The 107444-nt window shown below is 69.5% G+C and carries 114 protein-coding genes, 7 tRNA genes, 1 other RNA gene and 2 pseudogenes (1 of these 124 running past the window's edge); 52 read left to right on the top strand and 72 right to left on the bottom strand.

Annotated elements, in window-relative coordinates:
* Together panB and rpsU are read right to left on the bottom strand one after the other, a co-directional pair.
* On the bottom strand, window positions 1–158 hold the beginning of the coding sequence (panB, locus tag ACRWK7_RS19865) for a 3-methyl-2-oxobutanoate hydroxymethyltransferase (protein ID WP_431858014.1). The gene continues 667 nt to the left of window position 1, outside the view; only the first 158 of its 825 coding nucleotides appear in the window; the start codon lies at window positions 156–158; its stop codon lies beyond the left edge, outside the window.
* Between the two features lie 121 nt (window positions 159–279).
* Complete coding sequence (gene rpsU / locus ACRWK7_RS19860; RefSeq protein WP_012974546.1) at window positions 280–483, bottom strand: 30S ribosomal protein S21; 204 nt, start codon at window positions 481–483, stop codon at window positions 280–282.
* Window positions 484–678: 195 nt separating this feature from the next.
* Here rpsU and def point away from each other — a divergent pair, with 195 nt between their 5' ends.
* Window positions 679–1218 carry a peptide deformylase gene (gene def, locus ACRWK7_RS19855; protein ID WP_431858013.1) on the top strand — a complete coding sequence of 180 codons (540 nt, stop codon included), beginning with the start codon at window positions 679–681 and terminating at the stop codon, window positions 1216–1218.
* 2 nt (window positions 1219–1220) lie between these two features.
* Window positions 1221–1928: a COQ9 family protein gene (locus tag ACRWK7_RS19850; RefSeq protein ID WP_431858012.1), complete on the top strand. Its 708-nt coding sequence runs from the start codon at window positions 1221–1223 to the stop codon at window positions 1926–1928.
* Window positions 1929–2071: 143 nt separating this feature from the next.
* Here the strand turns inward: ACRWK7_RS19850 and ACRWK7_RS19845 are convergent, their stop codons facing one another.
* The 3 genes from ACRWK7_RS19845 to ssrA form a co-directional block, all read right to left on the bottom strand.
* Entirely contained in the window at window positions 2072–2446 is a 375-nt protein-coding gene (locus ACRWK7_RS19845) for a TfoX/Sxy family protein (protein ID WP_431858011.1), read from the bottom strand.
* A gap of 8 nt (window positions 2447–2454) precedes the next feature.
* On the bottom strand, window positions 2455–2952 hold the full coding sequence (locus ACRWK7_RS19840) for an SspB family protein (protein ID WP_431858010.1): 498 nt from the start codon (window positions 2950–2952) through the stop codon (window positions 2455–2457).
* A gap of 23 nt (window positions 2953–2975) precedes the next feature.
* Window positions 2976–3345: a transfer-messenger RNA gene (gene ssrA / locus ACRWK7_RS19835) on the bottom strand.
* Between the two features lie 101 nt (window positions 3346–3446).
* Between ssrA and thyX the strand changes: the two genes are divergently transcribed.
* Complete coding sequence (gene thyX / locus ACRWK7_RS19830; RefSeq protein ID WP_431858009.1) at window positions 3447–4385, top strand: FAD-dependent thymidylate synthase; 939 nt, start codon at window positions 3447–3449, stop codon at window positions 4383–4385.
* Window positions 4386–4400: 15 nt separating this feature from the next.
* Here the strand turns inward: thyX and ACRWK7_RS19825 are convergent, their stop codons facing one another.
* Together ACRWK7_RS19825 and ACRWK7_RS19820 are read right to left on the bottom strand one after the other, a co-directional pair.
* On the bottom strand, window positions 4401–4781 hold the full coding sequence (locus tag ACRWK7_RS19825; RefSeq protein WP_431858008.1) for a DUF983 domain-containing protein: 381 nt from the start codon (window positions 4779–4781) through the stop codon (window positions 4401–4403).
* Between the two features lie 39 nt (window positions 4782–4820).
* Entirely contained in the window at window positions 4821–5012 is a 192-nt protein-coding gene (locus ACRWK7_RS19820; RefSeq protein WP_431858007.1) for a hypothetical protein, read from the bottom strand.
* Window positions 5013–5131: 119 nt separating this feature from the next.
* Between ACRWK7_RS19820 and ACRWK7_RS19815 the strand changes: the two genes are divergently transcribed.
* The 4 genes from ACRWK7_RS19815 to ACRWK7_RS19800 all read left to right on the top strand — a co-directional run bounded on the left by ACRWK7_RS19815 (window position 5132) and on the right by ACRWK7_RS19800 (window position 8392).
* Complete coding sequence (locus ACRWK7_RS19815; RefSeq protein ID WP_431858006.1) at window positions 5132–6094, top strand: ABC transporter substrate-binding protein; 963 nt, start codon at window positions 5132–5134, stop codon at window positions 6092–6094.
* 117 nt (window positions 6095–6211) lie between these two features.
* Window positions 6212–7108, top strand: a complete 897-nt coding sequence (locus ACRWK7_RS19810; RefSeq protein ID WP_431858005.1) for an ABC transporter permease — start codon at window positions 6212–6214, stop codon at window positions 7106–7108.
* The gene (locus ACRWK7_RS19805; protein WP_431858004.1) at window positions 7105–7902 is read left to right on the top strand and encodes an ABC transporter ATP-binding protein; all 798 of its coding nucleotides are present in this window, start codon (window positions 7105–7107) and stop codon (window positions 7900–7902) included. Before ACRWK7_RS19810 ends, ACRWK7_RS19805 begins: the two co-directional genes overlap by 4 nt.
* An 82-nt stretch (window positions 7903–7984) precedes the next feature.
* Window positions 7985–8392: a hypothetical protein gene (locus tag ACRWK7_RS19800; protein ID WP_431858003.1), complete on the top strand. Its 408-nt coding sequence runs from the start codon at window positions 7985–7987 to the stop codon at window positions 8390–8392.
* A gap of 2 nt (window positions 8393–8394) precedes the next feature.
* On the opposite strand, the gene ACRWK7_RS19795 is transcribed toward ACRWK7_RS19800, so the two are convergent.
* The 3 genes from ACRWK7_RS19795 to apbC are packed head-to-tail and all read right to left on the bottom strand — an operon-like array spanning window position 8395 to window position 10749.
* Window positions 8395–9153 (bottom strand): hypothetical protein, encoded by a 759-nt coding sequence (locus tag ACRWK7_RS19795; RefSeq protein ID WP_431858002.1) that lies wholly within the window; start codon window positions 9151–9153, stop codon window positions 8395–8397.
* On the bottom strand, window positions 9150–9554 hold the full coding sequence (locus tag ACRWK7_RS19790) for an STAS/SEC14 domain-containing protein (protein ID WP_431858001.1): 405 nt from the start codon (window positions 9552–9554) through the stop codon (window positions 9150–9152). Before ACRWK7_RS19790 ends, ACRWK7_RS19795 begins: the two co-directional genes overlap by 4 nt.
* 49 nt (window positions 9555–9603) lie before the next feature.
* The gene (gene apbC, locus ACRWK7_RS19785) at window positions 9604–10749 is read right to left on the bottom strand and encodes an iron-sulfur cluster carrier protein ApbC (protein WP_431858000.1); all 1146 of its coding nucleotides are present in this window, start codon (window positions 10747–10749) and stop codon (window positions 9604–9606) included.
* A gap of 146 nt (window positions 10750–10895) precedes the next feature.
* Here apbC and hflK point away from each other — a divergent pair, with 146 nt between their 5' ends.
* From hflK to ACRWK7_RS19760, 5 genes are all read left to right on the top strand, one after another.
* Window positions 10896–12089 carry an FtsH protease activity modulator HflK gene (hflK, locus tag ACRWK7_RS19780; RefSeq protein WP_431857999.1) on the top strand — a complete coding sequence of 398 codons (1194 nt, stop codon included), beginning with the start codon at window positions 10896–10898 and terminating at the stop codon, window positions 12087–12089.
* A gap of 9 nt (window positions 12090–12098) precedes the next feature.
* Window positions 12099–12992: a protease modulator HflC gene (hflC, locus tag ACRWK7_RS19775; protein ID WP_431857998.1), complete on the top strand. Its 894-nt coding sequence runs from the start codon at window positions 12099–12101 to the stop codon at window positions 12990–12992.
* 110 nt (window positions 12993–13102) lie between these two features.
* Window positions 13103–13291 carry a DUF2065 family protein gene (locus ACRWK7_RS19770; protein ID WP_431857997.1) on the top strand — a complete coding sequence of 63 codons (189 nt, stop codon included), beginning with the start codon at window positions 13103–13105 and terminating at the stop codon, window positions 13289–13291.
* A 254-nt stretch (window positions 13292–13545) separates the two neighbouring features.
* Window positions 13546–15066 carry a DegQ family serine endoprotease gene (locus tag ACRWK7_RS19765; protein ID WP_431858017.1) on the top strand — a complete coding sequence of 507 codons (1521 nt, stop codon included), beginning with the start codon at window positions 13546–13548 and terminating at the stop codon, window positions 15064–15066.
* A gap of 67 nt (window positions 15067–15133) precedes the next feature.
* The gene (locus ACRWK7_RS19760; RefSeq protein WP_431857996.1) at window positions 15134–16408 is read left to right on the top strand and encodes a TylF/MycF/NovP-related O-methyltransferase; all 1275 of its coding nucleotides are present in this window, start codon (window positions 15134–15136) and stop codon (window positions 16406–16408) included.
* On the opposite strand, the gene ACRWK7_RS19755 is transcribed toward ACRWK7_RS19760, so the two are convergent.
* Window positions 16409–16819: a hypothetical protein gene (locus ACRWK7_RS19755; RefSeq protein ID WP_431857995.1), complete on the bottom strand. Its 411-nt coding sequence runs from the start codon at window positions 16817–16819 to the stop codon at window positions 16409–16411.
* Between the two features lie 12 nt (window positions 16820–16831).
* Window positions 16832–17734, bottom strand: a complete 903-nt coding sequence (gene serB / locus ACRWK7_RS19750) for a phosphoserine phosphatase SerB (RefSeq protein ID WP_431857994.1) — start codon at window positions 17732–17734, stop codon at window positions 16832–16834.
* 101 nt (window positions 17735–17835) lie between these two features.
* On the opposite strand from serB, the gene miaA reads away from it, so the two are divergent.
* Both miaA and ACRWK7_RS19740 read left to right on the top strand, forming a co-directional pair.
* A complete protein-coding gene (gene miaA / locus ACRWK7_RS19745) occupies window positions 17836–18786 on the top strand; it encodes a tRNA (adenosine(37)-N6)-dimethylallyltransferase MiaA (RefSeq protein ID WP_431857993.1) in 951 nt (316 codons plus the stop codon).
* A gap of 18 nt (window positions 18787–18804) precedes the next feature.
* Window positions 18805–20013 (top strand): PLP-dependent aminotransferase family protein, encoded by a 1209-nt coding sequence (locus ACRWK7_RS19740; RefSeq protein WP_431857992.1) that lies wholly within the window; start codon window positions 18805–18807, stop codon window positions 20011–20013.
* Between the two features lie 126 nt (window positions 20014–20139).
* Here the strand turns inward: ACRWK7_RS19740 and ACRWK7_RS19735 are convergent, their stop codons facing one another.
* Window positions 20140–20550 (bottom strand): bacteriohemerythrin, encoded by a 411-nt coding sequence (locus tag ACRWK7_RS19735; protein WP_431857991.1) that lies wholly within the window; start codon window positions 20548–20550, stop codon window positions 20140–20142.
* 377 nt (window positions 20551–20927) lie between these two features.
* Here ACRWK7_RS19735 and ACRWK7_RS19730 point away from each other — a divergent pair, with 377 nt between their 5' ends.
* The 4 genes from ACRWK7_RS19730 to ACRWK7_RS19715 all read left to right on the top strand — a co-directional run bounded on the left by ACRWK7_RS19730 (window position 20928) and on the right by ACRWK7_RS19715 (window position 25081).
* A complete protein-coding gene (locus ACRWK7_RS19730) occupies window positions 20928–22691 on the top strand; it encodes an acetolactate synthase 3 large subunit (protein ID WP_431857990.1) in 1764 nt (587 codons plus the stop codon).
* Between the two features lie 34 nt (window positions 22692–22725).
* The gene (gene ilvN, locus ACRWK7_RS19725) at window positions 22726–23232 is read left to right on the top strand and encodes an acetolactate synthase small subunit (protein WP_431857989.1); all 507 of its coding nucleotides are present in this window, start codon (window positions 22726–22728) and stop codon (window positions 23230–23232) included.
* Between the two features lie 118 nt (window positions 23233–23350).
* Window positions 23351–24370 (top strand): ketol-acid reductoisomerase, encoded by a 1020-nt coding sequence (gene ilvC / locus ACRWK7_RS19720; RefSeq protein ID WP_431857988.1) that lies wholly within the window; start codon window positions 23351–23353, stop codon window positions 24368–24370.
* A 210-nt stretch (window positions 24371–24580) separates the two neighbouring features.
* The gene (locus tag ACRWK7_RS19715) at window positions 24581–25081 is read left to right on the top strand and encodes a GNAT family N-acetyltransferase (RefSeq protein WP_431857987.1); all 501 of its coding nucleotides are present in this window, start codon (window positions 24581–24583) and stop codon (window positions 25079–25081) included.
* On the opposite strand, the pseudogene ACRWK7_RS19710 reads toward ACRWK7_RS19715, so the two are convergent.
* The 3 genes and pseudogenes from ACRWK7_RS19710 to phoU form a co-directional block, all read right to left on the bottom strand.
* Window positions 25078–26139, bottom strand: a pseudogene (locus ACRWK7_RS19710) (alpha/beta hydrolase); the annotation flags it as partial. The gene ACRWK7_RS19715 and the pseudogene ACRWK7_RS19710 sit on opposite strands and share 4 nt — an antisense overlap.
* A gap of 34 nt (window positions 26140–26173) precedes the next feature.
* Entirely contained in the window at window positions 26174–26512 is a 339-nt protein-coding gene (gene hisE / locus ACRWK7_RS19705; protein ID WP_431857986.1) for a phosphoribosyl-ATP diphosphatase, read from the bottom strand.
* Window positions 26513–26632: 120 nt separating this feature from the next.
* Window positions 26633–27349, bottom strand: coding sequence for a phosphate signaling complex protein PhoU (gene phoU / locus ACRWK7_RS19700; protein WP_431857985.1), 717 nt, complete (start codon window positions 27347–27349; stop codon window positions 26633–26635).
* Window positions 27350–27685: 336 nt separating this feature from the next.
* Here phoU and ACRWK7_RS19695 point away from each other — a divergent pair, with 336 nt between their 5' ends.
* From ACRWK7_RS19695 to ACRWK7_RS19670, 6 genes are all read left to right on the top strand, one after another.
* Entirely contained in the window at window positions 27686–28726 is a 1041-nt protein-coding gene (locus ACRWK7_RS19695; protein ID WP_014240000.1) for a rod shape-determining protein, read from the top strand.
* Between the two features lie 107 nt (window positions 28727–28833).
* Window positions 28834–29709, top strand: a complete 876-nt coding sequence (gene mreC, locus ACRWK7_RS19690) for a rod shape-determining protein MreC (RefSeq protein WP_431857984.1) — start codon at window positions 28834–28836, stop codon at window positions 29707–29709.
* Window positions 29710–29757: 48 nt separating this feature from the next.
* A complete protein-coding gene (mreD, locus tag ACRWK7_RS19685; RefSeq protein WP_431857983.1) occupies window positions 29758–30270 on the top strand; it encodes a rod shape-determining protein MreD in 513 nt (170 codons plus the stop codon).
* A 4-nt stretch (window positions 30271–30274) separates the two neighbouring features.
* Window positions 30275–32161, top strand: a complete 1887-nt coding sequence (mrdA, locus tag ACRWK7_RS19680) for a penicillin-binding protein 2 (protein ID WP_431857982.1) — start codon at window positions 30275–30277, stop codon at window positions 32159–32161.
* A 139-nt stretch (window positions 32162–32300) separates the two neighbouring features.
* A tRNA-Lys gene (locus ACRWK7_RS19675) sits at window positions 32301–32376 on the top strand.
* A gap of 25 nt (window positions 32377–32401) precedes the next feature.
* Window positions 32402–32477 (top strand) — tRNA-Lys (locus tag ACRWK7_RS19670).
* 193 nt (window positions 32478–32670) lie between these two features.
* Here ACRWK7_RS19670 and ACRWK7_RS19665 read toward each other — a convergent pair.
* From ACRWK7_RS19665 to ACRWK7_RS19640, 6 genes are all read right to left on the bottom strand, one after another.
* The gene (locus ACRWK7_RS19665; protein WP_431857981.1) at window positions 32671–32988 is read right to left on the bottom strand and encodes a DUF1153 domain-containing protein; all 318 of its coding nucleotides are present in this window, start codon (window positions 32986–32988) and stop codon (window positions 32671–32673) included.
* Between the two features lie 199 nt (window positions 32989–33187).
* Window positions 33188–33916 carry a flagellar hook assembly protein FlgD gene (locus ACRWK7_RS19660; protein ID WP_431857980.1) on the bottom strand — a complete coding sequence of 243 codons (729 nt, stop codon included), beginning with the start codon at window positions 33914–33916 and terminating at the stop codon, window positions 33188–33190.
* Between the two features lie 26 nt (window positions 33917–33942).
* Window positions 33943–36267: a flagellar hook-length control protein FliK gene (locus ACRWK7_RS19655; protein WP_431857979.1), complete on the bottom strand. Its 2325-nt coding sequence runs from the start codon at window positions 36265–36267 to the stop codon at window positions 33943–33945.
* A gap of 220 nt (window positions 36268–36487) precedes the next feature.
* Complete coding sequence (locus tag ACRWK7_RS19650) at window positions 36488–37006, bottom strand: flagellar basal-body protein (protein WP_431857978.1); 519 nt, start codon at window positions 37004–37006, stop codon at window positions 36488–36490.
* The gene (locus tag ACRWK7_RS19645; protein ID WP_431857977.1) at window positions 36999–37370 is read right to left on the bottom strand and encodes a rod-binding protein; all 372 of its coding nucleotides are present in this window, start codon (window positions 37368–37370) and stop codon (window positions 36999–37001) included. Before ACRWK7_RS19645 ends, ACRWK7_RS19650 begins: the two co-directional genes overlap by 8 nt.
* Window positions 37370–38509, bottom strand: a complete 1140-nt coding sequence (locus ACRWK7_RS19640) for a flagellar basal body P-ring protein FlgI (RefSeq protein ID WP_431857976.1) — start codon at window positions 38507–38509, stop codon at window positions 37370–37372. Before ACRWK7_RS19640 ends, ACRWK7_RS19645 begins: the two co-directional genes overlap by 1 nt.
* 211 nt (window positions 38510–38720) lie before the next feature.
* Between ACRWK7_RS19640 and ACRWK7_RS19635 the strand changes: the two genes are divergently transcribed.
* A complete protein-coding gene (locus ACRWK7_RS19635) occupies window positions 38721–39140 on the top strand; it encodes a flagellar assembly protein FliX (protein WP_431857975.1) in 420 nt (139 codons plus the stop codon).
* Between the two features lie 155 nt (window positions 39141–39295).
* A complete protein-coding gene (dksA, locus tag ACRWK7_RS19630) occupies window positions 39296–39715 on the top strand; it encodes an RNA polymerase-binding protein DksA (protein ID WP_109121172.1) in 420 nt (139 codons plus the stop codon).
* 59 nt (window positions 39716–39774) lie between these two features.
* Here dksA and ACRWK7_RS19625 read toward each other — a convergent pair whose 3' ends face one another.
* Window positions 39775–40443 (bottom strand): class I SAM-dependent methyltransferase, encoded by a 669-nt coding sequence (locus ACRWK7_RS19625; RefSeq protein ID WP_431857974.1) that lies wholly within the window; start codon window positions 40441–40443, stop codon window positions 39775–39777.
* Between the two features lie 38 nt (window positions 40444–40481).
* The gene (locus ACRWK7_RS19620) at window positions 40482–41045 is read right to left on the bottom strand and encodes a hypothetical protein (RefSeq protein ID WP_431857973.1); all 564 of its coding nucleotides are present in this window, start codon (window positions 41043–41045) and stop codon (window positions 40482–40484) included.
* A 277-nt stretch (window positions 41046–41322) separates the two neighbouring features.
* Between ACRWK7_RS19620 and ACRWK7_RS19615 the strand changes: the two genes are divergently transcribed.
* Entirely contained in the window at window positions 41323–41733 is a 411-nt protein-coding gene (locus tag ACRWK7_RS19615; RefSeq protein ID WP_431857972.1) for a hypothetical protein, read from the top strand.
* A 289-nt stretch (window positions 41734–42022) separates the two neighbouring features.
* On the opposite strand, the gene flgH is transcribed toward ACRWK7_RS19615, so the two are convergent.
* The 4 genes from flgH to flgF are packed head-to-tail and all read right to left on the bottom strand — an operon-like array spanning window position 42023 to window position 45172.
* Window positions 42023–42787 (bottom strand): flagellar basal body L-ring protein FlgH, encoded by a 765-nt coding sequence (gene flgH / locus ACRWK7_RS19610; protein WP_431857971.1) that lies wholly within the window; start codon window positions 42785–42787, stop codon window positions 42023–42025.
* Window positions 42788–42847: 60 nt separating this feature from the next.
* Window positions 42848–43597, bottom strand: coding sequence for a flagellar basal body P-ring formation chaperone FlgA (flgA, locus tag ACRWK7_RS19605; RefSeq protein ID WP_431857970.1), 750 nt, complete (start codon window positions 43595–43597; stop codon window positions 42848–42850).
* Between the two features lie 41 nt (window positions 43598–43638).
* Window positions 43639–44424 carry a flagellar basal-body rod protein FlgG gene (flgG, locus tag ACRWK7_RS19600; RefSeq protein WP_431857969.1) on the bottom strand — a complete coding sequence of 262 codons (786 nt, stop codon included), beginning with the start codon at window positions 44422–44424 and terminating at the stop codon, window positions 43639–43641.
* Between the two features lie 25 nt (window positions 44425–44449).
* The gene (flgF, locus tag ACRWK7_RS19595) at window positions 44450–45172 is read right to left on the bottom strand and encodes a flagellar basal-body rod protein FlgF (RefSeq protein WP_431857968.1); all 723 of its coding nucleotides are present in this window, start codon (window positions 45170–45172) and stop codon (window positions 44450–44452) included.
* 419 nt (window positions 45173–45591) lie between these two features.
* Here flgF and ACRWK7_RS19590 point away from each other — a divergent pair, with 419 nt between their 5' ends.
* The 11 genes from ACRWK7_RS19590 (at window position 45592) to ACRWK7_RS19540 (ending at window position 56782) form a co-directional block, all read left to right on the top strand.
* Entirely contained in the window at window positions 45592–45783 is a 192-nt protein-coding gene (locus tag ACRWK7_RS19590) for a hypothetical protein (RefSeq protein ID WP_431857967.1), read from the top strand.
* A gap of 444 nt (window positions 45784–46227) precedes the next feature.
* Entirely contained in the window at window positions 46228–46743 is a 516-nt protein-coding gene (locus ACRWK7_RS19585; RefSeq protein ID WP_431857966.1) for a flagellar basal body-associated FliL family protein, read from the top strand.
* 37 nt (window positions 46744–46780) lie between these two features.
* Window positions 46781–47854, top strand: a complete 1074-nt coding sequence (gene fliM, locus ACRWK7_RS19580; RefSeq protein ID WP_431857965.1) for a flagellar motor switch protein FliM — start codon at window positions 46781–46783, stop codon at window positions 47852–47854.
* Window positions 47851–48384 (top strand): DUF6468 domain-containing protein, encoded by a 534-nt coding sequence (locus tag ACRWK7_RS19575; RefSeq protein ID WP_431857964.1) that lies wholly within the window; start codon window positions 47851–47853, stop codon window positions 48382–48384. Before fliM ends, ACRWK7_RS19575 begins: the two co-directional genes overlap by 4 nt.
* Before the next feature lie 9 nt (window positions 48385–48393).
* Window positions 48394–49263, top strand: a complete 870-nt coding sequence (locus ACRWK7_RS19570) for a MotE family protein (RefSeq protein WP_431857963.1) — start codon at window positions 48394–48396, stop codon at window positions 49261–49263.
* A 108-nt stretch (window positions 49264–49371) separates the two neighbouring features.
* Window positions 49372–50034, top strand: a complete 663-nt coding sequence (locus tag ACRWK7_RS19565) for a protein phosphatase CheZ (protein ID WP_431857962.1) — start codon at window positions 49372–49374, stop codon at window positions 50032–50034.
* A gap of 2 nt (window positions 50035–50036) precedes the next feature.
* Window positions 50037–50702 (top strand): hypothetical protein, encoded by a 666-nt coding sequence (locus ACRWK7_RS19560; protein WP_431857961.1) that lies wholly within the window; start codon window positions 50037–50039, stop codon window positions 50700–50702.
* On the top strand, window positions 50699–51382 hold the full coding sequence (locus tag ACRWK7_RS19555) for a flagellar motor protein MotB (RefSeq protein ID WP_431857960.1): 684 nt from the start codon (window positions 50699–50701) through the stop codon (window positions 51380–51382). The genes ACRWK7_RS19560 and ACRWK7_RS19555 overlap by 4 nt, the downstream gene beginning before the upstream one ends.
* A gap of 4 nt (window positions 51383–51386) precedes the next feature.
* Window positions 51387–54800: a tetratricopeptide repeat protein gene (locus tag ACRWK7_RS19550; RefSeq protein ID WP_431857959.1), complete on the top strand. Its 3414-nt coding sequence runs from the start codon at window positions 51387–51389 to the stop codon at window positions 54798–54800.
* Between the two features lie 202 nt (window positions 54801–55002).
* Complete coding sequence (locus ACRWK7_RS19545; RefSeq protein ID WP_431857958.1) at window positions 55003–56655, top strand: VTT domain-containing protein; 1653 nt, start codon at window positions 55003–55005, stop codon at window positions 56653–56655.
* A 50-nt stretch (window positions 56656–56705) separates the two neighbouring features.
* Window positions 56706–56782, top strand: a tRNA-Arg gene (locus ACRWK7_RS19540).
* Window positions 56783–57237: 455 nt separating this feature from the next.
* On the opposite strand, the gene ACRWK7_RS19535 is transcribed toward ACRWK7_RS19540, so the two are convergent.
* From ACRWK7_RS19535 to ACRWK7_RS19505, 7 genes and pseudogenes are all read right to left on the bottom strand, one after another.
* Window positions 57238–57570: an NHLP leader peptide family RiPP precursor gene (locus tag ACRWK7_RS19535; RefSeq protein ID WP_431857957.1), complete on the bottom strand. Its 333-nt coding sequence runs from the start codon at window positions 57568–57570 to the stop codon at window positions 57238–57240.
* 467 nt (window positions 57571–58037) lie between these two features.
* A tRNA-Leu gene (locus ACRWK7_RS19530) sits at window positions 58038–58124 on the bottom strand.
* A 14-nt stretch (window positions 58125–58138) separates the two neighbouring features.
* Window positions 58139–58213, bottom strand: a tRNA-Val gene (locus ACRWK7_RS19525).
* A 5-nt stretch (window positions 58214–58218) separates the two neighbouring features.
* A tRNA-Asp gene (locus ACRWK7_RS19520) sits at window positions 58219–58295 on the bottom strand.
* 59 nt (window positions 58296–58354) lie between these two features.
* A tRNA-Leu gene (locus ACRWK7_RS19515) sits at window positions 58355–58439 on the bottom strand.
* Between the two features lie 181 nt (window positions 58440–58620).
* Window positions 58621–58899: pseudogene (locus ACRWK7_RS19510) on the bottom strand (transposase); the annotation flags it as partial.
* Between the two features lie 246 nt (window positions 58900–59145).
* Window positions 59146–59847 carry a CBS domain-containing protein gene (locus ACRWK7_RS19505; protein WP_431857956.1) on the bottom strand — a complete coding sequence of 234 codons (702 nt, stop codon included), beginning with the start codon at window positions 59845–59847 and terminating at the stop codon, window positions 59146–59148.
* A gap of 589 nt (window positions 59848–60436) precedes the next feature.
* Here ACRWK7_RS19505 and ACRWK7_RS19500 point away from each other — a divergent pair.
* Both ACRWK7_RS19500 and ACRWK7_RS19495 read left to right on the top strand, forming a co-directional pair.
* Window positions 60437–60811 carry a hypothetical protein gene (locus ACRWK7_RS19500; protein ID WP_431857955.1) on the top strand — a complete coding sequence of 125 codons (375 nt, stop codon included), beginning with the start codon at window positions 60437–60439 and terminating at the stop codon, window positions 60809–60811.
* A 128-nt stretch (window positions 60812–60939) separates the two neighbouring features.
* The gene (locus tag ACRWK7_RS19495; RefSeq protein WP_431857954.1) at window positions 60940–61299 is read left to right on the top strand and encodes a response regulator; all 360 of its coding nucleotides are present in this window, start codon (window positions 60940–60942) and stop codon (window positions 61297–61299) included.
* Here the strand turns inward: ACRWK7_RS19495 and ACRWK7_RS19490 are convergent.
* On the bottom strand, window positions 61296–61649 hold the full coding sequence (locus ACRWK7_RS19490; RefSeq protein ID WP_431857953.1) for a hypothetical protein: 354 nt from the start codon (window positions 61647–61649) through the stop codon (window positions 61296–61298). The genes ACRWK7_RS19495 and ACRWK7_RS19490 overlap by 4 nt on opposite strands.
* Before the next feature lie 190 nt (window positions 61650–61839).
* Here ACRWK7_RS19490 and ACRWK7_RS19485 point away from each other — a divergent pair, with 190 nt between their 5' ends.
* Together ACRWK7_RS19485 and ACRWK7_RS19480 are read left to right on the top strand one after the other, a co-directional pair.
* Complete coding sequence (locus ACRWK7_RS19485; RefSeq protein WP_431857952.1) at window positions 61840–62205, top strand: hypothetical protein; 366 nt, start codon at window positions 61840–61842, stop codon at window positions 62203–62205.
* A gap of 235 nt (window positions 62206–62440) precedes the next feature.
* A complete protein-coding gene (locus tag ACRWK7_RS19480) occupies window positions 62441–63097 on the top strand; it encodes a DUF47 domain-containing protein (protein ID WP_431857951.1) in 657 nt (218 codons plus the stop codon).
* A 131-nt stretch (window positions 63098–63228) separates the two neighbouring features.
* On the opposite strand, the gene ACRWK7_RS19475 is transcribed toward ACRWK7_RS19480, so the two are convergent.
* Genes ACRWK7_RS19475 through ACRWK7_RS19460 form a run of 4 tightly spaced genes read right to left on the bottom strand, consistent with a single transcriptional unit; the run spans window position 63229 to window position 66469 of the window.
* Window positions 63229–63966, bottom strand: coding sequence for an ABC transporter ATP-binding protein (locus ACRWK7_RS19475; RefSeq protein WP_431857950.1), 738 nt, complete (start codon window positions 63964–63966; stop codon window positions 63229–63231).
* Complete coding sequence (locus ACRWK7_RS19470) at window positions 63954–64706, bottom strand: ABC transporter permease (protein ID WP_431857949.1); 753 nt, start codon at window positions 64704–64706, stop codon at window positions 63954–63956. Before ACRWK7_RS19470 ends, ACRWK7_RS19475 begins: the two co-directional genes overlap by 13 nt.
* Before the next feature lie 3 nt (window positions 64707–64709).
* On the bottom strand, window positions 64710–65726 hold the full coding sequence (locus ACRWK7_RS19465; RefSeq protein WP_431857948.1) for an ABC transporter substrate-binding protein: 1017 nt from the start codon (window positions 65724–65726) through the stop codon (window positions 64710–64712).
* A 5-nt stretch (window positions 65727–65731) separates the two neighbouring features.
* A complete protein-coding gene (locus ACRWK7_RS19460) occupies window positions 65732–66469 on the bottom strand; it encodes a phosphoadenylyl-sulfate reductase (RefSeq protein ID WP_431857947.1) in 738 nt (245 codons plus the stop codon).
* A 235-nt stretch (window positions 66470–66704) separates the two neighbouring features.
* Here ACRWK7_RS19460 and ACRWK7_RS19455 point away from each other — a divergent pair, with 235 nt between their 5' ends.
* From ACRWK7_RS19455 to ACRWK7_RS19445, 3 genes are read left to right on the top strand one after another with little or no spacing between them, the layout of a single operon-like run.
* Window positions 66705–67013: a DUF2849 domain-containing protein gene (locus ACRWK7_RS19455; RefSeq protein WP_431857946.1), complete on the top strand. Its 309-nt coding sequence runs from the start codon at window positions 66705–66707 to the stop codon at window positions 67011–67013.
* Window positions 67014–67024: 11 nt separating this feature from the next.
* On the top strand, window positions 67025–68716 hold the full coding sequence (locus ACRWK7_RS19450) for a nitrite/sulfite reductase (RefSeq protein WP_431857945.1): 1692 nt from the start codon (window positions 67025–67027) through the stop codon (window positions 68714–68716).
* Window positions 68703–69206: a DUF934 domain-containing protein gene (locus ACRWK7_RS19445; protein WP_431857944.1), complete on the top strand. Its 504-nt coding sequence runs from the start codon at window positions 68703–68705 to the stop codon at window positions 69204–69206. The genes ACRWK7_RS19450 and ACRWK7_RS19445 overlap by 14 nt, the downstream gene beginning before the upstream one ends.
* Before the next feature lie 115 nt (window positions 69207–69321).
* Here the strand turns inward: ACRWK7_RS19445 and ACRWK7_RS19440 are convergent, their stop codons facing one another.
* From ACRWK7_RS19440 to ACRWK7_RS19400, 9 genes are all read right to left on the bottom strand, one after another.
* Entirely contained in the window at window positions 69322–69789 is a 468-nt protein-coding gene (locus ACRWK7_RS19440; RefSeq protein WP_431857943.1) for an L-2-amino-thiazoline-4-carboxylic acid hydrolase, read from the bottom strand.
* Between the two features lie 11 nt (window positions 69790–69800).
* On the bottom strand, window positions 69801–70508 hold the full coding sequence (locus ACRWK7_RS19435) for an ABC transporter ATP-binding protein (protein ID WP_431857942.1): 708 nt from the start codon (window positions 70506–70508) through the stop codon (window positions 69801–69803).
* Entirely contained in the window at window positions 70505–71260 is a 756-nt protein-coding gene (locus ACRWK7_RS19430) for an ABC transporter ATP-binding protein (protein ID WP_431857941.1), read from the bottom strand. Before ACRWK7_RS19430 ends, ACRWK7_RS19435 begins: the two co-directional genes overlap by 4 nt.
* On the bottom strand, window positions 71257–72270 hold the full coding sequence (locus tag ACRWK7_RS19425) for a branched-chain amino acid ABC transporter permease (RefSeq protein ID WP_431857940.1): 1014 nt from the start codon (window positions 72268–72270) through the stop codon (window positions 71257–71259). The genes ACRWK7_RS19430 and ACRWK7_RS19425 overlap by 4 nt, the downstream gene beginning before the upstream one ends.
* Window positions 72257–73177, bottom strand: coding sequence for a branched-chain amino acid ABC transporter permease (locus ACRWK7_RS19420; RefSeq protein ID WP_431857939.1), 921 nt, complete (start codon window positions 73175–73177; stop codon window positions 72257–72259). Before ACRWK7_RS19420 ends, ACRWK7_RS19425 begins: the two co-directional genes overlap by 14 nt.
* Window positions 73178–73370: 193 nt before the next feature.
* A complete protein-coding gene (locus ACRWK7_RS19415; protein WP_431857938.1) occupies window positions 73371–74477 on the bottom strand; it encodes an ABC transporter substrate-binding protein in 1107 nt (368 codons plus the stop codon).
* A 39-nt stretch (window positions 74478–74516) separates the two neighbouring features.
* Complete coding sequence (locus ACRWK7_RS19410) at window positions 74517–75014, bottom strand: L-2-amino-thiazoline-4-carboxylic acid hydrolase (protein ID WP_431857937.1); 498 nt, start codon at window positions 75012–75014, stop codon at window positions 74517–74519.
* Window positions 75015–75031: 17 nt separating this feature from the next.
* Window positions 75032–76351 carry an NAD(P)/FAD-dependent oxidoreductase gene (locus ACRWK7_RS19405; RefSeq protein WP_431857936.1) on the bottom strand — a complete coding sequence of 440 codons (1320 nt, stop codon included), beginning with the start codon at window positions 76349–76351 and terminating at the stop codon, window positions 75032–75034.
* 122 nt (window positions 76352–76473) lie between these two features.
* On the bottom strand, window positions 76474–77646 hold the full coding sequence (locus ACRWK7_RS19400; protein WP_431857935.1) for a M20 aminoacylase family protein: 1173 nt from the start codon (window positions 77644–77646) through the stop codon (window positions 76474–76476).
* 154 nt (window positions 77647–77800) lie between these two features.
* On the opposite strand from ACRWK7_RS19400, the gene ACRWK7_RS19395 reads away from it, so the two are divergent.
* Complete coding sequence (locus tag ACRWK7_RS19395; RefSeq protein WP_431857934.1) at window positions 77801–78133, top strand: MoaD/ThiS family protein; 333 nt, start codon at window positions 77801–77803, stop codon at window positions 78131–78133.
* A 66-nt stretch (window positions 78134–78199) separates the two neighbouring features.
* Here ACRWK7_RS19395 and ACRWK7_RS19390 read toward each other — a convergent pair whose 3' ends face one another.
* The 13 genes from ACRWK7_RS19390 to nosZ form a co-directional block, all read right to left on the bottom strand.
* Window positions 78200–78709, bottom strand: a complete 510-nt coding sequence (locus tag ACRWK7_RS19390; RefSeq protein WP_431857933.1) for a TlpA family protein disulfide reductase — start codon at window positions 78707–78709, stop codon at window positions 78200–78202.
* Window positions 78706–79608 (bottom strand): 1,4-dihydroxy-2-naphthoate polyprenyltransferase, encoded by a 903-nt coding sequence (locus tag ACRWK7_RS19385; RefSeq protein WP_431857932.1) that lies wholly within the window; start codon window positions 79606–79608, stop codon window positions 78706–78708. The genes ACRWK7_RS19390 and ACRWK7_RS19385 overlap by 4 nt, the downstream gene beginning before the upstream one ends.
* Complete coding sequence (locus tag ACRWK7_RS19380) at window positions 79605–80084, bottom strand: type II toxin-antitoxin system RatA family toxin (protein ID WP_431857931.1); 480 nt, start codon at window positions 80082–80084, stop codon at window positions 79605–79607. The genes ACRWK7_RS19385 and ACRWK7_RS19380 overlap by 4 nt, the downstream gene beginning before the upstream one ends.
* On the bottom strand, window positions 80081–80908 hold the full coding sequence (locus ACRWK7_RS19375; RefSeq protein WP_431857930.1) for an ABC transporter permease: 828 nt from the start codon (window positions 80906–80908) through the stop codon (window positions 80081–80083). Before ACRWK7_RS19375 ends, ACRWK7_RS19380 begins: the two co-directional genes overlap by 4 nt.
* Window positions 80905–81405, bottom strand: coding sequence for a hypothetical protein (locus ACRWK7_RS19370; protein ID WP_431857929.1), 501 nt, complete (start codon window positions 81403–81405; stop codon window positions 80905–80907). The genes ACRWK7_RS19375 and ACRWK7_RS19370 overlap by 4 nt, the downstream gene beginning before the upstream one ends.
* Complete coding sequence (locus tag ACRWK7_RS19365; protein WP_431857928.1) at window positions 81402–82256, bottom strand: ABC transporter ATP-binding protein; 855 nt, start codon at window positions 82254–82256, stop codon at window positions 81402–81404. The genes ACRWK7_RS19370 and ACRWK7_RS19365 overlap by 4 nt, the downstream gene beginning before the upstream one ends.
* A 203-nt stretch (window positions 82257–82459) precedes the next feature.
* Window positions 82460–83437 carry a NapH/MauN family ferredoxin-type protein gene (locus tag ACRWK7_RS19360; RefSeq protein WP_431857927.1) on the bottom strand — a complete coding sequence of 326 codons (978 nt, stop codon included), beginning with the start codon at window positions 83435–83437 and terminating at the stop codon, window positions 82460–82462.
* On the bottom strand, window positions 83434–84183 hold the full coding sequence (locus ACRWK7_RS19355) for a 4Fe-4S dicluster domain-containing protein (protein WP_431857926.1): 750 nt from the start codon (window positions 84181–84183) through the stop codon (window positions 83434–83436). The genes ACRWK7_RS19360 and ACRWK7_RS19355 overlap by 4 nt, the downstream gene beginning before the upstream one ends.
* Window positions 84184–84193: 10 nt before the next feature.
* Window positions 84194–85450, bottom strand: coding sequence for a nitrous oxide reductase family maturation protein NosD (gene nosD / locus ACRWK7_RS19350; protein ID WP_431857925.1), 1257 nt, complete (start codon window positions 85448–85450; stop codon window positions 84194–84196).
* Window positions 85451–85463: 13 nt separating this feature from the next.
* Entirely contained in the window at window positions 85464–86162 is a 699-nt protein-coding gene (locus ACRWK7_RS19345) for a hypothetical protein (RefSeq protein WP_431857924.1), read from the bottom strand.
* A 132-nt stretch (window positions 86163–86294) separates the two neighbouring features.
* Complete coding sequence (locus tag ACRWK7_RS19340) at window positions 86295–87032, bottom strand: c-type cytochrome (RefSeq protein ID WP_431857923.1); 738 nt, start codon at window positions 87030–87032, stop codon at window positions 86295–86297.
* A 35-nt stretch (window positions 87033–87067) separates the two neighbouring features.
* The gene (locus tag ACRWK7_RS19335; protein WP_431857922.1) at window positions 87068–87724 is read right to left on the bottom strand and encodes a c-type cytochrome; all 657 of its coding nucleotides are present in this window, start codon (window positions 87722–87724) and stop codon (window positions 87068–87070) included.
* 93 nt (window positions 87725–87817) lie between these two features.
* On the bottom strand, window positions 87818–90109 hold the full coding sequence (gene nosZ, locus ACRWK7_RS19330) for a Sec-dependent nitrous-oxide reductase (RefSeq protein ID WP_431857921.1): 2292 nt from the start codon (window positions 90107–90109) through the stop codon (window positions 87818–87820).
* A gap of 458 nt (window positions 90110–90567) precedes the next feature.
* Between nosZ and ACRWK7_RS19325 the strand changes: the two genes are divergently transcribed.
* Together ACRWK7_RS19325 and ACRWK7_RS19320 are read left to right on the top strand one after the other, a co-directional pair.
* Entirely contained in the window at window positions 90568–91266 is a 699-nt protein-coding gene (locus tag ACRWK7_RS19325) for a Crp/Fnr family transcriptional regulator (RefSeq protein ID WP_431857920.1), read from the top strand.
* A gap of 289 nt (window positions 91267–91555) precedes the next feature.
* A complete protein-coding gene (locus ACRWK7_RS19320; protein WP_431857919.1) occupies window positions 91556–93250 on the top strand; it encodes a molybdopterin-dependent oxidoreductase in 1695 nt (564 codons plus the stop codon).
* 6 nt (window positions 93251–93256) lie between these two features.
* Here ACRWK7_RS19320 and ACRWK7_RS19315 read toward each other — a convergent pair whose 3' ends face one another.
* From ACRWK7_RS19315 to rimO, 4 genes are all read right to left on the bottom strand, one after another.
* Window positions 93257–93886, bottom strand: a complete 630-nt coding sequence (locus tag ACRWK7_RS19315) for a LuxR C-terminal-related transcriptional regulator (RefSeq protein ID WP_431857918.1) — start codon at window positions 93884–93886, stop codon at window positions 93257–93259.
* Between the two features lie 130 nt (window positions 93887–94016).
* On the bottom strand, window positions 94017–95741 hold the full coding sequence (locus ACRWK7_RS19310) for a cache domain-containing sensor histidine kinase (protein WP_431857917.1): 1725 nt from the start codon (window positions 95739–95741) through the stop codon (window positions 94017–94019).
* 260 nt (window positions 95742–96001) lie between these two features.
* Window positions 96002–96343, bottom strand: a complete 342-nt coding sequence (locus ACRWK7_RS19305; protein ID WP_431857916.1) for an HNH endonuclease — start codon at window positions 96341–96343, stop codon at window positions 96002–96004.
* Between the two features lies 1 nt (window position 96344).
* Window positions 96345–97679 (bottom strand): 30S ribosomal protein S12 methylthiotransferase RimO, encoded by a 1335-nt coding sequence (gene rimO / locus ACRWK7_RS19300; protein ID WP_431857915.1) that lies wholly within the window; start codon window positions 97677–97679, stop codon window positions 96345–96347.
* A gap of 325 nt (window positions 97680–98004) precedes the next feature.
* On the opposite strand from rimO, the gene ACRWK7_RS19295 reads away from it, so the two are divergent.
* The 4 genes from ACRWK7_RS19295 (at window position 98005) to ACRWK7_RS19280 (ending at window position 99683) form a co-directional block, all read left to right on the top strand.
* The gene (locus ACRWK7_RS19295) at window positions 98005–98448 is read left to right on the top strand and encodes a MarR family winged helix-turn-helix transcriptional regulator (protein WP_431857914.1); all 444 of its coding nucleotides are present in this window, start codon (window positions 98005–98007) and stop codon (window positions 98446–98448) included.
* Between the two features lie 138 nt (window positions 98449–98586).
* Window positions 98587–98766, top strand: a complete 180-nt coding sequence (locus ACRWK7_RS19290; RefSeq protein ID WP_431857913.1) for a hypothetical protein — start codon at window positions 98587–98589, stop codon at window positions 98764–98766.
* The gene (locus ACRWK7_RS19285) at window positions 98753–99016 is read left to right on the top strand and encodes a hypothetical protein (RefSeq protein WP_431857912.1); all 264 of its coding nucleotides are present in this window, start codon (window positions 98753–98755) and stop codon (window positions 99014–99016) included. The genes ACRWK7_RS19290 and ACRWK7_RS19285 overlap by 14 nt, the downstream gene beginning before the upstream one ends.
* A 34-nt stretch (window positions 99017–99050) precedes the next feature.
* Complete coding sequence (locus tag ACRWK7_RS19280; protein ID WP_431857911.1) at window positions 99051–99683, top strand: response regulator; 633 nt, start codon at window positions 99051–99053, stop codon at window positions 99681–99683.
* On the opposite strand, the gene ACRWK7_RS19275 is transcribed toward ACRWK7_RS19280, so the two are convergent.
* The 6 genes from ACRWK7_RS19275 to ACRWK7_RS19250 form a co-directional block, all read right to left on the bottom strand.
* Complete coding sequence (locus tag ACRWK7_RS19275; RefSeq protein ID WP_431857910.1) at window positions 99684–101822, bottom strand: NahK/ErcS family hybrid sensor histidine kinase/response regulator; 2139 nt, start codon at window positions 101820–101822, stop codon at window positions 99684–99686.
* 170 nt (window positions 101823–101992) lie between these two features.
* Window positions 101993–103177, bottom strand: a complete 1185-nt coding sequence (gene hybB, locus ACRWK7_RS19270; RefSeq protein WP_431857909.1) for a Ni/Fe-hydrogenase cytochrome b subunit — start codon at window positions 103175–103177, stop codon at window positions 101993–101995.
* Window positions 103170–104159 carry a hydrogenase 2 operon protein HybA gene (hybA, locus tag ACRWK7_RS19265; protein WP_431857908.1) on the bottom strand — a complete coding sequence of 330 codons (990 nt, stop codon included), beginning with the start codon at window positions 104157–104159 and terminating at the stop codon, window positions 103170–103172. The genes hybB and hybA overlap by 8 nt, the downstream gene beginning before the upstream one ends.
* Before the next feature lie 4 nt (window positions 104160–104163).
* Window positions 104164–104562 (bottom strand): hypothetical protein, encoded by a 399-nt coding sequence (locus ACRWK7_RS19260; protein ID WP_431857907.1) that lies wholly within the window; start codon window positions 104560–104562, stop codon window positions 104164–104166.
* A gap of 171 nt (window positions 104563–104733) precedes the next feature.
* Entirely contained in the window at window positions 104734–105330 is a 597-nt protein-coding gene (gene fdh3B / locus ACRWK7_RS19255) for a formate dehydrogenase FDH3 subunit beta (protein ID WP_431857906.1), read from the bottom strand.
* Between the two features lie 18 nt (window positions 105331–105348).
* Window positions 105349–107444, bottom strand: a 2096-nt coding sequence (locus ACRWK7_RS19250; protein ID WP_431857905.1) for a formate dehydrogenase subunit alpha, incomplete at its 5' end; no start/stop codon positions are given.

The raw sequence follows: 107444 nt of genomic DNA, 5'->3' as shown, positions 1-107444 counted from the left end.
ATGCCCAGCGAGTCGCCGACCAGCAGCAGGTCGACGTGCGGGTCGAGTCGCCGGGCCACGGGGGCCGTGTAGGCGGTCAAACAGACGATGGGCTCGCCGCCCTTGCGGGCGCGAAGCTCCGGCACGCCGGTGCGGCGGGTGGTGGTGGTGGCGCTCATTCGGCGTGCTCCGATGGAAGGAGGGGCACAAACGCCAAAACCGCCCTCGCGCAGGCGCGGGGCGGCAGGCTTGACGCATCGAAGGGCGGGCGCGGGAAACCGCGCGCCCGGCAGCTACGACTTAGTAGCCCTCGCGCTCCATGCGCTTGCGCAGCAGCTTGCGGGTGCGGCGCACCGCTTCCGCCTTCTCGCGCGCGCGCTTCTCCGAGGGCTTCTCGTAGTTCCGGCGCAGCTTCATCTCCCGGAAAATGCCCTCGCGCTGCATCTTCTTCTTGAGCGCGCGGAGGGCCTGATCGACGTTGTTGTCACGGACCAGAACTTGCACGGTTGACCGTCATCCCTTCTGAGGCGCCCGCAAGCGCCTGTGTTTCGCCAAGCAATGAGAGGGGATGCGCAACCGGGCGCACCCCTTCAGCGGCATTTGTGTATCATGCCTTGCCGGAGAAGGAAAGGTTTGAATCGGCTTTGCCGCTCCAAGGGCGCGGTTGCCGAGGCCGTGCTTGCTCCCAGATAATGGGTTATGGCCCTTTTGAAGATCGCCCGCATGGGGCATCCGGTGTTGCGCGCCAAGGCTGAGCCGGTGCGCGACCCCGCCGATCCGGAGATCCGGCGCCTCGCCGCCGACATGATCGACACGATGCTGGACGCGCCCGGCGTCGGCCTGGCGGCGCCGCAGGTGCACCAGGGGCTGCGCATCATCGTCATCCGCGTGCCGGCCGACCGCTCGGGCGGCGAATCGGTGCCGGACACGGTGCTGATCAACCCGGAGATCGAGCCGCTCGGCGACGAGATGGAACTGGGCTGGGAGGGCTGCCTGTCGATTCCCGGCCTGCGCGGGCTGGTGCCGCGGCACAGCCGCATCCGCTACCGCGGCATCGGCGCGGACGGCGAGCCGGTGGAGCGTGAGGCCGAGGGATTCCATGCCCGCGTGGTGCAGCACGAGGTGGATCATCTCGACGGCGTGCTCTACATCGATCGCATTCCGGACCTGCGCCTGTTGGCGTTCAACGAGGAATCGCACCACATCGCGGCCGCGCTGGCGGCGCAGCAGGAGGGTTGAGCATGGACACGCCGATGCAGATGGATTCGGTGCGGGACGAGATCCTGCTTTCCACCCTGCCCAACGTGGTCTTCGACGGCTGGAGCGAGGTGTCGCTGCGCGATGGTGCCCGCATGGCCGGATTCGATTCGGTGATGGCGCACCGCGCCTTCCCGGGCGGCGTGCCGGAGCTGGTCGAGCACTTCGGCGCCTGGACCGACCGCCGCATGGCCGAGGCGATGGCCGAGCACCCGCTGGCGGAGATGCGCACCGGCGACAAGGTCCGGCTGGCGTTGCGCACCCACTTCGAGGTGCTGGCCCCGCACCGCGAGGCCAAGCGGCGCATGATGGCCTTCCTGGCGATGCCGCAGAACGTGGCGCTGGGGCTGCGGCTGCTGTACCGCTCGGTGGACGCCATGTGGTTCGCTGCCGGCGACGATTCGACGGACTTCAACCACTACACCAAGCGCGCGCTGCTCGCCGCGGTGCTCAGTGCCGCCACCTTCTATTGGCTGGACGACCAGTCGGAAGGGCACGAGGAGACCTGGGCCTTCATCGACCGCCGGCTGGCCGACGTCATGGGTGCCGGCAAGGCGATGTCGGCGGTCGGCGGCATCGGCGGCCTGATCTGGCGCCTGCCCAGCCCGATGCGATTCGCCCGCCAGATGCGCCAGCGCACGGAGAGCGCGCAGGCGGGGAACGCGACGACGCACATGGCGGAGAACATCTGAGGCTGCCTGGGGCGTACTCAAGCTTCACGGATTTCACGGACGGCTTATTCTTGTGCGGCATCAGCGTGCGGGTGAGCGGGCGCGCCGCAAGATCCAGAAAAATCCGTGAAATCCGTGCGCAAATCCGCGCAATCCGTGAAGCCCTAGTTGTCTCCCGCGGTCGCGGCCCGCCGCTTCTTCGGCTTCTTCGCCGCCTGCGCCCGCAGCGCCGCCTCAAGGGCCGGGCGGGCCCAGGCGAGCATGTCCTCGCCGTCGTCCAGCACCGAGTCGGGCGGGCGGTGGTAAGGCATCGTCATCGGCTTGTCGGGGAAGGGCCTGAAGGGCGGCAGACCCTCGGCCTCGTACGCCGTACGCGTACGCTCGTCGGTGCGCAGGTACAGCACCTCGTCCGCGATCAGCGCCATCATCACGCCGTCGCAGTACACCCCGTACCCGCCGAACATACGGCGGGCACGGACCTCGCCCATGGGGGACAGCAGCTCGCAGACGAGGTCGGCGAACTCGTCCCGGCGCGGCATCGGGTGCCTTACTTCTTGCGGAAGGCGTCGAGGGTGACGACTTCGCCGCGCTTCGGCTCGTCGGAGGCGGCGGGCTTGGCCTCCTCCTTGGCTGCGACGGCCTGCGGCGCGCGCTCGGCCAGCGGGGCGACGGCCGCCGACTCGGCGGGCTGGGCCGGCTGGAACTGCAGCGCGAAGTTCACCGACGGATCGGCGAAGGTGGTGATGGCGCCGAGCGGAATCTCCAGCCGCTCGTGCACGTTGTTGAAGCTCAGCGTCACCGCGAACTTCTCCTCATCGATCTCCAGCCCGTAGTACTGGTACTGCAGGACGATGGTCATCTCGTTCGGGTACTGGCCGCGCAGGTACTCCGGGATATCGACGCCGGGGTAGCTGGTGCGGAAGGTCAGGTAGAAATGGTGGTTGCCGGGCAGGCCGCGGTCGGCCACCTGACGGAGCGCATCGCGCACGACGCCCCGCAGGGCGGTTTCGACCATCTTGTCGTAACGGAGCTGCTCTTTCGCCATTCGGACGCCGGCCTTTAAAAGGAAGTGTGGGCCTTCTGTTGCTAGGCGGCCCACGAACCCCACCTTCGAGTGCTACCCCGAAGGGATTTGATTTAGGCTAACCAGCCGCCGTTAGGCAGCGAGGCGAGCCTGAGCAACGTTGTCGTTGGCAACTATTGCAATGGCCCGATAACGGCGGAACCATGCCGAGCGAAGACCATGCCTTTACCACGCGTGTCGATCCTGTTTCGCCCCCATGAGCCCGCCCGCCGGAGCAACCGGAGAGAGGGGATTGGTGGAGGCGCCGGGTACCGCCCCCGGGTCCACAACGCTTATTCCGCAAGGCGTTTATCGCCATAGTCGGGCGAACCCGACGCCCGTAATATAAGCACGTCCGCTCCGTAAAGGAAGGGGGCAGGGCACTCCCCGCAGCCATAATTTTCTGGAATTTTCCCCCGCCTCGTCTAGGAATGGCGGTGGGGTCCGGGAGCGACCCCCCAGATGCTGGAGAACCCATGCCGATCACCCCCGATCAGCGCGCCGAGATCGACCGGCAGCGCGCCGTCACCATCGAGACCCGCCGCGCCACCGTGCCGGCGCTGGAAGAGATCCTGTACGAGCCCATCGAGGTGCTCGACCATGGGTTCGTCCGGGTCATCGACTACATGGGCGACGATTCGGCCGTGGTGCAGGCGGCGCGCGTCTCCTACGGCAAGGGGACCAAGAAGGTCAGCGAGGACGCCGGCCTCATCAAGTACCTGATGCGCCACCGCCACTCGACCCCGTTCGAGATGTGCGAGATCAAGTTCCACGTGAAGTTGCCGATCTTCGTCGCCCGGCAGTGGATCCGCCACCGCACGGCGAACGTCAACGAGTACTCGGCGCGCTACTCGATCCTCGACCGCGAGTTCTACATCCCGGCGCCGGAGCAGCTGGGCGCCCAGTCCTCCAACAACCGTCAGGGCCGCGGCGACGTGCTGGAGGGCGAGGAGGCGGCGCGCGTGCTGCAGATCCTGCGCGGCGATTCCGAGCAGTGCTACGCGCACTACGAGGAGCTGCTGAACGCCCGCGAGGACGGCACGGTCATCGACGAGTCCCGCCAGGGCCTGGCGCGCGAACTGGCGCGCATGAACCTGCCGCTGAACTACTACACGCAGTGGTACTGGAAGGTGGACCTGCACAACCTGCTGCACTTCCTGTCCCTGCGGGCCGACAGCCACGCCCAGTACGAGATCCGGGTGTACGCCGAAGCGATGCTGGACGTGGTGAAGCGCTGGGTTCCGGCGGTGTACGAGGCGTTCACCCAGTACCGCCTGGGCGGCGCCCACCTCTCCGCCACCGGCCTGGAGATCGTCAAGCGCCTGCTGGCCGGCGAGCCGGTGACGCAGGAGACCAGCGGCCTGTCCAAGCGCGAGTGGCGGGAACTGATGGAGTCGCTCGGCCGCGCCGAGTAGGGCGGGCGCGGGGAGCTACCGCGGCTCCCCGCCCGACATCCCGTTCGCCCACATGACGCCCAGCACCACGCCCTTGCAGCGCGGCAGCAGGGCCAGCGTCAGCGCCAGCGTCAGCGCCGGCCAGATGGCGAAGTGCACCCAGGCCTCGGGGTGGTAGGCCTGCTCCACCGACAGCAGCAGCGGCACCACGATGTGGCCGACGATCAGGATGGTCATCCACGGCGGCGCGTCGTCGGCGCGCATGTGGCCGTAGCGCTCGCCGCACGCCGTGCAGTGGTCGACCGGCTTCAGGTAGCGGTGCAGCAGCCGGCCGCGGCCGCAGGCGGGACAGGTCTGCATCAGGCCGCGCAGAACGGCGGACAGTTTGGAGCGCTTCTCGACGGGGATGCTCGTCATCTCGGGCCTTGTCGGTGGGGGCGGCGATGATATGGGGCGTCACGCACCGTCCGACACCGGACGCGGGCGCACGGCCTCTATGCGCCTGAGGATGTTCTCCAGCCGCATCTGCAGCTCGTGCGCGCACAGCGCGTAGGACCCGGCCCGCGCCTCGCCGGCGACGTCGGCCAGCGCCATCTCAAGCTCCTGGATGCGGGCGTCGCGGGGATCATCCTGTATTGAGGCCGGCATGCTGGGTCCATTCTTCGGCTGAGAGGCGCGCGCCGCCGGTTGACGGCGCGCGCGGGGCCGGCTACGGCATGCATCGGAACATCGTACGTCCGAGAAAACCCGACAAGAGGGACCGACACATGAAGATCTCGCGCGCCCTGCCGATGGCCGCCCTGGCGGTCCTGCTGGCCACTCCCGCCTTCGCCCAGAGCAAGACGGTGGCGATCACCGCCATCGTCGAGCACCCGGCGCTCGACGCCACCCGCGACGGCGTCGTCGCGGCGCTGAAGGAGGCGGGGTTCACGCCGGGCCAGAACCTGAAGGTCGACTACCAGTCGGCGCAGGGCAACCCGGCCACGGCGGCGCAGATCGCCCGCCAGTTCGTCGGGCAGAAGCCGGACGTCATCGTGCCGATCTCCACCCCCTCGGCGCAGGCCGTGGCGGCGGCGACGCGCGACGTTCCGGTCGTCTTCACCGCGGTCACCGACCCGGTCGGCGCGCAGCTGGTCAAGAGCATGGGCAAGCCCGGCGGCAACATCACCGGCCTGTCGGACATGGCGCCGGTGGGCGCGCACGTCGACCTGATCAAGGAGATCGTGCCGACCGCCAAGCGCCTGGGCGTCGTCTACAATCCGGGCGAGCCGAACTCGGTCACCATGGTCAAGGCGCTGAAGGACGAGGCGGGCAAGAAGGGGCTGAGCGTCGTCGAGGCGGCGGCCAACAAGTCGGCCGACGTGCAGACCGCGGCGCGCAGCCTGGTCGGCAAGGCGGACGCGATCTACGTGCCGCTCGACAACACGGTGGTCTCGGCGCTGGAAGCGCTGACCGCGGTGGGCGCGCAGGCGAAGCTGCCGGTCTTCTCGGCCGACACCGACAGCGTGGCGCGCGGCACGGTGGCGAGCATCGGCTTCGACTACTTCCAGGTCGGCAAGCAGACCGGCGCCGTGGTGGCCCGCGTGCTGAAGGGCGAGAAGCCGGGCGACATCCCGGTGGATCTGGCCAAGGGCACCGACCTGTTCGTCAACCCGAAGGCGGCGGCGGCGATGGGCGTCACCATTCCGGACGCGGTCGCCAAGCGGGCGACGAAGACGGTCGGGCAGTAAGCAACGTTTGCCCCCTCCCTGACCCTCCCCCGCTTCGCGGTGGAGGGGATGGCGGCGGAGCCTCCTCTCCCGCGAAGCGGGGGAGGGACGGGGAGGGGGCCCTGGGATTTGGATTTGATGACGGAAATCGCCTTCTTCGGCGCGGTCGAGATCGGGCTGGTCTACGCGCTGGTGGCGCTCGGGGTGTTCCTGTCGTTCCGGGTGCTGGACTTCCCGGACCTGACGGTGGACGGCAGCTTTCCCCTGGGCGCCGCGGTCGCCGCGACGCTGATCGTCGCCGGGGCCAACCCGTGGCTCGCCAGCCTCGCCGCCGTGGCGGCGGGGGCGGCGGCCGGGCTGGTGACGGCGCTGCTCAACGTGCGCTTCCGCATCCTGCACCTGCTGGCCTCGATCCTCACCATGATCGCGCTGTTCTCGGTGAACCTGCGCGTCATGGGCAAGCCGAACGTCGCCATCCTGATGCAGGACACGGTGCTGACGCCGTTCTACGGCCTGGGCCTGCCGGAGCACGTGGTGCGGCCGCTGTTCGTCGCCGTGGTGGTGCTGGCGGTGGTGGCGCTGCTGGCGCGCTTCCTGGCCAGCGAGTTTGGGCTGGCGATGCGCGCCACCGGCGTCAACGCGCGGATGGCGCGGGCGCAGGGGGTGGAGACCGACACCCACCTGTATTTCGGCATCGCGCTGTCGAACGGGCTGGTCGGGCTGGCCGGGGCGCTGTTCGCGCAGACCAATGGCTTCGCCGACGTGACCACCGGCATCGGCACCATCGTCGTCGGCCTGGCCGCGGTGATCGTCGGCGAGACGGTGCTGCCGCTGCGGGGCATGGCCGGGGCGCTGATCGCCTGCGTGGTGGGCTCGATCCTCTACCGGCTGGCGGTGCAGTTCGCGCTGTCGGCCGACGCGATCGGGCTGCAGGCCTCCGACCTCAACCTGGTGACGGCGGTGCTGGTGGCGGTGGCGCTGATCCTGCCGCGGATGAAGGTGCGCGCCGCGTCGGCGCCGAAGGTGGCGAAATGATCGAGGTGAAGGACCTGCACGTCGTCTTCGGCCGCGGCACGCCGCTGGAGAAGCACGCCCTGCGCGGCGTCGATCTGACGATCCCCGAGGGGCAGTTCGTCACCGTCATCGGCTCCAACGGCGCCGGCAAGTCGACGCTGCTGGGCGCGCTGGCCGGCGACGTGATCGCCGAGAGCGGCGCGGTCGCCATCGACGGCCTGGACGTCACCCGCTGGCCGACGCCGAAGCGCGCCGGCTACGTCGCCCGCGTCTTCCAGGACCCGATGGCCGGCAGCTGCGCCGCGCTGACCATCGAGGAGAACATGGCGCTGGCCGCGGCGCGCGGGGCGCGGCGCGGGTTCGGCCTGGCGCTGGGGCACCGCCGGCGGGACGTGTTCCGCGAGCGCATCGCCGAGCTGGGCCTGGGGCTGGAGAACCGGCTGCACGACCGCATGGGCCTGCTGTCCGGCGGGCAGCGGCAGGCGGTCAGCCTGCTGATGGCGACGCTGGCGGGCTGCAAGATCCTGCTGCTCGACGAGCACACCGCGGCGCTCGACCCCGGCACGGCGGAGTTCGTGCTGGCGCTGACCCGGCGCATCGTCGAGTCGAAGAACCTCACCGCGCTGATGGTGACGCACTCGATGCAGCAGGCGCTCGACTACGGCGACCGCACGGTGATGCTGCACGAGGGGAAGATCGTGCTGGACGTGGCGGGGGAAGAGCGCGCCGGGCTCGACGTGCCGCACCTGCTGGCGCTGTTCGCCCGGCAGCGCGGCGGCGTGGACATCAGCGACGATTCGTTGCTGATCGGCTGAGCCGGCCGCGGGTCTGCGGCGTTCTCTCCCTCAGACCCTCTCGCGCATTGCGTTGCAATGCGCTGCCGGGGAGGAGGTGCCGATGACGATCCGTGCGATCACGACCCTGGCCCTGCTGGCCCTGACCGCCTGCGCCAGCCCGGAGGCCGAGCTGGCCAAGCAGGCGCCGCAAACCTTGGTCGGCATGCCGAAAGGCGCGCTGCTGTCCTGCGCCGGGGTGCCGCAGCGCAGCGCCACCGGGCCGGACGGCACCGAGTACCTGACCTACGGCCGGCAGCAGACCAACGTCCACCGCGACCTCGATTGGGAGGCGGATGGCTGGATTCCCGGCCTGTGGCGGCCGGAGGTCTCCACCTGGACCACCAACTACAGCTGCGAGGCGACCTTCGCGGTTCGGCAGGGGAAGGTGGCGGAGCTGCGCTACAACGCCGACCGCGACATCCAGCTGTGCTACCAGCTGATCGGCGGCTGCCTGGGACCGGCGCGGTAGGGTCACGCCTTGCGGATCAGGAACGACATGGAATCGGCGCTGTGGAAGATCGGCGCACCGCACGCGCAGCGCATCGCTACGTAGTCGTACTGCGACCCGCCGCAACTGGCGCAGTACAAGGGCAGCCGCGTGCGCTTGTACAGCTCGACCGACGCGATGGAGCGGTACAGCGTGTGGACCTCGTCGACCGTGAAGAAGTCCGGCGACGCCAGTTGGGCGGCGACGCGGTCGGTGAGCCGCGCGTCGGTCGCCCGCAGGTGCTGGAGGGCGAGCAGCACGTGCAGGCAGGTCGCCGGCGGGGCCGGGTACCCGGCGCAGGTCTGCTGGTAATAGGGGTGCTCGGGGTGGGAGGTGTGGATGTCCTCCAGGATGTACAGCCCGCCGGAGCGCAGGTGCGGCAGCGTTTCCGCCAAGCACAGCGCCTGATGCTGCGGGACGTGGCTGCCGTCCTCGATCACCAGGTCGAAGGCGACGCCCGCGTCCTCCAACGCCAGCCGGACCTGGGCGCGGTCGCTCTGGTCGAGTCGGACGTAACGGATTCCCTCCTCCCGCGGCCACGTGTCCAACGGCTCCAGGATGTCGGCGCCGATGATGGCGGCGCCGGGGAACTCGTCGCGCAGCCAGCGGAGCGAATCGCCGCGGAAGATCCCGTACTCCAGGATGTTGCGCACCGGGCCCAACGTCTGGAACGCCTGCCGGTAGGTGTCGATGTACTGGTGCCAGAAGTGCTTGTCGGATTTGGTCCAGTCCGGTGCGCTCACTGCGGCCCCCCGTCGCCCTGCACGCCCATCAGCCAGCGGCGGGCGTCGTCGCGGCCGTCGAAGTAGCGGACCGCCATGGCGTCGCGGTCGATCCGCTGCGCCACCGTCTCCACCGCCACCTTGTTGAAGTAATAGACCGGCTGCACCAGCGCGACGTGGCGCACCCCGGCCTCGATGGCGCGGGGGATCCAGTTGGCGTTCAGCCACTCCTGGTCCTCGGCGCCGATCAGCTTGAAGGCGGTGATGTCGCCGAGAAGCTTCGGTGCGCCGTGCCCGATGATGGCCGCCAGCACGCGCTCGTTGGCCTCGCGGAACTGCGGGCTGGTGAAGTAGCCGCGCCATTCCATGACGACGCAGGGAACGAAGCCGTCGTAGCTGACGGCGCAGACCGGTTCGCTCATTCCCGTATCCCGATGCGGAACGGGAGGGCCGGAGCCCTCCCGTCTTGCCTCACTGCATGACGATGCGCGGCGCCTGCCGGGTGGCGCCGCCGCCGACCTTCTCCCACACCGCGCGGGCGATGGCGCGGTAGACCTTGGCGTGCGCCGAATCGGGCTGCGAGACGACGATCGGCTGGCCCTGGTCGGAGGTCTCGCGGATCGCGATGTCCAGCGGGACCTCGCCCAGGAAGTCGGTGCCCAGCGCCTCGGCCTCCTTGCGCGCCCCGCCGTGGCTGAAGATGTCGGTGCGGTGGCCGCAGTTCGGGCAGCAGAAGTAGCTCATGTTCTCGATGATGCCGAGCACCGGCACGTCCACCTTGCGGAACATGTTCAGGCCCTTGCGGGCGTCGAGCAGCGCGATGTCCTGCGGCGTCGAGACGATCACCGCGCCGGCCAGCGGCACCTGCTGCGCCATGGTCAGCTGGGCGTCGCCGGTGCCCGGCGGCATGTCCACCACCAGCACGTCCAGCTCGCCCCAGTTGACGTCGCCCAGCATCTGCTGGAGCGCGCTCATCACCATCGGGCCGCGCCAGATCATCGGCGTGTCCTCCGGCACCAGGAAGCCCATGGACATCACCTTGATGCCGTAGTTCTCCATCGGCTCCAGCGTCTGGCCGTCGTGGGTGACCGGGCGGCCCTGGATGTTCAGCATGCGCGGCATGGAGGGGCCGTAGATGTCGGCGTCCAGCAGGCCGACCTTCTGCCCGTTGGCGGCCAGCGCCAGCGCGAGGTTGACCGACGTGGTGGACTTGCCCACGCCGCCCTTGCCGGAGGCGACGGCGACGATGGCCTTCACGCCCGGCACCAGCTTCTTCTGCTGCTGCCCCTGGCCATGGGCATGCCCGTGGCCGCCATGGGCGTGGCCGTGGCCCTGCTGCTGCGCGGGGGCGCTCGGCGCGCCGGCCGGGCGGTGGGCGGTGAGCACGGCCGTCACCGAGGTGACGCCCGGCAGAGCCTCGACCGCCTTCTCGGCGGCGTGGCGGACGGGCTCGGCCTGTGCGCCGCGCTTGGGGTCGACCTCGATGGAGAACGCCACGTTGCTGTCGCGGACCACGAGGCCGGACAGCATGTTCAGCGTGACGATGTCCTTCCCCTGTTCGGGATCGATGACGGTCTTCAGCGCTGCAATAACTTGCGCCTCGGTGACCTGCGCCATGGTTGAAAACTCCGGTTCTTTCCCGATATCTGCGGATGACCGCCGGTTCAGGTGTGCCAAGCGGGAGGGCGCACTATAGAACTGGCCGGCAATAATGGTAAAGCGACCGGAAACACCGGCAACGAGACGCGAGGGGGATCACAGGTATGCCGTGGAGCAATCAAGGCGGGGGGCAAGGCGGGGGCGGCGGTGGCGGCCCCTGGGGGCCACCCCCCGGCAGCGGCGGTAACGGTGGTGGCGGGCCCAGCCCGTGGGGACGTCCGCCCGGCGGTGGCGGCGGGGGTGGCGGCGGCGGGCCGCAGCCTCCCGATCTTGAGGACCTGCTGCGCCGCAGCCAGGACCGGCTGCGGCGCGTGGTGCCCGGCGGCTTCGGCACCGGGCGCGGCCTGGCGCTGGTGCTCGGCGGCCTGCTGGTGCTGTGGGGGCTGACCGGCATCTACCGCGTCCAGCCGGACGAGCAGGGCGTGGTGCTGCGCTTCGGCGAATGGGTGCGCACCGAGCAGCCCGGCCTGCGCTACCACATGCCCGCGCCCATCGAGTCGGTGCTGCTGCCCAAGGTGACGCGCATCAACCGCATCGAGATCGGCTTCCGCTCGGCCACCGAGGGGCGCCGCAACGAGCGCGACGTCTCCGATGAATCGCTGATGCTGACCGGCGACGAGAACATCATCGACATCGACTACACGGTGTTCTGGGTGATCAAGGACGCCGGCCAGTACCTCTTCAAGATCCGCGACCCCGAGGGCACGGTGAAGAAGGCGGCCGAGAGCGCCATGCGCGAGGTCATCGGCCGCACCGAGCTGCAGCCGGCGCTGACCGAGGCGCGCGCGCAGATCGAGGCGGCCACCAAGCAGCTCCTCCAGGCCATGCTGGACGAGTTCGAATCGGGCATCACCATCACCCAGGTGCAGCTGCAGAAGGCCGACCCGCCGGCGCCGGTCATCGACGCCTTCAACGACGTCCAGCGCGCCCGCGCCGACCGCGAGCGCCTGCGCAACGAGGCGGAGGCCTACCGCAACGACGTCATCCCGCGCGCCCGCGGCGAGGCCGAGCGGCTGATCCAGGAGGCGTCGGCCTACCGCGAGCAGGTCATCAACCTGGCCCGCGGCGATGCCGAGCGCTTCACCAAGATCTACCAGGCCTACAGCCAGTCGAAGGAAGTGCTCGCCAAGCGCATGTACCTCGAGACCATGGAGCAGATCCTGAGCGGCGCCCACAAGGTGATCATCGAGGGCAACGCCGGGGGCGGCCAGGGCGTGGTGCCCTACCTGCCGCTCGACAAGCTCCAGCCCCCCGTGGCTTCCCCCGCGCCGGCCAAGGCCGGCCAGCAGCGCCAGTGAGGTGACGCCATGAACCGAACCCTCATGATCGCCGGCGTGGCGCTGGTGGCCCTGGTCATCCTGGCCTCGGCCTCGCTGTTCACCGTCACCCAGGCGCAGCAGGCGCTGGTCGTCCAGCTGGGCGCCATCAAGCGGGTGATCCAGGAACCGGGCCTGAAGATGAAGATCCCCTTCATCGAGGACGTGGTCTACATCGACCGCCGCGTGCTCGACCTCGACCCGCCGGTCGAGCAGGTGATCCTCGCCGACCAGAAGCGCCTGGACGTCGACGCCTTCGCCCGCTACCGCATCATCGATCCGGTCCGCTACTTCCAGTCGCTGCGCACCGAGCAGGCGGCCAGCGCCCAGATGGGCAGCGTCGTCAACTCGGCGATGCGGCGCGTGCTGGGCAGCGTGACGCTGCTGGCGGTGCTGTCGGAGGAGCGCGCGCGGGTGATGAACGAGATCCGCGACCAGGTGAACGCCGAGGCCAAGAGCCGCGGCATCGAGATCGTCGATGTCCGCATCCGCCGCGCCGACCTGCCCGAGGAGACCAGCCAGGCGATCTTCGCCCGCATGCGCTCGGAACGCGAGCGCGAGGCGGCCGAGGCGCGCGCCCAGGGCCAGGAGCAGTCGCAGCAGATCAAGGCGCGCGCCGAGCGCGAGCGCACGGTCATCCTGGCGGAAGCCCAGCGCGACGCGCAGATCCAGCGCGGCGAGGGCGACAACCAGGCGCTGAAGACCATCGCCGACGCCACCTCGTCGGACCCGCAGTTCTACGCGTTCTACCGCTCGCTGGAGGCGTACCGGAAGTCGCTGAACAAGGACGACACCACCCTGGTGCTGTCGCCGACGAGCGAGTTCTTCCGCTACTTCAACGAGTCCGCTCCGGGCGCCGCGCCGGCGCGGCAGGCGGCGCAGTAAGGGCATCGCTTGCCCCCACCCCGCTCCTTAGAGTGCATTTTACCCCTCCCCTGCAAAGCGGGGGAGGGGTAAGGGGTGGGGGCACGTGTTCCCCGAATCGAAGATCATCCATGGACGACCTCCTCACCGCCCTTGCCCTGCTCCTGGTGATCGAGGGCTCGCTGTACGCGCTGTTCCCCACGGGCATGCGCCGCATGATCGAACAGGCGCTCGCCGTGCCCGAGACGCAGATGCGCGCCGCCGGTCTGGCCGCCGCGGTGCTCGGCGTCGGCCTCGTGTGGCTGATTCGCGCAGCCTGAGCGTTGCGAATCGCCTTTTTTCCACCATACTCGTCTTCATACACTCGCGACCGGACTTTTGGCGGACGTCCGCGTGCCTGCTTGCAGGGCTTTCGCGCACGGATTACATCCGGCAGTCAGGACGCGTGTGAACCGCCGCCCGCGAAGGCGCGGACGTTCGTGGCAGGGAGATCACCCCAGTGAATCGAGACAACGACAACATCTTCACGCCGGCTCCGCGCCGCGGCCTGATCGGCCGGCTGGCCGCGCTGCCGATGGCCCTGGCCCTGGCCGGAGCGTTGAGCTTCACGGCGGTCAGCGGCCCCGCGGCGGCGCAGGCCCGCCCGGGTGGCCCGGCCAACGGCTTCGCCGACCTGGCGGAGAAGCTCCTGCCCGCCGTCGTCAACATCTCCACCACCCAGGCCGCCCCGCAGCGGGCCGAGCGCCCGGGCCGTCCCGGCGCCCCCGGCGGCCAGGACCGTCCGGAAGGCTCGCGGCCGGAGATCCCGCAGTTCCCGCCGGGCTCGCCCTTCGAGGAGTTCTTCAAGGACTTCTTCGACCGCCACGGCGGCGACCGGCCCGACGCGCCGCAGCGCAAGGCCACGTCGCTCGGCTCCGGCTTCGTGATCGACGCCAAGAACGGCTACGTCGTCACCAACAACCACGTGGTGCAGGACGCCGACGAGATCACCGTCATCCTGCAGGACGACACCAACATCAAGGCCGAGCTGGTCGGCCGCGACAGCAAGACCGACATCGCGCTCCTGAAGATCAAGACGCAGCACCCGCTGGTCGCGGTGCCGTTCGGCGACAGCGACGTCATGCGCGTCGGCGACTGGGTGGTGGCCATCGGCAACCCGTTCGGCCTGGGCGGCACGGTGACCGCCGGCATCGTCTCGGCCCGCCAGCGCGACATCAACGCCGGCCCGTACGACGACTTCCTGCAGACCGACGCCGCCATCAACCGCGGCAACTCGGGCGGCCCGATGTTCAATCTGGGCGGCGAGGTGATCGGCATCAACACGGCGATCTTCTCGCCGTCGGGCGGTTCGGTCGGCATCGGCTTCGCCATTCCGTCGAACATCGCCAAGACGGTCGTCGCCCAGCTCAAGGAGTTCGGCCGCACCAAGCGCGGCTGGCTCGGCGTGCGCATCCAGGGCGTCACGCCGGAGATCGCCGAGAGCCTCGGCCTGCCGGCGCCGAAGGGCGCGCTGGTCGCCTCGGTGACGCCGAACGGCCCGGCCGCCAAGGCCGGCGTCCAGGCCGGCGACGTGGTCACCAAGTTCGACGGCAAGGACATCAACGAGATGCGCCGCCTGCCGCGCGTCGTCGCCGAGACCGCCATCGACAAGTCGGTGCCGGTCGAGGTGTGGCGCAAGGGCAAGGCGCAGACCATGCAGGTCAAGGTCGGCGAGCTGGAGGCGGCCGAGGAGTCCGGCCTGCTCGCCAACGCGCCGGAGGAGCCCGAGAAGCCGAAGGGCAACGCCCCGAAGCCGACCGAGGCGCTGGGCCTGAAGCTGACCGGCATCACGCCGGAGCTGCGCCAGCAGTTCGAGCTGAAGGCGGACCAGAAGGGCGTCGTGGTCACCGAGGTGGCGAACGGCACCCCGGCGGCGGAGAAGGGCGTGCGCCCCGGCGACGTCATCATCGAGGTCGGCCAGGAGGAGGTGAAGGCTCCGGGCGACGTCGCCGCCAAGGTCCAGAAGGCGCGCGAACAGGGCAAGAAGTCGATCCTGCTGCTGATCGAGCGCCAGGGCGACCTGCGCTTCGTGGCCCTGCCGCTGGGGCAGGGGTAGGCATTTTTGCGGGGGTTAAGGCACCGGCGGGCGACCGCCGGTGCCTTTCTTTTTGGGGAAACCTGGTGTGACCGATGCCCTGCACGAGGCCCGCGCCCTGCTCGCCGCGGGGCGCTTCGACGCGGCGTTGAAGCGGCTGGCCGACGTGCCCGGCGCCGACGTGCTGCTGGGCGCCGCCCACGCCGCCCGGCGTGAGCCGGCGCGCGCCTTCGCGCATCTGCGCCGCGCTCTCGCGGAACATCCCAGCGACCCGGAAGCGCTCTTCCACCTCGGTCGCGCCCATCTGGCGGCGAGCGACGCGCACCGCGCCGTCGGCGTGCTGGAGAGCGTGGCGGCGCTGGCGCCGGAGCTGCCGGGCCTGACCGACACGCTGGCCGGCGCCTACCGGCGCGACGCCCGCTACGCCGACGCACTGCGCGTCGCCGCAAAGGAGCCCGATCCCAGCATCGACCTGCTGTACGAGGTCGGCCTCTGCCACAACGCGCTGGGCAACGCCGCGCCGGCGCTCGCCGCCTTCGACGCGCTGCTGGCGCGCGACGCCGAGCACGCGGCGGCGTGGCTCGGCAGCCACGCACCGGCGCTGCACCTGCACGGCCCCGACGAAGCGCTAAGGCGGGTGGAGCGGGCGGTGACGCAGCGCGGCGCCAACGGCAAGTACTGGGCCCTGCTCGCCGTCTACCGCCGGCTGCTCGGCGACGAGGCCGGGGCGCGGGCGCTCCACGCCTCGCATGTCGCCGGCCAGCCGCGCCGCCGGGCGCTGTGGGACTCGGTGGACGCCGTCGCGCCGTTCCTCAGCACCGACGTGCGGCTGTTCGCGCTGAGCGGCCTGCTGCTGGAGCACGCGGTGGCGCGGGCGGCGGTGCCCGGCCTGGTGCTGGAATTCGGCGTGCGCCGCGGCACCTCCATCGACCGCATCGCCGCCGTGGCGGGGCAGGCGGTGCACGGCTTCGATTCGTTCGAGGGGCTGCCGGAGGCCTGGGGCGCCGAGCCGCGCGGCGTGCTGTCCGCCGGGGGGCAGCTGCCCGCGGTGCGGCCGAACGTGACGCTGCACGCCGGCTGGTTCGAGGACACGCTGCCCGCGTTCCTGGCCGCCCATCCGGGCGACGTGCGGCTGGTCAACGTGGACAGCGACATCTACTCGTCGGCGAAGACGGTGCTGACCGCGCTGGCGGACCGCATCCGTCCAGGCAGCGTGCTGGTCTTCGACGAGTTCGTCGGCAACCGCACCTGGCGCGACGACGAGTACAAGGCGTTCCAGGAGTTCGCGCAGGCGACCGGCGCGCGCTGGGAGGTGTTCGCGCTGAGCCCGTTCACCAAGCAGGTCGCGGTGCGGATCCTCTGACTACTGCTTGATCGGCGTCTTCCCGTCCAGCGCGTCGGCCAGCGCCAGCGTCTGCAGGGCGAGGCTGCGCAGGTGGTTGGCCTCCACCGGGATGGCCAGCTGTGCGGCGCCGAACATCAGGATCAGCGCGCCCTTGCCGTCCGGCGACTGGCCGAAGGCCATGCCGGTCACCTCAGTGGGCGGCACGTCGGTGCGGATCTCCGGCTCGCCGGCCATCCCGAGCTGGCGCAGGCGGTTGTGCGCGACCAGGGCGTAGTTGAGGAAGGTCGAGGTGATGCCGGACAGGTGCTCGGGCAGCACCGCGGTGCGCAGTTGCGTGCCGTCGCTCAGCACCAGCGTGAACTCCACCTGCCGCTGGTCGTCCGACATTGCCGGATCGACCATGTCGATGACGTGGGGAGCCTTGCTCATCGCAGCCGTTCCTTATTTTGCCTCGGCGATCTCGCCGGCCCGGTAGCCCTGGGCGTACAGCAGCGCCGTGAGGTCGCCGTGATCGACGCGCGCGCGCGCCTCGGCCGCCACCGCCGGCTTGGCATGGTAGGCGACGCCGAGGCCGGCGGCCAGCAGCATCGGCAGGTCGTTGGCGCCGTCGCCGACCGCCAGCGTCTCGGCCACCGGGATGCGGTGCGCCCCGGCGTACTCCATCAGCGAGTCGAGCTTGCTCGTCTTGTCGAGGATCGGCTCCAGCGCGCGGCCGGTGAGGACGCCGTCTGCCACCTCCAGCTCGTTGCCGCGGTCCTCGTCGAAGCCGACCCAGTCGCGCACCCGCCGGGTGAAGCAGCGGAAGCCGCCGGACACCAGCACGCACACCGCCCCGTTGGCGCGCATGGTGGCGACCAGCGCCGCGGCGCCCGGCATCAGCTCGGCGCGCGCCCACACCTCGTCCAGCACGCGCTCCGACAGGCCCTTGAGGAGCGCCACGCGCTCGTGCACCGCGCCCTTGAAGTCGATCTCGCCATTCATGGCGCGCGCGGTGATGCCGGCGATGTGCTCCTTCAGGCCGACGTAGTCGCCGAGCTCGTCCAGCATCTCCTGCTGGATGATCGTCGATTCCATGTCGGCGATCAGCAGGCGCTTGCGGCGCGTGGCGCGCGGCTGGGCGATAACGTCCACCGGCAGCCCGCCCAGCGCGTGGCGCGCCGCGGCCTCCGCCTGCTCGGGCGCCAGCCCCTCGAAGGCGAAGTCGCAGGCGGCCCCCGGCGCCAGCCAGTCGGGCTTCGACACCTCGGCCCCCAGCCCCGTCAGGGCGGAGCGCACCGCCTGCGCCGCGTCGGCGTCGAGGACGGAGGTCGTGGGGTTGGCGATCAGCGTGACGACGGCTTGCATGGGGCACCGGTGCGGTTGGAGGGCGCGGGCGCTCCGTAGCACAGAGCGGGGGCGGCGAGAAACGGTCTTGGTGCCGGCGCGCCGGTTTCGTAGGGTGGGCCATGGACAGCACCCTGGTCATCGTCATCGGCGGCCCGACCGCGTCCGGCAAGTCCGGCCTCGCCGTCGACATCGCCGAGGCGTTCGGCGGCACCGTCATCAACGCCGACAGCATGCAGCTCTACCGCGAGCTGGACGTGCTCGCCGCCCGCCCCGGCGCCGAGGATCTGGCGCGCGCGCCGCACCGGCTGTACGGCGTGCTGCCCGGCTCCGAGCGCGGCTCGGCGGCGCGCTGGCGCGACATGGCGCTGGCCGAGATCGCGGACGCCCGCGCCGCTGGGCGGTTGCCGGTGGTGGTCGGCGGCACCGGGCTGTACCTGCGCGCGCTGATGGAGGGGCTGAGCACCGTCCCGCCGGTCCCGGAGGCGATCCGCCACGCGGCGCACGCGCGGCTGAAGGCGCTGGGCGGCGAGGCGTTCCGCGCCGAGCTGGTGGCGCGCGACCCGGCCATGGCGCGGCTCAACCCCGGCGACACCACGCGGCTGACCCGCGCCTGGGAGGTGCTGGAGGCGACCGGCCGGCCGCTGTCCGCCTGGCAGGCGGAGCACGCCGAGGGGCCGCCGCCGGGCCTGCGATTCCAGGTCTACGTCATCGACCCGCCGCGCGCCGACCTCTACGCCCGCTGCGACGCGCGCTTCGCCTGGATGCTGGAGCGCGGCGCGCTGGAGGAGGTGCGGGAACTCGACGCGCTGGGCCTGGACCCGGCCCTGCCGGTGATGAAGGCGCTGGGCGTGCCGGAACTGCGCGCGCACCTGCACGGGGACCTGTCGCTGGAGGCGGCGGCCGCCAAGGCGCAGCAGTCGACGCGGCACTATGCCAAGCGGCAGTTGACGTGGTTCCGCCATCAACTCCTGGACAAACGCGCGCAGGGCTGCCATGCCGTTCCTATGATCTATACGGCGGCGTCTCGGGATGCCATTCTCGGACCGCTTGAAACGACCTTGCGCGATTGAGTCTCTGGAGGACGGAAAGTGACTGTCGATTGGGGCCATGTGTTTGCCGGGCGCGTCTCCGGCATGAGCGCGTCCGAGATCCGCGAGCTGCTGAAGCTGCTGAACCGGCCGGAGATCATCTCCTTCGCCGGCGGAATCCCCGATCCCGACTTCTTCCCGTCTTCCGCCATCGCGCACGCCTACCAGAAGGTGTTCCAGTCCAACGCCGGCGCCGGCAGCGCGCTGCAGTACACCATCTCCGAGGGGCACACGCCGCTGCGCGAGTGGATCTGCACTTACATGGGCAAGCACGGCGTCCAGGCCGGGCTGGACGAGGTGCTGGTGACCAGCGGCTCGCAGCAGGCGCTGGACTTCATCGGCAAGCTGCTGATCGGCCCGGGCGACCTCGTGGTGGTGACCGCGCCGACCTACCTGGGTGCGCTGCAGGCCTTCTCGCCCTACGAGCCGCGCTACATCTCCGTCCCCATGGACGAAGAGGGGCCGGAGCTGGCGGCGCTGGAGGCGGCGCTGGCCGAGAAGCCGAAGTTCTTCTACCTCGTCCCCGACTTCCAGAACCCGAACGGCACCACCGTGTCGCTGGCCCGGCGCGAGGCGCTGCTGGACCTGTGTGAAAAGCACGGCGTGCCGGTGGTCGAGGACGCCGCCTACACCGAGTTGCGCTACGACGGCGAGCCGCTGCCGCCGCTGGTCGGGCTCGACGCGGCGCGCCACGGCGGGAAGCCGACCAACGTGATCTACTGCGGCTCCTTCTCGAAGACCATGGTGCCGGCGATGCGCGTCGGCTGGGTCCTCGCCACCGCCGAGGTGGTCAACCGGCTGGTGCTGATGAAGCAGGCGGCGGACCTGCACGCCAGCACCATCAACCAGATCATCCTGCACGACGTGGTCAGCCAGATCTTCGACAGCCACGTCAAGACGCTGCGCAGCCACTACAAGGAGCGCCGCGACGCCATGCTCGCCGCGCTGGCGGAATACGCCCCGCCCGGCGTCACCTGGACCAAGCCGCAGGGCGGCATGTTCGTCTGGCTGGAACTGCCGGAGCACGTCGACGGCACGCAGCTGCTGGAGCGGGCGATCAAGGAGGCCAACGTGGCGTTCGTGCCGGGCTCGGCGTTCTTCGCCGACCGTTCGGGCAAGAACACGATCCGCATGAGCTTCTCCGCCACCTCGCCCGAGCGCATCCGCGAAGGCGTGCGGCGGATCTGCGAGCTGCTGAAGCGGGTGTGATTCCGATAGGCCGTCGTGCCCGGGCTTGTCCCGGGCATCCGCGCGCTTGAGCGCTTCCGAAGGTTCGGGTGCGTGGATGGCCGGGCCTGGGCCCGGCCGTGACGGGGCGGTGCAGGCGCGGAGCGCTTACGTCTTCGCCGCGTCGAACGCCGCGCGGTCGTCGCGCACGATGTGGGTGATCAGCCGGTCCAGCATCCACACCTCGACGGTGCCCGCCAGGTCGGTCGGGCAGTCCTTCACGATGTCCTGGTGGATGGCGCGCGCCTCGCGGAGGATCTGCGCGTGCAGCCGGCGGTGCTCCGCGAGCAGCGGGCTGCCGAGCCGCTCCAGCTCCGCCTCCTCCGTCTCGAAGTGGCGGAGCGCCTCCCTTTCCAGCGCGGCAAAGCTCTCGCCGAGCACCTTCAGCACCGCATCGCCGCGGTGCTCGCGCACGGCCTGCCGGACGAGGTTGGCCAGTTCCAGCAGCTGGCGGTGCTGGGCGTCGATCACGCCCCGGTCGATCTCGTAGGCCGGAGACCATGCATAGGTCGTCGACATGGCCGTATCCTTCCCGAACATCCCTTCGCCCGGCCGGGAGCACGGCTGGCCGCGCCCATGATGGGAAGCGCGGCGCCGCCGCGTCAAGGCGGGCGCGGGTCGCGCATGCCGAGGGAGGGCGCCACGCGCCGGCCACGGGGCCTCAAGCCGCATGCCTGCCATGCGGGTGCGCGCAATATTCGGAAAAGCTGCGGCAAAAAAGCTTTATGAAACTTCGCAAAATGGGTTGACCTTCGGCACCGGTTTTGTCTAGCTTGCCGCTCCCGGTTGCGGTGCGGGAGGGGTAACCCTTTGTTTTTGCCTGGAAGGGCAGGGCGCCGCGGCGGGGAACGAGCGAACGACGCCCCGTCCGGGGGCGCCAGCAAAAAGGTCGAACCATGCCCGAACAGAAGCTGACCGGCGCGCAGATCGTCATCAAGGCCCTGAAGGACCAGGGCGTCGATATCATCTTCGGCTATCCCGGCGGCGCCGTACTTCCCATCTACGACGCGCTGTTCCAGCAGAACGACCTCAAGCACATCCTCGTACGCCACGAGCAGGCCGCCGTGCACGCGGCCGAGGGCTACGCCCGCTCGACCGGCAAGGTGGGCTGCGTGCTGGTGACCTCGGGACCCGGCGCCACCAACGCGGTGACCGGCCTGCTGGACGCGCTGTGCGACTCGATTCCGATCGTGTGCCTGTCCGGCCAGGTGCCGACGCACCTGATCGGCAACGACGCCTTCCAGGAGGCCGACACGACCGGCATCACCCGGCCGTGCACCAAGCACAACTACCTGGTCAAGGACGTCAACAAGCTGGCCCGCACGCTGCACGAGGCCTTCTACGTGGCGCGCACCGGCCGTCCCGGCCCGGTGGTGGTCGACCTGCCGAAGGACGTGCAGTTCGCCGAGGGCACCTACGTGCCGCCGACCGAGGTGAAGCACAAGACCTACCGCCCGCAGGTGAAGCCGGAGCTGAGCCGCGTCGAGGAGGCCATCGAGCTGATCGCCTCGGCCAAGCGCCCGATCCTCTACACCGGCGGCGGCGTGGTGAACTCCGGCCCGATGGCGGCCAAGCTGCTGACGCAGTTCGCCAGGATGACCGGCATCCCGGTGACCTCCACCCTGATGGGCCTGGGCGCCTTCGCGGCGTCGGAGCCGCAGTGGCTGGGCATGCTGGGCATGCACGGCACCTACGAGGCCAACCTGGCCATGCACGGGTGCGACGTGATGATCAACATCGGCGCCCGCTTCGACGACCGCGTGACCGGCAAGCTGTCGGAGTTCGCGCCGGGCTCGAAGAAGATCCACGTCGACATCGACCCCAGCTCGATCAACAAGAACGTCGCGGTGGACATCCCCATCGTCGGCGACTGCGCCCACGTGCTGGAGGACATGATCCGGCTGTGGAAGGCCAGGCAGAAGCAGCTCGACAAGGCGGCGCTGAAGGCGTGGTGGGCGCAGATCGACGCGTGGCGCGGCCGCAACTGCCTGAACTACCACCGCACCGAAGCCGTCATCAAGCCGCAGTACGCGCTGGAGCGGCTGCGCGAGGCGCTGAAGGGCAAGGACCACTACATCACCACGGAAGTCGGCCAGCACCAGATGTGGGCCGCGCAGTTCCTGCCCTTCGACCAGCCGAACCGCTGGCTGACCTCGGGCGGCCTGGGCACCATGGGCTACGGCCTGCCGGCGGCCATCGGTGCCCAGCTGGCGCACCCCGGCGCCATCGTGGTGGACGTGTCGGGCGAGGCCTCGTTCCTGATGAACATGCAGGAGATCGGCACCGCAGTGCAGTACCGCGCGCCGGTCAAGATCTTCATCCTGAACAACAAGTACATGGGCATGGTGCGCCAGTGGCAGGAGCTGCTGCACGGCTCGCGCTACTCGGAGAGCTACTCGGAGGCGCTGCCCGACTTCGTCAAGCTGGCGGAGGCCTGGGGCTGCGTCGGCCTGCGCGCCGAGACGGTGGCGGACGTCGACCGGGTGATCGAGCAGATGCTGGCGGTCACCGACCGGCCGGTGATCGTCGATATCATCGTCGATCCGAAGGAGAACTGCTTCCCGATGATCCCGGGCGGCAAGGCGCACAACGAAATCCTGCTTGGCCCGGAGGACAGCCCGTCCCAGGCCACGCCGGAGGACGGCATGGTGCTGGTGTAAGCAAGAACCACTGAGCTTGGCGGAGTTCCGGGTCATGGAAGAGAAGATCGAGAAGCACACCATCGCCGTGCTGGTGGACAACGAGCCGGGCGTCCTCGCCCGCGTCATCGGCCTGTTCTCGGGCCGCGGCTACAACATCGAAAGCCTGACGGTGGCCGAGGTGGACAACACCGGCCACACCTCGCGCATCACGCTGGTCACCTCGGGCACGCGGATGATCGTCGAGCAGATCAAGGCGCAGCTCGACCGGCTCGTGCCGGTGCACAAGGTGCGCGACCTCACCGACGACGGCCCGCGCGTCGAGCGCGAGCTGGCGCTGGTCAAGGTCGCCGGCACCGGCGACAAGCGCATCGAGGCGCTGCGCCTGGCCGACATCTACAAGGCCAACGTGGTGGACGCGACGCTGTCGTCGTTCATCTTCGAGCTGACCGGCACCACCGACCATGTCGAGGAGTTCATCGCGCTGATGAGCCAGCTCGGCATGGTCGAGACCAGCCGGACCGGCGTGCTCGCCATGTCCAAGGGCCCGGCCGGCTTCTGACGGACGGAACTTTTCCACCGCCGGCGGCGGAGTCGCTTGACGCGGCGCCGCCGCCGGTGGAGTAATCCGCCCGCAGTTGCGGGCAACACCAACATTTGTGAGACCAAGGAATCATCCCATGCGCGTCTACTACGATCGTGATGCCGACGTGAACCTGATCAAGGGCAAGAAGGTCGTCATCGTCGGCTACGGCAGCCAGGGCCACGCCCACGCCAACAATCTGCGCGACAGCGGCGTCAAGGACGTCCGCGTGGCGCTGCGTGCGGGCTCGGCCACCGCCAAGAAGGCGGAAGGCGCCGGCTTCACGGTCATGACCCCGGCCGAGGCCGCGGCGTGGGCCGACGTGGTGATGATCCTCACCCCCGACGAGCTGCAGGCCGACCTGTACCGCGACGACCTCGCCAAGAACATGAAGCAGGGCGCCTCGATGGTGTTCGCGCACGGCCTGAACGTGCACTTCAACCTGATCGAGCCGCGCGCCGACCTCGACGTGTTCATGATCGCCCCGAAGGGCCCGGGCCACACCGTGCGCGGCGAGTACCAGCGCGGCGGCGGCGTGCCCTGCCTGGTGGCGGTGCACCAGAACGCCACCGGCAACGCGCTGGACATCGCGCTGTCCTACGCCTCGGCCATCGGCGGCGGCCGCGCCGGCATCATCGAGACCACCTTCAAGGAAGAGTGCGAGACCGACCTGTTCGGCGAGCAGGCCGTGCTCTGCGGCGGCCTGACCGAGCTGATCAAGGCCGGCTACGAGACGCTGACCGAGGCCGGCTACGCCCCGGAGATGGCCTACTTCGAGTGCCTGCACGAGGTGAAGCTGATCGTCGACCTGATGTACGAGGGCGGCATGGCCAACATGCGCTACTCGATCTCCAACACCGCCGAGTACGGCGACTACAAGACCGGCCCGCGCATCATCACCGCCGAGACCAAGGCCGAGATGAAGCGCGTCCTGGACGATATCCAGTCCGGCCGCTTCGTGCGCGACTGGATGCTGGAGTGCAAGGCCGGCCAGCCGAGCTTCAAGGCCATCCGCCGCCGCAACGCCGAGCACTCTATCGAGCAGGTCGGCGAGAAGCTGCGCGCCATGATGCCCTGGATCGCGGAGCGCCGTCTGGTCGACAAGGCCAAGAACTGAGCCTTTCGGATTTCCGGAACGGAAAGCGCGCCCTTCGGGGCGCGCTTTTTGTTTGCGGGCGCCGAGCGCGGTCCGCATCCTGGCATGCGCAGGCACCTTCCCAACGGATCCGAGCCTGTCTCTTTCGCCATCCCCGCGAAAGCCGGGATGACGGGAGTAGGGACGTTCAGGCCATCAGAGAAGCGCCCCAACTGAAACAGGGAGGCCGTGATGCTGGTGGCCGTCCGCCGCCTCGCCGAGACCGACGCCGAAGCGTGGCGCGCCCTGCGCCTGGAAGGACTGGAACGGCACCCGCCGGCGTTTGGGGCGGACCGTGAGAAGGAGGCGGCGGAGCCGCTGACGTTCTTCTCCGAACGCATCGCCCGAACCGCTGTGTGGGGCGCGTTCGTCGATGACGCGCTGGTCGGAACGGTCGGCTTCTATGTCCTGCCGAACCGAAAGGAATCCCACAAGGGCATGCTGTGGGGCATGTATGTCCGGGAGTCCGCCCGCGGGCAGGGCGTTGCGCAGGCCCTGATCGAAGCCCTGCTCCACCACGCGGACCGCGTGGTGGAGGTTGTCCAGCTGGTCGTCGGCTGCGACAACCACAGCGCCCGCCGCCTCTACGAGCGCATGGGCTTCCACGTCTATGGCCTGGAACGCCGCGCCCTCAAGATCGAAGACCGCTATTACGACGAGGAACTGCGCGCCCGGTATCAAGCCAGAGACTAACGGCAGCCGGGCGGCGTCGCGGCCATGACGAAATCCGCGATGCCGCCGCCGAGCCCCGGCGCAAGCGCGCGGTGCGGGTCGCTGTAGGTTGCGAAATTGCTCGCCCGGTCCGCCGGAGCCTCTTTCAGAACATGATTCATCCCAGGCAGAACCAACAGCTTGGTGCCGGGCTTTGCCGCGGTGAGCAACTGGGCGTCAGCCAGCGAAATCTGAAGGTCTGTGGTGCCTTGAACGACCAGCGTCGGAACGCGCAGCTTCGCGAACTCGGCGGCGGGGTCAAGCGCAAGCCACGAAGCAAGATAGGGCTGCACGCTGGGGCGGAGCAGGGCGTGCAGGGCCGGCGGCGGGTTCGCAACGCGCTGCCCAGCTTCGACAGCCGACAGCACGCGATCCGCTTCCTTCCGCAGCGCTTTCTCCACACCGGCCTCGGCGAGCTGGCGGCGGATCGTCTGGCCAGCAGGCTCTCCTGCGCCTGCGACGCTGACCAGGGATGCAACGTCGGGCAGTTCCTGCGCGGCCCTGACCGCCACAAGGGCCCCCTCGCTGTGTCCAAGGACGCTCACCCGCGCGATGCCGGGCTGGCTGGCCATCCACATCGCCCAGGCGCGGGCATCCGACACGTAGGTTTCGAAGCGCAGATCGCTCTCATCCAGAGTCGGAACGCGGCTCATTCCAACGCCGCGCTTGTCCACCCTGAGCGCCGCGATGCCCCTGGCGGTTAAACCTGCGGCCAGCAGCTTCAGGCTGTCGTTCCGAAGCATGACGCCGTCGGGTAGCACGCTGTTGCCGTCCCGATCCGTGCTGCCAGAGCCCGCAAGGATCAGCACGCCCGGGGCGCAATGCTCCCCGTCAGGCCGCGAGAGCGTGCCATGGAGCGTAGCTGGGCCGAGGGACAACGCTGCTGGCGATTCCATCATCGTGCGCGCCGGCCATGTCAGGATCAAAGGAAGCAGAGCAAAAGCCGCGATCCAACGCCACCAGCCAGTCATCGCGGTCTCACCAGGGGCAGCGAAGAGCAACCTTCTGTATGGCGCAGCCCTTATGACGACGCCAGCGCTTCCGCCTCGCGCACGTTCGTTCCGGCGCGGGGGCCTACTTCCCGTTTCCGTTTACCACGCTCAGCTTCGGCAGCTTTTCCGCAATCCCGTACAGGCTCTCCCTCCGCCGCAGCTCGGCGAAGATGTCGTCGGGGTGGATGTCCAGCGAGGCCCAGAGCACGGCGATGTTGTAGAGCAGGTCGGCGCTCTCGTTGATCACGCCCTCGCGGTCCTCTGCCATGGCGTCCAGCGCCACCTCGACCGCCTCCTCACCGACCTTCTTGGCGATCTTCTTCGGGCCGGCGGCGAACAGCTTGGCGGTGCGCGAATCCGAGGGTTCGCGGCCCTTGCGCTCGCGGACGGCGTCGTACAGGCGACGGAGGTCGTTGGACATATCGTGCGGTCTTCTCCGGAAATTTCCTTTGTTTCAAATTAACCTTTCCGGGCAGCACTTTCCATCACCCAACCGACCAGGGTCGGGCGTTGTCACAATCAAAGGGATTATAACTTTCGATCAGGAGTCGCGCGGCGTCGCGCCGCTCGCTTCGTCGGCCTTCGGGCGCTCGTCGGACAGGGGCTGGCCGGTCACCAGGAAATGGACGGTCTCGGCGATGTTGGTGGCGTGATCGCCGATGCGCTCCAGACCCTTGGCGATGAACAGCAGGTGCATGTGCGCCTGGAAGCGGTCCGGGGTCTCGGCGGCGGCGGCGGTCACCGCCTGGACGACGCTGGAGTGCAGCGCGTCCACCTCGTCGTCGTTGCGCCAGACCTGCAGGGCGCGCTCGGCGTCGCCCTCCACGTAGGCGTCGATCACCGTGCCCAGCCGCTCCCGCACCAGCCGGCCGAGCGCCGGCAGCCCGGCCAGCGCCGGCGTGTCCGGCAGCCCGCGCAACGCGGCGGAACGCTTGGCGATGTTGGCGGCGTGGTCGCCGATGCGCTCCAGGCTGCCGGCCATCTTCAGCGCCGCCATCACCTCGCGCAGGTCGTCGGCCACCGGCTGGCGCAGCACCAGCAGGCGCATGCTGGCGGCCTCGATCTCCTGCTGCTCGCGGTCGAGGCGGCCGTCGCCGCGCACCACCTCTCTGGCCAGCGTCGGGTCGCGCTGCACCAGGCAGGCCAGCGCACCGTCCACCTGGGTTTCCGCCGCCCCGGCCATCTCCACCACGCCGGAGCGCAGCTTCTTCAGCGCCTCCTCGTAGGCGGTGACAATGTGGCGGTGGGGCGGCTTCATGGAGGTCTCCGGGGCAAGTGGGCGCACCTTACGCGTTTGCCCGGTGATTGGCATCCGATAAGCGCAAAGGTGCCCACCGCCACGACAAAGCCGTTGCGGCGCCGCAGCGATTCCCCCTAGAACAGGCGGGGCCGCGGCGCGCGGGGCATAACGGAAAATTAACCCTGTTGGGCCAGTGTTCAGGCCGTTCGGGGCCTGCCGCACGGTCGCCTCCGACCCGCACTCTCCGCTTGAGCGCGGTCAAGTGTTCGTCTATGCAACGGGCGGCGGATGCGGTTCCTCGGACCCGCGATGCCGGCCAGGCCGTCTCAACCGCATGAAGAAGTAGTCGGGTCCATGCTTTCCAAACTTCTCGGCGTTCTGTCCGCCGACATGGCGATCGATCTGGGGACGGCCAACACCCTGGTCTACGTGAAGGGCCGCGGCATCGTGCTGAACGAGCCGTCGGTCGTGGCCATCGCCAACGTCCGCGGCAAGAAGCAGGTGCTGGCCGTCGGCGACGAGGCGAAGATGATGCTGGGCCGCACGCCCGGCAACATCCAGGCCATCCGCCCCCTCCGCGACGGCGTCATCGCCGACTTCGAAGTCGCCGAGGAGATGATCAAGCACTTCATCCGCAAGGTGCACAACCGCCGCAGCTTCGCCAGCCCGCAGGTCATCATCTGCGTGCCGTCGGGCTCCACCGCGGTCGAGCGCCGGGCCATCCAGGAATCGGCCGAGGCCGCCGGCGCGCGCCGGGTCTTCCTCATCGAGGAGCCCATGGCCGCCGCGATCGGCGCCGGGTTGCCGGTGACCGAGCCGACCGGCTCGATGGTCGTGGACATCGGTGGTGGCACCACCGAGGTGGCCGTGCTGTCGCTGGGCGGCATCGTCTACTCGCGCTCGGTGCGCGTCGGCGGCGACAAGATGGACGAGGCCATCATCGGCTACATCCGCCGCACCCATAACCTTCTCGTCGGCGAGGGCTCGGCCGAGCGCATCAAGAAGGAGATCGGCTCCGCCTGCCCGCCGGAGGACGGCGAGGGCCGGATCCTGGAGATCAAGGGCCGCGACCTGATGAACGGCGTGCCCAAGGAGCTGATCATCTCCGAGCGCCAGATCGCCGAGTCCCTGGCCGAGCCGGTCTCGGCCATCGTCGAGGCGGTCAAGGTGGCGCTGGAGCACACCGCGCCGGAGCTGGCGGCCGACATCGTCGACAAGGGCATCGTGCTCACCGGCGGCGGCGCGCTGCTGGGCAACCTGGACTTCGTGCTGCGGCACGCCACGGGGTTGCCGGTCTCCATCGCCGATGATCCGCTTTCGTGTGTCGCGCTGGGCACAGGCCGCGCGCTCGAAGAGATGAAGACGCTGCGAAACGTCTTGGTCAGCGCTTACTGATCGTGTAATCCTCGATTGGATACCGCGAGCCCCGTGATTCGCCTGAAACGCATCGGGACGAAGCCACGGGGCGCGTGGCGGCCAGCCTTCCTGGACGGGATGATCCTGTGAAGCCGCGAACCTCCGGATCCGTCGTTCGCCTTGCCGCGCCGTTGCGGGCGCTCGTCCAGCGATTCTCGTTCCTTCTGCTGGTCGCCGCTTCGGTCGCGCTGATGATGGTGGGCAAGGTCGATCCGGCCTTCGTCGATACGGCGCGCTCGCGCGTCACCGACGCCTTCGCGCCGATCCTCGACGCCCTGTCGCGCCCCGCCGCCACCGCCGCCCGCGTCATCGAATCCGTCGTCGATCTGCAGAACGTCTACGAAGAGAACCAGCGCCTCAAGGCGGAGAACGCCCGCCTGACGCAGTGGCGCCAGGCGGCGCTGCGGCTGGAGGCGGAGAACAACAGCCTGCGCTCGGTCCTGCGCTACAAGCCGGACCCGGCGGCGTCCTACATCACCGCGCGCGTCATCGCCGCGCCCGGCGCCACCTTCTTCCGCACGCTGGTGGTGACCGCCGGCAAGCGCGACGGGGTGCGCAAGGGGCAGGCGGCGCTGGCCGGCTCCGGCATGGTCGGCCGCGTGGTCGAGGTGGGCGAGTGGTCGTCGCGCGTGCTGCTGATCACCGACATCAACGCCCGCGTTCCGGTCGTTCTGGAAAGCTCGCGCCAGCGCGCGCTGCTGGCGGGCGACAATTCCGACCAGCCGAAGCTCATCTACCTGCCGCCCGACGCGGTGGCGACGGTGGGCGAGCGGGTGGTCACCTCGGGGCATGGCGGCGCCTATCCGCCCGGCATCCCCATCGGCGTCGTCGCCTCCGTCGGCGAGCGCGGCGTCCGTGTCCAGCCCATCGCCGACCTGTCGCGCCTGGAGCACCTCCGGCTCGTCGATTTCGGGCTGCCCGGCGGCCCCGGCGAGGTGGATCCACAGCGCGACTGGAAGTAACACGGGCTCCACGGAAACAGAGCGCGCCGCCGGCGCGATTGGCAGGGTATGACCGTTACTCTCTGGCAGCGTCTGGACAAGACCGGCCGCAACCTCGCCCCGTTCGCGGTCACGGTGATGTTGCTGCTGCTCGGCATGGTGCCGCTGCAGATCCCGTCCTACACGGAGATCGCGCCGGCGCTGACCCTCATGGCCGTCTACTACTGGGCGATCCACCGGCCCGACCTGCTGCGGCCGGGGGCGGTGTTCGCGCTCGGCCTGCTGCAGGACCTGCTGTCGGGGGCGCCGCTCGGCCTGAACGCGCTGACGCTGGTGTGCGTGCACTGGGCGGTGCTGACGCAGCGCCGCTTCTTCCTGGCCAACACCTTCGGCCTGATGTGGGTCGGCTTCGCCCTGATCGTGCTGGGCGCGGCGGTGCTGCAATGGCTGGTGGTGTGCGCGCTCAGCGCCTCCGCGGTGCCGTTCAACGCCCCGTTCTTCCAGGCGCTGCTGACCCTGGCGCTGTTCCCCGTGTTCGCGTGGCTGTTCATCCGCGTGCACCGGGCCTTCCTGCAAGGCTGAGCCCATGCCCAGACTGTCCGCCGAGCGCGACACCGACCGCTACCGCAGCTTCACCCGCCGCATGCTGGTGCTGGGCGGGCTGAAGGTCGGCCTGCTGTCCACCCTGGCGGGGCGGCTTTATTACCTGCAGGTCGTGCAGTCGGCCAAGTACACCATGCTGGCCGAGGAGAACCGCATCAGCCTGCGCCTGATCGCCCCGTCGCGCGGGCCGATCACCGACCGCTTCGGCGTGCCGCTGGCGATGAACCAGCAGAACTACCGCGTCGTCGTGGTGTCGGAGCGCACCAAGAACATCCCCGAGACGCTGGACAAGATCTCGCAGGTCGTGCCGCTGACCGACGGCGACCGGCGGCGCGTCATGCGCGAGATGCAGCGCAAGCGCCGCTTCGTGCCGGTCACCGTGCGCGAGAACCTGACCTGGGAGCAGGTGGCGACGCTGGAGATGAACATGCCCGACCTGCCGGGCGCGGCCATCGACGTCGGCGAGATCCGCTACTACCCGTTCGCCGAGGCGACGGCGCACATCCTGGGCTACGTCGGCGCGGTGGCGGAGGCGGAGCTGAACGGCGATCCCGTGCTGTCGCTGCCCGGCTTCCGCATCGGCAAGGGCGGCCTGGAGAAGTTCCACGAGAAGAACCTGCGCGGCACCGCCGGCACCAGCCAGCTGGAGGTCAACGCCGTCGGCCGCGTTATCCGCGAGCTGTCGCGCGACGAGGGGCAACCCGGCCGCGAGGTGCAGCTGACCATCGACATCGGGCTGCAGCAGTTCTGCCAGAAGCGGCTGTCGGAGGAGCAGAGCGCCGCGGCCGTAGTGATGGACGTGCACACCGGGGCGATCTACGCGCTGGCCTCGCACCCCACCTACGACCCCAACCAGTTCACCATGGGCATCAGCGCCGAGCTGTGGGAGGAGCTGCTGTCCAACCCCACCACGCCGCTGACCAACAAGGCGGTGGCGGGGCAGTACCCGCCCGGCTCGACCTTCAAGCCGGTGGTGGCGATGGCGGCGCTGGAGGCGGGGCTGGTCGGCCCGAAGCACACCGTGCACTGCCCCGGCTGGATGGAGCTGGGCGACCACCGCTTCCACTGCTGGAAGAAGGGCGGCCACGGGTCGGTGGACATGGTGGGGGCGCTGCGCGACTCCTGCGACGTGTTCTTCTACGACCTGGCGCGCCGGCTCGGCGTCGACCGCATCGCCGAGATGGCGAACCGCTTCGGCATGGGGCACGCGTCCGGCCTCGACCTGCCGCACGAGCGGCCGGGCCTGATCCCGACGCGCGAGTGGAAGAAGAAGGCGCTGAACCAGCCCTGGACGCAGGGCGAGTCGCTGATCGCCTCGATCGGGCAGGGCTACGTGCTGGCGACGCCGCTGCAGCTCGCCACCATGACTTGCCGGCTGGCCAACGGCGGCTTTGCGGTCAAGCCGCACCTGACCAAGCAGGTCAAGGGTGTGGCGGCGGAGACGACGAACTGGCCGAGCCTCGGCGTCAAGAAGGAGCACCTGGAGGTGGTGATGGCCGGCATGAACGCCGTCACCAACATCCAGGGCGGCACCGCCTACAAGGCGCGCATCACCGAGCCGGGGTTCGAGATGGCCGGCAAGACCGGCAGCGCCCAGGTGCGACGCATCACCATGGCCGAGCGCAGCACGGGCGTGAAGAAGAACGAGCAGCTGCCCTGGCGCGAGCGCGACCACGCGCTGTTCGTCGCCTTCGCGCCCGTCCACGCGCCGCGCTACGCCATCGGCCTGATTGTCGAGCACGGCGGCGGCGGCTCCACGGCGGCCGCGCCGATCGCGCGCGACATCCTGCTGGAGACCCAGAAGCGCGATCCCGGCCGCGCCGCGGTGGCCGATGCGCCGGAGCCGAAGGCCCCGCCGTCGCGCGGGTGAGCGGGCGGAAAAATCCGCGGTGCACCGGCGCTTTTTGCTATCGACAAGCTCCGGAGCCTTTGCTATACCGCGGGCCTCGCCGGACGGAACGAAAGTACGGACGGGCGGTTTCCCAGGAAGCCGTGCAGTCGAGTGAGATGGGCGCATAGCTCAGTTGGTAGAGCAGCTGACTCTTAATCAGCGGGTCCAAGGTTCGAGTCCTTGTGCGCCCACCATCTCCTCAAGACGCCGACACAGGATGGGCGCATAGCTCAGTTGGTAGAGCAGCTGACTCTTAATCAGCGGGTCCAAGGTTCGAGTCCTTGTGCGCCCACCATCCTGTTCCGACCTGACCACAAGGCCGCCTCCGGGCGGCCTTTGTCGTTTCCGGGATGATGTTGCCCCCCTCTCCCGCGAAGCGGGGGAAGGCTGGGGGAAAAGCGGCATCCAAAAGCAAAGACGCCGCGCGGCGGAACCCGGCGGCGTCTTTGGGGCAGCTCGTCCTTAAAGGCGACTCGATGGATCGCAGGCTATTCGGCGGCGCCGCTCATCACGCGCGGCCGGGCGACCGGCTGGCCGTTGCGGTAGTCCTGCAGGCGCGTGGCGCGCAGGCCGCGCACGCCGTGGCTGTCGATCAGCCGCTGCCAGGACAAAAACTCCTCCACCGACAGGGTGTAGCGGCGGCACGCCTCCTCAAGGCTGATCAAGCCCGAGCGCACGCCGGCCACCACCTCGGCCTTGCGCCGCATCACCCAACGCTTGGTGTTGGGCGGCGGCAGATCCTCTTCCGTTATCGGGCGGCCTTCCGGGCCGATGATCGACGCTCCGTTGGAGCCATCGTCGCTCATCAAGGTATCGCGAGATGACATGCGCGGACGCTCCACCACTGCTAGTGCTCTCCACGGTTGGGGAGTGTAACCGGGGCCACTTAACAAATACCTAAACGATAGGGTTAATGCTTTAGATGTCAAATAACTCGGCGAATTGGGCTCGAATGCCGGATATCCGGCCGGCCGCAGGGTGCTGCCGGCGGCCGGCGTGCAGCGTTCAGTGCACCGAATCGATGGAGGAGAGCTTCAGCTCCTTGCCACCCACCATCAGCGTGGTCTCGCCGTCCTTGGAGCCCACACCTTCGACGCGGCCGAACGTGTAGGTCTTCGGCGAGATGACCTCGCTCTCCTTCTCGCCGGTGGCCGAGGCGGTGATCTTGTAGGTGCCGGCGGGCACGGTGTTGCCCGACGAGTCCTTGTAGTCCCAGTTGAGCTGGTGCTTGCCGGCCGAGGTCTCACCCTTGAAGGTGCGCACCGTCTTGCCCGACGAATCGAGGATCTTGACGTCGACGCTCTTGGCCTTGCTGTCGAGCGAGTAGGCGAGCGGCGTGTCGGTGGTGTTGGCGTCCAGCGTGAAGCTGGAGCCCTCGTAGGACACCGTCTTGTTCAGGTAGCCCAGGTTGCTCGACGCCAGGGCCGACTGCTGCATCGACACCAGCTTGTCCAGGCGGGTGTTGGTGCCGATGTTCTGCTCCACGTTGGCGAACTGCACCAACTGGGCGGTCATCTCGTTGGTGTCCATCGGCTTCGTCGGATCCTGGTTCTTCAGCTGCGTGGTCAGCAGCGTCAGGAAGCTTCCGAAGTTGTCGCCCAGGCCCTTGAGGGCCGAACCCGTCGTGCTCGTCTCCGTCGTCTTGACGTCGGCCTTGTCGGACGTCTTGGTCTGCTGCCACTTCGTCTGGAGCTGCGAAACGTCCATGCCGTTGACGGTGGAGGTGGTGGTCATGACGGGGTCCTTTCCGGGTGGGCGGGTCAGACGCGCACGTCGACGCGCCCGGGTCCTAGGGTGAGGGTCTGCAGGATCGCCGCGTCGTCGACGGCGTCATCGCCGCCGCCGAAGCCGCGCCCCCGCTTGCCCGTGCTCTGCCGGCCACCGTCCTGCTGATCCGCGAAGGAAGGGGCGCCGTCGTCGCGCAGGCTGAAGCTGAGGCTGTCGCTGTCGGCCTTCAGTCCAGCCTCTTGCAAGGCCCGTTCCAATCCGCGCGCGTCGCGCTGCAGAAGCTCCAGCGTCTGCGGCCGATCGACCGCCACGATGGCGCTCACCCGCCCGTCCTGGGCGATTTCCAATCGGATGTCGATGCGCCCCAGTTCCTCCGGCTTCAGCATGATGGTGAAGCGCTCGTTGCCGTCGGCCACGTGCTTGTGAATGTTGACCGCGACCTGATCGGTCACGCCCAGCGGCAGGTGCGGCGACCGCATGGTCCGCAGCACGGCGGGGGCCGCTGCTTCGGTCGGGGCGGCAGGCTTGGCCGCGTCGGCCGGCAGAATGTGCCCGGTCGCCTGGTCCTTGTTGCCGGGCGCCTCTGCCGTGGGTGCAGCCGGCGCAGCGCCGGCGATCTCCTGCACCGCCGCGGCGTCGGCAACGGCGGCGGTGGAGTCCAGGGTGCGCGCCGGCGCGACCGGCTCGGGCGTGGCGACCTGCGGCTGCGGCGCGGCGGCGTCGCGCACGGCTTCGGCCGCCCCCTTGGCGGCGGGCTTCACGCCGGACTTCTCGGGTGTCTTGTCGGCGGCCTTCTCGGCCGATCGGGCGTCGAGCAGGCTGGCCAAATCGTCGGGCAGTCCGGCCTGGCCCTCGCCGGCCGTCTCCGGCGCTTTGGTCGTATCGGGCTTGACCGCGGTCTCCGTCGCCTCCGCCTTGCCGGCGGGCGTGGCGTTCGCCGTCTCGATGGTGCCGGCGCCGGCGATCACGTCCGCCTTATCGGCTTTCGGCGCTTCCGGCTTGACCGGCGCCGTCTTGCCGGCGGTCGCTTCGGCAATCGTCGGGTCGGTCTTCGCAGAGTCGGTGGTGGTCCCGGCCGTGGCGGGGATCGCGGCCGGCTGCGCGGCTGCGGCTGCGGCGGCAGCCGTGATGTCGTGGAGGGCCTTGTCCGGATCAGCCGGCTCCGTTTCGGCGGACGGAGCGCTGGGCGGAGCGGCCGGGGGCGCCGTCATGGCGGCGGCCATCGCGGCCATTGCGGCCGGATCGGCGGGGACGGCCGTCGGCGTACCAGGGGCGGGCGCAGCGGCGTTCACCGCGGCCGGTTGCTCGGCCGTGGCTCCCGGTTGGGCCGGGGTCTGGGCGGGGGCTGGCGCAGGCGTGCCGGACGGCTGGGCCGCCGCCGCGGCGAGCGCGGCGTCGAGGGCCGTCTGCGCCGCCTCGGCCATCGCCGGATCGATCGCCGTCCCGGCGGGCTGGGCCGGCTTGCCGGTGATGGCGGAGCTGGCGGCATCGGCGCCGGTGGCGATCACGGGATCGCCGGCTTTCCCCGGCACCGGAGCGGGGGCGCCCGGTTCGGTGGCAGGGGCGACGGTGACGTCGGCGGAGGCCTGGATGGTGGTCGTGGTGGTGACCGAACCGTCCCCGGCGATGAGCTGCACGACGGTTTCGACGACCGTCACCTCGGCCTCCACGACCGTGCCTTCGGGAGCGGCGCCGGCCTCGGGCGTCGCGAGTTCGACGGGGAGCCGCTCGGGGGTGTCGGGCTGGCCATCGGTTGCGGTGTCGGTCGCATCGCCGCCGTCGGTCTGGCCGGCGGCGGCCGTCTCGGCGTCGGCGGTCGCCTCGTCGGTCTTGGCGTCGCCGGTCGTTTCGCCCTTGTCGGCCTTGCGGGCGCCGTCGCTGCGTTCGGTGCGGGCCGGCTTGGCGGCGGTGGCGTGCTCGCCGGCCTTCTCCGGCGCCTTCTCCGGTGTCCTGGCGGGCGGCGCGTCGTCCTTGGCCGCGGGCTTGGGCGCCCTGTCCTCGGCGTGCGCCGCCTTGCGGGCGCCGTTTGCGGCGTGCGCCGCGTCGGCGCGCGGCGAGCGCGGCGGGGCGCGCTCGGCCGCCGGCTTCGGAGCCGCCGGCTGGGTGTCCTGCCAGCGGGTCGCCTGGAGCGGTGGGCGCTCGGTGGCGGGCGCGTCGGTCTCGGGCTTGCGGGCTTCCTCACGGGGAGCGGCGGGCTTGTGCGGCTCGGGCTTGCGGGCTTCCGGCCGGCGCTCGGCGGCGCGCGTCGCAGCCTGGTCGAGAAGCTGCGCGAACAGGTCGTCCTTGGCGCCCGTCGTCGCGGCGCCCACGGACGAGGAGTCGAAAGATGTCTGCGGGGCGAACGTGCGGATTTCCATGGGACGCCTTCCTTGCGCTGGCTTCTCACCTGCGGTGTAGCAACTCCCGGGCCAGATGCTTCATCGTGGAAGTTCAAGGGCTTGAGCGGCGTGCCCGGCAGTTCCCGCCGGGGGGCGGCAATTTCCGCCGGGTGGGCCGGCGCTTCTTGCCGGCCCCAAAAAGAAAGGGGCCGCCGTGCGGCAGCCCCTGAAGTTTGGATGGATGGAGGTGCTGAAATGCTTAGAGACAGGCGTTCAGCGTCGCCGAGGTCTGGGGGCCGCGCGTCGGCGCCCCGTAGCCGCGCAGCAGCGGGCCGTTGGATTGCCGCGGGCCGTAGGCCACGCCGGGCGCGGTCTGGCGCAGCTGGTTCATCGCGTGCACCATCATGTCGACCAGCGTCTGCTGCGTCTCGCCGGCGAGCTTCAGCGCGTGCACGTTGGCCCGCGCGCTCTCCGACAGGGTCTGCGTCGCGGCGGCGAGCCTTTCCTTGAGATCCGGGGCGAGCGCCGCCATTCCGGCGCGGTCGATGCGCAGCAGGCGCGACAGCTCCTCGTAGGCGATGCACAGCGGGTGCTTGCCGTTGGCCAGCGCCATGACCTCCTCGGCCGGCCGATGGTCGCGGACGGCGGCGGTCTCGCGGTCCATCTGCTGGGCGAGGCGGGCGCAGAGGTCCACCAGGGCGACCGCGCGCTCCTCGGCGTTCCGCGGCAGGTTGACCGGCTTGCGCTCGGTTGGGAAGCGGACGTCGACCTTATCCATGGCTGTTGGCCTCCTGGGCCCTGAGAAGCTCGCGATAGACGGAATCGGCGATGCCGATGCCGCCGCGGGAGCTCATCTGCTTGCCGTACTCGTTGACCAGCAGCGAGCGGAACATGTCCTCGCCATGGCCGCCGCCGAACATCGGGTCCGTCTCCACGGTCTCGAACATCGGCGCCAGCATCTGGCTGAGGAACTGCGTCTCGAACTCGTTGGCCGCCTTGCGCAGCTTGGAGTCCACCGCCGGGTCCACCTTGCCGCTCCCCTGGCCGCCCGCGGGGGCGCCGTAGGCCTTGTGGGCGGCGCGCTCGACCAGCGGGTTGAAGCGGGGGGCGGGCAGGGCGGGGGTTTGCAGGGCGGCGTCCATCAGATCACCTCGATCTCGGCTTGCAGGGCTCCGGCGGCCTTGATCGACTGGAGGATGGCGATCATGTCGCGCGGGCCCACACCCAGCGCATTCAAACTCTGTACCAACTCCTGCAGGGTGACGCCGGAGTTCATGACGGCGAGGCGGTTCTGCGACTGGTCGTCCACCTGGATGTCGGTGCGCGGCACCACCGCCGTCTGGCCGTTGGAGAACGGGCCGGGCTGGCTGACCTGCGGGGTCTCGGTGATGCGGATGGTCAGGTTGCCCTGGGCGATGGCGACCGTGGAGATGCGCACGTTCTCGCCCATCACGATGACGCCGGACTTCTCGTCCACCACCACGCGGGCCACCTGGTCTGGGGTGACGCGCAGCTGCTCGATCTCGGTGAGCAGGCCGACCACGTCGCCGCGCCGCGCCGGCGGCACCGTCAGCAGCACCGACGAGGGATCGGTGGCCTGGGCCATGTTGCCGCGCAGCTGCTGGTTGATGACCAGCGCCACGCGCTGGGCGGTGGTGAAGTCGGGGTTGCGCAGGGACAGGCGCAGCACCGGCAGCTCGGCCAATGCGAACTGGATCTCGCGCTCGACCAGGGCGCCCGAGGCGATGCGGCCGGAGGTCGGCACGCCGCGCGTCACGCTCGCCCCCTGGCCCGAGGCGGAGAAGCCGGACACCGCGATCGGCCCCTGACCGACCGCGTAGACCTCGCCGTCCGCGCCCATCAGTGGGGTGACCAGCAGCGTGCCGCCCAGCAGGCTCTTGGCGTCGCCCATGGCGCTGACCGTCACGTCGATGCGCGTGCCCTGCGCGGCGTAGGCCGGCAGCGTCGCCGTCACCATCACCGCCGCCACGTTCTTGGTGCGCAGGTTGGTGCCGCGGGTGTTGACGCCCATCCGCTCCAGCATGCCGATCAGGCTCTGCTCGGTGAAGGGCGAGTTGTTGAGGCTGTCGCCGGTGCCGTTCAGGCCGACCACCAGGCCGTAGCCGATCAGCATGTTGTCGCGCACGCCCTCGACGTCGAGGATGTCCTTGAGCCGGGCGGAGGACGCGGCGGCCGGGGCCGTCAGCGCCAGCGCAAGGCCCGCGGCCAGCGCAAGGCGGGCGACGATGCGGAGGAGGGCGGTCAGGGCGGTCTGTGTCATGGCGATGGTCTCTTCGCAAAAGCTCGCCTGAGCCTATGCGAAGCGCGTGCCAAGCCCGTAACGTCAGGTTCTCGTGCGCCGCCCGGTCGCCGGCGTCCAGTTTTTGCCCCAACGAGTCGGCACTTTTTGCCCAATTGCGGCAAACCTTGACCGGGTGTAAAGGTAAACGGGAGTGAAGTACGCCCTTTTCCGCTATGTGGTTGCGCAGAACATGAAAGTCGAAGGTCCCGGAAATCTTCGCGGCAGCGGCACGGTCCGGCGCACCGGCAAGGCCGATGCCTCGGGCGGCGCCAGCTTCGCCAAGCAACTGGTCGGCGACACCACCGCGACCCAAGGCGTGACCGGCGCGTCTGGCGTGTTCGGCGTCTCCAGCATGCTGGCGCTGCAGGAGGTGGACGACGCCACCGCGCGCGCCTCGCGCGGCAAGATGCGGGCGGAGGACATGCTCGACGTCATGGACGAGATCCGCCACGGCCTGCTGGCCGGCACCCTGTCGTCGCAGAAGCTGATGGATCTGCAACGAGTCGTACAGTCGCGCAAAGAGCAGGTGGACGACCCGAAGCTGTCGGAGATCCTCGACGAGATCGACCTGCGGGCGCAGGTGGAACTGGCCAAGTTGCAATCCTCGTGACACGCGCGGGCGCCGTTCGGTCCGAACGGGAAACCTTTTCGGGACTCCAAGGGCTTGCCTGTTTTCGCGATGCTCATCCGCAGGGTTGCGGGGCGGGGGCGGTCTACCTATACTCCGCGCCGCTCAGATTACCCTTTTGAGTTGGAAGCCATCGGATGTCCTCGCCGCTTCTGCCCCCGGGCTACACGCCGTCTGAAGACGAGCCGTTCATGAACCCGACGATGCGGGAGTACTTCCGCCAGAAGCTGCTGCGGTGGCGGGCGGAACTCCTCGCGGAGTCGAACGAGACGCTGCACAGCCTTCAGGAAGGCGGGATCCAGGAGCCGGACATCGCCGACCGCGCGTCCGCCGAGACCGACCGCGCCCTGGAACTGCGCACCCGCGACCGCGAGCGCAAGCTGATCTCCAAGATCGACGCGGCGCTGGAGCGCATCGTGGACGGCTCCTACGGCTATTGCGAGGAGACCGGCGAGCCGATCTCCGTGCGCCGCCTCGACGCGCGCCCCATCGCGACGCTGAGCCTGGAAGCCCAGGAGCGGCACGAGCGCATGGAGCGCACCCAGCGCGACGACTGAACGACGCCGGCCCCGGATCAGGGCGGACCGGCCGGGAATCCCGGCAGGCCGCCCTTTATTCATGCGCGCGAGTCGGGCGCCTTGCGGAACAGCGCCACGTTCCGCCCGGCCATCTCCAGCGCCCAGCCGAATCGGCCGGCGATCCAGGCCAGCGTTTCGGGCCGGTAGAAGGTGACGTGGCTGACCTCGCGGATGTAGGGCCAGCCGGCGAACGCCGCGTCGTCGTACAGAACCCCAGTCATCAGCGCCAGCCACCCGCCCGGCCGCAACAGCGCGTCGAGCTGCGCGAATCCGGCGGCGGGCTGGTGGAAGTGCTCGGCCACCTCGGTGCAGGTGACGAAGTCGTAGCGGCGCGCCAGGGCGTCGGCGTCGGGATGGAACAGCGGGTCGTAGTTGCGCACCGCGAAGCCGCGCTCTCCCAGCATCGCCGCGATGGCCGGTCCCGGCCCGCAGCCGAAGTCCAACCCCTCCGCCTCCGGTTCCAGGCGCTCCAGCAGCGGGTCGGTGACCTGCGCCAGGAAGCGGCGGTAGCGGGGATCGCCGGGATCGTTGCGGTGCAGGCCGTATTCGGCCCGCTCCTCCTCCGGCGTGGGCAGCTGCGCCGGGTCGAGGACGGTGAGCGCGCAGGCGCCGCAACGGAGATAACGCCGGCCGCGCACCTCGGCGAACGGAGTGAGGGTGACGGCGTGGCACAGGGGGCAGGGCAGGGGCATGGGAGTCTCGCTCATTCCGGGCGAACGCTCCGGCCGGCCATTTCAGCCCAGCATCAGTCCAGCGTCCAGCGCGTCATCTCGGGAAAGGTCGGCAATCCGTTGTCGTGCAGAAGGCCGTACACGCCGGAGAACCCGGTCATGCCCGCTTGCGCCAGGGCCATCGGGCCGTAGTGGGTTCCCCGCTCCAGCCACGCCAGCATCGGATGAGTCCCCTCGTACTGGTCGCGGTTGTAGGACTCCGGGAAGAAGACGCAATCCATCGGCAGCCCGAGATGCCGGACGACGGCGTAGGACCAGGCCTGGGACATGAACTCGCCCATCTGCGCCGCCCGGGCGAGTTCCGGATTCGCGGGCTCCTCCGCGACGAGGGCCTCGATGTCCGCCTGCAGGTCCCTGCCCAGGCGCGGCCAGTAGCGGCGCGGCACGACGATGATGTGTCCGGCCTCGTGCAGGAGGTCGCCCGATCCGGTCAGCGTGCCGGGATCGACGTGGATCACCCCGGCGTGGATGTTCACGCCCGGCAGGAAGCCATCGTGCGCCCCCTCGCCGTACGCGACGCCCAGGCCGATGCCGCGCAGGAAGGCGACGATGGGCTCCAGCGCTTCCGGGTGATGCATCCGCCTTCTCCGTTTGTTTAAAATCCGCGTGGATCATCGCGGAATGAGCGCGGGCAGGCAACACGTGCCGCTGGATGCGGGTGTTTCGCGTTGTCGCAGTGACGAATCCAGGGCAAACTCCTTGTCGGCGGCAGGCCCTATGCAAAATCCTCAACAATTTAATCAAAAGGGTTTCACCCGTTTGAAGATATTGCTGCCACGGACGCGGAAGGTCATATCGCGGGTTGAGCCGAGGTCGTAAATTCAACCCGGCCTGTTGATTGCCGGGGCACACGTTGTGAAGTCAAAGAAGCCTTCCCTGGATACCGAGACGCTGCTGCTCGGTCCGTTGCCGACCGATGCGATCAACTGGGCGCTTGATCTGGACCTCGAACCGGGCGTGACGGTGCTGACCGCGATCATCAGCAAGCATGTTCGGCGGCGCCACCCGGACGATCACGCACGTTGCCTGCCGCACGTGGCCTCGGTGGTCGCCGCGCCGCTGTATGTTGGGGATGACTTCCGTAACCCCGGCAAGATCGAGCTGATCGGGCGCGTTTCCGCGCTTGGATCGGCGTTGCTGGTCGCCGTTGAGATGACAAGGAACGAGCGCGGAGAGTACGAGGTGCGGTCGTTTTACCCCGTCAAGGACGGCAAAGTGCAGCACCGCCTCCAACGAGGCTTCCTGAAACGCGTGCAGAAACGCTGAAGGCCCCGCGTGGGCGGGGCCTTTGAAACTTGGTTTCGGAACTTGAGCCGGGATGCAACCCCCGGATCTCTTCGCCCTTACAGGTTACTTCACCCCACCGGCCGCAGCCGGCTTGGTGCGTGAGACAGCCGTTCTCACCTCAGCAAGCTCCGAAACCCCTTCTATATCGGCTCGTTGGGAGCATCCGTCAACCAATCCGGCAACTCCGTGTCCAAAAGGAAAGGCCGGCAGTTTCTGCCGGCCCTTTCTGCCCACCCGCCTCGCGACGCCGGGTTCTCCGGCGCGCGGATCAGAACGGCGAGATGATGTCGAAGATCTGCTGGCCGTAGCGCGGCTGCTGCACGTCGCTCAGCTGGCCGCGGCCGCCGTAGGCGATGCGGGCCTCGGCGATCTTCTCGTAGCTGATGGTGTTCTGCGCGGTGATGTCCTCGGGGCGGATCACGCCGGTGATGTTCAGGTCGCGCAGCTCGTAGTTCACGCGCACCTCCTGGCGGCCCTGGATGACCAGGTTGCCGTTCGGCAGCGTCTGGGTGACGAGCGCAGCGACCTTCAGCTCGATCTGCTCCTTGCGGGTGATGTTGCCCTTGCCGTCGTTCGAGCTCTTGCTGGAGGCGTCGAGCAGCTTGGAGGGATCGACGGCGCTCGGCAGCGCGTTCTTGAACTGGCTCTCCAGGCCCAGCAGGCTGGGCAGGCCCATGTTCTCGCTGTTGTCGCGCGACTTCTTGGTCTCGTTGGCCATCTGCGCCTGATCGTTGATGGTGATCAGCACCGTCAGGATGTCGCCGACCTGCTTGGCGCGCTGGTCCTTGAAGAACGCCTTGGAGCCCGAGCGCCACAGCGAGTTGGGGTTGCGCTCCGTCGGCATCGGCGTCGGCATCGGCAGGCTCACCGGCTGGTAGCCCGGCTGCGTGTACGGATCCTTGATCTGGCTGAGCTGCGGGCCGGAGCCGACCTCGGACAGCCGGGTCGCGGCGTTGCAGGCGGCCAGCGACGCGGCGAGGGCGGCGGCCAGCGTGAGCCGGGCGGCGATGCGGAGGGCGGGGCGGGCGGTCATGGCTGCGTTCCTTCGTCGGTCGTGAGCCGGGCGATTTTTGCCGGCCGGGTGGGGCTTGCCCTACTTAGCTGCAACGGCCGTGCCAGGGCGGCCGACCGACACCCGGCCGGGGCCGGAGACCACCGCCTCGACGATGCGGTTGGACGCGGTGTTGACCACGCGGATCACGTCGCCCTTGCCGCCTTCCTGCAGCGCCTTGCCCTGCGTGGAGAGCGACATGCTGCCGGTCTCCAGCGTGATGGTGACGAGCGCACCCTTGTCCACGATGCGCGGCGACTGCAGGTCGCGGATGCGCACCGGCTGGTTCACCGGGATGCCGCGCTTCGGCGTCATGCCGATCAGCTGCGCCTCGGTGGCGGCGACGTCGGTGCCGGCCTGGTCGGCGCGCAGCTCGACCCAGTCCACGTCGCCCGCGGTGATGGTGTCGCCCGGCGACACGCGGTGGCTGAGCACCGGCACGTCCACGGTGCCGTACGCGCGGCCGGAGACCGGCAGGCGCGCGGTGGTGCCGGGCACCACCAGTTCGGCCGCGAAGCGGGCCTGCACCGGGTTGTAGTAGAGGTTCTCGACCCGCGCCGCGCCGGTCGGCGTCTGGCCGGCGGGCACGCGCAGCTCGGCCGCGCGGTTGTCGATCTCCAGGCGCATGCGGCCGACCGTGATGTGGCGCGCCAGCGCCTCGCCCAGCGCCGCTTCCGCGTGGGTGGTGCCGTACACGAGGCTCTGGGGCTCGGCAGAAAACGCCGGGCCGGCAAGAAGTGCCAGGCCGAGGTTGCCGAGGAGGAGGGCGCGGGCGGCGGTGCGGCGGAACATGGCGGGTACTCCGTGGAACGCGGGACAGGCGGCGCGCGGCGTCAGCGCATCTGGCCGGCCTGCTGCATCATCTCGTCGGTGGTCTTGATGACCTTGGAATTCATCTCGTAGGCGCGCTGGGCGGAGATCAGCGTGGTGATCTCCTGCACGATGTTGACGTTCGAGGTCTCCAGCGCACCCTGCACCAGGCGGCCGAAGCCGGGGGAGCCGGGGTTGCCGGCGACCGCCTCGCCCGAGGCCGGGGTCTGCATGAACAGGTTGTCGCCCACCGCCTCCAGGCCGCCGGCGTTGGCGAAGGCGGCCAGCTGGATCTGCCCGACGTTCTGCGGATTCACCTGGCCGTCCAGCTTCACCATCACCTCGCCCGACGGGTTGATCGCGATGTCCACCGCGTTGGTCGGGATGGTCATGGCCGGCTGCACCTGGTAGCCGTCGGCGGTGACGATCGTGCCCTCGGCCGACAGCTTGAAGTTGCCGGCGCGGGTGTAGGCGGTGTCGCCGCTCGGCAACGCCACCTGGAAGTAGCCGGTGCCGTTGACCGCCACGTCCAGCTTGTTGTCGGTGACGTTCAGGTTGCCCTGCTCGAGGATGCGGCCGACCGAGGCGACGCGCACGCCGGCGCCGATCTGCACGCCGGTCGGCACCGTGGTGCCGGCGTCCGACGAGGTCGAGCCGATGCGGCGGAAGTTCTGGTAGAGCAGGTCCTGGAACTCGGCGCGCTGCTTCTTGAACGCGGTCGTCGTCGAGTTGGCGATGTTGTTCGAGATGGTCTCGACGTTGAGCTGCTGGGCCAGCATTCCGGTGGCACCGATGGCGAGGCTGCGCATGGCTGTATACTCCCGTTTTCTTCGCTCAGACGGTGCGGCCGAGCCGCTGGATGACGTTGCGGATGCGCTCGTTCTCGGTCTCGATCATCTTCTGCGCCTGCTGATACTGGCGGTTGATGTCGATCATGTTGGTCATCTCGAGAACCGGCTTCACGTTGGATTGCTCAAGCATACCCTGTGCCACTTTCGTCTCCGCCGGGGCCGCCTGGGGCTCCTCGTCGCTGACGTAGAGGCCGGCGCCGACCTCGGTCATCATCTGCTCGCGCCGGAACGTCACGACGTTCAGGCGGGCGACCGGGCCCAGCTCGGTGGTGACGGTGCCGTCGCCCTTGACCTCGACGGTGGTGGTGTTCGGCGGGATGGTGATCGGCTGGCCGTTGTCGGCGAGCACCGGCAGGCCGCTGCCGTCCACCAGCTGGCGCTGGGCGTCCATGCGGAACGAGCCGTTGCGGGTGTAGCGGCGGCCCGACGCGGTATCGACGGTGAAGTAGCCGGGGCCGGTCAGCGCCAGGTCCAGCGGGTTGCCGGTGCTGATGGTGCCGCCGGCGGTCAGGTCGCGCACCACGGCGCGGTCCTGGACCATGCTGACCTGCTCGTGCATGGCGGGGCGCTGCAGGAACTCGGTGAACATCACGCGCTGCTGCTTGAAGCCGGTGGTGTTCATGTTGGCGACGTTGTTGGCCACAATGTCCATCTGCCGGCGCAGCGCGCTCTGGCGCGACAGGGCGATGTAGATCGGGTTTTCCATCGTCGTCTCTTCCGGTTCTCGCAGCCGCTGCGACCACCGCATCGGCGCTGAACCCTATGCAGCCGGCGTGCCAATCCGGGAAAGTCGAGGATTCCGCAGGTGGGCGGGCGCTGCGGCGGGGTTTGCCCGGCAAAAGCTGCCGCGCCCGGACGGAACTGCCGGGCAAGGTTGGGCCGCACCGGGGCGTTCCGTCCCCACGTGGTGGAGACGGTGCGGGCCGCGTGGCCGCCGAGGGCCGCGCCGGCAGGGCCGGAGGCGCTGGGATACGGGCCACCGCCGTCCTGCGGCGCGACCATGCGGGCAGGGGAGGGCGGAGACCCGTGTCCGAACGGACTCCGGGCTATGTCGGGGGAGAGCTAATCAAGAAGCGTGCCGGTGGCGGCTTGCCAAGGCGGAAGGGCCCCCCTAGACTCCCTGGCATGAACGACATGTTGCATGTTCGTCGCATCGACCCCGAACGCCGCGATGCGCTCAAGAAGGCGCTCGACGACGAGATCGCGCTCGGACTGGAGCAGGTCCGTTCGGGACAGGTTGCCGATCTGGATGCGCTGTTCGACGCGCTGGAGCACGAACTCTCCGCCGAAGCGAACGATCCTCAGGGCCCGCGCTGAGGTCAGATGCGCTTCGCATCCGAGCTTGCCCCCCTTGAGATCAGGAGCGCCATCGAGGATCGCGCTGCTGGAGTGCGGTCGCCTGTCGGCGCAGGCCTTCCTGGGGGATATTCGGTCGGCCGTCGATCGGCTCCGCCGCTATCCGGAGAGCGGATCGGCGCGGCCGGATCTGACATCGCTTCCGGTTCGCTTCTGTCTCGTTCAGACTCACTGGATCGTCTGCACGCCGGCCCCCTTTCACGTGGTCCGATTCCTGTACGCCGGCCGCGACATCATGGCCCTGATGGGCTGAGCGCGCGCCTTCCGTCCCATTCCGGTCTCCTTGCCAACCCTCTGTGGTCACACCGCTTCCGTGCCCGCTGAAAGGACTTATTAACTATCCGAAAGATACGGTGATCCCGTCCGGAGACGACCGGACTCCCTCGCTCGCGCAACGGATTTTTCATGACGGCGCACGCCGACGACGACGACCTCGCCACGGAAGGCTTGCCGCGCAAGAAGTTCAGCGGCAAGAAGCTTGTGCTGTTCGTCATCCTGCCGTTGCTGCTGCTGATCGGCGCCGGCGCCGGCGTGTACTTCTCCGGCGTGCTGGACATGCTGCTCGGCAAGAAGCAGGAGGAGCACGTCGAGGAGAAGCCGCCGCAGGTCGAAGGCCCGCCGGTGTTCTACGATCTGCCGGACATGCTGGTGAACCTCAACAGCTCCGGCAAGCGGCCCGCCTTCCTGAAGATCAAGATCTCCATCCAGGTGTCCAAGCGCGAGGACGTCCCGGCCATCGAGCACGTGCTGCCGCGCATCGTGGACAACTTCCAGGTCTACCTGCGCGAGCTGCGCCTGGAGGACCTCAAGGGATCGGCCGGCATGTACCGCCTGCGCCAGGAGCTGCTGCTGCGCATCACCGCCGCGGCGTACCCGGTGAAGGTGAAGGACGTGCTGTTCCGCGAAATGCTGGTTCAGTGAGTGCCGGTTCGATGAAGGGGCGCGTCGGGAGCGGACGATGAGCAACACGGACGAGCTGAGCGAAGAGGAACGCCTCGCCGCCGAATGGGCCGCGCTCGCCGAGGACAGCGGCGACATGGGCGGCGACGGCGGCGGCGGCTCGACCCGCGTCCTGAACCAGGACGAGATCGACAGCCTGCTCGGCTTCGACCAGGGTGCCGGCGGCGACGGCGACAACTCCGGCATCATGGCGCTGGTCAACAGCGCGCTCGTCAACTACGAACGCCTGCCCATGCTGGAGGTGGTCTTCGACCGCCTCGTCCGCATGATGTCGACGTCCTTGCGCAACTTCACCTCCGACAACGTCGAGGTCAGCCTCGACCAAATCTCGTCGGTGCGGTTCGGCGACTACCTGAACTCGATCCCGCTGCCGGCCATGCTCTCCGTCTTCAAGGCGGAGGAGTGGGACAACTACGGCCTGATGGTGGTGGATTCGGCGCTGATCTACTCGATCGTCGACGTGCTGCTCGGCGGCCGGCGCGGCACCGCGGCCATGCGCATCGAGGGCCGCCCGTACACCACCATCGAGCGCAACCTGGTCGAGCGCATGGTGCACGTCGTGCTGTCCGACCTGTCGGCGGCGTTCGACCCGCTGTCGCCCGTCACCTTCCGCTTCGACCGGCTGGAGACCAACCCGCGCTTCGCCACCATCGCGCGGCCCGCCAACGCGGCGGTGCTGGTCAAGCTGCGCATCGACATGGAGGATCGCGGCGGCCGGCTGGAGCTGATGATCCCCTACGCCACGCTGGAGCCGGTGCGCGAGCTGCTGCTCCAGATGTTCATGGGCGAGAAGTTCGGCCGTGATTCGATCTGGGAAACCCACCTGGCGTCGGAGCTGCTGGTCACCGACGTCGATCTGTCGGCCGTGCTCGACGAGATCACCATGACGCTGCACGACGTGCTGAACTGGCGCGTCGGGTCGCGCATCCTGCTGAACGCCACGCCGGACGGCGCCATCGAGCTGCGCTGCGGCGACGTGTCGATGTTCCAGGGCCGCATGGGGCGCAAGGGCGGCCACATCGCCGTGCGTCTCGAGAAGGAACTGCCCAAGCAGGAGGTCATGCGCCTATGAGCCCGACCGTCTCCCTGGTGCTCGACCTCGTGATGATGGGGCTGCTGGTCGCCACCATCGCCTACGCCATCATCCTGAACCGGCAGATCGTGCGCCTGCGCGAGAGCCGCAGCGAGCTGGCCGAGCTGATCCAGGGCCTGAACGACGCCATGGCCAAGGCGGACACCAGCGTGCGCGGCATGAAGGCGACCGCGCACAACACCGGCGAGGGCCTGCAGAAGACCATCGAAAAGGCCGCGACGCTGCGCGACGAGCTGCAGTTCATGGTGGAGGCGGGCAACACGCTGGCCGACCGCCTGTCCGGCTTCTCCGACGACCGGCCGCGCCCGGCGGCCGTCAAGCCGGCCGTCGGCAGGCCCCAGGGGCTGCGCCCGCTGCTCGACGAGCTGGACGAGGGCCGCGCCGTGCCGCCCGCGCCGCCGGTGGCCCGCCGTGCGCCGCCCTCCGACGACGACCGCCCGCGCGAGGGCGAGGAAGGCCTGTCGCGGGCCGAGCGCGAGCTGCTGCGCGCCATCGAGAACCGCCGCTAAGGGGGTCCAATGACCGACACCACCGCTCCCGCGGCCCCCCGGCCCCCCGCCACCGCTCCGGCATCCACCGCGAAGCCCGCGGCACCGGCGTTGCCGAAAGCCGCGCCGAAGCCGTCCGCCAAGCCCGCCGCGAGGAAGGCGCCCGCCCGCAAGCCGGCCAAGCCGAAGCGCGAGCCGCTGGTCGCGCGTCTGGCCGCGCGGGCGAAGGAGGTGCGCTTCCGGGTATTGCCGCTGATGATCTTCGTCGCGGTGCTGCTGCTGGGCATCCGCGTCGGCGAACTGTGGCGCCTGGCGACGCGCGACTACCGCCTGCCCGAGTTCCCGACCTCGCTGGCCGAAAACCCCAAGCCGGTGCCGCCGGCGGCCAACGGCGCTCCCCAGCACGGCGCCAAGCCGCCGGCTCCGGCTCCCGCTGCGGCACCGGCTCCCCCGGCCCCGGGCGGGGCGAGCAACGCCGCCATGGCCCCGGCCGACGGCGAGTTGGCCCAGCACTACGCCGCCCGCCGCGCCGAGGCGGAGCGCCGGCTGAAAGACGTCGAGCAGCGCGAAGCCCTGCTGGCCGCCACCGAGAAGCGTGTCGAGCAGAAGATCCAGGAACTCGACAAGATGCGCGCCGACATCCAGAAGATGCTGCGCACCGGCGACGAGAAGCAGAGCGCCCAGATCGAGAGCCTGGTCAAGATCTACGAGACCATGAAGCCCAAGGAGGCGGCGCGCATCTTCGAGGAGCTGGACATGCCGGTGCTGCTCGACGTCATCCAGCGGATGAAGGAGCAGAAGACGGCGCCGATCCTTGCGTCCATGGACCCGCTGAAGGCGAAGCAGGTCACCTCCGCCCTGGTCGAGCGCCGTGTCATGCCGTCGTTGCCGCAGCAATAGCGCGTCCGGCTCGGTTAACCCCGTCTTAACCGAACCATTTTAGGTTAAAACGGGCTCGGAAGGCCCGATTCGCTTATCTTTTGCGCGACGGCGCGGACGGGTCCTGCCATGACGACAGCCTCCCCGATGGCGGAGCAGAAGCTCCTCAGACAGCGCCTCGACGCCGCGGCGGCCGAGGCGCGTACGCCGCTGTCGCGCGACATGGTGGCCGGCATCGTCCGCGAGGTGCTGGACAGCATGGGCGGCGACGTCTCCGCCCACGACCTGCGCCTCTACCGCGAGCTGGAGGAACTGGCGCGCTACATCCACCACGTGAAGAGCGAGGTGGCGGCGATCCGCCCGGCCGACATCCGCGACGAGCACATCCCCACCGCCACCGACGAGCTGGACGCCGTGGTCGGCGCCACCGAGAAGGCGACCTTCGCCATCTTCGACGCCTGCGACGCCATCGGCGCGGTGGCCGGGGCGGTGGACGCGGAGAACGGCGGCAAGCTGAACGACGCCGTCACCCGCATCTACGAGGCGTGCAACTTCCAGGACATCACCGGCCAGCGCATCACCAAGGTGGTCAAGGCGCTGAAGCACATCGAGACCAAGGTGGAGGCGCTGGTCGCCGCGCTGGGCGAGGAGGCCTTCCACGCCTCCGATCCGGTGCCGCCGGCCGCCGAGGTGGACGAGGACCCCGACAAGGCGCTGATGCACGGCCCGCAGAGCGAGGGGCAGGCGATCAGCCAGGACGAGATCGACCGCCTGCTGGCGAGCTTCGACTGACCATGGGGCTGCCCGGCAAACCGCTCGTTCCCCAGGGGCAGCACGGCGGCAACGGCAGCATCGTGCTGCTGCTGTCGCTGTTCCTGCTGCTGCTGGTGTTCTTCATCGTGCTGAACGCCCAGTCGGTGCAGGCGGTGTCGCGGGTCAAGGCGGCGCTGGGCTCGCTGGAGAAGAGCTTCCACATCGACCCGCGGCTGCGCCACGGCGACGACCCGTTCGCGTCGCGCGCCGGCACGGTGATCGCCGTGCAGCGGCTGGACGGGGTGGGCGACCTGTTCGCCTCCGCCATCGCGGTGTCCAAGGTGACGACGGTGTCGCCGGGCCAGCTGATGGAGGTGCGCTTCGCCGCCGACGAGCTGTTCGAGCCGGGCACCGCCACGGTGCGCCGCGACCGCCAGGGTCTGATCGACCGCGTCGCCGAGGCGTTGCGCGCGTCCCGCGCCGGCGAGCGCGTCGAGCTGGACGCGCTGCTGGCGCTGTCGCCGAACGCGGTCGGTCAGCCGCCCGGCCCCCTCGAGCGGGCCGGCGCGCTCGCCCGCACGCTGGTCGCCGACGGCGCCCCGGCGGAGGCGGTGACGGTGGGCATCGAGCGCGGCGAACCGGGCGAGGCGCGCCTGCTGTTCTCCATCCGCCTGACCGACGCCCCCGGGCGGGGAGGGCGGCGATGATCCGGGTGCCCAAGCCGGTGCCGCCGGACGCCCAGGGGGCCGCCGCGCGCAAGACGATCTGGCTGATCAGCTTCACCGACCTGATGTCGCTGCTGCTGGCCTTCTTCGTGCTGATGTTCTCGATGAGCGAGCCGCAGGTGCAGCGCTGGACGAAGATGGCGCAGGGGCTGTCGGCGCGTTCCACCGCGACGCGGCCGTCCGACGCGCAGCCGGTGCCCGCGGCCGCCTTCAACGCCGCCACGATCGAGACGGAATCGGCGATCAACCTGGACTATCTGGGCGCCCTGCTGCACGGACAGGTCGCCGAATCGGCGGAGCTGACCGGCGTGCAGGTGGTGCGCGAGGACGACCGGGTGGTGATCGGCCTGCCCGGCGAGGTGTTGTTCGAAAAGAACGCGCCGATGTTCTCGCCGCGCGGGCGCCGGGTGCTGTATCTGCTGGGCGCGGTGGTTGGCCGCATCGGCAACCGCATCGAGGTGGTCGGCCACGCCGAGCGCGAGGACGTGCCGGCGGAGCAGGCGTGGGAACGCTCGCTGGGTCGCGCGGTGGCGGTGTCGATGGCGTTGCGCGAGCATGGCTACCGGCGCGAACTGGTGGCGCGCACCGCGATGGGCCGGCTGCTGCGCACCGACATCGCGGGGCCGCGCGTCGATATCGTCGTGCGCGAGACGAAGGAGTAGGGCGATGGGCTTCGGCGCGAACGGGCATCGGCGGGCGGGCGGCCTTCTGGCCGTGTCCCTGCTGTTGGCCGCGGCCGGTGCGGACGCCGCCTCCGTGCCGGTGCGCGGCGCCGTGCACAAGGACTACGCCCGCCTCGTCTTCGACTGGCCGCAGAAGGTGACGTTCTCCGCCCGGGTCGAGGGCGAGCGGCTGGTGGTCAGCTTCGACCAGCCCATCGAGGCCGCGATGGACAAGGCGGTGGCGGCGCTGTCCTCCTACGTCGCCGGCGGCCGCGTCGGCGCCGACGGCAAGAGCGTGGAGTTCGACCTGAAGCGCCCGGTGACGGTGCGCGCCTTCCGCGGCAACGGCAACGGCGTGGCGCTCGACCTCACCCCGGCGAGCGCCGCGGCGGCGGCTGCAGCGGCGGCCAAGGCGGAGCCGCCCAAGCCGGAGCCGGCGAAAGCCGACCCTGCCAAGGCCGAAGCGGCGGCGCTTGAGCCCGCGAAGCCGGCGGCGTCGCTGACGCCGGTGGCGGCCCCGGCCGCCGTCAAGCTGCGCGCCGCCGATCAGCCGACGCACAGCCGGATGGTGTTCGACTGGACGGCGCCGGTGGAGTACACGGTGCAGCGCGACGGCTCCTCCGTGACCATGCTGTTCGACAAGGCGGCGCAGGCCGACCTGTCGCCGGTCGCCAAGGCCAAGCTGCGCAACATCGGCAACCTGGAGCAGTTCAAGGCGCCGAACGGCGGCCTCGCGGTGACCTTCGCAGCCCCGCCCGACGCCGACCTGCGCGAGTACCGCACCGGCAACTCGGTGATCGTCGACATCCTCAACCCCGGCACCCGCAAGACGGAACCGGCGCAGACCGCGGCCGCCCCGCAGCCGCCGGCGCCCGCGCAGCCCGCTTCTCCGCCGCCGGCCCAGTCTCCGGCTCCGGCCCAGGCCGCCCCCGCGGCGCAGCCGCCGATGCAGCCGGTCACCGCCGCGCCGGCCAAGCCGGTGGAGCGCGAGAAGGGGCCCATCCTGGTCTTCGACGCCGGCGGTCCCGCCGCCGCCGCGGTCTATCCGCGCGCCGGCTATCTCTACGTCGTGTTCGACAAGCCGCTTCCCATCGGCGCCGGCACCGTCACCGGGCCGGGGGCCGAACAGGTGGGCACGGTGGAGCCGGTGCCGGCGACCGGCGGCAGCGCTTTCCGCACCCGCATCGGCCCGTTCATCTGGCCGCAGGTGGAGCGGCAGGGCACGGTCTGGCGCATCGTGCCGATGACCCGGCTGACCGCCCCGCTGGCCGAGGAGCTGCGGGTCGATTCCGAGCCTGACTTCCTGCTGGGCGCCCGCATCGTGGTGCGCGCGCTGGACGCCGCCAACGTCGTCCAACTGACCGACCCGGAGGTCGGCGACCGCCTGCACGTGGTGCCGCTGCCGCGCCCGGGGCAGGCGATCAACGAGACGCGCCGCTACCCGGACCTGGAGGTGCTGCCCTCCTTCCAGGGCATCGCGGTGCGGCCGATCAACGACGCGCTGACCGTCCGCCCGGTGAAGGAGGGCGTCGAGCTGACCTCGGCCGGCGGCCTGTTCCTGTCGCCCGCCGCCGACCTCGGCAGCCGCGCCACCGTCGCCCAGACCCCGCCGAGCCCCATGCCGGCGCCGCCCGCCGCGCCGGCGCAGGGCGGCGCCTCGCCGTCGCTGGCCCCGCCGCCGGGGAAGGCCGCACCGATCCTCAGCAACAAGCGCCTGTTCGATCCCGAAGGGTGGCAGCGCGGCGGGCCGGAGAAGTACACGGACAACCGTCAGGCGCTCCAGCAGGCCATCGTCGAGGCGCCGGAGAGCGAGCGGCCGCGCGCCCAGCTCGACCTTGCGCGCTTCTACTTCGCCAACGGCATGGGGGCGGAGGCGCAGGGCATGATGGACGTCCTCCAGGCCACGCAGCCCGACCTGGAGGGCTGGCCGGAGTTCCGGGCGCTGCGCGGCGCGGCGCGCATGCTGTACGGCGACCTCGACGGCGCGGCCGAGGACCTGGCGCACCCGGCGCTGGCCGACAACGCCGAGGCCGGGCTGTGGCGCGCCGCCGTCGCCGCGGGGCGCAACCAGTGGCAGCCGGCCGCGCGCGGCTTCAAGGCGGGCGCGGCCATCCTCACCCGCTACCCGGAGCCTCTGCTCAGCAAGCTCGCCACCTTGGCGACCGAGGCGGCGCTGCAGAGCGGCGACACCGGTGAGGCCAAGCGCCTGCTCGATCGCATGGAGGCGCGCATCGGCCCGGAGGCCGACGAGCGGCCCGACATCCAGTACCTGCGCGGCGAGCTGGCCCGCCAGCAGGGCGACCTGGACCGCGCCCACGACGCGCTGGAGAAGTCGTACGACAGCCTCGACCGCTACCACCGCGCCAAGGCCGGCCTGGCGCTGGTGAACCTGGAGCTGGAGCAGGGCAAGACCTCGCCCGCCGCCGCCGCGGAACGGCTGGCCGGCCTGACCTTCATCTGGCGCGGCGACGACATGGAGATGGCGATCCGCCAACGCCTGGGCGAGGTGCAGGTGGCCGCCGGCAACTTCGCCGAGGGCTTCAACACCATGAAGGAGACCGCGGCGCTGATCGGCGACGGCCCGCGCGCGGAGCAGATCACCAAGGACATGGCCCGCATCTTCGCCGACCTCTACAAGGACGGCGCGTCGCGCATGCCGACGCTGGAGGCCCTCAAGCTCTACGACCAGTTCCGCGAGCTGACCCCGGTCGGCCCGGCGGGCGACGAGATCATCCGCCAGCTGGCGGAGCGGCTGATCCAGATCGACATGCTGGAGCGCGCCGCCGACCTGCTGCAGTACCAGACCGAGTACCGTCTGTCCGGCGCCGACAAGGCGTACGTCGGCACCCGGCTGGCCACGGTGCGCCTGCTCGACAACAAGCCGGCCGAGGCGCTGAAGGCGCTGGAGATCAGCAACGTGCCGGACATGCCGGCCGATCTGGCGGCCGAGCGGCGGCTGATGCAGGCCAAGGCGCTCGACCAGCTCGGCCGCGGCGAGGAGGCGCTGGCGCTGCTGGCGCAGGACGACACCCGCGAATCGAACCTGCTGCGCGTCGATATGGCGTGGCGGGCGCAGAAGTGGGGGCACGCCGCGGTGGCGCTCGGCAAGGTGATCGGCCAGCCGCCCGCGCCTGGCCAGACGCTGGAGCCGGAGCGCTCGCAGCTGGTGCTCAATCGCGCGGTGGCGCTGGCGCTGGCCGGCGACGGCACCGGGCTGGCGCAGCTGCGCAAGGAGTTCGGCGGCGGCATGGAGAAGGGCGCGGACGCCGACGCCTTCCGCGTGCTGACCCGGCCGGAGCAGGCGACCGGTCTGATCGACGTCAACACCATCCGCTCGCGCGTCGCGGAGGTCGATGTCTTCCAGAAGTTCCTCAAGGGCTACAAGGGCCGCATGGCCAACGGCAAGCCGAACAGCTGAGCCGGCGCAATTTTTACTCTGCGCTGCGGATCTAATGTTGCGCTGCACACACCCGTTGCTGCCCCGCACCTGTGGAACTCGGGTTTCCGGACAGTGGGAACGGATGCAGCGCCGACGATTCTTCTTTATTTTTTAAGACCTCGGGCGGCATATACCTATTTCGGGGAATCCTGAAACAATTCCGCTTGCAGATTGGGGCAACGTGCCGACTTTCCTGCCGTTCCTGGCCGAGACCTCGCCGGCCGCGCTGCTTTTGGGCATTGCCCTGCTGACCCTGCTGCACGAGGACGTGGCCATCGCCGCGGGCGCCGGCCTGATCACGTCCGGAACGGTGGATCTGAGCGTTGCGGCGCTGGCCCTGCTCGGCGGGATCGTGGCGGGCGACGTGATGTTCTACGCGCTGGGCACGCTGTCGCGGCGCAGCGGCTGGCTGCAAAGGCGCATGGAGGGGCCGGCGCTTCAGCGCTGCCGCGCCGCGCTGGAGCGGAACCTGCTGACGGCGTTGCTGGCCTGCCGCCTGGTGCCGGGCATCCTGATGCCGACCTACGTCGCCTGCGGGGCGATGCGCGTCAGCTTCGCGCGGTTCGCGCTGATCACCGTCGGCTCGGCAACGCTGCACGCCGGCGGCCTGCTGCTGCTGCTGACCTCCTCGCTGGAGGCGTCGGCGGTGGAGATCCAGGCGGCCGGTCTGCTGCTGGTGGGGGCCCTGGTGCTGGCGCGCAGCGGCGCGCTGGCCCGGCTGCGCCGGCCGGGTGGGGCGGAGACTCCGGCGGTGCGGCTGCCGGGCATGCCGCTGGTGCCCGCCGGGTCGGGCGCCGTCGGGCTGGCCGAGCGCATCTGGCCGCCGCTGTTCTACATCCCGCTGGCGGTGCAGTGGATCGCGCTGGGCATCAAGCACCGCAGCCTGACGCTGCCGACCGTCGCCAACCCGACCATCGAGGCCGGCGGCCTGCTCGGTGAATCGAAGATCGCCTGCCTGGACATGGTGCGCGGCCCGGCGCGGCGCTGGGTCGCCACCTCGGTGCCGCTGGCCAACGACGGGCGCTGGACGTCCGAGTCGCTGCGCGAGCTGGTGGCCGGGGCCGGGCTGGCGTTCCCGCTGGTGCTGAAGCCGGACATCGGCTGGCGCGGCTTGGGCGTGCGGCTGGTGGCCGACGCGGACGCGCTGCTCACCGACCTCGCCACGTTCCCGGCCGGTTGCACCATGATTCTGCAGGCGTACGTGCCGTACGCCGGGGAGGTCGGGGTGTTCTATGTGCGCCGACCGGGCGAGGCGCATGGCTTCATCTTTTCCATGACCTTCCGCTATTTCCCGCACGTGGTGGGTGATGGCCGGTCGACTCTGGCCGAACTGATCGAGCGCGACCCGCGCGCCGGATGGAAGGCCGAACTGCACCGCGCCACCCTGCGGGACCGGTTGCACGAGGTGCCGGAGGCCGGGGCGATCGTGCGCCTGCACCTTGTCGGCTCCAGCCGCGTCGGCGGCCTGTACAAGGACGCACGCGCCTACGCGACGGCGGCGCTGACCCGCCGCTTCGACGAGATCGCCGATGCCATGCCGAACTTCCACTTCGGGCGTTTCGACGTCCGATTCGCGTCGGTCGAGCGGCTGATGGAGGGCGAGGACATCCAGATCATTGAGGTCAACGGTGCCGGAGCCGAGGCCATCCACGTCTGGGACCCGGATTTCCGGATGGCCGACGTCTACGCGGATCTGTTCCGCCAGCAGGCGCTGATGTTCGAGATCGGCGCCCTCAACCGCGCCCGCGGCTTCCGGCCGCTCAGTCTGCGCGAGCTGGCCGGATTCCAGCAGCGTCAGCAGCGGCTGCTGTCGGTGTATCCGGCATCAAACTAGGTGTTTGCTCTGGCGTAGGTGTTGCGCTATGGTGCGCGTCCGCTGTCGCTGGACCCGTAGCTCAGCTGGATAGAGCGCTGCCCTCCGAAGGCAGAGGTCGTGGGTTCGAATCCCGCCGGGTCCGCCATCTTCTCAAGCTAAGCGATTGAGAAAAAGAAGCGTATTTAGAGACGCTGTCGATAGCGCCCCACATTCCGCTCCACACTCGAACGCGGCTTGCCACGACCTGGTGCGAACCCGTGTCGCCATAGGCTGTTGCAGCGCCGCTTTGCCCCTCGGGTGAGAGCGGCCATTCTGCGTGAGGCGAGGCGGGACAGGGGCGCCGCGCTCGTCCTGGCGATCTGCGGGCGGCCTGCGGGTTTTGCGTCGGCCCGCACATCCTGCATCCGTGTCGACCAGCCGACATCATCGACAGAGAGTCTATCGAGTCGGGTGACGACCCTGGTCGGCCCGGCGGGATAGTGCTTCCCGGGTCAGCAATGCGCCCCGACCATCGCTGCACTTCCTGCGGATCTGCCGGCAGATGACGTGTCAGGACTTCCTGGACGGGGCACGACGTTCAGGTGCGCCCAATCCCGTCGATCACTTCGGGGAATGCCAGAGTCCGCTGCCAAAGGCGGGGATGCCGTATAAGGTTCTGAAATCGAGCACAGCCAGGGTCCGGTCCCAGTTTCCGCCGGCCACCGCATCGAGGTCCTGTTCTGACACCTCGCCGGTGGGGGGGAGCGGCGGGAGAACCAAGTGCATCCGCGTTGGGGTGTCTTCAACCACGACCACGGTGAAGCCGGGCGGTACGGGGACGCCTTCTGTGGCGAGCGTGGCGTTGGGATCAGCAAGGAGCCGTTCCCGGAACGACGGGTCCGTTTGCGCCTTTTCAAAAATGGCGGCGAGGGGATGCGGCGCTGTTTCCGTCATGGGGGAGCATATCCTTGCTGCTGTTTGCCGCTGCGGCCGTGGTTCGGCGCGCGCCATGGGGAACAGTAGCAACCCTTCGGCCGAGTCGCCCGTCAGCGCGTCTCATATACTTGCCCAGCCGTCTCAAGTTCGCCGGACGATAGCGCCGCGGTGCGGGAGTCCAGGCTACGGAAGCGAACCTTGCGCTTCACACTGGGTTGGGTGCGGATCAACTCAGCCGAGTTGTTCTGCACATTCCCGACGGCCTTGGACGCCGGCCGCAGCCGCGTTTGCTCCGCCGGGTAGGGCCGCTATCACGCGTGCTCAGGCGCTATGGTGGATCCGATAGGACTTGAACCTGCGACCAGTCCGTTATGAGCGGCCCGCTCTCACCGTTGAACTGCAGGGGCTCTGGTGCCGGGTGAGGGGCTTGCCCCCGGCATCCTCGGCGCAAACGAGGCGCTCTCCCATTGAGCTGCACCCGTGTATGGTGCGGTCGAGAAGACTCGAACTTCCACAGCATTTCTGCCACAGCGACCTCAACGCTGCGCGTCTACCAATTCCGCCACGACCGCATGTCATTGTCAGATGGTGGTCCCGGCTGGGATTGAACCAGCGACCCCCACGATGTCAACGTGGTGCTCTCCCGCTGAGCTACAGGACCAGAACTGGCGCGAGTGACGGGACTTGAACCCGCGGCCTCCGGCGTGACAGGCCGGCGCTCTAACCAACTGAGCTACACCCGCGCAAGGGAGTGGCCTTATACGGAAGCTTGGCCGTGGACGCAAGCACGGATAACTGAGACTGGTGCGGGCGGCGGAACTCGAACCCGCATGGCCAGGGTCGAGGGATTTTAAGTCCCTTGCGTCTACCGGTTCCGCCACGCCCGCGCGGCGCGATAGGTAGGCGAGCGTTACCACGCGAGCAAGGTTACGGCGTCAGCTTCCGTTCCGCTTCGCTTTCATCGCCGCGAGCTTGTCCAGTACCGCCGGTTCGTCGTCCGGCCTTGACCTGCCCCCACGTGGGACACCTTAGATTATGTTAGCCAAACACCGCCCTGCGGCTCCTGCCCAGTCTTCCCCGCGCCGCCTCCTGCAGGATCAGCTTGTCCAGCGTGAGGTCGGCCAGCGCCTTGCGCAGGCGCTGGTTCTCGCGTTCCAGTTCCTTGACGCGCTTGGCCTGATCCAGCTTCAACCCGCCGAACTCGGTGCGCCAGCGACAGTCGGTTTGCTCCGAAATGGCGTGCTCGCGGCAGGTGTCGGCGACGGTACGCCTCTGCGCCACCGCCACCTCGATGGCGGGCAACATGCCAATGATCTGTTCAGGCGTATGCCGTTTCCGACGGGCCATTCCTTTCCTCCTCCTGATTTGCCCAGCCCTCAGATCGGGGCTGGAGCGGGTTCAGGAGGGCAGGTCAGTCCGCCATCGCCCCAAGCGACTCTCCCAATTTCCGTGTCGTGAAAACACCAGGCGCCGTCGATTGCGTCGACGGCGGTGCTGGTGCATGAGCATCGACCAGCACTGCTATGTTTCTTCCTGTCACGACTACGGCCGCCCAGGGGGCGGCCGTTTTTTTGTCGGGCGTGGTGGTCGTGCTCAGAGGCCCCAGGCGCCGCTCTCGACGGGATCGACGACCTGGATGTTGTTCTCCACACCCTTGACGCCGGGGATGCCTTCGGCGGCGACGCGCACGGCGTCCCGCTGGGACTCGGTGCTCACGAAGCCCCAGAGGTGGACGACGCCGTTGCGGACCACGATGGCGTCGTGGGCGCGGGGATCCCAGGCGAGGTCCTTGACGGAGGCCGCTACGCGGTCCCTCAACGCGCGGTCGTCCGCGCTGGCCGGCGCCGCCTCCGGCGCGACGCTGGCGAGCGCGCGCAGCAGGTTCGCGCGGCTGATGATGCCGACCAGCGTCCCGTCGCGGACCACGGGGACTCGCTTGATCCGGCGAGTCTCCATCAGGCGCACCACCTCCCCGGGCGTCGCGCCCTCGTCCACGCTGACGACGTGGGCGGTCATCACATCCGCGACCTTCCGGGCGTGCGACTTGATGAAGTCCTCCGCCGGCACGGTGCCGCCGGACACGATGCCGAGCCACCAGGAGCGCTGCCGCTCGGTTCCCAGCTCGACGCGCCGCAGCAGGTCGCCTTCGCTGATGATGCCGACGACCTGGCCCGCCGCGTTCACCACGGGCATGCCGCTGATGCGGTTCTCCAGCATCGTTCTGGCCGCGTCGGCGACGGTCGTGTCCGGGCCGACGGTGATGACCTGTGGTGTCATCAGGTCCATGGCCTTCATCGTTTCACTCCCCCTGGATGTTGGTTGGTGGAGCAAACATTGGGGCGGCCGCGGGTGCCGGTGATTGATTTGGCGCAATTCGCCGCCGGGATTTCCACATCGTGGAAAAGGACCGGCGTGATGCGGGCGCCGGAAGAAAAAAGGCCGCCGGAGCGTGCGCCCGGCGGCCCGAGGTAACATGGCATCCTAGATGCAAATAGTGCATATCCTCAGCTGCAAGCATACAGAACTGTTTAGACACTTCAATATGAACTTCGTTGTATGCGGCGTGACCGGGGTGGCGCGGTGCGCTGCTGCGTCGCAGCCACGAGAGTCGAAAAGTGCCCGGCGGGGGCTTGGCTTTTGTGCGGCGCGGCATTAGTATATCAGTTGTCGCTTCGGCGGCATGCCCTTCACAGGGCGTTTCCTCCCTAGACTCAGGGCCGCGGGTGCGAACCGGCGGCCTTTTTTCTTTTTGCGCCGGGAGGGGAGGGTGTCGCCGGGCGGGGTAACGAATTGGTCGAGGCCTATGCCGAAAATTGCCGAAGGACCAAGTTGCCTTCCCCGTCGCCGGAGCGCACGTATCGTTTCCAGGTTTTAGCAAAACGCGATGCGTGACCTCGACATGCCCGCCTCCATCGATTCGCAGCGCCGCCTACTGGAATCCGCCAAGCGCGCGGAGGATCTCGCCCGCCACATCGCGGCGGAGGCCGGTCGGGACACGCTGCCCGGAAATCCGGAGGCTGTGGAGCGGGCGCGGCGTGCCCGCATCATCGTCGACCGGGCGGAGGAACTGCGCATGCAGGTGGAGGAGAGTTTGGCTCGGGCCGAGGCCGCCTACGCCCAGGCCTGGGACGGCATCCGCCTGTCGCGCGCCGCCACGGCGCAGACGGCCCGACTCAACGAACAGGCCGCCGCCGCCCGGCAGAATCACGCGCGGCGGCTGCACCGGCCCGGCGGCCAGGACAGCGGTGCGGCGGATTAGGACTTGGCGTGCGGTCTGTCTTTCGGCATGCCTTCCACGATGTGTCGCTCTGCCGCATGGCGACTAACGGCGCCGGGGCCACGTAGGGTACAACCGCGCGTTCGTCATGCGCTTGCAGACCGGTTCCGATGCTTTCCTTCCCGCACGTGATCATCGCCGAAGACGAACCGCTGGTCGCGGTCACGGTCGGTGGCATGCTGGAGGAGGGCGGCTACCGCGTCACCCTGGCGCGCGACGGGCTCGAGGCGCTGGATCTGGACGAGCGCGATCCCGCCGACGTCCTGGTGACCGACCTGCGCATGCCGCGGCTCGACGGCATCGGGCTGATCAGCCGCATGCGCGAACGGCGCCCCAGGCTGCCCATCGTCGTCATGACCGGCTACAGCGACGTCTTCCCCGACACCTCCGCGGGGCGTCTGGTCATCATCCACAAGCCGTTCTGGGGGGATCAGATTGTCCGCGCCGTCGAAGCGGTGCTCGGGTCCTAATCGCTGCGCGCCGCCTCCTGCACCGGGCGGCCGAGGAAGATGCCCTGGCAGCGCTTGCCGCGCACCAGCTTGGTCATCGGGGCGTGCCATACCTCGCCGCGCCGGCCGACGATCTCCAGCACGAGTCGGCTGTGGTCCGGGCGCAGCTCGTAACCGTCGATGACGTCGCCGCCCTCCAGCAGCGCGCTTTGCGGGATGGTCAGCGACTGCCGGCCGAGCGCCACCGTCACCGCCATGTCGTACGGGCAGGTGTTCGCGGGCGCGGCGCCGTCGCTCGCCGATGCCGGTGCCGCCACCCCGAACAGCGACAGGAAAAGCACGCCGCCCGCGGTCCGGCTCAACACACGCATGACCCCCTCCATCCTCGTGGGGTAGAAGGTAGCGCGTCCAGGACGCTTCGAAGACGAAGAATTTTCCGACGAATGGCGGCCAAATTCGTCAAATCCGAAACACGCAGGGGTGGGCTGTGACGACCGTCACTGCGCACCGGCCGCGCGTGTGCGATGATTTTGGGGAACGGCCGGAGGAAGGGCGTAAGGCGTGGTTGCGCAATCGGGCATAGCGTCCGCGTCGGTGGCGTCTGCGGTCACGCAACGCTACCGCGAGGCGGACACCATCCAGGCCCAGCGGGCGCCCGCCCCGCAGCGCGACTTCGCGTCCGTGCTGACGACCGAGCCGGCCGTCGTCGCCACCATCGGCCGCGCCACCCTCAATCCACCGCCGCCGTCCCGCCCCCTGGCCGAGGCCGCCGCGCCGCGTCCGGCGGTGCGCACCGTGCTGCCGTCGCCGGCCCTGGCAAGGCGCAGCGCCGCCGCCTATGAGGCCGCGGCGTCGATCGGCCGTTCCCCCGCTGCGGACGCCGACGTCGCCACGCCGTCCACGCCGGGCCTGTCGATCAACTGTTAGCTGTGACGGCCGTCACTGCGGCCGGGGCCGGATTTGGCGACAGTGGCGTCAGCGAGGCGCAAAAGGCGCTGATGCTCCTTCTGGTTACGGTGTTGACCTCCATCGGGCCGCCGCTCCAGCCTTCGGGCCGGGCGGCGGCCGTGATGCGATTCTGGCCTGCGCCCCGGAATATTGCGTTTTCGTGACGCGCGGCTAGAGTGCGCGCCGGCACAACGACCAGATCGGATGGACCGGCATGCTGCGCACCTTCATCGGCCTCTTCAACCGGCTCATGCCGAAGGAGGAGCCGTTCATCGACAAGTTCGTCCAGCACGCCGACCGGGTCGCCGAGGCGGCGCGGGCGTTCCGCGCCATCGTGCACGGCGAGGGCACGCGCGAGGACCTCGTCGCCATCATCCGCAAGATGGAGCGTGAGGCCGACCGCATCACCGAAGAGACCATCGAGGCCACCCACCGCACCTTCATCACGCCCTTCGACCGCTCGCAGATCCAGGCGCTGATCGACGGGCTGGACGACACGGTGGACACCATGAAGGACGCCTCGCGCCGCATCCTGCTGCGCGGCATCCACGACTTCACCCCGCAGATGAAGCAGATGGCGGACGAGGTGGTGCGCTGCGCCGAAATCGTGCGCGAGAGCATGCCGATGCTGGAATCCGTCAGCCGGGAGTCGGAGCCGCTCCTGGAGAACTTCAAGAAGGTCAAACGCGCCAAGAAGGTGGTCAACGACCTGCGCGACTCCGGCCTGGCGCAGCTGTGGAGCCCGGAAAACACCCTGTCGCCGGGCGAGAAGCTGCTGGTCGAGGAGACCTACGACCTCGTGGCGCTGGTCGCCGACCGGCTGAAGGACGTGGCGAAGACGGTGACGGGGATCGTCAGCGAGCACGTGTAAAGCTCCTCCCCCCTTGCGGGGGAGAGGTGGGGAGAGGGGGCGCGCCGGCCGGATGGGCCGCGAGAGACGTTTGCCACCCTCTCCCCAACCCCTCTCCCCGCGAGGGAGAGGGGCTTAAGGATCATTGCCATTCAGATCTCGTAATCCCCCGCCAGCCCGGCCCGGATCCGCTCGACGTTCTCGGCGCTGCTGCCGTTGCGCGTGTCGAGGTCCTGCGCCACCCGCGCCGGCGTGCCCGACAGCAGCAGCACGCGGTCGGCGAGGAACACCGCCTCCTCGATGTCGTGCGTGACGAACAGCGTCGTCTTGCCGGTCTCGCGGTGAATGCGCTTCAACTCGTCCTGCAGGCCGCGCCGGGTGATGGCGTCCAGGGCGCCGAACGGCTCGTCCATCAGCAGGATGTCCGGGTCCACCGCCAACGCGCGGGCGATGCCGACCCGCTGGCGCTGGCCGCCCGACAGCTCGTAGGGCCAGCGCGTCCCGTACTCCTCCAGCCGCACCAGCTTCAGCGCCGCGCGGGCGCGCTCCTGACGCTCGGCGCGGCCGACCGGCAGGCCTTCGAGGCCGAGCTGGACGTTGCGCTCGACGCGGCGCCAGGGCAGCAGGCGCGGGTCCTGGAAGACGAGGCCGAAGGGGCGGTGCTGCGGCCGGTCGGAGGCGTTCAGCACCACGGTGCCGGCGCGCTGCCGGTGCAGGCCCGCCACCACGCGCAGCAGCGTGGACTTGCCGACGCCGGAGGGGCCGACGATGGCGACGAAGCTGCCGCGCTCCACCTCCAGGTCGAGGCCGGCGAGCACCGGCGGCGCGTCGGCGCCGTAGCCGATGCTGACGCCCCTGAGGGAGATGACTGGGGCGATCACCGCTGCCATGCCAGCACCCGCGACTGGACACGCACGAACAGGAAATCGGAGATGCCGTACAGCACGGCGATGGTGATCATGTAGAGAACCACGATGTGGGTGGCGAGCAGGCCCGAGGCCTCCATCATGCGCATGCCGACTCCGGGGATGCCGAACAGCTCGGCCGCCACCACGGTCATCCAGCCCTGGCCCAGGCCGGCGCGCAGGCCCGAGAAGATGCCCGGCAGGGCCCCGGGCAGGATGATCTTGAACAGCCGCGGGATCAGCGCCCCCTGGCCGAAGGCGTGGCCCAGCTCGATCAGGTCCTTGTCCACCGACGACACCGCGGCGTAAGCGGCGAAGTAGTTGATCCAGAACACGGTCAGCGCGATCAGGAAGGACGCCGAGGCCTCCGACACGCCGAACCAGATGATGGCGAAGGGGATCCAGGCGATGGCCGGGATCGGCCGCAGCATGCGCACGATGCCCGCCTGGAACGCGTTGAAGCGCGGCCACAGCGCCGCCGCCGTCCCCACCGCGATGCCGAGGAAGGAGCCGAGGGCCAGGCCGCTCAGGTAGTGCGACAGGCTGGCCAGCACCATGGCCTGCCACTGGCCGTTCCGGATCTCGGACAGGAAGGTCGCCGGCACCGCGCTGGGCGAGGGCAGCAGGCGCTGCGGCACGATGCCGCTGCGCCCAAGCCCTTCCCAGGCCAGCAGGAAGACGATCACGCCCGCCGCGGAAAGCAGGGCGGCGGTCCGCTTCGACATCGCTTACTTCGCCGCGTCGATGAAGCGGAAGTCGAAGGCCTCGTCCACGGCGACGGCGCCCTGGGCGGTGCCGACCTCCTGCTGGAACGCCTGCATGCGCTTCACCGCCTCGACGATCACGCGCGGGTCGGCGGCGAATTTGCTGGCGGGGGACTTCAGCGCCTCCTCCAGCACCTCCGGCTCGACCATGCCCTTGCCGAGGTGCTCGTTGGACAGGGTGGCGGCGCGCTTCGGGTCCTTGGTGACGACGTCCACGGCGCGGGCGTGGATTTTCACGAAGCGCTTGATGGCGTCCTCGTGCTTCTTCAGCAGCTCGCCGCGGGCGGCGACCACCGTGCCCGGCTGGCCGGGGAACATCTCGCCGCCCAGCGCCATGATGTGCGCCTGCGGATCGGTCTTCTTCACGATGGTGATGGTCGGCTCGCGGATGTCGGCGGCGTCGAGCGCGCCGGCCATCAGCGCCTGCTGCGTCTTCTCGATGCCCATCGGCACGATCTCGACGATGGCCGGGTCGAGCTTGGCGACCTTGAACAGCCAGTGGCGCAGCACGGTGTCCGGCACCGAGCCGGCCGGCTGCGTGCCGAACTTGATCTTGCGGCCGGTGGCGGCGGCCAGTTCCTTCACCGCGTCGGCGGCCGGCCTGTCCTTGGCCAGCTTGGCGAGCGGGCCGCGCGCGACCAGCACCAGCTCCTCGATGCCGGAATTGGCGATGACCGAGACGTCCACGCCCTTGGAGCGCGCGACGATCACCGGCGCCACGCCGGCGTAGATCATGTCGATCTGCCCGGCGGCCAGCGCCTGGATGGCGGCGGGGCCGTCGACGAAGCGGGTGAGCTTGACGTCCAGCCCTTCCTGCTTGGCCCAGCCCTCGCCGGTCAGCACGAACAGCGGGGCGGCGGCGAGGATCGGGATGTAGCCGACGCCCAGCTTCACCGGATCGGCGGCGCGGGCCTCGGCGCTGCCGAACACGGCGAGCGCGGACAGGGCCAGGGCGAGTGCGCGGGTCTTGAAGGTCTTCATGGGTCTCAGATCGTCCAGGCGTCGCTATAGTTTGAATTGGTGGTGTGGATGCCGCACTCGGTCTTGCCGAGGCCGGCCCAGCGGCCGGAACGCGGATCGGCGCCGGGGGCCACGCGCTCGGTGCAGGTGTAACAGCCGATGGAGAGGAACCCGTCCTCCTCCAGCGGGTGGCGGGGCAGGTCGCGCCGGGCGAACTCCTCGTCCAGGCGCTCGCGGTCCCACAGCGCCAGGGGGTTCACCTTGATCTGGCGGTCCTGCGTCTCGAACAGCGGGATCGCCGCGCGGGTCGAGGCCTGGAAACGCTTGCGTCCGGTGATCCACGCCTCGAAGCCATGCAGCGCGTCCCGCAGCGGCAGCGTCTTGCGCAGGTGGCAGCAGGCGTCCGGCGCCTTCTGCCACAGCAGGCCGTCCTTGTCGGCTGCCGCGAGGTCGCCCTTGCCCGCCCCCACGGTGCGCACGTCGGTGAGGCCGAGGCGCGTGACGAGCTGGTCGCGGTAGCGCAGCGTCTCGCCGAACAGCTTGCCGGTATCGACGAAGATCACCGGGACGGCCGGGTCCACCTCGGCCGCCAGCGCCAGCAGCACCGCCGATTCGGTGCCGAAGGACGAGACCAGCGCGATGGTGCCCGGAAACTCCTCCTTCAGCACCGCCAGCATCAGCGCGGTGCCGTCGAGGGTTCCGTAGCGCTCGGTCAGTTCGGCCGCGCGGAGAACTTCGGGAGGCGTGAGGTTTCCTTCGGGCATGGCGGCAATTCTACATATAGAATGGGTTGATTCTGTGCGTCTGAACACTACCACCCACAAAATGGTGTTGCAACGCATTTACACTTATCTATGTGTTTAATAGGGAATTGAGCGGCGAATTTGGTGTTGAAATGTCCGGAGATGGGCGTTTAAATACCCTCACACAGCGTGTTAATACCACTTTCGCTCTGTAGAATGTAGCGCTCTGCAGAATGTGGTCGGGAGAATGGATCCGATGGCGTTGAAGGCGATCACCGCGAACCGGCTGCGCGACGGCGCCGTCGTCTGGCTTGGGCAGAAGGGCGAGTGGGTGGAGCGGATCGACGCTGCCGCCACCCACGACGAGGCGGGCGCTGCCGCGGCGCTGGCCCAGGCCCAGCAGGACGAGGCGCGCAACCTCGTGGTGGGGATCTACACCCTCGACGTGGAGATCCTGGATGGCGCGCCGTCGCCGCTGCGCACCAAGGAGCGCATCCGCGCGCTTGGTCCCAGCGTGCGCGCCGACGTCGGCAAGCAGGCCGACCTCCTCGCCCGCGCCGCCTGAGGATCCACACCATGACCTATGTGCATCCGCGCAACCACGCCGGCATCTATCACTACGACGAGCTGGACCGCCAGTTCGTCCGCGAGCGTGTCGAGCAGTTCCGCTTTCAGGTGGAGCGCCGGCTGAAGGGCGAGCTGAGCGAGGACGAGTTCAAGCCGCTGCGGCTGATGAACGGCCTGTACCTGCAGCTGCACGCCTACATGCTGCGCATCGCCATCCCCTACGGCACGCTGGCCTCGCACCAGCTGCGCGGGCTGTCGGACATCGCGCGCCGCTACGACAAGGGCTACGGCCACTTCACCACGCGCCAGAACCTGCAGCTGAACTGGATCGGGCTGGAGGACACGCCGGACATCCTGGGCAAGCTGGCCGAGATCGACATGCACGCGATCCAGACCAGCGGCAACTGCGTGCGCAACGTCACCACCGACCAGTTCGCCGGCGCCGCCCCGGACGAGGTGGCGGACCCGCGCGTCTACGCCGAGATCCTGCGCCAGTGGACGACCATCCACCCGGAATTCACCTTCCTGCCGCGCAAGTTCAAGATCGCCATCAGCGCGTCCGGCGAGGCCGACCGCGCCGCCGTGCGCGTGCACGACATCGGGCTGGTGGTGAAGAAGAACGCGGCCGGCGAGACCGGGTTCGAGGTGTACGTCGGCGGCGGCCTGGGCCGCACGCCCTTCATCGCGCCGAAGACCCGCGACTGGCTGCCCGAAGAGGACCTGATCGCCTACATCGAGGCGGTGCTGCGCGTCTACAACCAGGCCGGCCGCCGCGACAACGCCTTCAAGGCGCGCATCAAGATCCTCGTGCACGAGACCAAGCTCGACACATTCATCGCGCTGGTCGAGGACGAGTTCGCCCGCATCCGCGGCGCGAAGTTCCGCCTGGACGCCGCCATCGTCGAGTCGATCCGCAGCCACTTCGCGCCGCCGCCGTTCGAGGAGCTGCCGCCGGTGTCGGACCTCGCCATCCGCCGCCGCGCTGACACCGCCGCGTTCGACGCCTGGGTCCGCACCAACGTTCGCGACCACAAGGCGCCGGGCTACGCCAGCGTCACCATTTCGCTGAAGCCGGCCGGCGGCGTGCCGGGCGACATCTCGTGCGAGCAGATGGACGCGGTGGCCGACCTCGCCGACCGTCACAGCTTCGGCGAGATCCGCGTGACGCACGAGCAGAACCTCGTGCTCGCCCACGTCAAGCAGGACGACCTGTACGCGCTGTGGCAGGCGCTGTCGGCGGTGGGGCTGGCGACCGCCAACGCCGGGCTGATCGGCGACATCATCGCCTGCCCGGGGCTGGACTACTGCTCGCTCGCCAACGCGCGCTCGATCCCGATCGCCCAGGCGCTGTCCGAGCGCTTCGCCGACCCGGCCAAGCAGACGGAGATCGGCGACCTCAAGATCAAGATCAGCGGCTGCATCAACGCCTGCGGCCACCACCACGTCGGCGCCATCGGCATTCTCGGCGTCGATAAGAAGGGCGAGGAGTTCTACCAGATCACGCTGGGCGGCAACGCCGAGCTGGACGCGTCCCTGGGCGACATCCTGGGGCCCGCGCTGACCGCCGACGAGGCGGTGGACGCGGTGGAGCGCATCGTCGACCGCTACCTGGAGCGCCGCCAGCCCGGCGAGCGCTTCCTCGCCACCCTGGCCCGCCTCGGGCAGGCCCCCTTCAAGGAGACGGCCTATGCCGCTGATTGAGAACGGGCGCGCTGTCGCCGATGCCTGGGTGTCGCTGGCCGACGACGCGGCGCTGCCCGCGGACGGCCCGGTGATCGTCAGCTTCGCCCGCTGGCAGGCCGAGCGGGACGCGCTGCTGGCGCGCTCCGCGCCGCTGGGCGTGCGGCTGCCGAGCACCGTTCCGGCCGGCGCCATCGCGCCGGACCTGGAGCGTTTCGCCCTGGTGGTGGTGGAGTTCCCCAAGTTCCGCGACGGCCGAGGCTTCACCACGGCGCGCGAACTGCGTGAGCGTTGGGGTTTTCAGGGCGAGATCCGCGCGGTCGGCAACATCATCGCCGATCAGTATCCGCTGCTGGTCCGCTGCGGCGCCAGCACCGTCGAGGTGCCGGAGGGCACCGATGTGGAGACCTGGGCGCGCACGCTGAACACCGTGACCATCGCCTATCAGGCGAGTGTCGGTGTGGATGAGCCGTTGGCGCTGCTGCGGCGGAAGGTCGTGGCGGCGGCCTGAGTTCTCGCGCTGGGCCCCGCTCCTAACCTCCCCCCATCTTCGACGGGGGGAGGAACAAAGCCCTCCCCCGCGAAGTGGGGGAGGGTTGGGTGGGGGCTCGGCGCGGAGACTTTCCTTATTCCTCGTACGTGTACCGAAAATCGCAGTGGCTCGCCCCCTGCATGATGGTCTGCGTCCGCGTCATCTTCAGCTTCGGGTCGTAGCCCTCGCAGAAGGCGCCGTCGCGGTTGCAGGACAGCAGGTGGCCGATGGAGCCCAGGCCCATCTCCCGGTACATCTCGGCATACCGGCAGCGCGTCACGTTGAAGTCGTAGTGCGTCGCGTCCTGCCGCTGCACCTCCATGCGCAGCGCGTCGTCCTTCTGCCAGAGCGGCATCAGGTCGGCGAAGCTCTGCAGGCTCGTCCCCTCCGGCTCGTCCTTGGCGAAATTGGACGCCGCGCTCATCGCCGCCTTGGTGATGGCGGCGTTCAACGCCTCCTGTGCGGCGGCCTCGCCGAAGCGTGCGACCATCTCCTCGTAGACCGGCTTCAGGATCTCCGCCTCGATGCGGCGGCGCTCCAGGATGCCCATCTGTTCGGCCATAAACCTCTCCCTCAATGCACGTGGCCGCCGAGGTAGGCCTCGGCGATGCGCGGGTCGTCGCGCAGCTGGTCGGCGGGGCCGGCCAGCACGATCCGGCCGTCCTCCATGACCGCGGCGTGGTCGGCGACGCGCAGCGCGGCGCGGGCGTTCTGCTCGACCAGCAGGATCGACACGCCCTCGTCGCGGATGCGCTGCACCAGGTCGAAGATCAGCGCGACGATCTTCGGCGCCAGGCCCAGCGACGGCTCGTCCATCAGCAGCAGCATCGGCTTGCGCATCAGCGCGCGGGCGATGCACAGCATTTGCTGCTCGCCGCCCGACAGCGAGCCGGCGTTCTGCTTCAGCCGCTCGCCCAGCACCGGGAACATCGCCAGCACCCGGTCCAGCTCGCCGAGGCCGTGCTCCCCGCCGCCGAGCACGAGGTTCTCGCGCACGCTCATGTTGGAGAAGATCTGCCGCCCCTCCGGGGCCTGGAGCAGCCCGGCCTGCACGATGCGGTGCGCCGGCAGGTTGGCGATCGCCTCGCCCTTGAAGGTGATGGTGCCGCGCCGCGCCCGATAGATGCCGGAGATCGCGCGCATCAGCGTCGTCTTGCCGACCCCGTTGGAGCCGAGCACGGCGACGATCGCTCCCTCGGGCACCGTCAGGCTGACACCGTGCAGGATCTCCTGCGGCCCCATGGCGACGTGCAGGTCGTCTACGGACAGCAGCGCCGTCATGCGTCCACTCCGAGATAGGCTTCGAGCACCGCCGGGTCCTGGCGGATCACGTCGGGCGGGCCGTCGGCGATCTTGCGGCCGGTGGCGAGCACCAGCACGCGCTGGCAGATGCTCATGACGAGGTTCATGTCGTGCTCGACCAGCATGATGGTGAGGCCCTGGCCGTGCAGGCGCTTGATGAAGGCGGCCAGCTCGCGCGTTTCGGTGTCGTTGAGGCCAGCCGCCGGCTCGTCGAGGATCAGGAAGCGCGGCTGCATGGCCAGCGCCCGGGCGATCTCCAGGTACTTGCGCCGGCCGTAGGGCAGGTTGGCCGCCAGCTCGTCGGCGACGTGCGTCAGGCCGACCGCTTCGAGGGCGTGCCACGTCCGCTCGCTGATGGCGTCGGCCCGCTTCCGGCTGCCGAACAGCGCGTCCAGCGGCCCCTGCGGCAGCGTGCCGACCGCGCCCACCGACACGTTGTCGAACACCGACATGTTCGGGAAGACGCGGAGGTTCTGGAAGGTGCGGCTGATGCCCAGCCGCGCCACCCGGTTGGTGCGCAGCCCGTTGATCGGCGTGCCGGCGAACCGCACCGCACCGGACGACAGCGGCGTGAAGCCGGAGATCAGGTTGAACAGCGTGGTCTTCCCCGCGCCGTTCGGGCCGATCAGCCCGACCAGCTCACCCTCGTCCACGTGCGCGGTGACGTCGTTGACGGCGAGCACGCCGCCGAAACGCCGGGAGGCGTGCTCGATTTCCAGGAGGTGCGTCATCGCCAGCCGATCCCGATGCCGTTGTCGGTGCGCCGCCACGCGGCTCCCAGCTGCTGCCGGACCAGCCGCAGGGCCGAGACCTCGCCCAGCAGGCCCTTGGGCAGGAACAGAATGGACAGGAACATCACCATGCCGACCATGATGTTGCGGAAGTCGCCCAGGCCGCGCAGGCCCTCGGGCAGCAGGATGAGGAGGAGGGCGCCGATCACCGCGCCCGGCAGGCTGCCCAGGCCGCCCACCACCACCATCGCCAGGATCAGGATGGACTCGGAGAACTTGAAGTCGCCCGGCGATATGTAGCCGGTCATGTGCGCCCACAGGCTCCCGGCCACGCCGGCGAAGAAGGCGGAGAGCGTGAACGCCTCCATCTTCAGGCGCACGGTGCGGACACCCATGGCGTCGGCGCACTGGTCGTCCTCGCGGATCGAGCGCAGCGCGTTGCCGTAGTAGGAGTGGCTGAGCCGCCCGATGGCGACCACGCACAGCACCACCACCACCGCCACCGTGTAGTAGGTGGAGAGCCGGCCGGACAGGCTGACGCCGAACAGCTCCAGCCCCTTGGTGACGATGATGCCGTTCGGGCCCTTGGTGAACTCGACCCAGTTCAGCATCACCAGATACAGCATCTGCCCGATGGCGAGCGTCGCCACGGCGAAGTAGATGCTGACCAGCCGCATGGTCGGCAGCGCCACCAGGAAGGCGACCAGCGCCGCCACCAGCCCGGACAGCGGCAGCGTCCAGGTGAAGCCGAGGCCCAGCTTGGTGGTCAGCAGCGCCGCGGTGTAGGCGCCGACGCCGTAGAACGCCGCGTGCCCCAGATGCAGCAGCCCGGCGACGCCGGTCACCAGGTGCATGGAGGCGGAGAGCAGCACGAAGATCAGCGCCAGGTTGGCGATCTGGTAGAAATAGCCGCGGTCGAACGACGCCAGCACCGCCGGCAGGGCGGCGAACACCAGCAGGCCGATCAGGACCGGCAGGACCCATTGCGGGCGGGACTTAGACGCGCTCACGGCCCGCTCCGAACAGTCCGTTGGGGAAGAAGATCAGCGTCAGGATCAGGAAGCCGTAGGCCACCATGTCCGACCAGCCGGAGGAGACGAAGGTGGTCGCCATGCTCTCCGAGATGCCGAGGATCAGGGCGCAGATCACCGCGCCGGGGATCGACGACAGACCGCCCATCACCATGGCGACGAACGCCTTGATGCCCGGCACGAAGCCCATCGCCGGGAAGATCGCGCCGTAGTACAGGCCCACCAGGATGCCGGCGGCGGCGCCCATCATCGAGCCGACCACGAAGGTCATGATGATGGTGCGGTCGGTGTCGATGCCCACGTACTTGGCGCCCAGCGGGTTGTTGGACACGGCGCGGATCGACAGGCCGATGCGGGTGCGGGTCAGCAGGTACTGCAGCCCGATCAGCATGGCCGCGGCGACGCCCAGGATGATGAAGTCGCCGGTCACCAGGATCACCGGGCCGACGCGCACCGGGGTGTTGATCAGGTACTCGAACGGCACCGAGCGCATCTGCGAGCCGAAGACGATCTCCAGCGCCTCGCGCACGATGATCGACACGGCGAGCGAGGAGAGCAGGGTAGACTCGCGCATCGCCCGCGACTTCAGCGACGCCTCGTCGGTGAAGCGGCGGAACGGCTTGAAGGCGAGGCGCTCCAGCGAGAAGCCGGCGAAGGCGCCGACGGCGAGCGCCGCGAAGATCGCCGCGGCGATGGGCGGGGCGGTCGCGGTGATCAGCACGAGGCCGGCGAAGGCGCCGAGCGTGTAGATCTCGCCGTGCGCGAAGTTGACGACGTTCAGCACGCCGAAGATCAGCGTGAAGCCGATCGCCATCAGCGCGTAGGTCATGCCCAGCGACAGGCCGATGGCGAGCTGCTGGAGGTAATAGGGGTCGAACAAATCCACCGGGGCGACGCTCCGTTCTGCGGTCCTTCGTCATTTCGTCATCCCCGCGAAAGCGGGGATCCAGGGACGCTTGCAAGGTGCGGTTTCACCAAGCTGCCTGGATCCCCGCCTTCGCGGGGATGACGAAAGAAAAGACGATGACGAAAGAAGAAGGCATGGCGGCGTGCAATACGCACGCCGCGCCCTTTCCCTCTTACTCCTTCACCGGCACGAACTGGCCGCCCTTGACCTCGACCTTGGTCAGCTCCTTGTCGGCCTCGCGGTCGGGGCCGAAGGTGGTCTTGCCGGTGATGCCCGGGAAGTCCTTGGTCTGAGCCAGCGCGTCGCGCACGCTCTCGCGCGTCGGGTTCGGCTGCGCCTTCTCCACCGCCGCCAGCATGATGCGCACGGCGTCGTAGGCCTGCGCCGGGAACTGGCCGGGCTCGGTGCCGTTGGAGCGCTTCTTCCACTCCGCGACGAACTTCTGGACGGCCGGGTCCGGGTTGGTAGGCAGGAAGTTGGAGGTGAGGTGCAGCCCTTCCGCCGCGTCGCCGGCCAGCTCCAGCAGCTTCGGGCTGTAGGCCGCCGAGGTCGAGTAGACCGGCGTCTTGACGCCGAGCTGCTGCAGCTGCTTCAGGAACTGCGCGCCGTCCTCGTAGAAGAAGCCGGTGTAGATGGCGTCGGGCTTCGCGCGCTCGATCTTCGAGATCAGCGAGCGGTAGTCCTTGAGGCCGCGGTTGAAGAACTCGCTGAACGCCACCTGGCCGCCGTTGGCCTTCACCGCGTCGGAATAGCCGGACACCACCGACTGGCCCCAGTCTGTCTGCTCGGCGATCACCGCGACGTTCTTGAAACCCTTGGAGGCCATCCACTTGGCGTTGTAGGGGCCTTCCTGCGCCTGGGTGGCGATGTTGCGGAACTGGTACTTGGAGATCTTGGTGTAGTCGGGGTGCGAGGCGGTCTGCGACAGCTGCGGCATGCCGGCCTCCTTGTAGACCTGCGCGGCGGCCATCGACACGCCCGAGGTGAAGTCGCCCAGCACGCCGACGATCGCCTTGTCGTCCACGAACTTGCGGGCGATGTTCACGCCCTCCTTGGCGTCGGAGCGGCTGTCCTCGAAGACGATCTCCACCTTGAACGGCTTGCCGGCGGCCTTGAACTCGTCCAGCGCGATCTCCGCGGCCTTGCGGAAGTCCTGGCCGTACTGCGCGGTGTCGCCGGTCAGCGGCAACTGGTAGCCGAGCTTGACGTCGGCGGCGTGGGCGGAGGCGGACAGGGCCACCACGGCGGTGGCGGTGAGGGCGGCGAGACGGAGGGTCATCGTTGCGGTTCCCTGAAATCGTTGTCGTTTATCGGTGCGTTACGTCTGGGCGCCGGGGCCGGGCACGACCTTCAGGCGGCAGCAGCCCTCGTCGCCGGGCTTCCAGGTCTCGCCCTTGAAGGTGAAGCCGGCGGACTCGAACAGGCCGCCGTCGATTGCGCCGGCCATCTTGCACAGCAACTCCAGATCCTCGTCGCTGCGGCCCTGCGCCTGCCAGGCTTCCTTCAGCGGGCAGCGGTGGAAATGGATCTCCAGCATCTCGCCGTCGCAGCGCTTGATCTCCGGCGCGAACATCTGGTCGCGCAGCGGGATGCCGTCGAGGAAAGCGCCGCACAGGCCCTCCAGGTCGCCCGGGCCGTGCCCGGCGTACTTGGTGCCCATCTGCTCGCCGAGGCGGCGGGTCGATTCCTTGCCGACCTCCAGCGCGGTCTCGGTGCCGAAGCGCTCGCGCAGCACGTCGAACATGTGCGCGTAGGCGGCGGCGCGCATGGCGTAGGAATTGCGCAGCAGCGTGGGGTAATCGGGGGTGTCGGCCATAATCGTATCCCTGTCCCTCAGATTTCTTGGGAATCGTTCCAGCGGTATTGCAGCAGCTTCAGCGGCCCGACGCGTTGCAGCAGGCTGTTGAAGGGCAGCGGCGTCGGTTCGGTGAAGGGCAGCGCCAGCTCGCGGGTGTCGCGGCCGGCGGCGGCGTGGGCCAGCTCGCGGCCCAGCGACACCGACAGCGCCACGCCGCGCCCGTTGCAGCCGGCCCAGCCGAAGCCGTTCGGCCCCAGCCGGTGGACGCGCGGGAAATAGTCGGTGGTCATGGCGATGCGGCCGTTCCACACATAGTCGAAGGTGACGCCGGCCAACTGCGGGAACATCTCCGCCAGCCGTGCGCCGACGATCGCCTTCAGCCGCTCCGGCCCGTTCACCGGGATCAGCAGCGCGCCGCCGGTGACCAGCCGGTTGTCCGCCGTCCAGCGCATGAAGCGCAGGTCGCCGTGCGTGTCCGACATCGCCTGCCGGCCGGGGATCACCGTCTTGCGCACGTTGTCGCCCAGCGGCGCGGTGGCCATCTGCCAGGACAGGATCGGCACCACCTCGGTGCGGATGTTCGGGAAGACGCCGGCGGCGTAGCCGTTGGTGCCGAGGATCAGCGCGTCGGCTGTCACCTCGCCCTCCGGCGTGCGGGCCACCCAGCGCTCATTGCGGCGCTCCACCGACAGGGCGGGGGAGTTGACGTAGACGGACGCGCCGGCCTGCACGGCCTTGGCCGCCAGCCCGCGCACCAGCGCCAGCGGGTTGATGTGCCCGCCGGTGCGGTTGATCCAGCCGCCGTGGTAATAGTCGGTGCCCAGCAGGTCGCGGACCCGGGCGCGGTCCAGCAGTTCGACGTCGGCGCTGCGGCGGCCCCACTGCTCGACTCGGCGCTGCGAAATCTTGATGCGGCCCGGCGTGTGCGCCGGCTGAATCCAGCCGGCCTGCTCGGCCGCGCAGTCGATGCCCAGGCGGCGCACCGTGTCGAACAGGTACGAGGCGCTGTCGCGCACCAGCGCCACGAACCGCTCGCCGTCGACGGGGCCGAAGCGGGCGACGAGGTCGTCCGGATCCGGCCGGGTCAGCGTCGGAATGACCTGCCCGTTGTTGCGCCCCGACGCGCCGCGACCCAGCTCGGACGCCTCCAGGACCACCGGGCGCTTGCCGGCCTCGACGAGGTGCAGCGCCGCCGACAAGCCGGTGAAGCCGCCGCCGATGACCAGCACGTCGGCCTGCACCGAGTCCTTCAGCGTGGACAGGGACGGCGGCGGCGGGGCCGTCGCCTCCCACAGCGAGTTGGGGCGTTCCCAGATGCCGCCCCGCCCGGGGATGCTGTTCGTCGTCTCTGCCACGTGCGCCGTCCGATTGGTCCGACCAGTTCCTTCACAGTCGAACTATGGGGCAGAAAGGGGTACGATGCAATTTCCCCGGTTGGAATGCGGAATATGGCTGCTATTCACATTGACGAAGCGTGTTATCCCGCCTTCGGCAGCACCGTCTCGGCCAGCCGCACCCAGTAGCTGGCGCCGATGGGCAGCACCTCGTCGTTGAAGTCGTAGTGCGGGCTGTGCAGGTTGCGCCCGCCGTCCGACGGGCCGGCGCCCAGCCAAACATAGCATCCCGGCCGCTTTTGCAGCATGAACGAGAAGTCCTCGGCGCCCATGCTGGGCATCGGGTCGAGGTCCAGCGCCTCCGCGCCCACGACGCGGGCGGCGGCGCGGCGCGCCTTCTCGGTGGCGTCGGCGGTGTTGACGGTGGAGGGGTAGCGGCGTTCGTAGCGGAAGGACGCCTCCACGCCCATCACCGTGGCGATGGCCTGGGCGATCTCGCGCATGCGGCGCTCGATCGTGTCCTGCACCTCGGGGCGGAAGCTGCGGGTGGTGCCGCGCAGCACGGCGCTGGCCGGGATGACGTTCCAGGTGTCGCCGGCGTGGAACTGCGTGACGCTGACCACCGCCGAATCGACGGGGTGGGTGTTGCGGCTGGGAATCGTCTGCCAGGCGTTGACGATCTGCGTGCCGGCGACGATCACGTCGGTGCCCAGGTGCGGCATGGCGGCGTGCGTGCCCTTGCCGGTCAGCGTCAGCTCGAACACGTCGTAGGACGCCATCATCGGACCGGGGCGCATCGCCATGCGGCCGACCTCCAGGCCCGGCCAGTTGTGCATGCCGTAGACCTCGGTGACCGGGAACTTCTCGAACAACCCTTCCTCGACCATCACCCGGCCGCCGCCCTCGTTCTCCTCGGCGGGCTGGAAGACGAAGGCGATGGAGCCGTGGAAATTCGGGTTCTCGGCCAGATAGCGCGCGGCGCCCAGCAGCATGGTGGTGTGGCCGTCGTGCCCGCAGGCGTGCATGCGCCCGGCGTGGCGCGAGGCGTGCGGCAGGTTGGTCTGCTCCTCGATGTGCAGCGCGTCCATGTCGGCGCGGAAGGCGACGGACGGCCCCTCGCCGTTGCGCAGGATGCCGACGACGCCGGTCTTGGCGAGGCCGCGGTGCACCTCCAGTCCGAAGCTCTTCAGCTTCTCAGCGACCACGTCGCTGGTGCGCTGCTCCTCGAACGCGGTCTCCGGATGGGCGTGCAGGTCGTGCCGCCACGCCTTCATGTCGGCGGTGTGCTTCTCCAGGCCCGGAACCGTCTCGACCATCCCTGTTCTCCCTGTTCGTTGGTGGGCAGCAATATGGGGCCTTATACTTTGGTCGACCACCGCGGTGCGAGCGGGGCAGCCTTGACGGCGGTCAAGGGCGGCGCGGCGGGGCAGGGCGACCGTACGCCCGGCCAACAGCGTGGAGGATCGAGCCGTGCAGGACCTCGTTCAGAACCGTTCCATCGGCGACAACTCCGGGGCAGTCCGGATCCAGGTGGAGGTGCGGCTGTTCAACAGCCTGGTGCCGCACGGCCACGGCCGGCCGGTGCAGACGGTGCCGCTGCCGGCGGGCAGCACGGTGGGCGACGTGATCCGCCGCTTCGGCATCCCGCCCAAGGACGTCTACCTCGTGCTGATCAATGGGCGTGACCCGACGCCGACGCTCGGCGACATGGTCAACCAGGAACGCACCCTGGAGGATGGCGACGTGGTGGCGCTCTCCGGTCCGGTGCCGTTCTCCTGGGGGTACGGCGCGCCGGTGGTGTGAGCGTATGGCCCCAACCCGCCCCTCCCATGGGCCGACATGAGGCATGTGCGATAGGGCGGTCTTGCGCTACGGCCGCAACGCCCGCGCCAGCAATTCCTCCGCCTGCGGCCCGTCCCACTCCAGCGGGCCGACGATGCGCGCCACCTCGCGGCCCTGGCGGTCGAGGATCAGCGTGGTCGGCAACGCCTGGGCGCCCAGCACGCTGGTCAGCGCCCGGTCCTCGTCGAGGAAGGCCGGCAGGTGGGTGACGCCGGTGTCGGCGTAGAACTTCTGCACCGCCGGCCAGCCCTTGCGGTCCAGCGAGACCGGCACGACCTGCACGCCTTCCGCCCCGCGCCGCGCCTGCAGCCTGTCGAGGTCGGGGAACTCCGCGCGGCAGGGCAGGCACCACGTCGCCCAGAGGTCGAGCACCACCGCCTTGCCGCGGAACTCCTCCAGCCCGTGCCGGCTGCCGTCGGCGGCGTGGATGCTGATCGAGGGCAGCTCGATGGGCGCGTCGTGCACGGTGACGCTCGCCTTCGGCCCGGCCAGCGCCGGTCCCGCGAGCAGGAGCAGCGCGGCGAGCAGCTTCTTCACAGCAGCACCCCCAGCGCCAGCAGCGCGCCGAACACCGCCTGCAGCTTGGCGGTCTTGGCCAGGAAGCGGTTGAGGCCGCGGCCCGGCGGCTCGGCTTTGAGTCCGCAGATGGTGTGCAGGGTCAGCGGCAGCGCGCCCAGCGCCAGCCACACCCCGGTGTTCGGCAGCAGCGCCGCCAGCGGGACCAGCAGCGCGAAGGGCGCCAGCACGAACGCCGCGTAAACAGCCGTCGCCGCCTTCGGCCCGGCGACGATGGCCAGCGTGCGGCGGCCGGCGCGGGCATCGGACTCGCGGTCGCGGTGGTTGTTGACGTGCAGCACCGCCGCCGCCGGCAGCCCGATGGCCGCCCCGGCCAGCAGCGCCGGCCAGGACACCGATCCGGCTTGCAGCCACGCCGTGCCGCACACCGCGGCGACGCCGAAGAACAGGAAGACGAACACCTCGCCCAGCGGCGTGTAGGCGATCGGCAGCGGCCCGCCGGTGTAGGCCCAGCCCGCCAGGATCGATAAGGCGCCCAGCAGCAGGATCGGCCAGCCGCCCTCCGCCACCAGGAACAGCCCGACCAGCGCGGCGAGGCCGAAGCAGATCCACGCGCCGTGGCGCACCTGGGCGGCGCTGGCCCAGCCCTCGGCGGTGACGCGCGGCGGGCCGACGCGGCCGGCGGTGTCCAGCCCGCGCTCGCCGTCGGCGGCGTCGTTGTAGAGGTTGGTGCCGGCCTGGATCAGCACCGCGCCGAGCAGCGTCGCCAGCGCCACCAGCGGGTGGAACAGCCGGGCGTCGGCCCAGGCGAAGGCGAGGCCGACCGCCACCGGCACCACGGCGATGGTCAGCGTGCGCGGCCGCACGGCCTGGATCCACAGCGACGGCCCGGAGGGGCGGGCGAGGGTGGCGACGGTCATGGCGTGTCCTCCGGGTTCCCAGCGTACAGGCGGCGGGCGCGCTCTTCAAAGGCTCTGACGATGCGCGGCTCGGCGGCCGGCAGGCCGGTGCGGGCCAGCGCGGCGAGCAGCGGCGAGCGGAATTCCACCGCCACCTCGGCATCCACGCGGCAGCCCGCGCCCTCCGGCGTGAAGGTCCAGCGCAGCGCGAAGCGCCGCCACGGGCCATCCTGCGACACGATCTCCAGCCACTCCGGCGCCGCGAAGCGCGCGGTGGAGGAGAAGCGCGAACGCAGCGGGCCGAAGCCGAACACGTTGTCGACCAGCCAGGAGCCGTCGGCGCGCCGCTCCAGGACGCGCGCCGCCACGCAGCCGGGCATGAAGGCCGGGTAGCCTTCGATGTCCGCCACCAGCGCGAAGAGCTGCTCCGCCGTGAAGGCGGGGAAGTCCAGGCGCCAGTGGCGCCGCAGCGCCGGCTCCGCGGTCTCCAGGGTCACGGCAGGTCGCCGCGGCGGAACAGCAGGAAGCCGAGGCCCGCGGTGGCGGTGCCGAGCGCCGCCGGGTAGATCAGCGCCCAGACGATGTAGCCGGTGATGCCGAAGTTATCGAGGATCACGTAGGCGGCCGAGCCGAGCAGCACCAGCTGCGGGTCGAACAGCAGCATCGACGCCGTGCGGAACACCTGCAGCGGGTTGGCGAGCGCCACCGCCAGCACCGCGTCGGGCGGCAGGCTGCTGCGCAGCAGCACGCCCAGCAGCACGAGGTCGAGGAAGCAGATCAGCACCAGCCAGACGATGAACGCCGCCGTCTGCGCCACGTCCGACGAGCGCGCCAGCACCGAGATCAGGAAGCCGATGCCCAGGAAGCACCAGGTCAGCGACAGCAGCAGCGCCACGTCCACCACCAGATGCCACCAGGGCACCGCCACGCCCATAGCCGCGCCGTAGGCGATGGCGCCCAGCAGCGCCAGGACCACCGGCACGAACACCACGGCGAAGCGCCCGAGCATCCGTCCCCAGTACCACGCGCCCAACGGCACCGGCAGGGAGAGCATGTACTCGAACACCCCCGCCTCGCGGTCACCGGCCACCGAGCGCACGGTTGTGATGAGGATGAACACCGGCAGGATCGCCATGGCCAGCTGGATGTAGGTGACCAGCAGCCGGCTCAGGCCGGTGAAGCCCATGACGCGCGACTCGGTCAGGCCGAACACCAGCAGGCCGACGACGATGCCGCCGAACACCAGGCTGTACAGCAGGAACCAGCGGGCACGGGTCGATTCAGCGATGTCCAGGCGGACGGCGGAGAGGAAGGCGGTCATCGCGTTTCTCCCGCGTCGGCCGTGGTCGTGGTCGGCGCGCACTCCGTGCGCTTCAGCGCGGCAGCCTTCATGGCCTCGAACGGCACGGTGTCGGCGCCGTTCGGCACCGCGGCGAAGCCGTAGCCCATGGGGGTGGGCAGGCCCTGGCGGTAGGCGGCCTGGCGGGCGTCCAGCCACGTGGCGCCGTCCTGGTGGCTCATCGCCCAGAACTTCGCCGCGGGCTCGGCGGCCCAGGCGTTGCGCGTGGTGAAGTGCACGGCGCAGCCGACGTCGTCGAACTTGAACAGCTTGTTGTTCGGCCCGCCACGGATCTCCGCCGCGTAGCGCAGCTCCGAGATGATCATGCCGCAGAAGTCGCAGGCGTCGCGGCCGAGCTTGATGGCGCCCGGCCCTTCCTCGCTGCCGCAGCCGGCGGGCAGCCACGCCAGCGCGACGCCGGCCGCGGAGAGCTTCAGGACATCGCGCCGGGCCAAAGGACGGCAAAGCTGCGGGCTCATGCGCGGGGCTCCTCCAGGTTGACGGCGGTGATCAGGCCGGAATAGCGCGACAGCGTGCCGAGGAAGCGAAGCCGGTCGGGGCCGGGCACCTCGCCCTCCCAGACCAGCCCGGTGTCAGCGTCCCGGAAGCCCCACTCGTGCATGGCGCGGGCGAAGGCGTCCTCGCGGCGGGAGACGGCGAGCCGGCAGGCCAGCACCGCGGCGCGGTCCAGCGCGTCGGCCACGGTGTCGTCCAGCGCGACGCGGCCGCCGTCCAGCTCGATCACGCGATCGACCAGCGGCGCGACCTCGTCCAGGCGGTGGCTGGTGATCAGCATGGTGGTCCGCGGCATCTCGGCCAGCAGCGCGAACAGCGCCTTGCGGGCCGGCGGGTCGAGGTTGGCGGCCGGCTCGTCCATGATCAGCAGGCCGACGTCGCGGCCCAGCGCGATGGAGATGAGCAGCTTCTGCTTCATGCCGCCCGACAGCTTGACGAAGGGGCGGTTGCGGATCGGCTCCAGCGTCAGGCCGAGGCGGCCGGCGACGATCTCGAAGCGCTTCGGGTCGGCGCCGGTGACGTGCGCGGTGAAGCGCAGCAGCTCGCCCACCGGCATCTTCAGCGGCGGCGGCATCTGCGGCACGAAGCCGACGCCCTTCAGCACCTCGGCGCGCTGGGCGCGCGGGCTGAGGCCGTCGATCAGGACGGCGCCGTCATGGGCGTACTCGCCCAGCAGGCAGCGGATCAGCGTGGTCTTGCCGGCGCCGTTGGAGCCGATCAGCGCGACGCGCGAGCCCGTCGCGATCTCCAGCGACAGCGCGTCGAGGACGCGCGCGCCCTTGAAGACCTTGGTCAGGTTCTCGATGCGGATCATCGACGGTGGTGTCCTTCCCTGCATGCCCAGGGTATTGGAAGGCGGGTGGGGGAGGGATTCCTTGACGAACGTCAAGTCTGCGGTGCCAAAAGCCCCTCCCCCTCGAGGGGGAGGGGTTTGGGGAGAGGGCGGGAAATTTGGCCGCTTCGCGGTGCCACCCTCTCCCCAACCCCTCCCCCTCGAGGGAGAGGGGCTTTGAAGGGCTACAGCAGCTTCCCCAGACCCTTGATGTCGAACTTCAGCGCGCCGGTCGGGCAGACCTCGACGCACATGCCGCAGCGGGTGCAGTCGGCGCCGATCTCCTGCTTGACGTCCTGGTTCCAGCCGAACTTCGTCATGGACAGCACGTGCGGCACCATGCAGACGCGGCGGCATTCGCCCTCGTGCAGGCAGGCCTCGGCGTTGTAGCGCACGTGCACCGGCGACACCGCGCCGACCACGCCGTAGGTCATGCCGATCGGGCACATGTAGCGGCACCAGAAGCGGCGCGAATAGAACACTTCCACCGTCAGCAGCACGGCGACCCACAGGACCGCCAGCGAGATGCCGTAGGTGAAGGCGCGGCTGAGGATGCCCACGGGGTTGATCGTCTCGAACACCGTGTAGCCGGTGACCACCGCCAGCGCCGCGAACACCACGTACAGCACGGTGCGCGTGCCGCGGTGGAGCTGATGGTCCTTCGCCCAGCCCCTGGCGGCCAGCTTCAGGTGCAGCATCTCGGCCAGTTCGCCCAGCAGATGGTAGGGGCAGACCCACGAGCAGAAGCTGCGCCCGCCGAACAGCCACCAGACGATCAGCACCGTCGATGTGCCGATCACCAGGTTGATGACGACCTCCTTGTAGGCCAGCATCACCTGCAGCGCCGAGTTCAGGTCGGCCATGTGGAAGCCGACGAAGCGCGACGCGGTCAGCGCCCCTTCCACCACCTGGACGTCGAACTGGTAGGACAGCACGAACAGCAGGTTGACCAGCACGATGGAGATCCAGCGGCGGATCCGCCAGCGGTTGCCGGGCTTGAAGTGGGTCTTCTCTTCCTTGATGAACTGCTTGCGCTTCTTGACCTGTTCCGGCTCACGCTTGAACTGGAACAGCGCCTTGGCGGCGTCGGTCTGCTGGGCGGGCGTGGGCTTGGCCGGTTCGCGGCCGAACATCACGGCGAAGCTGTCGAGGAGGCGGCTCATTTCGGGGCGCTCCCGCCCAGGCGGGCGTCGATGACGAGGACGGCGGGCTCGGTCGGGCAGATCATCTCGCACATGCCGCAGCCGACGCAGGTCGGGTGGATCACCGGCGTGCGGCGCGGGTCGTTCGGATCCGCGCTCATAGGCTCCAGCGTGATGGCGCCCTTCACCGGGCACTCGCGCACGCACAGGTCGCACAGCGGCAGGTCGTAGGGGTGATCGGCGACCGGGATCGGCGTCCAGCGGTCGACCTCGGCGTAGCGGTGCAGCCCCTCATAGTCCGCCCCGCGCGCCTGCCCCTTGAAGCCCAGGCCGTTGCGGGCGAGGCAGAGGTCGGGCTTGTCGACCCGGGCGAGGCCCATCCGCACCTCCTCCGGCTTGCTGGGCTTGTGGCTCAGCGCGCCGGTGGGGCAGGCGAGGATGCACTGCAGCGCGTCGCAGGAGAAGTCGCAGGCCTGGTCGCGGGCGGCGATGTAGGGCGTGCCGATCCCGAAGCCCTCGTCGATGTCGGCGAGCACGATGGCTTCGACCGGGCAGACCTGCACGCACTGCCCGCATTTGATGCAGGCGGCGAGGAAGTCGCGCTCGGCGATGGCGCCGGGCGGGCGCAGGCGGGTCGCGGCGAGCGCCGCCAGCGGCAGGAAGCCGCCGAGCGCGGCGCCGGCGACCGCGGTGCCGAGCAGCGCGCTGCGCAGGAACTCCCGCCGGTCGGACTTCTCTTCACCCAGGAGCTGGGCAATGACGGACATCGGGGTCTCCTCAGGAAGCCGGGCGCGTGGCCACCGGCCGCAGCGACGGCGTGGCGTCGCGCAGCACCAGCTTCGGTGTGTTGAACGGCGCCAGCCGTTCCATGAAATCCAGCAGTTCCAGCATGGGTGAGGCGCGGAAGAACTGCGCGTCGCGCACGTCCATCCACAGCCGGTCGGCGTAGGCGTAGACCTCGTACGGGCTGTCGCCCGTGCCGTCGCGGTTGCGGTCGAAGCCCTCGTAGCCGTCCCAATGGTTGCCCGCCCACTCGTGGCGCAGCGCGGTGCCGCCGCCCTGCACGGCGACCGTGCCGAAGTTGCCGACGAAGTCGTTGCGGCGCACCTGCACGCCTTCCCAGTCGTTGTGGAACATCATCGCCATGCCGTTGTAGGCAATGCGGTTGCCCTCCACGACGACGGGGTGGTCGGGGTCGTGCGGCGACAGGTCGGTGTAGATGCCCGTGGCGTTGGACAGGATGTCGTTATCGACGATGGTGACGCCGCTCGACTCCTTCAGCCCGACGCCCATGCCGGACGGGCCCTGGGTGTGGACGATGCGGTTGTGCCGGATCTCCACGCCCTCGGAGTACATCAGGAAGACGCCGACCGTGTTGCCCTCGAACACGTTGTTCCGCGCCACGTTCTCCTTGGCGAACATGAAGTGGAAGCCGTAGCGGCCGCCGATCAGCCGGTTGCCGGTCAGCGTGTTGTTCTTTGAGTACCAGATGACGGTGTCGCGGGCGTTCTCGACCGTGTTGTCCTGGACGGCGTTCTCCATGCTGTACCACAGCCGGATGCCGTCGCCGCGCAGGCCGATCTCCTCGGACCGGGGCCGGATGAGGTTGCGGCGGATGACGTTGTTGTCGGCCTTGTGCAGGTCGATGCCGATCAGGCAGTCCTCGATCCGGTTGTCCTTGAGGATGTTGTAGCGCCCCCGCACCTGCACCGCGGCGTCCAGCGTGTCGTGCAGCATGCCGGAGTTGACGATGCGCAGCCCGGCCAGCGTGGCCCCGTTGGTGGCCACCGTGACCACCGTTCCCTTGCCGCCGCCGTCGATGGTGGCCTTGCCGTCGCCCTCGATGGTGATCGGCCGCTCCAGCCGGACCGGACCGGCGTAGACGCCGGGCTCCAGCCGCAGCGTGCCGGCGATGGGCGTTGCGTCGATCAGCGGCTGGAGCGGCACCGGCTGCGCCAGGGCCGGGGCGGCGCACAGCGCCGCGGGGGCCAAGGCGGCGCACAGCGCCGCGAGGACAGTCTGGAACCTCAGCATGGGACGTGCGGGCCTAGCGGCGGCCCGCCTCCTCGGACAGCTGCTTGCGGCGGATCAGCGTCGCCAGGATCAGCACGACCGACGCCGCCAGCATCAGCGCAAAGCCGTAGTGCGGGTAGGAGAAGGTGGAGAACTGCGCGACCTTGCCCTCGCCGAACACGGTGGGCATGAAGGGCTTCACCGTGAAGGCGCCCCACGGGCTGAGATGGTGGCCGAACCACCACAGCCAGAACGAGTAGTCGGCGACGAAGGCCGCCGGCACGATGATGCCGCCCACGGGCAGCAGCCACCAGAACGGCCCGCGGTAGAAGAGGAAAGCCAGCAGCATCACCCCCACCAGCCCGAAGGCGTAGGGCGCGGCGGCCAGCTCGAAGCGGGCGCCGTTCTCGATCGGCTCCATGCCGATGTAGTGGTTGATGGTGTTCATCTCGTGGACGCAGTCGAGCGCTTCGTCCTCGACCACTTCCTTGTTCTTGCGCAGTTCGCAGCCGTTCTTCACGCCGTCCACGTGGAAGTGGATGCGCACGCCGTCCGGAAAGGTCTCCGGCGGGTAGTTCGGCGCCTTCAGCGACACCCACCAGACCGGCGAGATGTACGCCGCGGCGAGCAGGACCATGGCCACCAGCGTCAGCGCGCGGAACACCAGGACACGGCGGGCCTGGAGCCCGGTGTCGGGCGTGGCGGCAGCGGCTTGGTAGGTGGTGGTGCTCATGGGGAAAGTCCTTTTATCGCGGGGTATTGCCCCCACCCCGGCCCTCCCCCGCTCCGCAGGGGAGGGTGCCTCGATTCCCCCTCCCCTGCGAAGCGGGGGAGGGGTAAGGGGTGGGGGCAAGTCAGGCAGCCGTTACTGGAAGTCCGGGTTCTTCCAGCCCTTCGGGCCGAGCAGCTTGGCGTCCGGCTTCAGGCGGGAGACGTAGTCGAGCACCGCCACCGTGTCCTTGTCGGTGAAGTTCTTGATCTGCTCGACCATCTCCGGGTTGGCGTTGCGGCGCTTGCCTTCCTTGATCCACTGGTACTGGCGGAGCAGGTAGGCGTAGTGCTGGCCCTGGATGCGCGGGTAGTACTTCTCGGCGTTGCCCTCGCCCTGGTCGCCGTGGCAGCGCACGCAGTTGTCGGCGTACAGCTTCTTGCCGTGCTCGATGTCGGTGCCGGGGCCGATGCCGTTCTCCGGGTTCATCGGCAGGCGCGAGATGTACTCGGTCACGTCCGCCACCGACTGCGCGCCGCCGATCTCGGAGGGCAGGGCGAACGGGTACATGGTCGGGTTGTCGCGGTTGCCCTCGCGGATGTCCTCAAGCTGCTTGATCAGCACGGTGCGGTGCTGGCCGGCGATCTCCGGGAAGGTGCCTTCGGTCTGGCCCCAGCCCTCCGGCAGGTGGCAGGCGCTGCACACCTCGTAGATCTCCTTGCCCTTCTCCAGGTTGGGCGTGAGCTTGAGCGCCTCGTCGCGCTCCGAGCCCTCGGACATCCACACCTTCTTGTCCGACGTCGGCGCCTGGACGGGGCCTGCGGCCTGGCCGGCCGACACGGCCACCAGGACGGTCAGCGCCGAGGCGGCGGCGAGCCAGTGCACGGTCTTCATAGTCGAAACTCCTGCTTTTCCTGTTCGTGTGTGCGTCACTTCGCCGACCGGTCGACCTGCGCCAGATAGTCGGCGACGAGCTCTGCCTGCTCGTCGTTCAGCTTCTGGGCGAAGGGCACCATGCTCTCGGCCATGCCGTTCTTCCGGATGCCGTCGCGGATCTCCTTGATCTGGAGCGCGATGTATTCCCGCTTCTGGCCGCCCACGGCGGGCATCTCGGCCTGCGGTTCCTTGCCGTCGGGGCCGTGGCAGGCCACGCACTCCGACTCTTCGTAGAGGGCCTTGCCCTTCGCGACGCGCTCGGCGTCGGCCGGCTGGCCGGCGAGCTTGGGCGGCGGCAGCGAGGACAGCCAGTCGGCGATCGCCTTGCGCTCCTCGGCGCTCACCAGATGCATGACGTCCTTCATGCCCTGGGTGCGCGGGTAGCCGCGGGCGTCGTTGCCCGACAGGCGGTCGCCGGACGCGATCTCGTCCATCTGGCGCAGCGTGTAGGCGGCGTCCAGGCCGGCGACGTTCGGGTACATCTGGATGGCCTTGGAACCGTCGCGGCCGTGGCAGGCGATGCAGGTCTTGCCCATGAAGAGCTTCTTGCCGTCGGCCGCGCCCGTCGGCGGGGCGGACTGCGCGAGGGCCATGCCGGGCACGATCAACAGGCTGGCTGCCAACAGCGCCGTGCGGAGGGGAGCGGTCATGGTCGTGTCGTCCTCTGGAGACATTTTTATTAGAAAAACATGATATTTATCAAACGAAGCGGGAGGGGCATGCCCCTCCCGCCGTTTTCCCGGTTACTTCGCCGGCTTGGCGCCGTTCTGCTCCAGGTAGGTCTTGGCGCGCAGACCGATGTCCGCAGCCTTCACCTGATACTGCCACCACTGGCCGGCCCACAGCGTGGCCTGCTGCCAGTCTTCCTTCTTCGCCGCCTCGTCCGCCTTGGCGCGGGCGTCCTTGGCGAAGTTCAGCTGGTCGGTGGCGTCTTCCACCAGCGCCACCACGGACGGGAAGTCCTTGAAGTTGGTGGACGTGATGTAGGCGACGACCTGATCGATCACCGCCTGGGTGTCGATGCACGACTTGTACTGCTTGTCGAAGTCCGCCTTGACGTACTTGACGCCTTCCTCGACCTTGCCGGCCATCTGCTGGGCGCCCTTCGGCTTCACCATCAGATAGCCTTCCATTTCGAGGTGCAGCGCCGAGCAGAACTCGGTGCAGTAGAACGGGTACACGCCGGCCTTGTCAGCCTTGAAGCTGGCCGAGGCGGTCTTGCCCGGCTCCAGCGACAGGTTGACGTCCATGCCGGACACGGCGAAGCCGTGCACCTCGTCCTGGGCGCGCTCCATGTTGGTGATGTGGAACGTCACCTCGTCGCCTTCCTCGACCTCCACGATTTCCGGCGTGAAGTGCGAGCGGATGGCGGTGCCGTAGACCTCGACCTTGTTGCCGTTCTTGACCACCTTCTCGCCGCCCGGACGGACCGCGAAGGCGCTCTGCTGGTCGGTGCGGCTGTTGGTGCCGAACTTGTAGCGGATGGCCGGCTTCACCTTGTCGGCGGCGATGGCCATCACGTAGTGCGGCTCGCCCAGCGGCAGCGGCATGTCGTACAGCAGCTCCATCTTGTCGCCGCTGATGTCGATCAGCTGGTGGTTCTGCGGATGCAGCGGGCCGACCGGGTTGAAGCGGTCGATGGCCAGCTTGTTCATCGCCACCAGGTACTTGCCCTTCGGCTTGGTGGTGTCACCTTCCATCGTCATCAGATGGCCGATGTTGTAGTGCACCGAGATCTTGTCGAGGACCTTGCCCTCGCAGTAGTCGTACTTGGCGACCTGGCTGTCCACGTACAGCGAGGTGTAGGCGACGCAGGGCTTCGAGTCATACTGCGTGTGCAGCGGGCCGAGGCCGAGCGGGACCTGCTTGTGGATGGCGTCCTTCACGTCGATGATCGGCACGCCGTAGCTGTCCTTGCCGGCGAACTTCTTCGCGGCGACGGCGGCCTGGATCTTCTCGAAGCTGTAGACGTGCGCGTTGCTGTCGAGCTTGCCGCCGACGATGATGTACTTGCCGTCCGGGGAGACGTCGACGCCGTGCGGGCTCTTCGGCTCCGGCACCAGGACGAGCAGGCCTTCCTCGATCGCGGTCTTCAGCGTGATGACCGGATGGTCCTTGATCTTGGTGACCTTGCCGGCCTTGTAGACCTCTTCGGCCTTCTTCCAGTTCACGACGTGCAGGTAGTCGTGGTCGTTGGCCGAGCAGCCGGCCTCGTACGGCGGGCGGCCCTTCTCGATGCCGCCGACGTAGCGCTCGGAGCACAGCGAGTTGGTGAAGGACCAGCCGTCCGACACCAGCTTGCCGGCGTCCGACAGATCCTGCGTGTACGGCGGCAGCTCGACGGAGAACGACTGCGACGGGTCGATGCGGCCCTTCGACTTGTCGAACTTCCAGTAGGTGACGGCGCCGCGGTACTTGTCGTTGAACTGCTCCAGCGGCACGTACTCGCCGCCCAGCGGGGCCGGGTACTGCGAGGCCTCGATCACGTACTCGGTGTTCGGCGTGACGAAGGCGCCGCCGTGCTCCGACTGCATGATCGGGTTGACGACGATCTGCTTGGTCTCGAAGTCGTGCAGGTCGATGACCGCGATGCGCGGGTTGTTCTTGTCGTTGATGAAGACGAACTTGCCGTCGCTCTCGCCGTTGGTCTCCGACGCGGCGGGGTGGTGGGTGTCGCCCCAGGTGATCTGCTTGCCGTCGACGTTGCCCTGCGCGAGCACGGCCTTCGACTCGTCGTCGAAGCCATAGCCCTGCCAGGGCTCGGGCGTGAAGACGCCGATGTACTTCAGGATGCGCATCGACGGGATGCCGTAGACGATGACCTGGCCCGACTGGCCGCCCGACGAGAAGGCGAGGAACTCGTCACGGCCGCCGGTGGGGGTGTAGGTCTTCGCCGCCGCCAGCATGTCCTTTTCATTCAGACCGCGGCGCTTCATAACATCCTGCAGGCTCTCAGCGGCGTATGCGCCGCCGGCGACGGTCGTCGCCATCAGCAGCGCGCCGAAGGCAGCCGACGCCTTCAAAGCCGATTTCATGTCTTCCTCCGCGTGGGTTGAGTACGCACTACTTCAGGTCCCGTCAGGGTCTTGAGCGCCGGGTGCGGCCGGCCGAGCCGCTCGCCGCAGGCAAAACAAGCCTGTTCGGACGCCAGGGGCCTGACATCCGTCGAGTTTGGAAATCGACGTTCAGCACTGGGGCAGTCGGGGCAACGAGCCGCCCGTCCGCCGCGCGTCAACTTCGGAGCTGTTGGCGTTCCACTCCCTAGCCAAATCGACTGTCCGCAACGTGGAGACCATTGGAATGTGCCGCCTTGATTTCGGTCAAGGCAGAGGCGGCTGCGGCAGCCGGTCTCACCGCCTTTGGTCGGTTCGGAGGCAGACCATGAGTGAATTCTTTCTTGCCGAATGTCGCCTTGACCATCGTCAAGTTCTCCCGGGCCGTGGTGCGGCATGGTTCGGGGGTGCAATCATTCTCAGGCGGACGGTGTTGGACGATGGAGTCGCAGCTCACACACGCCGTGACCCGCAACCCGCTGGTCGGGTGGATGCCGCCGGCGGACCGCGAGCGGGTGCTCGGCTACGCCCGGCCGGCCGCCTTCGCCGAGGGCGACGTCCTGTTCCATGAGGGGGAGGAGGCGCGGGCCTTCTTCCTGATCGTCTCCGGCACGGTGGAGCTGTCCATCGCCGCGGGCGGCAAGCGTACCGGCGTGGTCGGCGTGCTGAGCGACGGCGAGTCCGCGGGCGAGGTGGCGGTGCTCGACGGCGGCCCGTACCCGGTGACCGCGCGCGCGCTGGACCGCGTGGTGGCGCTGGCCATCCCCGGCGGCACCTTCCTGCGCCACGTGGAGGAGCGGGCCGAGCTGATGCGCGGCGTGGTGGCCGGTGCCTCGGTCAAGCTGCGGGCTCTGATGCGCGAGAACGGCGAGCTGAAGGCGATGCCGACGGCCGAACGGCTGTGCGGCTTCCTGCTGCGCCTGGTCGACCAGGCGGACGGCATGGCCAAGATCAAGCTGCCCTTCGAGAAGCGCGTGCTGGCCGGCACGCTGGGGGTGAGCCCGGAGAGCCTGTCGCGTGCCTTCGGCCGGCTGCGCCGGGTCGGCATCACCACCGGCCGCACCGACGTGGTGGTGATCCGCGACGTGGCCGAGCTGCGCCAGCTCGTCGTCGCCGGCAGCCTGGGCGACGTGGCGTAGCGCTGCCCAGATAAGCGCCGTCCTGTCGCGTCCTTGGGCAGAGTCGTGCCCGCTTCGCGCCTTCCATCGCCATTTTAACCTTGGCACACGCCTTGCTGCGCAATGGCTGGGCGGCGGGCGCGCGTGCGCGTGCGCCGGACCATTGCAGTGTTGCGGCGACGCCCGGCGGAGGGCGGCGCCGCGTCTGGGGCAATCCGGTCCTCCGCGCGGACCGGCACCTTGAGAACGGCGCCCGGGCGGGGGCTTTCCGCCCGCCGTCCGGGCGCCACTTTTTCCGCAGGGGAGTCCCATGGCCGAACCCGTCCACACCACCTGCCCGTTCTGCGGCGTGGGCTGCGGGGTCGTCGCGGAGCCGGCCGCGGACGGCGCGCTCGCCGTGCGCGGCGACCCCGACCACCCCGGCAACTACGGCCGCCTGTGCGCCCGCGGCGCCGCGGCCGGGGAGGGCGCCGGCCTGCCGGGCCGGCTGCTGCACCCGATGCTGCGCGGCGAGCGGGTGGGCTGGGGCGCCGCAATTGGCGCGCTGGCTGGCGCCTTCGCCCGCACCCTCGACGCGCACGGGCCGGGCGCGGTGGCGATTGCCGTCTCCGGCCAGCTGCTGACCGAGGGCCATTACGTCCTCAACAAGCTGATGAAGGGCTTCCTCGGTTCGGCCAACATCGACGGCAACGCGCGCCGCTGCATGGACGCCGCCATGCTGGCGCAGCGCCGGGCCTACGGATCCGACACCGTGCCGGGCTGCTTCGACGACCTGGAGCAGGCGGACCTGGTGGTGCTCGCCGGCTCCAACCTCGCCGGGCACCACCCGGTGCTGCAGCAGCGCCTGCTGACCGCGCGCCGGCAGCGCCGCACCAAGGTGGTGGTGATCGACCCGCGCTGCACGCCGAGCTGCGACGAGGCGGACATCCACCTCCAGCTGCGCCCCGGCGCCGACGCGGCGCTGTTCAACGGGCTGCTCGCCCACCTGCACCTGCACGGCCGCGGCAATGCCCGCTTCCTGGCCGAGCACGCGGCGGGGGCGGAGGCGGCGGTCGCCGCGGCGCTGGCCGGGGCGACGACGCTCACCGAGGTGGCCGCGCGCTGCGGCCTCGCGGCGTCCAGCCTGCGCCGCTTCTACGAGCTGTTCGCCGCCACCGAGCGCGTGGTGACAGTGATCTCCCAGGGGGTGGCGAGCGCCGACGCGGTCAACGCCATCCTCAACGTGCACCTCTACACCGGCCGGATCGGCCGGCCGGGCATGGGGCCGCTGCCGGTCGCCGGCCAGAGCAACGGCATGGGCGGACGCGAGGTCGGCAGCCTGTCCGGCCAGCTCGCCGCGCACATGGGCTTCTCGGTGGAGGAGGTCGAGCGCGTGCGCCGCTTCTGGGACGCGCCGCGTATGGCCACGGCCGAGGGGCTGGCGGGCGAGGCGCTGGCGCACGCGGTGGAGGAGGGGCGCATCAAGGCGCTGTGGATCGTCGGCACCGACCAGCCGCTCGGCCTGCGCGACGCCGACCATCTGGCGGCCGCGGTCGCGCGCTGCGATTTCGTTGCGGCGTCCGGAGGCTGGGCGGGCGGCGGCGCGGCGCGGGTGGCGCACCTGCTGCTGCCGGCCGCGCTGTGGGGTGAGGGGGAGGGCACCGTCACCGCGTCGGACCGCACGATCTCCCGCCGCCGGTCCTGGCGGGCGCCGCCGGGCGAGGCGAGGCCGGACTGGTGGATCGCCGCGGCGGTCGGGCGCGCGCTGGGCTGGGTGGAGGCGTTCGACTACGCCTCGCCGGCGGCGGTGTTCCGCGAGCACGCCGCGCTGTCGGCCTTCGAGAACATCGCCAGCCGCGCCTTCGACATCGGCGCTCTGGCCTGCCTGTCCGACGAGGAGTACGACCTGCTGGAGCCCGCCCCCTGGCCGCGCCGCTCCGGCGGCCCGCCGCTGCGGCGGCTGTTCGCCGGCGGCGGCTTCCACACGGACGACGGACGGGCGCGGCTGGTGCCGGTGGCGGCGTAGGCGGGGTTATTCCGCCGCCATGGTGAAACGGGCCGCCTGAACGCGGTTCTGGACGCCCAGCTTGCGGAAGACGTGGCAGAGGTGCGACTTCACCGTCACCTCGCTGACGTTCAGCCGGCGGGCGATCAGCTTGTTCGGCAGGCCCTCGCGCAGCAGGTCGAGGATCTCCCGCTCGCGCGCGGTCAGGCCGCGCTCGCTGTTGTCGGGCGCGCCGTAGAGGGAGGGCGCCGGACGCGCCGGCTCCTCCAGCAGGGCGGCGGGGACGTAGCGCTCGCCCGCGATGATCAGGCGCAGAGCCGACAACATGGCCTGCGCGCTCAGCCGCTTCGGAATGTAGCCGGCCGCGCCCAGCCCCATGGCCTCGAGGATCTGCTTGCGCTCGGTCACCGCGGAGAGCACCGCGATGCGCGCCAGCGGGTGGCGTTCGCGGATCGCCGGAAGCCCCTGGGCCACCGTCATCCCGGGCATGCGCAGGTCGAGCAGCACCAGGCGGATGCCGTCGACGCGGTCGAGCGTTTCCAGCACCTCATCGAAGCTGCCGGCCTCATAGACTTCGGTGCTCTCGGCGAGCTGCATCAGGAACGGTCGCAGTCCATCCCGGACCATCACGTGATCGTCGGCCAGGAGAATTCGCATGACCCGTCTCCTACTTCAGATTGCCTGCTCTTCTGTCAATTAGCATGCTGTGATTTGCAACCGCCCTTTGTCAAGACAAGTGTAATATGACAAAGATGAAACTCTCGGGCAAAAATTTCAAAAGTCTTTGTTAATCATCAGGAAGTTTATGGTCTTCTTGATGGAATTTGCTTTCATTGCTCTCGGCGGATTCGTGCACCTGATCCCAGGGTACGGCGACGGCGAAGCAGGACCCGCGTCCCGGCACCGACGCCACCCGCACCGTCATACCCAGCGTTTCGGAGAGGCGCCGCACGATCGCCAGGCCGAGGCCGAGGCCGAGGCCGCCGGTGCCCGCCGCCGCCGACCCGCGGCGGAACGCCTCGAAGACGGCGGTCATCTCGTCGTCGGCAAGGCCCGGCCCGGTGTCCCACACCTCGATGCGGAACGCCTCGTCGCCGCGCCGGCAGCCGACCAGCACCCGGCCGTTCGCCGTGTAGCGCGCCGCGTTGGCGATCAGGTTCATCAGCAGACGGCGCAGCAGCGCCGGATCGGTGTGCAGGTGCAGCGAGCAGCCGACCATCCGCAGCTCCACGCCGGTGCGCGCCGCCTCGTTGCGGCACAGGTCCACGGCCTCGGCCAGCAGGGGGGAGAGCGGGACGCGCCGCCGCTCCAACGGCAGCGCCCCATTCTCCAGCGCCGACGCGGCGACGAGCTGGTCGAGCATGTCCTGCTGCGCCTCGACGGCCGCCCGCATCTTGGCGAGCTGCGCAGGCTCCGGCCGCGCGGCCGCCGTGTGGTCGAGGGCCTCCAGATGGAACTGCAAGGCACGCAGAGGTTGTCCAAGGTCGTGGCTGATGGCGGCGAGCAGCCGCGACTTGGCGGTGTTCGCGGACTCCGCCTGGCGCCGTGCCTCCTGGTTGGCGCGCACGGCGGCGGCCAGTTCGGCGTTGGCCGCCTGCAGCGCGACCAGCATCGCTTGCTCCCGCCGCAGGCTGCGCCCGGCCAGCCGGCCGAGCAGGATGATGACCACCACGCAGACGCCGGCCAGGCCCCCGCTCATCAGCGCGCGCCTCCGCCAGGGGGCGAGCACGGCGGCTTCCGACGCGGACGCGGCCACCAGCAGCGGCATATCGGGCACGCGTCCGATCGAGACGAGGAGCGGCTTCCCCTTCAGCAGGACGGTGCGCTCGCCCTCCACCGGGTCGGGGCCGAAGGGCAACGGCAGCGCGGGGGCGCCGTCGCGCGGCTCCTGCACGATCGGCGCGCCGTTCTCCCGCAGGATGGCGATGGACAGCGGCAGCTCCGGCAGTCCGGCGTTCCGGTAGAACGTGGCGAAATAGTCGGTGCGGAAGGCCGCCACCGCGATCCCGGCGAAGCGTCCGGCCTCCTCGATGCGCAGGCTCAGGCGGAACAGCGGCGGGCCGCCGGCGGGGCCGAAACCGGGCCGGCTGACGTACAGCCGTGCGCCGTCGCGGTGGGCGCGGACATAGTCGCGGTCGGACACGTCGGCCCCGGCGTCCGGCGCCCAGCTCGCCGCCATCATCCGGCCGTCGGGGGCGATGTAGCTCAGCATGGCGACGCCCGGCAGCCGTGGCAACTGCCCGGCCAGCCAGGGATGCCAGTCGCCCGTGGCGCCGGGCGCCGGCGGGCCGTCGCGCAGCACGCGCGCCGCGATCTGGTCCAGCGTGTCGCGCACGTCCTCCATGTTGCCACGCGCGTGTTCGGTGAGCAGTGCCTGCGCGGTGCGCAACGCCATGCGCGCCTGATCGTGCGTTGCCTGCCGGTCGGCCACGGTGTCGGCCGCCCACCAGCCGAGCAGCAGGCATGCCATCGCCACGATCGCCGCGGTCAGGACGCGTCCGCCGTGCTCCATAATTCCTTTCCTATCGAAGGAATCGACCAGCGTCAGGTTCCGGTGGATATGTTAATTAGTTTCTTAGATTTTCTCGACGCACTGCCGGCGCCCAATCATGCCCATAGGTCGCAGAGCGCGGCTAAGCCTTTGAATCGGTGCGTATGGTGGGGGTGGCTGTCAAACCATAGGCTGAGAAACACCGCCTGCCATAGGCCAAAAAAGGCGTGGCCGGTCCGTAAGTGCGTCCGTGTGCCGCACCTTGGGCTGGGCGGGCGCGGTCAGCCGCGGGGCAGGGCGGCGATGGCGCGGGCGACGGCGATCCAGGCTTCGTCCTCGTCGTCAATGCCCTGCAGCGCGGCGATCGGCGGCCAGACCCCCAGCCGGCTGCCGCGGCGCTGGTCCAGGAAGCGGTCCACTTCCTCCGGCGTCGGCAGTCGGTCGCCCTTCAGCTGGTTGCAGCGGCGGTGGGCGAGCACGACGTTGCCCGGCTCATCGACGCCGCCGTAGGCCTGCGGGACGACGTGGTCGAAGGTCGCCTTCGCCCCGGCCGGCTCGCCGCAGTAGAAGCAGCGCCCGCCCTGCAGGACGTCCATCAGCTGCGCGTCGTCGCGGGTGATCACGTCACTCCCGCTCCACCGACCCCCACAGGTCGTACTCGTCGGCGTGCTCGATGGTGACGGGCACGATGTCGCCGGGCTTCAGGCCGGTCTCGCCGTTGAGGAAGACGTTGCCGTCGATCTCCGGCGCATCGGCGTAGCTGCGGCCGATGGCGCCCTCGTCATCGACCTCGTCGATCAGCACGCCCAGCGTCCAGCCGATCTTGCGCTTCAGCCGCTCGGCGCTGATGCGCTGCTGCGCCTGCATGAAGCGCTCCCAGCGCTCCTGCTTGACCTCTTCCGGCACGGCGCCGGGCAGTTCGTTGGCCGCGGCCCTCGCCACCGCTTCGTACTTGAAGCAGCCGACGCGGTCGAGCTGGGCCTCCTCCAGCCATTGCAGCAGGAGCTGGAAGTCCTCCTCGGTCTCGCCGGGGAAGCCGACGATGAAGGTGGAGCGCAGCGCCAGGTCCGGGCAGTCCCTGCGCCAGGAGCGGATGTGCTCCAGCGTCTTCTCCTGTGCGGCCGGGCGGCGCATCGCCTTCAGCACCTTGGGGCTGGCGTGCTGGAACGGGATGTCGAGGTAGGGGAGGATCCGCCCCTCGGCCATCAGCGGCAGCACCTCGGCCACGTGCGGGTAGGGGTAGACGTAGTGCAGGCGCACCCAGACGTCGAAGTTCGCCAGCTCGCGGCACAGGTCGGCGAAGCGCGTCTTCACCTGACGGTCGTAGAAGGGCCGCTCGGCGTACTTCACGTCGATGCCGTAGGCGCTGGTGTCCTGCGAGATGACCAGCAGCTCCTTGACGCCGTTGGTCGCCAGCTTCTCCGCCTCGCGCAGCACCTTGTCGATCGGGCGGCTGACCAGGTCGCCGCGCAGGCTCGGGATGATGCAGAAGGAGCAGCGGTTGTTGCAGCCCTCGGAAATCTTCAGGTAGGCGTAGTGCCGCGGCGTCAGCCGGATGCCCTGCGGCGGCAGCAGGTCGACGAACGGGTCGTGCGTGGGCGGGGCCGCCTCATGCACCGCCTCCACCACCGCCTCGTACTGGTGCGGGCCGGTGACCGCCAGCACGCCGGGATGGACCGAGCGGATGGCGTCCGCGTCGCCGCCCATGCAGCCGGTGACGATGACCCGCCCGTTCTCCTTGATCGCCTCGCCGATGGCGTCCAGCGATTCCTTCTTGGCGCTGTCCAGGAAGCCGCAGGTGTTGACGATCACCGCGTCGGCGCCGTCGTAGGAGGGGGAGATCTCGTACCCCTCGGCGCGCAGGCGGGTCAGGATGCGCTCGGAATCGACGAGCGCCTTCGGGCAGCCGAGGCTGACGATACCGACTTTCGGGGCGGAGTTCGGGGCGGTCTTGCTCATGGCGCGTCTATATAGGCAATCGGGTCAGGCGCGCCAGCCGAATCGGCGTATTCCCGCGCTGGCGCGGCCGGCGCCCCGTGCATGCCTCCCACCCCTTGCGGCTGTATCCGGACGGGGTGCGGCATTTGGTTCGGTCCTATGGCCACGCTTATGCATTTTCGCGGTTGCGGTGTTGGAAACAATTCGTTAACGCTGGTGAAGAGTGTAGCGGATCCGCACAGAAGACATTCGATACACTGAACCGTTTTGACTCGCGTCAACCAACGGCGTACGATGCTGTCGTCGGGGGCGAGCGGGCTCTTTGGAAGAAAGCGCAGGGGGCGGCATGTCGAACAGCCAATTTTCGCCCGCGTCCGCACAGGCGATCGCCGAGGTGATGATGCACATCGGGCACATCGCCGACAGCCTGGGCTATTCCCGCGGCCTGAAGCCCTCGCAGTGGACGGCGCTGCGCTACTTCGCCTCCGCCAACCTCAGCCAGCGCACGGTCTCCGCCTTCGCCGACTTCCACGCCACCACGCGCGGCGCCGCCTCGCAGACGGTGGAGGTGCTGGTGGGCAAGGGTCTGCTGACCCGCGTGCCGGTGCCCGAGGACCGCCGCGTCGTCCAGCTCCACCCGACCGACGCGGCGCTGGATCTGCTGCAGCACGACCCCTTGCAGGAGTTCTCGGCGGTGATCGCCGGGCTGGAGCAGGACGACCAGTTCCATCTGGCCGAGACGCTGTCGCGGGTGCTGCGCGGGCTGCTGACGAAGCGGCAGGCTGCCTGAGGATTCCCGCAAAGTCCGGTTTTTGACACACCGCAGCCGCGGCCGAACCCGTAGCTTCAACAAAGAAGCACCAAGAACGGGTGAGGAAAAGCCATGTTGCGGCTCGGGACGAAAGTCAGATTCTCCGGCCAGGACGCGATGGTCGTTGCTCGCACGCTGGCGGGCGTTCCACGCTATGACCTGCGCCTCGACGACGGTCAACTGGTGAAATACGCGCTGGAGGCCGACCTGGAGGTCGTCTCCACCGACGGGATCATGGCGCCGACACTGGGTGGCTTGACCGGCACAACGGCGTGGGGCGGGCATGGACGCGCCTGAGGCGGTAGCCGACCCGCTGCCCCCGGCGCCGGGCTTCCCGGCGACGCGGGACGACTTCCCGCACTCCCTGCAGGCCTACGCCGTGCCGGACGGCGACGCGGAGGCCGGCGGCTGGAGCCTGTCGCTGTATCGCGCGGTCGGCCCGGAGGAGCGCGCGTGGCTGCACGCGCACGGCTTCACGCTGACCGGCCGGCTGTGGATCCGGCCGGCTGTTGAGGACGCTCCTAAGGACGCCACCGAGAACGGTTGAGAATGGCCGGCGGATCGCCGAAGATGCCGCCGCCATGCTGACCGTTCTGATCGCCGACGACCATCCGCTGTTCCGCAACGCGCTCAGGGACATCCTGCGCTCGACCGGCGAGACGTTCGAGATCGTCGAGGCCAGCACCGTCGAGGAGGCCAAGCGCAAGGCCAACGACGACCTCGACCTGATCCTGCTCGACCTCTCGATGCCGGAGGCGGTGGGCTTCAGCGCGCTGGTGGGCTTGCGCAACGCGGTGCCGTCGGTGCCGATCCTCATCGTCTCCGCCTTCGCCGACCCCGACACGGTGCGGCAGGCGGCGACCTACGGCGCGGCCGGCTTCATCGCCAAGACGGCGGAGCCGATCGCCATGGCGGCGGCGGTCTCCAAGGTGCTGGCCGGCGGCAAGCACTGGCCCACCGCCCCCGCGCCGGCCGAGGCCAAGCCGGAGGCCGGGGCGGCGACGCCCGAGGCGTTCAAGAAGCTGAGCCGCACGGAATCGAAGGTCCTGGAACTGATGGCCGAGGGCAAGGCCAACAAGCTGATCGCCTACGAGTTGGGCATCAAGGAATCGACGGTGAAGACGCACGTCACCGCGCTGCTGCGCAAGCTCGGCGTCTACAACCGGACGCAGGCGGTGATGCTGGCGAACCAGGCGCGGTTCGGGAAGCCGTAACTACTCCGCCGCCTCGGCCACCGGCACCAGCGCGTGGCTGACCAGCGCGCGCAGCTTCGCCGGCTTCACCGGCTTGTACAGCAGGTGCGCCCCGGCGCGCTCGATGCGCTCGCGCACCTGCGCGGAGCGGTCGGCGGTGACGATGATCGCCGGGATGCCGGCGCCCAGCACCTGCCGCGCCGCCCGCACCACGTCGGCGCCGATGGCGCCCTCGTCCAGGTGGAAGTCGGTGATCAGCAGGTCGGGCACGAAGCCGGCCCGCTGCGCCGCGGCGATGGCGTCCTCCGGCACCGAGCCGGGCAGCACCTCGCAGTCCCAGGCGCGCAGCAGCGAGGTCAGGCCCATCAGCACGCTCTCGTCGTTGTCGATGGCGAGGATGGCGACGCCGGCCAGATCGTCTTCGGCATCGGGCGCGGCAATCGCCACCGGCGCCGCGGCGGCGTGCACCCGCGGCAGCGCCAGCGTGAACGCCGACCCCTTGCCGACCACCGAGCGCACGCCGACCGCATGCCCTAGCACCCGCGCGATGCGCTCGACGATGGCGAGGCCGAGGCCGGCGCCGCGGGCGTGGATGCGCGCCGCGCGGCCCTCGCGGTGGAACTCCTGGAAGATGGCGCCGAGCTTGTCGGCGGGGATGCCGATGCCGGTGTCCCACACCTCGACGCGGAGGTCTGCGCCGATGCGCCGGCAGCCGACCAGCACGCGGCCTTCCCGCGTGTAGCGGATGGCGTTGCTGACCAGGTTGCGCAGCACCCGGCGCAGCAGGTGCGCGTCGGTGCGCACGGTGGCGCGGCAGGGCATCACGGTGAGGGCCAGCCCGGCCGCCTCGGCCAGCGGGGCGAACTCCGCCGCCATGGCGTCGAGCAGCGGGCCGAGCGCCACCTCCGTCACCTGCGGGGTGACGCCGCCGGCGTCGAGCTTGGAGATGTCCAGCAGGTCGCTCAGCAGGTCGTCGGCGCCGGTCAGCGCGGTGTGGATGTTCTCGACCAGTTCGCGGTTCTCCGGGCGCATGGCGCGCTCCAGCAGGCTCGCCACCATCAGGCGGGCGGCGCTGAGGGGCTGGAGGAGGTCGTGGCTCGCGGCGGCGAGGAAGCGGTCCTTGGAGCGGTTGGCCTCCTCCGCCTGGTTGCGGGCGGCCTCCAGGGCGGCCTCGACGGCGCGGCGCTCGGCGATCTCGCGGGTCAGCTCGGCGGTGCGCTCCTCGACGCGGCGCTCCAGCACCTCCTTGGCCTCGATCAGCTTGCGGGCGTTCTCGCGCACGACGATGGAGGCGATCAGCACGTGCCCGAAGATCAGCGCCGCCAGCGTCAGCGACGACACCGAGTGCACAATCTGCATGATCTGCATCTTCTGCAGCTCGACCAGCGCCAACGGGAACAGCAGTGCCAGCCCGCTGTAGCTGACCACGATGCCGCCGCCGACCGCCGACCAGAACACCAGATGCGCCGTGGCGCCCAGCGGTCTCGCCACGGACGGCTTCGCCCCGGCGTCGCGCCAGCGGCCCAATCGCCCGCCAACCGGGACGTGGTTGCGGATCCACACCAGCACCAGCAGCACGACGCCGAGCATGAAGGTCCAGCTCACCAGGTCGTGCACCTGCTTGCTGAGCAGGGCCATGGCGGCGAACGTCTCCTTGCCGACCAGCGGCGCGATCATCCGCCGCCCGTACAGGATGGTCAGCCCGGTGACGCCGAGCAGCACGAAGCTCAGCGCCGTGACGCCGTAGGCCAGCCGCTCCAGGTCGCGGACGCGCCCGGCCCAGCGCGCCAGCGTCCACGCCGCGGCGCGCAGCCGCCCGTGCAGCATCAGGAATCCCAGCAGCACCGCGACGCTGACGCCGGCGAGCTGGGTGCCGTAGGTGGCGACGATGTCGGTGCGCACGCTGCCCCAGTCGGCGCCGGTCAGCTGGATCAGCACGCCGCGGTGCCAGGGGCTGGGCTGGTTGACGGTGCCCTCGGCGCCGTTGCGCACGTCGCGCCAGAAGTCGCTGCGCCCCGGCCAGCGGTCGGGCTGGAGCATCAGCGGGTCGACGCCGGAGGGTGACTCGCGGCCGGCCCAGTCGGAGGACGGGGCGGCGAATGACGTGATGGGGAGAAGGGTGATCGCGAGAAGGAGAAGCGCCAGGAGCTGGGCCCCCACCCTGACCCTCCCCCACTTCGCGGGGGAGGGAAAAACAACCTCCCCCCGTCGACGATGGGGGGAGGAGGGGCCCACGCGCAGCGTGGGAGGAAGGGGGGCCGACGCAGCGGCGTTCCTAGTCATAACTCCGGCATCCTAGACAACGCCGGCGATCCGGGGATTGACCTCCCTCAATCCCCGGCCGGGACCGCCACGGCCTTCGGCGCCGCATGGCCGTGCATCACCGGCAGCACGCGGGCGAGCACGATGTAGGCCAGCACCTCGAAGGCGATCATGCCGATGGTGACCATCAGCTCCGGCACCGAGGGGAAGTAGTGGAAGGCGTCGCCGTTCGGCGTCATCGCCACCAGGAAGCCATCCACCCGGTACAGCGACGCCGCCAGCAGCATGCTGACCGAGCCGGCGAACAGCACCCGCGGGCTCTCGCGCCACGCGGGCCGGCTGAACAGCAGGATCGGCAGGGCGAACAGCGCGATCTCCAGCCAGAACATGCGGGCCAGGAAGTCGCCCTGGAACAGCGCCGGGATCTGCCCCCGCCACGCCAGATCGGCGAAGCGCAGCGCCAGGTACACGGCCAGGATGCCGGAGAGCACCACCGCCAGCTTCTTCAGCATCGGCGTCTCGCGCGGGCGGCGGAAGCCGTCGGCGGAAAGCGTCGCCTCGAACATCACCACCGCGAAGCCCATGGAGATCGCCGACAGCAGGAACAGCGCCGGCAGCAGCATGGTGTGCCAGCGCGGGTCCACCTTGGCGCCCATGACGATCAGCAGCGAGCCCAGCGACGACTGGTGCATCATCGGGAACAGGCAGCCCAGCGCCACCAGCACCCACATCACCTTGTTCACCCGGCGCGCCGCGTTGCTCCAGCCCCAGCGCTCGAACACGGTGGGGGAGAACTCCAGCCACAGCACGTGGATGTACAACGCGATGCAGACCGCCACCTCGAACATCACCGAGTTCGGGTTGGCGTAGCCCGGCGTCAGGATGTGCCAGAAGTTCCACCAGCGCCCGAGGTCGACCATCACCGCCACGCCGCCCAGCGTGTAGCCGAACACCGAGGCGAGCAGGGCCGGGCGCACCAGCGGGTGGTATTCGCCCTTGTTGAAGACGTAGACCAGCAGCGCCAGCGCGTAGCCGCCGCAGGCCAGCCCGGTGCCGATCACCACGTCGTAGACGACCCAGATGCCCCAGCTGTAGCCGTCGTTCAGGTTGGTGACCGGGCCGAACGGCGTCTCGGCGCCGATGCCGAACAGGAAGCGCATCAGCACGAAGTACCCGGCGATGGCGACCAGCGCGCCGAGGAACAGCGTGACCGGGGTGACCAGACGGCCTCCGGCGGATTCGTGGTTACTCATGGGAATCCTCCTCCGAACCGCCCTTCTTGCGCGAGCTGCGGTAGGTCGCGGCCAGCAGGCCGCCGAGCACCACCGCCGGCGCCACCAGCCCGTCGTACAGCGTGTGCTGCACCGTCTCCGACATCGAGGCGTAGGAGCGCTCCGGCAGCGTGGGCAGGCCCAGCTTGTCGAAGGGCACGCCGGACAGCATCAGCATCTGGGTGCCGCCGCCTTCCTTCTCGCCGTAGATGTGGTCCACGTACTTGGCGGCCGGCTTTTCCTTGGTCTGGTCGCCGGTCTCGGTCGAGCGGCGCGGGAACTTGGCGACCTCGCCGGGCGTCATCGCCTGCCGGCGCTTGGCCTCGGCCAGCAGCTTAGGTACCGGGCCGAAGATCGTCGCACCCGTCGGGCAGACGTCGGCGCAGGCCGAGAAGCGGCCCTCCTTCCACAGGTGGTTGCAGAGCTGGCACTTGTGGATCTCGGGCACCGCCTTGTCGTAGTCGAACTTCGGGATGCCGAACGGGCAGGCCATCACGCAGTAGCGGCAGCCGATGCAGGCGTCGGCGTTGTAGCTGACCACGCCGGTTTTGGCGTCCTTGGTCATCGCCTGCACCGGGCAGGCGGAGACGCAGCCCGGATCGACGCAGTGCATGCAGGAGCGCTTGATGAAGGAGAAGCCGTCCTGGGCCACGTCCTTCGTCTTCGCCTCGCCCTCCTTGTACATCTTGATGATGTTGAAGGAGGTGGGGGAGAGCGCCTGGGACGGGTCCTCGTAGGCGCGTTCCATCGGCACCTGGATCGGCAGGCCGTTGGCCTCCTTGCAGGCGACGACGCAGGCCTTGCAGCCGACGCACATGGTGGCGTCGAACAGCAGGCCGACGGCCTCGGGCGGCAGCTCCTTGTTGCCGCGCGCCTCGGCCGGGGCGGGTGCCACGACCGCCGCTGTGGCCGCGGTGCAGCCGGCGGCGGCGCCGCGCAGGAAATTGCGTCTGCTGACGGTCATGGCCTCAGTCCCCGAGGGCGTGGTGATGGTCGGCCGGATCGGCCTTGCCCAGGCGGACCAGCAGGAACAGCGCGTACAGCAACCCCAGCGCAGCGAAGAAGCCCAGCACGCCGAGCGCGCCGGTCTCCGCTCCGGTGCCGACGTTCACCAGCGGCTGCGACATGGTCGCGTGCACCGGCAGGGTGAAGCCGACGGCCTTCTCGGTGCACGGCTTGTTGTCGGCGCAGGCCGGGTTCGGCGCGTGCATCAGGTAGTCGGCCTTGACGCTGGAACTGGAGGGGCGGCCGGTCTGCCCCTCCTTCACCGCCGACCAGAAGTCGGCGACGTTGCCGCGGTTCACCTCCTGCGCCGCGACGGGCGCCGCAAGCAGGAGGAGGACGGGGATCAGGAACTTTGCGTGCATGCTTACACCTTGCTCTTGCCCCCTCCCTAGCCCTCCCCCGCTGCGCGGTGGAGGGAACAGAGCCCCCTCTCCCGCTCTCAGCGGATCCGGAGGATCCGCTTGCCGCGGCAGGCGGATCAAAGATCCGCCGAGAGCGAAGCGGGGGAGGGATGGGGAGGGGGCAATGACCGCCTACGACTCCGACTTCATCTTGTACGCCTGGCCCCAGCCCCACGCGCCGGAGCCGAAGCCGCGCGACACCACGCGTTCGCGGTAGATGTCCGCCACCACGTTGCCGTCGCCGGCCAGCAGCGCCTTGGTCGAGCACAGCTCGGCGCACAGCGGCAGCTTGCCTTCGGCGATGCGGTTGCGGCCGTACTTCTTGAACTCGGCGTCGGAGTTCGTCGGCTCCGGGCCGCCGTTGCAGAAGGTGCACTTGTCCATCTTGCCGCGGCTGCCGAAGGCCCCCGCCTGCGGGTACTGCGGCGCGCCGAACGGGCAGGCGTAGAAGCAGTAGCCGCAGCCGATGCACAGGTCCTTGTTGTGCAGGACCACGCCGTCGTCGGTCTGGATGAAGCAGTTGACCGGGCACACCGCCTTGCACGGCGCGTCGGAGCAGTGCATGCACGCCACCGAGATGGAGCGCTCGCCCGGCTTGCCGTCGTTGATGGTCACGACGCGGCGGCGGTTGATGCCCCAGGGAACTTCGTGCTCGTTCTTGCAGGCGGTGACGCAGGCGTTGCACTCGATGCAGCGGTCCGCATCACACAGGAACTTCATACGGGCCATGGTTCAAAAACTCCCGGGTCAGGCGGCCGTGATGCGGCAGAGCGTGGTCTTGGTTTCCTGCATGAGCGTGATCGGGTCGTAGCCGTAGGTCGTGGCGGTGTTCGCCGCCTCGCCCAGCACGATCGGATCCGCGCCCTTCGGGTAGTGCGACCGCCGGTCCTCGCCCTGGAAGTGGCCGCCGAAGTGGAACGGCATGAACGCCACGCCCTTGCCGACGCGCTCGGTCACCAGCGCCTTGACCTTCACGCGGCCCTTCTCGGGACCCTCGACCCACACCATGGCGCCCTCGCGGATGCCCAGGTTGTTGGCGTCGGCCGTGTTGATCTCGACGAACATGTCCTGCTGCAGCTCGGCCAGCCACGGGTTGGAGCGCGTCTCCTCGCCGCCGCCCTCGTACTCGACCAGGCGGCCGGAGGTGAGGATGATCGGGTATTCCTTGGACACGTCGCGGTCCTGGATCGACTTGTAGAGCGTCGGCAGGCGCCAGAGCTTGGTGTCCTTGTAGGTCGGGTACTGCGCCACCAGGTCGCGGCGGTTGGTGTAGAGCGGCTCGCGGTGCACCGGCACCGGGTCGGGGAAGTTCCAGGCCACCGCGCGCGCCTTGGCGTTGCCCGGCGGGTTCAGGCCGTGCTTGATCGCCACGCGCTGGATTCCGCCGGACAGGTCGGTGGTCCAGCTGACCGCGCCGATCTTCTCGCCGCCGATCTTCTGGATGACCGCCAGTTCCGCCTCGGTCAGGTCCTTGTCCCAGCCCATCTTCTGGAGCATGGCCATGGTGACCTCGGGGTAGCCGTCCTTGATCTCCGAGCCCACGGGGTAGGAGTTCTCGGCCAGCAGGTTGGCGCCCTTGTACTCGACGCCGAAGCGGGCGCGGAAGGCGCCGCCGCCCTCGGCCACCGGCAGCGAGGTGTCGTACAGGTTGGCCGAGCCCGGGTGCTTCATCTCCGGGGTGCCCCAGCACGGCCAGGGCAGGCCGAAATAGTCGCCGTCGCACGGGCCGCCGTTGGCGCGCAGCGTGGTCTTGTCGAAGGTCGCCTGATGCTGCATGTGCAGCTTGAGGCGCTCCGGCGACTGGCCGGTGTAGCCGACCGACCACATGCCGCGGTTCCACTCGCGGGTGGTGTCCTCGATGTCCGGCTCGTTCCCCTGCACCTTGATGTTCTTGCAGAGAAGCTCGGCGAAGCCGAACTTCCTGGCGAACAGGTACATGATCTCGTGGTCGGTCTTGCTCTCGAAGAGCGGCGCCATGACCTTGTCGCGCCACTGCACCGAGCGGTTCGACGCGGTGGCCGATCCGATGGTCTCGAACTGCGTGGCGGCGGGCAGCAGGTAGACGCCGTCCTTGCGGTCGTGCAGCACCGCGGTCATGGTCGGGAAGGGGTCGACCACCACCAGGATGTCCAGCTTCTCCATCGCCTTCTTCATCTCGGGCAGACGGGTCTGGCTGTTCGGCGCGTGGCCCCAGAACACCATGCCCTTCACGGTGTCGGGCTGATCGACGTTCTCCTTGGCCTCCAGCACGCCGTCGAACCAGCGGGAGACCGGGATGCCGGTCTTCTCCATGAAGTCCTTCGACTTGAAGCGCGCCAGGATCTGGTCGTAGGGCACGTCCCAGACGCGGGCCCAGTGCTTCCACGCCCCCTCGGCGAGGCCGTAATAGCCGGGCAGGCTGTCCGACACGACGCCGAAGTCGGTGGCGCCCTGCACGTTGTCGTGGCCGCGGAAGATGTTGGTGCCGCCGCCGGCCATGCCGACGTTGCCGAGCGCCAGCTGCAGCACGCAATAGGCGCGGGTGTTGGAGGAACCGACGTGGTGCTGGGTGCCGCCCATGCACCAGACCAGCGTGCCCGGCCGGTTCGAGGCCAGCGTGCGGGCGACGCGCTTGAGCTGCGAGCCGGGGACGCCGGTGACCTTCTCGACCTCGGCCGGGGTCCACTTGGCGACTTCGGCGCGGATCTCATCCATGCCGTAGACGCGCTTGGCGATGTAATCCTTGTCCTCCCAGCCGTTCTCGAACACGTGCCAGAGGATGCCCCAGATCAGCGGCACGTCGGTGCCGGGACGGAAGCGGATGTACTCGTCGGCCTTGGCGGCGGTGCGGGTGAAGCGCGGGT

The sequence above is a fragment of the Azospirillum sp. genome (genome assembly GCF_050789165.1).
The sequence above is the reverse complement of the archived record's forward strand: the minus strand, read 5'-3'. Positions and strand labels throughout refer to the sequence as shown.

Excerpts from the sequence above, each read along its gene's own strand:
- def (WP_431858013.1), top strand. The coding sequence starts at position 679 with ATGGCCCTTTTGAAGATCGCCCGCATGGGGCATCCGGTGTTGCGCGCC.
- ACRWK7_RS19850 (WP_431858012.1), top strand. The coding sequence starts at position 1,221 with ATGGACACGCCGATGCAGATGGATTCGGTGCGGGACGAGATCCTGCTT.
- ACRWK7_RS19845 (WP_431858011.1), bottom strand. The coding sequence starts at position 2,446 with ATGCCGCGCCGGGACGAGTTCGCCGACCTCGTCTGCGAGCTGCTGTCC.
- ACRWK7_RS19840 (WP_431858010.1), bottom strand. The coding sequence starts at position 2,952 with ATGGCGAAAGAGCAGCTCCGTTACGACAAGATGGTCGAAACCGCCCTG.
- thyX (WP_431858009.1), top strand. The coding sequence starts at position 3,447 with ATGCCGATCACCCCCGATCAGCGCGCCGAGATCGACCGGCAGCGCGCC.
- ACRWK7_RS19825 (WP_431858008.1), bottom strand. The coding sequence starts at position 4,781 with ATGACGAGCATCCCCGTCGAGAAGCGCTCCAAACTGTCCGCCGTTCTG.
- ACRWK7_RS19820 (WP_431858007.1), bottom strand. The coding sequence starts at position 5,012 with ATGCCGGCCTCAATACAGGATGATCCCCGCGACGCCCGCATCCAGGAG.
- ACRWK7_RS19815 (WP_431858006.1), top strand. The coding sequence starts at position 5,132 with ATGAAGATCTCGCGCGCCCTGCCGATGGCCGCCCTGGCGGTCCTGCTG.
- ACRWK7_RS19810 (WP_431858005.1), top strand. The coding sequence starts at position 6,212 with ATGACGGAAATCGCCTTCTTCGGCGCGGTCGAGATCGGGCTGGTCTAC.
- ACRWK7_RS19805 (WP_431858004.1), top strand. The coding sequence starts at position 7,105 with ATGATCGAGGTGAAGGACCTGCACGTCGTCTTCGGCCGCGGCACGCCG.
- ACRWK7_RS19800 (WP_431858003.1), top strand. The coding sequence starts at position 7,985 with ATGACGATCCGTGCGATCACGACCCTGGCCCTGCTGGCCCTGACCGCC.
- ACRWK7_RS19790 (WP_431858001.1), bottom strand. The coding sequence starts at position 9,554 with ATGAGCGAACCGGTCTGCGCCGTCAGCTACGACGGCTTCGTTCCCTGC.
- apbC (WP_431858000.1), bottom strand. The coding sequence starts at position 10,749 with ATGGCGCAGGTCACCGAGGCGCAAGTTATTGCAGCGCTGAAGACCGTC.
- hflK (WP_431857999.1), top strand. The coding sequence starts at position 10,896 with ATGCCGTGGAGCAATCAAGGCGGGGGGCAAGGCGGGGGCGGCGGTGGC.
- hflC (WP_431857998.1), top strand. The coding sequence starts at position 12,099 with ATGAACCGAACCCTCATGATCGCCGGCGTGGCGCTGGTGGCCCTGGTC.
- ACRWK7_RS19770 (WP_431857997.1), top strand. The coding sequence starts at position 13,103 with ATGGACGACCTCCTCACCGCCCTTGCCCTGCTCCTGGTGATCGAGGGC.
- ACRWK7_RS19765 (WP_431858017.1), top strand. The coding sequence starts at position 13,546 with ATGGCCCTGGCCCTGGCCGGAGCGTTGAGCTTCACGGCGGTCAGCGGC.
- ACRWK7_RS19755 (WP_431857995.1), bottom strand. The coding sequence starts at position 16,819 with ATGAGCAAGGCTCCCCACGTCATCGACATGGTCGATCCGGCAATGTCG.
- serB (WP_431857994.1), bottom strand. The coding sequence starts at position 17,734 with ATGCAAGCCGTCGTCACGCTGATCGCCAACCCCACGACCTCCGTCCTC.
- miaA (WP_431857993.1), top strand. The coding sequence starts at position 17,836 with ATGGACAGCACCCTGGTCATCGTCATCGGCGGCCCGACCGCGTCCGGC.
- ACRWK7_RS19735 (WP_431857991.1), bottom strand. The coding sequence starts at position 20,550 with ATGTCGACGACCTATGCATGGTCTCCGGCCTACGAGATCGACCGGGGC.
- ACRWK7_RS19730 (WP_431857990.1), top strand. The coding sequence starts at position 20,928 with ATGCCCGAACAGAAGCTGACCGGCGCGCAGATCGTCATCAAGGCCCTG.
- ilvN (WP_431857989.1), top strand. The coding sequence starts at position 22,726 with ATGGAAGAGAAGATCGAGAAGCACACCATCGCCGTGCTGGTGGACAAC.
- ilvC (WP_431857988.1), top strand. The coding sequence starts at position 23,351 with ATGCGCGTCTACTACGATCGTGATGCCGACGTGAACCTGATCAAGGGC.
- ACRWK7_RS19715 (WP_431857987.1), top strand. The coding sequence starts at position 24,581 with ATGCTGGTGGCCGTCCGCCGCCTCGCCGAGACCGACGCCGAAGCGTGG.
- hisE (WP_431857986.1), bottom strand. The coding sequence starts at position 26,512 with ATGTCCAACGACCTCCGTCGCCTGTACGACGCCGTCCGCGAGCGCAAG.
- phoU (WP_431857985.1), bottom strand. The coding sequence starts at position 27,349 with ATGAAGCCGCCCCACCGCCACATTGTCACCGCCTACGAGGAGGCGCTG.
- ACRWK7_RS19695 (WP_014240000.1), top strand. The coding sequence starts at position 27,686 with ATGCTTTCCAAACTTCTCGGCGTTCTGTCCGCCGACATGGCGATCGAT.
- mreD (WP_431857983.1), top strand. The coding sequence starts at position 29,758 with ATGACCGTTACTCTCTGGCAGCGTCTGGACAAGACCGGCCGCAACCTC.
- mrdA (WP_431857982.1), top strand. The coding sequence starts at position 30,275 with ATGCCCAGACTGTCCGCCGAGCGCGACACCGACCGCTACCGCAGCTTC.
- ACRWK7_RS19665 (WP_431857981.1), bottom strand. The coding sequence starts at position 32,988 with ATGAGCGACGATGGCTCCAACGGAGCGTCGATCATCGGCCCGGAAGGC.
- ACRWK7_RS19660 (WP_431857980.1), bottom strand. The coding sequence starts at position 33,916 with ATGACCACCACCTCCACCGTCAACGGCATGGACGTTTCGCAGCTCCAG.
- ACRWK7_RS19655 (WP_431857979.1), bottom strand. The coding sequence starts at position 36,267 with ATGGAAATCCGCACGTTCGCCCCGCAGACATCTTTCGACTCCTCGTCC.
- ACRWK7_RS19650 (WP_431857978.1), bottom strand. The coding sequence starts at position 37,006 with ATGGATAAGGTCGACGTCCGCTTCCCAACCGAGCGCAAGCCGGTCAAC.
- ACRWK7_RS19645 (WP_431857977.1), bottom strand. The coding sequence starts at position 37,370 with ATGGACGCCGCCCTGCAAACCCCCGCCCTGCCCGCCCCCCGCTTCAAC.
- ACRWK7_RS19640 (WP_431857976.1), bottom strand. The coding sequence starts at position 38,509 with ATGACACAGACCGCCCTGACCGCCCTCCTCCGCATCGTCGCCCGCCTT.
- ACRWK7_RS19635 (WP_431857975.1), top strand. The coding sequence starts at position 38,721 with ATGAAAGTCGAAGGTCCCGGAAATCTTCGCGGCAGCGGCACGGTCCGG.
- dksA (WP_109121172.1), top strand. The coding sequence starts at position 39,296 with ATGTCCTCGCCGCTTCTGCCCCCGGGCTACACGCCGTCTGAAGACGAG.
- ACRWK7_RS19625 (WP_431857974.1), bottom strand. The coding sequence starts at position 40,443 with ATGAGCGAGACTCCCATGCCCCTGCCCTGCCCCCTGTGCCACGCCGTC.
- ACRWK7_RS19620 (WP_431857973.1), bottom strand. The coding sequence starts at position 41,045 with ATGCATCACCCGGAAGCGCTGGAGCCCATCGTCGCCTTCCTGCGCGGC.
- flgH (WP_431857971.1), bottom strand. The coding sequence starts at position 42,787 with ATGACCGCCCGCCCCGCCCTCCGCATCGCCGCCCGGCTCACGCTGGCC.
- flgA (WP_431857970.1), bottom strand. The coding sequence starts at position 43,597 with ATGTTCCGCCGCACCGCCGCCCGCGCCCTCCTCCTCGGCAACCTCGGC.
- flgG (WP_431857969.1), bottom strand. The coding sequence starts at position 44,424 with ATGCGCAGCCTCGCCATCGGTGCCACCGGAATGCTGGCCCAGCAGCTC.
- flgF (WP_431857968.1), bottom strand. The coding sequence starts at position 45,172 with ATGGAAAACCCGATCTACATCGCCCTGTCGCGCCAGAGCGCGCTGCGC.
- ACRWK7_RS19590 (WP_431857967.1), top strand. The coding sequence starts at position 45,592 with ATGAACGACATGTTGCATGTTCGTCGCATCGACCCCGAACGCCGCGAT.
- ACRWK7_RS19585 (WP_431857966.1), top strand. The coding sequence starts at position 46,228 with ATGACGGCGCACGCCGACGACGACGACCTCGCCACGGAAGGCTTGCCG.
- fliM (WP_431857965.1), top strand. The coding sequence starts at position 46,781 with ATGAGCAACACGGACGAGCTGAGCGAAGAGGAACGCCTCGCCGCCGAA.
- ACRWK7_RS19575 (WP_431857964.1), top strand. The coding sequence starts at position 47,851 with ATGAGCCCGACCGTCTCCCTGGTGCTCGACCTCGTGATGATGGGGCTG.
- ACRWK7_RS19570 (WP_431857963.1), top strand. The coding sequence starts at position 48,394 with ATGACCGACACCACCGCTCCCGCGGCCCCCCGGCCCCCCGCCACCGCT.
- ACRWK7_RS19565 (WP_431857962.1), top strand. The coding sequence starts at position 49,372 with ATGACGACAGCCTCCCCGATGGCGGAGCAGAAGCTCCTCAGACAGCGC.
- ACRWK7_RS19560 (WP_431857961.1), top strand. The coding sequence starts at position 50,037 with ATGGGGCTGCCCGGCAAACCGCTCGTTCCCCAGGGGCAGCACGGCGGC.
- ACRWK7_RS19555 (WP_431857960.1), top strand. The coding sequence starts at position 50,699 with ATGATCCGGGTGCCCAAGCCGGTGCCGCCGGACGCCCAGGGGGCCGCC.
- ACRWK7_RS19550 (WP_431857959.1), top strand. The coding sequence starts at position 51,387 with ATGGGCTTCGGCGCGAACGGGCATCGGCGGGCGGGCGGCCTTCTGGCC.
- ACRWK7_RS19535 (WP_431857957.1), bottom strand. The coding sequence starts at position 57,570 with ATGACGGAAACAGCGCCGCATCCCCTCGCCGCCATTTTTGAAAAGGCG.
- ACRWK7_RS19505 (WP_431857956.1), bottom strand. The coding sequence starts at position 59,847 with ATGAAGGCCATGGACCTGATGACACCACAGGTCATCACCGTCGGCCCG.
- ACRWK7_RS19500 (WP_431857955.1), top strand. The coding sequence starts at position 60,437 with ATGCGTGACCTCGACATGCCCGCCTCCATCGATTCGCAGCGCCGCCTA.
- ACRWK7_RS19495 (WP_431857954.1), top strand. The coding sequence starts at position 60,940 with ATGCTTTCCTTCCCGCACGTGATCATCGCCGAAGACGAACCGCTGGTC.
- ACRWK7_RS19490 (WP_431857953.1), bottom strand. The coding sequence starts at position 61,649 with ATGCGTGTGTTGAGCCGGACCGCGGGCGGCGTGCTTTTCCTGTCGCTG.
- ACRWK7_RS19480 (WP_431857951.1), top strand. The coding sequence starts at position 62,441 with ATGCTGCGCACCTTCATCGGCCTCTTCAACCGGCTCATGCCGAAGGAG.
- ACRWK7_RS19475 (WP_431857950.1), bottom strand. The coding sequence starts at position 63,966 with ATGGCAGCGGTGATCGCCCCAGTCATCTCCCTCAGGGGCGTCAGCATC.
- ACRWK7_RS19470 (WP_431857949.1), bottom strand. The coding sequence starts at position 64,706 with ATGTCGAAGCGGACCGCCGCCCTGCTTTCCGCGGCGGGCGTGATCGTC.
- ACRWK7_RS19465 (WP_431857948.1), bottom strand. The coding sequence starts at position 65,726 with ATGAAGACCTTCAAGACCCGCGCACTCGCCCTGGCCCTGTCCGCGCTC.
- ACRWK7_RS19460 (WP_431857947.1), bottom strand. The coding sequence starts at position 66,469 with ATGCCCGAAGGAAACCTCACGCCTCCCGAAGTTCTCCGCGCGGCCGAA.
- ACRWK7_RS19455 (WP_431857946.1), top strand. The coding sequence starts at position 66,705 with ATGGCGTTGAAGGCGATCACCGCGAACCGGCTGCGCGACGGCGCCGTC.
- ACRWK7_RS19450 (WP_431857945.1), top strand. The coding sequence starts at position 67,025 with ATGACCTATGTGCATCCGCGCAACCACGCCGGCATCTATCACTACGAC.
- ACRWK7_RS19445 (WP_431857944.1), top strand. The coding sequence starts at position 68,703 with ATGCCGCTGATTGAGAACGGGCGCGCTGTCGCCGATGCCTGGGTGTCG.
- ACRWK7_RS19440 (WP_431857943.1), bottom strand. The coding sequence starts at position 69,789 with ATGGCCGAACAGATGGGCATCCTGGAGCGCCGCCGCATCGAGGCGGAG.
- ACRWK7_RS19435 (WP_431857942.1), bottom strand. The coding sequence starts at position 70,508 with ATGACGGCGCTGCTGTCCGTAGACGACCTGCACGTCGCCATGGGGCCG.
- ACRWK7_RS19430 (WP_431857941.1), bottom strand. The coding sequence starts at position 71,260 with ATGACGCACCTCCTGGAAATCGAGCACGCCTCCCGGCGTTTCGGCGGC.
- ACRWK7_RS19415 (WP_431857938.1), bottom strand. The coding sequence starts at position 74,477 with ATGACCCTCCGTCTCGCCGCCCTCACCGCCACCGCCGTGGTGGCCCTG.
- ACRWK7_RS19410 (WP_431857937.1), bottom strand. The coding sequence starts at position 75,014 with ATGGCCGACACCCCCGATTACCCCACGCTGCTGCGCAATTCCTACGCC.
- ACRWK7_RS19400 (WP_431857935.1), bottom strand. The coding sequence starts at position 77,646 with ATGGTCGAGACGGTTCCGGGCCTGGAGAAGCACACCGCCGACATGAAG.
- ACRWK7_RS19385 (WP_431857932.1), bottom strand. The coding sequence starts at position 79,608 with ATGACCGTCGCCACCCTCGCCCGCCCCTCCGGGCCGTCGCTGTGGATC.
- ACRWK7_RS19375 (WP_431857930.1), bottom strand. The coding sequence starts at position 80,908 with ATGACCGCCTTCCTCTCCGCCGTCCGCCTGGACATCGCTGAATCGACC.
- ACRWK7_RS19370 (WP_431857929.1), bottom strand. The coding sequence starts at position 81,405 with ATGAGCCCGCAGCTTTGCCGTCCTTTGGCCCGGCGCGATGTCCTGAAG.
- ACRWK7_RS19365 (WP_431857928.1), bottom strand. The coding sequence starts at position 82,256 with ATGATCCGCATCGAGAACCTGACCAAGGTCTTCAAGGGCGCGCGCGTC.
- ACRWK7_RS19360 (WP_431857927.1), bottom strand. The coding sequence starts at position 83,437 with ATGAGCCGCCTCCTCGACAGCTTCGCCGTGATGTTCGGCCGCGAACCG.
- ACRWK7_RS19355 (WP_431857926.1), bottom strand. The coding sequence starts at position 84,183 with ATGTCCGTCATTGCCCAGCTCCTGGGTGAAGAGAAGTCCGACCGGCGG.
- nosD (WP_431857925.1), bottom strand. The coding sequence starts at position 85,450 with ATGCTGAGGTTCCAGACTGTCCTCGCGGCGCTGTGCGCCGCCTTGGCC.
- ACRWK7_RS19345 (WP_431857924.1), bottom strand. The coding sequence starts at position 86,162 with ATGAGCACCACCACCTACCAAGCCGCTGCCGCCACGCCCGACACCGGG.
- ACRWK7_RS19340 (WP_431857923.1), bottom strand. The coding sequence starts at position 87,032 with ATGAAGACCGTGCACTGGCTCGCCGCCGCCTCGGCGCTGACCGTCCTG.
- ACRWK7_RS19335 (WP_431857922.1), bottom strand. The coding sequence starts at position 87,724 with ATGACCGCTCCCCTCCGCACGGCGCTGTTGGCAGCCAGCCTGTTGATC.
- nosZ (WP_431857921.1), bottom strand. The coding sequence starts at position 90,109 with ATGAAATCGGCTTTGAAGGCGTCGGCTGCCTTCGGCGCGCTGCTGATG.
- ACRWK7_RS19325 (WP_431857920.1), top strand. The coding sequence starts at position 90,568 with ATGGAGTCGCAGCTCACACACGCCGTGACCCGCAACCCGCTGGTCGGG.
- ACRWK7_RS19320 (WP_431857919.1), top strand. The coding sequence starts at position 91,556 with ATGGCCGAACCCGTCCACACCACCTGCCCGTTCTGCGGCGTGGGCTGC.
- ACRWK7_RS19315 (WP_431857918.1), bottom strand. The coding sequence starts at position 93,886 with ATGCGAATTCTCCTGGCCGACGATCACGTGATGGTCCGGGATGGACTG.
- ACRWK7_RS19310 (WP_431857917.1), bottom strand. The coding sequence starts at position 95,741 with ATGGAGCACGGCGGACGCGTCCTGACCGCGGCGATCGTGGCGATGGCA.
- rimO (WP_431857915.1), bottom strand. The coding sequence starts at position 97,679 with ATGAGCAAGACCGCCCCGAACTCCGCCCCGAAAGTCGGTATCGTCAGC.
- ACRWK7_RS19295 (WP_431857914.1), top strand. The coding sequence starts at position 98,005 with ATGTCGAACAGCCAATTTTCGCCCGCGTCCGCACAGGCGATCGCCGAG.
- ACRWK7_RS19290 (WP_431857913.1), top strand. The coding sequence starts at position 98,587 with ATGGTCGTTGCTCGCACGCTGGCGGGCGTTCCACGCTATGACCTGCGC.
- ACRWK7_RS19285 (WP_431857912.1), top strand. The coding sequence starts at position 98,753 with ATGGACGCGCCTGAGGCGGTAGCCGACCCGCTGCCCCCGGCGCCGGGC.
- ACRWK7_RS19280 (WP_431857911.1), top strand. The coding sequence starts at position 99,051 with ATGCTGACCGTTCTGATCGCCGACGACCATCCGCTGTTCCGCAACGCG.
- hybB (WP_431857909.1), bottom strand. The coding sequence starts at position 103,177 with ATGAGTAACCACGAATCCGCCGGAGGCCGTCTGGTCACCCCGGTCACG.
- hybA (WP_431857908.1), bottom strand. The coding sequence starts at position 104,159 with ATGACCGTCAGCAGACGCAATTTCCTGCGCGGCGCCGCCGCCGGCTGC.
- ACRWK7_RS19260 (WP_431857907.1), bottom strand. The coding sequence starts at position 104,562 with ATGCACGCAAAGTTCCTGATCCCCGTCCTCCTCCTGCTTGCGGCGCCC.
- fdh3B (WP_431857906.1), bottom strand. The coding sequence starts at position 105,330 with ATGGCCCGTATGAAGTTCCTGTGTGATGCGGACCGCTGCATCGAGTGC.